Below are 99552 nucleotides of genomic sequence, written 5' to 3' on the forward strand. Positions count from 1 at the left end.
GGCGGACCAGACCGTCGGTGGGCTGCATGGAGATGGCACGGACCAGGCCGTCGCCCAGGTGCTGCGCGACCTCAAGGGTCAGCATCTTGAGCTTGCCCTGCTCGGCCGGGTCGGCGACCTCGACGGTCAGCGCGTTGTAGATGTCCGGCATCGCGTCGACGGGGAACTCCACGTCGACGACCGGGCCGATGACCCGCGCGACGCGGCCAGTGGCCACGCCACTAGCAGCGGACGTTTCAACAGTGGTGGTCATAGTGGTCAGTCACTCCCCGCGGTCGCGTCGGCCAGAGCACTGGCACCACCGACGATCTCGCTGATTTCCTGGGTGATTTCGGCCTGTCGGGCCGCGTTGGCAAGCCGCGAGAGCGACTTGATGAGCTCTTCTGCATTGTCGGTCGCCGACTTCATCGCACGACGTGTGGCGGCGTGCTTGGAGGCGGCGGCCTGCAGAAGCGCGTTGTAGATCCGCGACTCGACATACCGCGGAAGCAGGGCGTCGAGGACGTCCTCGGCCGACGGCTCGAAGTCGAACAGCGGAAGGATCTCGCCCTTGGACGACTCCTCCGACTCCTGCGCCGCCTTGTCGAGGCTGAGCGGCAGCAGCCGGTCGCCGAGCGCCGTCTGCGTCATCATCGAGATGAACTCGGTGTAGACGATGTGGAGTTCGTCCACTCCACCCTCGGCGGTGTCCTGCTGGACAGCCTCGATGAGCGGAGCGGCGATCGCCTTGGCGTCCCCGTACGTCGGGCTGTCGGTGAAACCGGTCCACGACTCCACGACCTTGCGCTCGCGGAAGCTGTAGTACGACACACCCTTGCGCCCGACGATGTAGGCGTCGACTTCCTTGCCCTCGGCCTTGAGCCGCTCGGTGAGCTGCTCCGCGGCCTTGATGACATTGGAGGAGTAGCCGCCGGCCAGACCGCGGTCGCTCGTGATGAGCAGCAGCGCGGCCCGGGTGGGCCGCTCGGCCTCGGTCGTCAGCGGGTGCTGGGTGTTCGAGCCCGTGGCAACCGCTGTCACCGCGCGGGTCAGTTCACTCGCGTACGGCGTCGATGCCGCCACCTGGCGCTGCGCCTTGACGACACGCGAGGCGGCGATCATCTCCATCGCCTTGGTGATCTTCTTGGTCGCGGAGACGGAGCGGATGCGACGCTTGTAGACCCGGAGCTTGGCTCCCATGGATCAGGTCCCTTCCGTCGTCACTTGCTGGTGCCGGCCGGGGCGTCCTCGCCGAGCAGCTTGCCGTCCGAGGTCTCGAACTGCTGCTTGAAGGCGTCGACGGCCTCGGAGATCGCGCCGATGGTGTCGTCGGACATCTTGCCGCCCTCGACGATGCTGGTCAGCAGGTCCTTCTTCTCGAGGTGCAGGTAGTCGAGAAGCTCCCGCTCGAAGCGGCGGATGTCCGCCACCGGCACGTCGTCCATCTTGCCGTTGGTGCCGGCCCAGACGGAGATGACCTGGTCCTCGGTGGGGTACGGAGCGTACTGACCCTGCTTGAGCAGCTCAGTCATCCGCTTACCGCGCTCCAGCTGCGCCTTGGAGGCCGCGTCCAGGTCGGAACCGAAGGCGGCGAACGCCTCCAGCTCGCGGTACTGGGCGAGGTCCACGCGAAGCCGGCCGGAAACCTGCTTCATCGCCTTGTGCTGGGCGGAGCCACCGACACGGGAGACGGAGATACCGACGTTCAGCGCCGGGCGCTGGCCCGCGTTGAACAGGTCGGACTCCAGGAAGCACTGGCCGTCGGTGATGGAGATGACGTTGGTCGGAATGAACGCCGACACGTCGTTCGCCTTGGTCTCGACGATCGGGAGACCGGTCATCGAACCGGCGCCCATGTCGTCGGAGAGCTTGGCGCAGCGCTCCAGCAGACGCGAGTGCAGGTAGAAGACGTCGCCCGGGTAGGCCTCACGGCCCGGCGGACGGCGCAGCAGCAGGGACACGGCGCGGTAGGCGTCGGCCTGCTTCGAGAGGTCATCGAAGATGATCAGGACGTGCTTGCCCTGGTACATCCAGTGCTGGCCGATGGCCGAGCCGGTGTAGGGCGCCAGGTACTTGAAGCCCGCCGGGTCGGACGCCGGGGCGGCGACGATGGTCGTGTACTCCAGGGCACCGGCCTCCTCCAGCGCGCCGCGCACGGACGCGATGGTGGAGCCCTTCTGGCCGATGGCGACGTAGATGCAGCGGACCTGCTTCTTCGGGTCGCCGGTGCGCCAGTTGTCGCGCTGGTTGATGATCGTGTCGACGGCCAGGGCGGTCTTGCCGGTCTGGCGGTCACCGATGATCAGCTGACGCTGGCCACGGCCGATCGGCACCATCGAGTCGACGGCCTTGTAGCCGGTCTCCATCGGCTCGTGGACCGACTTACGGACCATGACGCCCGGAGCCTGCAGCTCCAGGGCGCGGCGGCCCTCGGACTCGATCTCGCCGAGGCCGTCGATCGGGTTGCCCAGCGGGTCGACGACGCGGCCGAGGTAGCCCTCGCCCACGGCGACCGAGAGCACCTCACCGGTGCGCTGCACCGGCTGGCCCTCCTCGATACCGCTGAACTCACCGAGGATGACCGCACCGATCTCGCGCTCTTCCAGGTTCAGCGCAAGACCGAGGGTGCCGTCCTCGAACTTCAGCAGTTCGTTCGCCATCGCCGAGGGAAGGCCCTCGACATGCGCGATGCCGTCTCCGGCATCGCTGACCGTGCCGACCTCCTCGCGCGAGGCCGCGTCCGGCTTGTACGCCTGGACGAAGTTCTCCAGCGCGTCCCGGATCTCCTCCGGCCGGATCGTGAGCTCCGCCATCTGGGTTCCCTGCTCTCCTTGTTGGGCCCGAAGTTACTTGCGGGTGTCTGGGGGGCTGTCCCCCAGGGGGTTTCCGCTTACGGCCCAACTCGGGCCGCCGTCATGCTTGTGCTGGTCCCCGGGGCTTCTTCCGGACCGCAGCCGGACCTCTCGGTCCGGCCGGCTGGTCCGGCGTCTGGCCGCCGGTTGTGCAGCTCTTGAGTTGGTGGCTGGGTCAGCCGGCCATCCGCCGGTCCGCCTCTTCGAGGCGCTCCGCGATGGTCCCGTTGATGACCTCGTCGCCGATCCGGACCTGGACTCCGCCGAGGACCTCGGGGTCCACGTCGAGGTTCAGGTGGATCTGCCGTCCGTACAGCTGCGTCAGGGAAGCGCCCAGGCGCTGCCGCTGTCCTTCGCTGAGGGGCACCGCAGAGGTGACCACCGCGACCATCCGGTCCCGGCGGCTCGCCGCCAGCCTGGAGAGGGCATCGAGCCCCGCCTCCAGGCTACGACCCCGCGGCTGTACGACAAGGCGGATCACGACGCGCTCGGTGACCGGGTTCGCCCGGCCGCCCAGCAGCGTGTGCAGCAGCTCCGTCTTGGCCTCGACCGTCGCGTTCCGGTCGGTCAGCGCACGCCGCAGCTCGCCGTTGGAGCTGACGATCCGGCCGAACCGGAACAGCTCGTCCTCGACGTCGTCGAGCTGGCCGGCCCGCTGGGCGGCCACGAGGTCGGCGCTGTAGGCCAGCTCCTCGAGGGCGTCCGTCAGGTCACGCGAGCGCGACCAGCGGGAGCGGACCATGCCGGACAGCAGGTCGAGGGTCGGACCGCCGACCCGGCTGCTCAGCAGCCGCCCGGCCAGTTCGGCCCGCGCCTCGCCGGGCTGCGCCGGGTCGGTGAGAACCCGACGCAGCGACCCCTCGCGGTCGAGCAGAGCGGTGACGGCAGCCAGCTCCTCGGCGAGCTTCGCCGCATCGACGGAGGTGTCATCCGTCAGCGCGTTGAATCGCTCGCGTGCGGAGACAAGTGCCTCGCGGCTCGCTCCGTTCATCGGCCGGCCTCAGCCTTCGTCGCGCCCGACGCCGCCTTGCCCTCGACCTCGTCGAGGAAGCGGTCGACGGTCCGGCTCTGCCGGGCGTGGTCCTCGAGGGACTCGCCGACGATCTTGCCGGCCAGGTCGACGGCAAGCTTGCCGACGTCCCTGCGCAGCGACTGCGCGGCCTGCTTCCGGTCCGCCTCGATCTGGGTGTGACCGGCAGCGATGATCTCCTCGCGCTGCCGCTGGCCCTCAGCGCGCATCTCAGCAATGAGAGTCGCGCCCTGCTCCTGCGCCTCCTGGCGCAGTCGCGCGGCCTCGTGGCGGGCGTCGGCCAGCTGTGCCCGGTAGTCCGCGAGCACCTGCTGCGCCTCGGCCTGAGTCGCCTCGGCTTCCTCCATGCGGCCTTCGATCAGCTTCCGACGCTCGTCCAGAACCTTGTTGATGTTCGGGAGGAGCTTCTTCGCCAGGATGCCGAAGACGATGAAGAAGGCGACCAGGCCGATGACCAGCTCTGGAATCGGCGGGAACAGGGGGTTCTCAGGAACCTCCGCCGCCATGTTGAAGACCAGGGCGTTCACATCAATGCCTTCCGTCTGATTGGACGTCGTCTAACGGGCCGCTTACTTGTACGCGTAACCCATGACGATGCCGATGAGGGCGAGCGCCTCACAGAAGGCGAAACCCATGATCTGGTTGGTACGGATCAGGCCGGCCGCCTCGGGCTGGCGGGCGAGGGCCTGGGTGCCGTTACCGAAGATGATGCCGACGCCGACGCCGGGGCCGATGGCGGCCAGGCCATACCCGACCGAGGCGATGTTGCCGGTGAGGCCGGCGGCGAGGTTCACAGTCTCGAGGGCAGCGGACATGCCGTTACTTCCTTCTCTTTCACGGACCGGTGGGGGTTGGCCACCGGACGATTAACAGATTGCGGAGTCGGGGGTGCTCAGTGGTGCTCGGCGAGCGCGCCCTGGACGTAGTTGCAGGCCAGGAGCACGAAGACGTACGCCTGGATCGCCTGGATGAAGAGCTCGAAGGCCGTCATCGCGATGGTCATCAGGAACGACGCACCGGCGTAGACGAAGCCGAGGCCGTTCGCCAAGTACCAAGTGGCGATGGTGAACATCACGATCAGCAGGTGGCCGGCGAACATGTTGGCGAAGAGCCGGACGGCGTGGGTGAACGGCCGCACGAGCATGTTCGAGAAGAACTCGATGACGACGATCAGCGGCAGGACCCAGCCGAGCGACCTGTCCCAGCCGGTGATGTTCTTCCAGCCGCCGACGAAGCCGTGCTTCTTGAACGTCAGCGACACCCACAGGACGTAGACGATCAGAGCGAGCCCGATGGGGAACGAGATGATCGACGTGACCGGGAACTGGGCGACCGGAATGATCGACCAGATGTTCATGATCCACACGAAGAAGAACAGCGAGACCATGAGGGGGACGTATTTCTCGCCCTCCTTCTTGCCCAGCGCGTCGTAGACGAGCCCGCGACGCACGAAGTCGTAGCCGACCTCGCCGATCATCTGCAGCTTCCCGGGGACCACCTTGGCCTTGCCGAATGCGGCCCAGAAGAACCACACCACGACGACCGTGCTGAGCAGGGCCAGCAGCATCGGCTTGTTGAACTCGTAGCCGCCGACTTTGAAGAGCGGGTCGAATACGAACGAATGAAGACCCGGGGCCTCGAAGCCACACCCCGGAATAAAGAGGTGGCACTCCGTGTCGAAGGCGAGCATCGTTTCAGCACTCACCGCGGGCTCCTTCAGCGTGGCGCATGGGTACGGCAACCTCGTTGTGTCGGCGCGGCGTTGAGCCACGGAGCGGCACTGGACTGGTCTTACGGATTAGGGGGCGGCCGGCCGGCGCTGGGCCGGGCCGAATCACAGGCATCGGCCGCGAGAACTGCCCGTTCCATCCCGTGGAATCTGGGAGCTCAGCCGCCTGCGCCATCTGTGCCGCAGTTGGCACCGGACGATAGCAGGCCCGCATGAGGGCATTTATCCCGGCCCTACGTCTCACGTCGGCGACCCCGCCGTCTCCGCCTTCTTCGAGTCCGCGGAGTCGGGGTTCACGTACAGAATCTTCTCCTTCATATGACCGCGGGTCTGTGCCGCGATCCATACGAGGGTGGCGCCGAGCAAGGTGAAGGCGAATGCCTTTGTGTCGAAGAGGGTGGTGTCCTTGAACGTGATCATGAAGACCGCGACGAGCAGGATCTGCACCGTGTACAGCAGCAGCCCCATCATCTGGAACAGCTGCGGAAGCTTCCTCGCGGTCTGCTGCAGGACCACCAGCCCCGCACCCATGACGAGCACCACCAGCACAGTGCCGACGACAGCGCCGATCGCTCCCGTCGCGCCGGCGACCACTGCGCTCACGGCAACGGCGATGACGCCGATGGCGAGCGTGGGCACAAGGGCGTGAAGGAGTAGTCGGGCGTCATTCGACTGCATGGCGGCGCTCCGGCAAAAGGTGGGGTTTATGTCGTCAGGGACGAGCGTAGACCCGGCCTGAGGCGGAACCTGAGGCAGAAGAAACGTCGCACTACGCTCCTTCGGCTCTGTCGCCGGGTTTCGTGAACGGTATCACAAACTATTTGATGAGGTCTTTACCTGGTTCGTGTGGACCCTGTCACACCTGAGCGTGAACGTGCGCGTTGGTGCACTGACAGCCAGCGTTATGTCTGATATGGGGTCAACCGACCCGATTCCTGTCGCACGTTCGGGCGATCCAGTCCCCGGATCAGTGGTGACTGCCCGCCCTGCGGTGTTCCACGAAGCGTGAGCGGTCGCCGATGGCGGTGGCCCCGTTGAGGCCCGACGGGAGCGGTTCGCGCTCCTCCTCCGGCTCGACGGCGTCCTCGCCGTCCCGCTCCGCGGCCGACGCCGTCGCGTGGGCGACCCGGCGGTAGCGCGGCGGCACCATCCACTCCGCCCAGCGCGGCGTACGCGGTGTGAAGCGCGGCAGCAGAAGCAGCAGCAGCCCGACCGCGCTCAGCAGCACGATGCCCAGCACGATCCACATGCTGGCGTTGTTCACCGAGTACGCGACCGCGCCGAACGCGATCAGGGCCGACCAGAAGTACATGATCAGCACGGCCCGGCTGTGCGAGTGACCGATCTCCAGCAGCCGGTGGTGCAGATGCCCGCGGTCGGCCGCGAACGGCGACTGGCCCTTCCACGTACGCCGCACGATCGCCAGGACCAGGTCGGCGACCGGCACCGCGATGACCGTCAGGGGCAGCAGCAGCGGGATGTAGACCGGCACCATCGCGTGAGTCGCCTCACGCAGACCGCCCGCCTTCACATTGAGCAGGTCCGGGTCGACCTGGCCGGTCACCGAGACCGCGCCCGCGGCCATGACCAGGCCGATCAGCATCGAGCCCGAGTCGCCCATGAAGATCCGCGCCGGGTGCATGTTGTGCGGCAGGAAGCCCAGGCACATGCCCATCAGAACGACCGAGAACAGCGTTGCCGGCGCGGCCGCCTCGATGCCGTAGCCGAACCACATCCGGTACGCGTACATGAAGAACGCCGCGGCGGCGATGCACACCATGCCGGAGGCGAGACCGTCCAGGCCGTCGACGAAGTTCACCGCGTTGATGGTGATCACGACGAGGGCGACGGTCAGCAGGGTGCCCTGCATCGGGGTTAGCGAGACCGTGCCGACGCCGGGGATCGGGATCCAGAGGATCGTCAGGCCCTGAAGGACCATCACACCCGCGGCGATCATCTGGCCGCCGAGCTTGACCAGTGCGTCCACGCCCCACTTGTCGTCCAGGACGCCGAGGATCCAGATCAGGGCGGCGCCGGAGAGCAGCGCCCTGGGCTCGTTGGAGTTCTCGAAGACGCTCTTGAGGTTGGTCAGGTGCGAGGCGACCAGCAGACCGGCGCACAGCCCGCCGAACATCGCGATACCGCCGAGCCGCGGTGTCGGCTCGCGGTGCACATCACGCGCGCGGATCTCCGGCATCGCACCGGCCGCGATCGCGAACTTCCGCACCGGCCCGGTCAGCAGGTAGGTCACCGCGGCCGTGACGCACAGCGTCAGCAGGTATTCACGCACGGGCTGCCCCATTGGTATAGCTGGCCATCACAGCCCCACACCCTATGCGTGTCAGCCCCCTGGCCGTGAATACAGGAGAAGACGCCTCGCGTCGCCGGACGGTTCCCGCCGTCACCCGTGATCGGGATAAGGCGGAAAGTCATGGACCAAAGCGACGGTCCTGGAGCGGGCCGTACCGTCCTCCGCCAGTGCCGCCACGATCAGCTCGGCGACCGACTTCATCTCGTCCTCGCCCATGCCCTGCGTCGTCACCGCGGCGGTGCCCAGCCGGATGCCGGTCCGGCGGGCCGCCGGGTCGTCGGGGGTCTCGGCGCACGGCAGCGCGCAGGTGTCCAGCACGATGCCGGCGGCGGCCAGCCGGCCCCGGGCGGTGCGTGCGTCCAGGCCGAGAGGGGCGGTATCCGCGGCGATCAGATGGGTGTCGGTCCCGCCCGTGGTGATCGTCAGGCCGTGTCCGGCCAGCGCCCCGGCGAGCGCGCGGGCATTGGCGGTGACCTGATGGGCGTATGCGCCGAAGGCGGGCGTGGCGGCCTCCCCGAAGGCGACGGCCTTGGCGGCGACCGCGTTCATCTGTGCACCGCCCTGGGTGAAGGGGAACACCGCGCGGTCGATCCGCTCGGCCAGCTTCTCGCCGCACAGGAGCAGCCCGCCGCGCGGCCCGCGCAGCACCTTGTGTGTCGTTCCGCACACCACATGCGCGTACGGAACGGGGCTGGGCGCCACTCCGCCGGCGATCAGCCCGAGCGGGTGCGCGACATCCGCGATCAGATAGGCGCCGGTCTCGTCGGCGATGTCGCGGAAGGCGGCGTAGTCGATGTGCCGGGGGTAGGAGATCGAGCCGCAGACGATGGCCTTGGGCCGGCGGGCGCGGGCCAGCTCGCGGATCGCGTCGTAGTCCAGCAGCCCGGTCTCCTCGTCGACGCCGTAGCCGGCGAAGTCGAACCAGCGGCCGGAGAAGTTGGCGGGCGAGCCGTGGGTGAGGTGCCCGCCGTGCGGGAGGGACATGGCCAGGACGGTGTCACCGGGGCGCAGCAGGGCGGCGTAGGCGGCCAGCACGGCCGAAGACCCGGAGTGTGCCTGGACGTTGGCGTGCTCGGCGCCGAAAAGGGCCTTGGCGCGCTCCACCGCGATCCGCTCGGCGAGGTCGACGATCTCGCAGCCGCCGTGGTGCCTGGCACCCGGATAGCCCTCGGCGTATTTGTTGCCCAGCGGGGAGCCGAGGGCGGCGAGGACGGCCGGTGAGGTGAAGTTCTCGGCGGCGATCAGCTGCAGCCCGTCGCTCTGCCGGGCGCTCTCACCGAGCAGTACGCCGGCGATCTCGGGGTCCTGGCCCAGCAGGGCGGCGAAGTCCGGGGCGCCGGCCGGCCGGGTGACGGCGTCCCGGGCGGCGGCCCGTGCGCGGTCCTCGATGGTCTCGGCCGGACCGGCGCCCGGCGCGGGCTCGGTGGCCCGGGCAGGGCCGGCCGGGGTCTCGTTACGGGGTGACGCGGTGGTCGCAGGCATCGCTGGCTCCGGGCCTCGTACGGGGGCGTAGTCCCAATGTAGGCGCGGCGGGGCGTTCGGGCGCGGTGTGCGGGCCGACAGGGTCCACACCCGTGCACAGGGCCCCTGGGGCGGCCTGTCGCCCCGGCCTGCGGGAGGACAGGCCTCAGGCCCGCGCGGGGAGCCCTGTGAGGGCGGTGACGACCGGGTCGAGCGCCTGGTTGATCTCGTCGCCGATGGAGCGGAAGAAGGTGATGGGAGCCCCGTAGGGGTCGTAGACCTCGTCGGACTCCGGGTTGGGCGCCAGCAGCCAGCCGCGCAGCGCCGCGGCGGCGCCGACCAGCGAGCGGGCGCGCTCGACCAGCCCGCCGTCCGGGAGGTCCGGGTCGGGCTCGGGCAGCGTGGCCGGGTCTATGGCCCGTACCAGCCGGTTGAACTCCTTGAGCGTGAAGGTGCGCAGCCCCGCGGAGTGCCCCATCGAGATGACCTGGGCGCGGTGGTCGCGGGTGGCGGTGAGCACCAGGTCGGCGCGGATGACGTGCTCGTCGAGCAGCTCACGGCCGATGAACCCGCCCGGGTCGGCGCCGTAGTCGGCAAGCACCGTCGCGGCGTGGGTCTCCATCGGGGCGCCTTCGTGGCCCCAGGTGCCGGCGCTCTCCACGAGCAGCCCGCCGCTGCGCGCGTCACCCAGCCGCAGTTCCAGGGCACGGCGGTGCAGCCGCTCGGTGATCGGCGAGCGGCAGACGTTGCCGGTGCTGACGTGGAGGATCCGAAAAGGGGGTGAGGGGGGTACAGGGGGGTGGGTGCCGTCGCCTGGTCCCGCTATGCCACGCCCCAGGGGCGCCATCAATTGGCCACCTCGAGCTCGGGTACCACCTTGCGCAGCTCCTCCGCACTGAGCGCGCCCTCGCGCAGCAGCACCGGGATCTTGCCGGTGACATCGACGATCGAGGAGGGCACGGCGGCGGGGGTCGGGCCGCCGTCGAGGTAGACGGAGACGGAGTCGCCCAGCATTTCCTGTGCGGCGTCGCAGTCCTGCGGGGACGGGTGGCCGGTGAGGTTGGCGCTGGAGACGGCCATCGGGCCGAACTCGGTGAGCAGCTCGATCGCGACGGGGTGCAGCGGCATCCGTACGGCGACCGTGCCGCGGGTTTCGCCCAGGTCCCAGGTCAGCGACGGCTGGTGCTTGGCGACGAGGGTGAGCGCACCGGGCCAGAAGGCGTCGACCAGTTCCCAGGCCTGCTCGGAGAAGTCGGTGACCAGGCCGTGCAGGGTGTTGGGGGACCCGACGAGGACCGGGGAGGGCATACCGCGGCCGCGGCCCTTGGCCTCCAGCAGATCGCCGACGGCCTCGGCGCTGAAGGCGTCCGCGCCGATGCCGTAGACGGTGTCGGTCGGCAGCACGACCAGCTCACCGCGGCGGACGGCCGAGGCGGCCTCGCGCAGACCGGTGGTGCGGTCGGTCGCGTCGCTGCAGTCGTATCGCCGTGCCATTACGGGACCTCCTCGTGCGAAACGAATACTTCGGATGCATCGGCTGCATCAGGCGCCGAAGCGGAACGCGTCATGGCGTCGCCCGGCGCGCGGTGGCGAAACGGGGCCTGTTGTTGAGGTCCGGGTGGTCGGCCGCATCGGCCCAGCCCCGCTCCTCGGTGAAGATCCACGGCACCTGACCGCCCTGGGTGTCGGCATGCTCAATGACGACCACGCCGCCGGGGCGCAGCAGGCGGTGTGCGGTCCGCTCGATGCCCCGGATGGTGTCCAGGCCGTCCTGGCCCGAGAACAGCGCGAGCTCGGGGTCGTGGTCGCGGGCCTCGGGTGCGACGTACTCCCACTCGGTCAGCGGGATGTACGGCGGGTTGGAGACGACCAGGTCGACCTGCCCGTCCAGTTCGGGAAGCGCGGTCAGCGCGTCGCCGTGATGGAGAACGACGCGGGACCCCTCGACGTTCTTGCGGGCGTAGTCCAGGGCCTGTTCGGACAGCTCCACGGCGTGCACCCGCGAGCGGGGCACCTCCTGCGCCAGGGCGAGCGCGATCGCCCCCGAGCCGGTGCACAGGTCGACGATCAGCGGCTCGACCACGTCCATGGCCCGTACGGCGTCTATTGCCCAGCCGACCACCGACTCGGTCTCCGGGCGGGGCACGAACACCCCCGGACCGACGGCGAGTTCGAGGTAGCGGAAGAACGCCCGGCCGGTGATGTGCTGGAGCGGCTCTCGCGCCTCGCGGCGGGCGACGGCCTCCCAGTAGCGGGCGTCGAAGTCCGCGTCCTTGACGTGGTGCAGCTCACCCCGTTTGACGCCGTGCACGAACGCGGCGAGTTCCTCGGCGTCGAAGCGCGGCGAGGGCACACCGGCGTCGGCCAGCCGCTGGGTGGCCTGGGCCACCTCGGCGAGCAGAAGGTTCACGGGGCCTTCCTCCTAGTGCGCTGCGTCTTCATTCTGCGGGACCGCCGTCGAGCGGCCGGGGACTCCCGCGGGCTGTCCCCCGGGGGTGCGGTCTCCGGCCGGTGCGTGCCGGGTCGGGCGGGCTTACTGGGCGGCGGCGAGCTTGGCGGCCGAGTCGGCGTCGACACACGCCTGGATGACCGGGTCGAGTTCGCCGTCGAGCACCTGGTCCAAGTTGTACGCCTTGAAGCCGACCCGGTGGTCCGAGATGCGGTTTTCCGGGAAGTTGTACGTACGGATGCGCTCGGAGCGGTCAACCGTGCGGACCTGGCTGCGGCGGGCGTCCGACGCCTCCCGCTCGGCCTCTTCCTGGGCGGCGGCCAGCAGCCGGGAGCGCAGGATGCGCATCGCCTGCTCCTTGTTCTGGAGCTGGCTCTTCTCGTTCTGGCAGGAGACGACGATGCCGGTGGGCAGGTGCGTGATGCGCACCGCGGAGTCGGTGGTGTTGACCGACTGGCCGCCGGGCCCGGAGGAGCGGTAGACGTCGATCCGCAGGTCGTTGGGGCCGATCTCGACCTCGACCTCCTCGGCCTCGGGCGTGACCAGCACGCCGGCGGCGGAGGTGTGGATCCGGCCCTGCGATTCGGTGGCGGGCACGCGCTGCACGCGGTGCACTCCGCCCTCGTACTTCAGCCGCGCCCAGACGCCCTGTCCCGGCTCGGTGGCGCCGCCCCCGCCCTTGGTCTTCACGGCGACCTGGACGTCCTTGTAGCCGCCGAGGTCGGACTCGTTGGCCTCCAGGATCTCGGTCTTCCAGCCGGCCCGCTCGGCGTAGCGCAGGTACATCCGCAGCAGATCGCCGGCGAACAGCGCGGACTCCTCGCCGCCCTCGCCGGCCTTGACCTCGAGGATGACGTCCTTGTCGTCGCTGGGGTCACGCGGGACGAGCAGCAGCCGCAGCTTCTCGGTCAGCTCCTCGCGCCGGGCGTCGAGCTCCTTGACCTCATCGGCGAAGTCCGGGTCTTCCGCGGCGAGTTCGCGCGCGGTCTCCATGTCCTCGCCGGTCTGCTTCCAGTTGCGGTACGTCGCGATGATCGGGGTCAGCTCCGCGTAGCGCTTGTTGAGCCGCATGGCCTCGCGCTGGTCGGCGTGGACCGCGGGGTCGGCCAGCCGCTTCTCAAGATCGGCGTGCTCGCCGATCAGTTCCTCGACCGCCTCGAACATCGTGGGTTCCTCTACTGGCTGCTGTGGTGACCCGGGTACCGGGGCGTGGCACATCTGCGGCTGCGCCGCGGGGCCCCGGCCCCCGTACGGGAAGCCAGGGGCCAGGACGACAAAACGCCGGTCCGGTCACCCCTGGGCAGGGGCGACCGGAGACCGGCGCCTTGCGGGTCGCTACTTCTTGGCGGCTGCAGCGCCCTTGCCGAAGCGGGCCTCGAAGCGGGCCACGCGGCCGCCCGTGTCCATGATCTTCTGCTTGCCCGTGTAGAACGGGTGGCACTCGGAGCAGATGTCGGCGCGGACGGTACCGCCGGCGACCGTGCTACGGGTGGTGAAGGACGCGCCACAGGTGCAGCTGACCTGGGTCTCGACGTACTCCGGGTGGATGTCGCGCTTCAAGGGATTCTCCTAGATTCGGGAGTGCACCGGGTCGTGCTGCGGATTGCGTCACGTGAACCGGGGCCGACGGTCCAGTCTGCCAGGACTAGCCGTATCTCCCAAAACCGGGGTACGGCCGCAACTATTCCCCGGCCGGTTCCGGGGCCGCCGGGCCCCGGAACCCCACCTGCCGGTTGCTTCAGGCACTCACCGGCCGGCTACTTCACGTACTTGTCCGTGCCGCCCTGGTCACCGGCCGAGCCCTTGATCGCGGACTTGGGGATGTCCTTGTCCTGCCGCAGCGCGTCCCAGACCTGCCCGCTCTTCTTCATCAGCGGCACCACACGGTCCGGGTTGTCGGGGTCGTACGTCACCGGCAGCGTCACCATGTCGATGTTCTCCGACCCGATGCTGCCCAGGCTCTTGGCCAGGCCGGTCAGTTCACCGACCGAGTTCAGATCGGTGTCGGTGGTGATGGCCTTGGTGGCCGTATCGGCGATGTCGTAGAGCTTGGTGGGGTTGGTGAGCACCCCGACGTTCTTGACCTGGTTCATCAGGGCCTTGATGAACGTCTGCTGCAGCTGGATGCGGCCCAGGTCGCTGCCGTCGCCGCCGGGCACGCCGTGCCGGGTCCGGACGAGGCCGAGCGACTGCTCGCCGTTGAGGTTGTGCTTGCCGGGCTGCAGGTGCAGATGGCTGTGGTTGTCCTCGATCGCCTTGCTGGTGGTGACGTCCACCCCGCCCAGCGCGTCGATGAGCTTCTTGAAGCCGGTGAAGTCGACCTCGAGGAAGTGGTCCATCCGGATCCCGCTGATCGACTCGACGGTCTTGACCGAGCAGGCCGGCCCGCCGACCTCGAAGGCCGTGTTGAACATCGCCCGCTGCGCGCCGGGGACGTCCTTGCCGTCCTTGGTGCAGTCGGGGCGCTTGATCATGGTGTCGCGGGGGACGCTGACCACACTGGCCTTCTTACGGCCCTTGTACACGTGCACGATCATCGCCGTGTCGGAACGCGCGCCGCCCTCGTCCTTGCCGTACTCACCGTTCTTGCCGGCGCGGGAGTCGGATCCCATCACCAGGATGTCCATCGAGCCGTCGTCGACGTTCTTCGGCCGGTCGTGTCCGAGGGCGGCGTTGATGTCGACGCCCTTCAGATTGCCGTTGAGCTTGAAGTAGACGTAACCGAGTCCTGCCCCACCCAGCAGTACGACGCTGGTCAGCGTGCACAGGGTGATGGTCAGTGCCCGGCGGCGTCGGGTCGGGCCCTTGCGCCGGCGGCCCGTGGCACGTATGCCGCGGGCACGACTTTCGGCCGTCTGCGCGGTCCCGTTGCTGTCCGCCATCTGCTCCTCAGTCCTCGTTCGCTCGGCTGCCCCTCGCCGCCGCCGTGCTGTGTGCTGACACGGCTCGTTGCTCCTTGTCAGACGGGAGGTCGACGGGAAGGGTTGCACAGCGAGTCATGAGCGATTTCTTAGAAATCAGCGGCGGCCCATCCTGGCGGTGCGGGACCTTCGTCCTTCCCACCTGGGCTTTCGACCCTTTTCCCGGCATGGCTGGAACCATGCGGCTTGCGTGGATCTGTGCGGAACGTCTCAAGCGCGGCGCGTGTACCGCACACCGAACCGCGGCGCGTGTATCGCACACCGAACGCGGTCCGGATCGCAGACGCCGTACGCCACCCGCGCCACACGCGGCCACCCAACGCACAGCCCCCCTCACCCAGAGGGGGTGAGGGGGGCTGTGCGTTACCGCGCCAGGGCGCGCCCTACGGGCGTCAGTCGTTGCCGTTGCCCGCGGTCGGCGTCGTCTTCTGGATCTGCAGCAGGAACTCCGCGTTGGACTTCGTCTGCTTCATCTTGTCCAGCAGCAGCTCGATGGCCTGCTGCTGGTCCAGGGCGTGCAGCACCCGGCGCAGCTTCCACACGACGGCGAGCTCGTCGCTGCCCATGAGGATCTCTTCCTTACGGGTGCTGGACGCGTCCACGTCCACCGCCGGGAAGATGCGCTTGTCCGAGAGCTTGCGGTCGAGCTTGAGCTCCAGGTTGCCGGTGCCCTTGAACTCCTCGAAGATCACCTCGTCCATCCGCGAGCCGGTCTCGACCAGCGCGGTGGCCAGGATGGTCAGCGAACCGCCGTCCTCGATGTTGCGCGCGGCACCGAAGAAGCGCTTCGGCGGGTAGAGCGCGGTCGAGTCGACACCACCGGACAGGATGCGGCCGGAGGCCGGGGCGGCGAGGTTGTACGCACGTCCCAGACGGGTGATGGAGTCCAGCAGGACGACCACGTCGTGACCCAGCTCGACGAGACGCTTGGCGCGCTCGATGGCCAGCTCGGCGACGGTGGTGTGGTCCTCGGCCGGGCGGTCGAAGGTCGAGGAGATGACCTCGCCCTTGACCGACCGCTGCATGTCGGTGACCTCTTCAGGACGCTCGTCGACGAGGACGACCATCAGGTGGCACTCGGGGTTGTTGCGGGTGATCGAGTTGGCGACCGCCTGCATGATCATGGTCTTGCCGGTCTTCGGCGGGGCCACGATCAGACCGCGCTGGCCCTTGCCGATCGGCGTGACCAGGTCGATGATCCGGGTCGTCAGACCGCCCGACTCACCCTCCAGGCGCAGTCGCTCCTGCGGGTAAAGGGGCGTCAGCTTCCCGAACTCGGGCCGTCCGCGGCCCTGTTCGGGCGCCACGCTGTTGACGGTGTCGAGCCGCACCAGCGCGTTGAACTTCTCGCGCCGCTCGCCGTCCTTGGGCTGGCGGACCGCGCCGGTGACGTGGTCACCCTTGCGCAGGCCGTTCTTCCGCACCTGGGCGAGCGAGACGTACACGTCGTTCGGGCCGGGCAGGTAGCCGGAGGTCCGGATGAACGCGTAGTTGTCGAGGATGTCGAGGATGCCCGCGACCGGGATCAGGACGTCGTCCTCGGTCACCTGCGGCTCGTTGCCGAAGTCCTCACGGCCCCCGCGACGGCCACGGCGGTCGCGGTAGCGGCCGCGACGGCCCCGGCGGCCGCCCTCGAAGTCGTCGTCGTCATCGGTACGGCGGTCCCGCTGGCGCTGGCCGCCCTGGCCGCCCTGACCACCCTGGCCGCCGTCACCGGCGTCGCCCTTGCGGCGGTCACCGCGGTCACGGTCGCGCTGGCGCTGGCCGCGCTCCCCACGGTCGCCGCGGTCGCCCTTCTGGCCGCGGTCCTGGCGGTCGCCGCGGTCCTGACGCTCGCCGCTCTTGCTCGGCCGGCCCTCGCCGGTCTCCTGCGGGGAGGTCGCGGTGTCGGTCTTGGCATCCGCCTTGACCTCGGTCTTCGCCTCGACCCTGGTCTCGGTCTTGAGGTCGCCCGAGGCGCCCTCGGGGCTGCCCGCGGCGGCGGTGGCACGGCGCCGGCGGCGCTCGCCGGCCGGCTGCTCGTCGCTGACCGGCTGGCCGGGGATGTCGATCTGCTGCTGGCTCCCGGACTTGTCCGCGGCCTTGTCGCCCTTGTCGGACTTGGCGGCCTTGCCGGCCTGCTCGGCGCCGTCCTCGCCGGTACGGGCCTTGGAGGTCGAACGGCGCTTGGGCTTGGTCTCGGTGTCGGCGGACGCATCGGCCTTGGCGGCGGAGCCCGAGCCTCCGGCCTGCTTCTCCTTGATGACCTCGATCAGCTGGCTCTTGCGCATCCGCGCGGTGCCCTTGATACCGAGGCCGGAGGCGACCTGCTGCAGCTCTGCCAGGACCATGCCGTCAAGGCCGGTGCCGGAACGGCGGCGCCGCGTGGTAGCAGGAGCGGCGGGAGCGTCCGTGGCGGGCGCGGTGGCACTGCCATCGGTGCGCGCGCCCATCAGATCGGTGGTGTCGCTCACGAAGGGTCCTTCCCTGGAGCGGGCGTCGGCCTGTCTGGCTCGGCGACCGGTTGTGCTGTCCGGCTGGGTCCTTGGTCTCAATGGACCGGGCCGGGGCGGTGGTCCCGCCGGAAGTGGCGGAGAGAATCAGTTCATGGCTCCGGCGTGAAGAGATGCAGACTGGCCATGCCGTCACGCCGATTCCGGAGCGTGCTCACTTCTGCTCAGGCCATTGCTCCAAGCAGTTTGGGAGGCTCCCGGAAGAAAGTGGTCCCTATGGGGGACACGAAGCACCGCGCCACTCAGGCGTCGAGTACTGACTTGAGGTTAACACTACCGGGTCCAACAAACATTCCCCCTCTCCAAGACCGGCAATCGTCGATCACCCGCGTGATCACCCGGCGAGCGGCAGGACACAGGTGCCTGCCGCATCGAGGGCCAGCCGGTTGGCCGCCCACCCCTCTCCCGCCAGTGCCGCGACCTTCTCGGCCGCCGCATCCTCGACCAGTGCGAGCACCGTCGGGCCCGCACCGGACACGACTGCAGGGACGCCGTCCGCGCGCAGTCGGTTCACCAGGGCCACGCTGTCCGGCATCGCGGGAGCGCGGTATTCCTGGTGGAGTCGGTCCTCGGTCGCGGCGAGCAGCAGCTCGGGGCGCCTGGTCAGGGCCTCGACGAGCAGTGCGGCGCGGCCGGCGTTGGCCGCGGCGTCCACATGGGGGACGGTGCGCGGCAGCAGTCCACGGGCGGTCTCGGTCAGCACCGGTTTTCCGGGCACGAAGACCACCGGAACGATGGAATCGGCGGGATCCATCCGGATCGCGTGGGCGGTGCCGGTGTCCATCCAGGCGAGCGTGAAACCGCCCAGCAGACAGGCGGCGACGTTGTCGGGGTGGCCCTCGATCTCGTTGGCCAGCTCCAGCAGTGCGGTGTCGTCGAGCTTTTGCTCACCGCCTATCGTCACCGCACGGGCGGCGACGATGCCTGCGCAGATGGCGGCGGAGGAAGACCCCAGGCCGCGGCCGTGCGGAATGCGGTTGGCGCAGACGATTTCCAGGCCGCGCGGCTGTCCGCCGAGCAGCTCGAAGGCGGTGCGCATCGACCGTACGAGCAGATGACTCTCGTCGCGCGGCAGGGAGTCGGCACCCTCACCTGCGATGTCGATGTGCAGGCCGGAGTCGGCGACACGCACCACGACATCGTCGTACAGGCCCAGGGAAAGACCCAGGGCATCGAAGCCGGGACCGAGATTGGCGCTGGTAGCGGGGGTGCGCACCCGGACGGCGGCGGCGCGGAACGCGGGACCGGCCATCGCTCGATGACTCTCCTTGATTGATGCTGCGGTACTGCCCCACAAAGCGCCAAGGCACCGAAGTGCCCGGCCGGCTCGTGGGGTCTGTTCTGACCTGCCCTGAACGCCACTGCGTTATGCCGTGGGGAGGGGAGTTGGTGCCAGCCTATCGAAGGAAGGTTCTGTCGCGACATAGGGCGCACAGGAGGCGCACGATGCGTGTCGCGCGCCTTCCTGTGCCCCGACGCTGTCTTCCCTGGGCTTTGCAGCCTTTGCACACTTTGCTGTGCAAGCGGTGACGGGACGTCCGCCGCCCCGTCACCGGGTGCCGTACGCGCAGGTCCGCCCGTACGGCCGCACCCCCGCGCGGGGGTGCGGGGCGACCTAGGCGAGACCGAGGCGCTCCGCCGCGGCGTCCGCGTCGATCGGGACCGTGACCGGTTGCGGCGCTCCGGCCACCGCCCAGTCCGGGTCCTTGAGACCGTTTCCGGTCACCGTGCAGACGATGCGCTGGCCGGGGTCGACCTTGCCCTCCTCGGCTGCCTTGAGCAGACCGGCGACGGACGCGGCCGAGGCGGGCTCCACGAAGACGCCCTCCCGCGCGGCCAACAGGCGGTAGGCAGCGAGGATTTGACGGTCGGTCACGGAGTCGATGGAGCCGCCGGACTCGTCCCGCGCCTGCTCCGCGAACGACCACGAGGCGGGGTTGCCGATGCGGATGGCGGTGGCGATGGTGTGCGGGTCCTTGACGACCTCACCGCGCACGATCGGCGCGCTGCCGGAGGCCTGGAAACCCCACATGCGCGGGGTGTGCGAGGCGATGCCGTCGGCCGCGTACTCCTTGTAGCCCCGCCAGTACGCCGTGATGTTGCCGGCGTTGCCGACGGGCAGCACATGGATGTCGGGCGCATCGCGGAGCATGTCGACGATTTCGAAGGCCGCGGTCTTCTGGCCCTCGATGCGCACCGGGTTGACAGAGTTCACAAGTGCGACCGGGTACTTGTCGGAGAGGCTCCGGGCGAGCGTCAGACAGTCGTCGAAATTTCCGTCGACCTGGAGAATCTTCGCGCCGTGGACCAGCGCCTGGCCCATCTTGCCGAGCGCGATCTTGCCCTGCGGGACGAGCACGGCGCAGACCATGCCGGCCCGGACCGCGTAGGCGGCGGCCGAGGCGGAGGTGTTGCCGGTGGAGGCGCAGATGACCGCCTTGGCACCCTCCTCCTTGGCGCGGGTGATGGCCATCGTCATGCCCCGGTCCTTGAAGGAGCCGGTGGGGTTGGCGCCCTCGACCTTGAGGTGCACCTCGCACCCGGTGCGCTCGGAGAGCACCTGGGCGGGTACGAGAGGGGTGCCGCCCTCCCGGAGGGTGACGACCTCGGTCGTGTCGCTGACCGGAAGCCGGTCGCGGTACTCCTCGATGATTCCGCGCCACTGGCTGCTTGCCGTGGTCACAGTGGAATTGGCAGACATGGGTTCCTTTACTCCCCTTCGACCCGCATGATGCTGGCGACACCACGGACGGTGTCGAGCTCGCGCAGTGCCCCGACGGTCGACGACAGGGCCGCGTCCGCCGCTCGGTGGGTGACGATGACGAGGGATGCCTCGCCGTCCTTGCCCTGCTGACGGACCGTATCGATCGATACGCCGTGTTCCGCGAAGATCGTGGCGACCTGCGCGAGAACGCCGGGCTTGTCGGCCACGTCGAGGCTGATGTGGTACCGCGTGACGACCGCGCCCATGGGGCTGACGGGCAGCCGTGTGTAGGCGGACTCACCCGGGCCGGTGGCTCCGGCGAGCTTGTTGCGGCAGACCGCGACGAGGTCGCCGAGGACCGCGGAGGCGGTCGGCGCGCCGCCGGCGCCCGGCCCGTAGAACATCAGCTGGCCGGCCGCGTCGGCCTCGACGAAGACCGCGTTGTACGCCTCGCGGACGGAGGCGAGCGGGTGCGTCAGCGGAATCATCGCGGGATGCACCCGCGCGGTCACGGACGCACCGTCCGCGGCCCGCTCGCAGATGGCCAGCAGCTTGACCGTGCACCCCATCCGCTGGGCGGAGGCGATATCGGCCGCGGTGACCTCCGTGAGGCCCTCGCGGTGCACATCGTCGATGGTCACGCGGGTGTGGAAGGCGATACCGGCCAGGATCGCGGCCTTGGCGGCGGCGTCGAAGCCCTCGACATCGGCGGTCGGGTCGGCCTCGGCGTAGCCGAGCGCGGTCGCCTCGTCCAGCGCCTCGCTGTAGCCGGCCCCGGTCGAGTCCATCTTGTCGAGGATGAAGTTGGTGGTGCCGTTGACGATGCCGAGCACTCGGTTGACCTTGTCGCCGGCCAGGGACTCGCGCAGCGGCCGTACCAGCGGGATCGCGCCCGCGACGGCGGCCTCGTAATACAGATCCGCGCCATTGGTCTCGGCCGCCGCATGCAGCGCCGCGCCGTCCGCCGCGACCAGTGCCTTGTTGGCGGAGACCACACTCGCGCCGTGTTCGAAAGCGGTGGTGATCAGGCTGCGGGCCGGCTCGATACCGCCGATGACCTCGATCACGACATCAATGTCGCCCCGTTTGACGAGCGCGGTCGCATCGGTGGTGACCAGCTCGGCCGGGACGCCCTCGCGCACCTTGTCGGGGCGGCGGACGGCGATCCCGGCGAGCTCCACGGGCGCACCGATGCGGGCGGCGAGGTCGTCGGCGTGCGTCGTCATGATGCGCGTCACCTCTGAGCCGACAACACCACAGCCCAGGAGCGCCACCTTCAGCGGACGCGTACGCATCATTCGACCTCTGCTTCTCATCGATCAGCGAATTCCAGCTTGCTAATGCACCAGTCTCACGCACCGGACGGCAGTTTCCGCCCATCGTCCAGATGCCGAGACATTTATTTCATCCGGGGCCGGGACCCGGCGATCCGGCCCTACCCGACATCCAACCGCAGGAGATCTTCCTCCGTCTCCCGCCGGACGATCACCCTGGCTTCACCGTTCTTTACGGCTACGACGGGCGGCCGCAGCGAGTGGTTGTAGTTGCTCGCCATGGAACGGCAGTACGCACCGGTGGCCGGCACCGCGAGCAGATCTCCCGGCGCGACATCGGCCGGCAGAAAGGCGTCGCGCACGACGATGTCCCCGCTCTCGCAATGCTTGCCCACCACGCGCGAGAGCATCGGCGCGGCGTCGGAGGTGCGGGACACCAGGGCCACGCTGTACTCCGCGTCGTAGAGCGCCGTGCGGATGTTGTCCGACATCCCCCCGTCCACGGACACATACGTCCGCAGGCCTTCCAGCTCCTTGACCGTGCCTACCTCGTACAGCGTGAAGGCCGTGGGCCCCACGATCGCCCGTCCCGGCTCGACCGACAGCCGCGGCACGCCCAGCCCCGCCGCCGCGCACTCCTTGCTCACGATGTCGCCCAGTGCCGACGCGATCTCGTGCGGCTCGCGCGGATCGTCGTCCGAGGTGTACGCGATGCCGAGCCCGCCGCCCAGATCGATCTCGGGCAGCTCGATGCCGTGCTCATCCCGCACTTCGGTCAGCAACTGCACCACGCGGCGCGCGGACACCTCAAAGCCCGCCATATCGAAAATCTGCGACCCGATATGGCTGTGAATTCCGATGAGTTCCAGCCCGTCCAGCTTCAGCGCGCGACGCACGGCCTCCGCGGCCTGTCCGTCCGCCAGCGCAATGCCGAACTTCTGGTCCTCGTGCGCCGTCGCAATGAACTCATGCGTATGCGCCTCGACACCGACCGTGACCCGGATCTGCACCCGCTGCCGCTTGCCCAGCCGCTCCGCGATATGGGCGACCCGCACGATTTCCTGGAACGAGTCGAGCACGATGCGCCCGACCCCTGCCTCCACGGCCCGGGTGATTTCCTCGGTGCTCTTGTTGTTCCCGTGCAGGGCGATCCGCTCGGCCGGCATTCCCGCCGCCAGCGCCGTGGCCAGCTCGCCCCCGGAACAAACGTCGAGATTCAGCCCCTCTTCGTTCAGCCATCGCACAATGGCCCGGGACAAAAACGCCTTTCCGGCGTAGAACACATCGGCCCCCGGGCCGAAGGCGTCCTTCCATGCCCGGCAGCGGGCCCGGAAGTCCTCCTCGTCCAGGAAGTACGCCGGTGTACCGAACTCCGCGGCGAGCGCGGTGACGTCCAGCCCGCCGACGGTGACCACACCGTCGGCATTGCGCGAGACCGTATGGGACCAGACCCGCGGGTCGAGGGTATTGAGATCGGCGGGCGGCCCGGCGTAGTGCCCCTCGGGCAACACGTCAGCATGCCGGGGCCCTGCAGGGTGCGCGGAGCGACTCATGACTGTGGAGATCCCCTCAAAATCGTTCAGAGGTGTTCGGGAGCGGAGATGCCGAGCAGACGCAGGCCGTTGGCGAGCACCGTCCCACTGGCCTCGGCAAGGGCCAGCCGGGCACGATGCACGGCCAAGGGTTTCTGCTGCCCGACGGGCAACGGCGGAAAGACGTCATGCCACCGGAAGAACGCATCCGCCGTCGCTTCCAGATGCCGTACCACCCGGTCCGGCGCCCGCAGCCGCGCGGCGACTTCGATGACGGAGGGGTAGGTGGCGAGCGAGGTCTGCAGAGCCTGGAGGCTCGGGAGGGATGGAGCGGCGGGTGCGGAGGGCAGCGGCGCGGACGGAGCGGCAGGCGAGGACCCGCCATCCGTCGGCGGAAACCCCACATCCCCCGGCTCGCTCACAAACCCCAGCTCACCCGCGTTCCGCACCAGCGCCCGCACCCTCGCGTACGCATACTGCACCCGGAACCGCGGATTGCTCTCCCGCTGCACGGGCCGCTCGGGCACCCGCACCGGATCATGCGCGACCGGCCGCAACAACACCCAGCGCGCGTCGTCGGGCCCGAGGCGGGCGGTGAGAGTGGCGAGGTCGTACGGAGCGGGCGCGAGCACGGGGTGCCCGTCGACCTGGCAGTCGGAGCGCCCGGCCGCCGCGTCGACCTGCGCCAGCACCTCGGCGACCACAGCAGCACGGGCGTCGGCAGCCGTGGAACCGGCCACCGGACGGAAGGCACCAGAGCCCTGCCCCGCACTCGGCCCCCCGTAGCCGTCCCCCTGCGCCAGCACCTCCCGTACGAGCGCGATGAGCGCCCCGTCCCCCAAGGTGAAGTTCAAAAACCCCGGCCCGGCGATCTCGACGCGGGCGATTCCCGCGCTCCCGACCAGCCGGTTCCGCAGAATCTCGGCGACCTCCCGGGCCGGCCGACCCGCCGGCCCCGCGAGCTGCAGCGCGACATTGGAGGCGTAGTCCCCACACCCCGGCCGCGGCGGCGGCTCGACAACGATCCGCGCCGGCACAGGCACGGAGAGCTCCTGCTCCTCCACTGCACCACGCACGGAGCGCAGGACGGTACGGGAGAGCTCAGCGGGGGTCACAGGACAAGCGTATGGGAGACCGGGGGTAGGCATGCGACCCGGTTTCGCCCTGTGGACAGTCCACACGCCCCGGACACTCCGCACGAGGTTCCAGGAAGGCTGCGACGCCCGTCCTGCCACGGCGTCGAGACACGGACCCCGGCTCACCCCACCGGCAGAGCGCCGGGATATCCACGAGCCTCGCCCATCCCCCGGCCCACACCCCTGGCCCAGGGCCTCTACCGCCGCCCCGCTCCCCTACTCTCCGCTACTCCCCGCCCGCATCCACCATGCCGACCCCACCGGACGTCGCGACCCCACCGGACGCGGCACCACGCTCCGCCGCACCCCCGCCCCCGTCGCTCTCCCCGTCCTCTTCCTCAGCCCCACCCTCGGGCCCACGCTCCCGCTGGCGCCTCTCGCGCACCAGCTTCCCCACGGTCCGTACCAGCTCCGTCGGCTCGAACGGCTTCGCAAGAAACGCGTCCACCCCCACCGACTCGCCGTTGTCCACCTCGCCCTGCGTACACGCACTGACGATGGCGATCGGGATGTCCCACGTCCGCGGATCGGAACGCAACCGCGCCGCGGTGTGCAGACCGTTGAGCCGCGGCATCACGACATCAAGGGTCACGACATCAGGTTTCACGTGGTGCACAACATCCAGACATTCGGCACCATCAGCCGCGGTCACGACCTCGAAGCCCTCCAGCTCGAGATTGACCCTGATCAACTGCCGGATCACCTTGTTGTCGTCGACAACAAGGATCCGACCGGACAAGCCAGGCACACCATGAGACTAGGACTCCCCCTGTGACTGCGTCCCGGTTTTCCCCACTTCCGCCCCCGTGTGAGGGACCTTTCCCCGACCCCCACCGCGGCGCCCCTCACATGCGCTACGGCCCAGGCCACCTCGGCGCCAACCCCTCCCTCGCCTCCCGCGAAACCTGTTCATGAACACCCCATCAGAGCTGGTAGGGTTCTATCCGTCGCCACGAGAACACAGGCGGCAACGCCCCCGTAGCTCAGGGGATAGAGCAACGGCCTCCGGAGCCGTGTGCGCAGGTTCGAATCCTGCCGGGGGCACTCCAGCCAAGACAGCGTGATCAACCCGCTGACCTGCTGAAGTGCCAGACTTCTAGAGCCGGACCCAGTCTCACTGGGTCCGGCTCTTTGTCATTCCCTGTCACTGATCGCGTGTGAGTGGCGTGTGGGATGAAGATCCTGCACGAGGCGGCGAGCGAACCGGAACGGACCACAGAACGGCGGCCTGGATGCTTGGATCAGCTCATGCTCGCCATAGCCTCGGACGCCTTCTATACATCTGGGACCTTCTGGGCTGCCGCCTCAGCAGTCGCAGCAATCTGCATGGGCGGTGGCGCTATGTGGGCAACCTTGCGCGCCTCGAACCCGAAGCGACGCATAGATTTCTGGATGCGGGATACACCGCTACTTCGGGACCATCAGAGCCTGAACGGGACCCTGGAGGTTCGCCGCAATGGTTCCGTTTTGGTCGACCCTCGATTGGTTCGAGTGCAGTTGCGCAACCCTAGCCGACGCGATGTTTCGAGTACTGCTTTCGATCAAGGTGAACCACTGCGGATGAATCTCGGCGTGCCGATCCTCGATATCCTCGGTGTGGAGGCCCAACCCTCGACGGCTCAGGCCCCGCCAGCGACAGCCAGCGGAGCCGAACTGCGCGTTGGCCCAGGAAGATTCGGCCGGGGCAGCCGAATTACCTATCTAGTTCTCATCGATGGCACACCTTCCTATTCTTGTCAGCACTCTCTGATTGACGTGGACGTCGTCGAAGATGATGCCCTGGGCTACGACCCCAGAGCAGCCAGAGTGATCGCCGCGCTTACTGCTGCTACCGCCGCATTTACGGTCTTCAGCCTGCTGACCAAGTGGCTTAGCTGACCCCCTATTTCCGTGCCGGGATATCTTAGTTCGCTCCACATTCATTCCACTGATTTTGCCCATCCCATCGCCTTCTCGATCTTCTTGTTGTTCAGCTCTTCGTGCCCGTCGATGCAACCCTCGTATCGGCGATGGATGACCTCAGGGGAGTTGCCGGCCCGTCTAGCCACCTCAGCCACCGGCACACCCGCATTCAGCCAGTTCGTGATGCACGTGTGCCGCAGGTCGTATGGCCGCCGACCCAACGGCGAGACAGCCTTGTCCGGAGGCAAGCCGATCGGCCGGGCTTCCTGCCACACCCGCCAGTAGCTGGACGTACCGAGCACATCGCCACGCTCGTTGGCAAAGAGCCTGCCGTCCTTGGCCGTGCCGAACTCCATGATGTGCGCCCGGAGAAGCGCTACCAGCAAGGGCGGCGCCGGTACCGGCCGGTCCGCGTCGGGCTCCCGTGCCTTCAGTCCCCGCTTGTCGTGGCGCTTTCCTGAGTCGGTCCACTTCTTGCCGGACACGGGACGCGTCTCTCGCAGGGTGAGGGTGCCCCACCCCTTCTCGGGGAGGTAGCAATCCGCCTCTCGCAAGCCCACCGCTTCCGCCGGCCGCATGGCTGCGTACAGCTGGCAGGCGAAGAACCCGACCAGTCGGCGCCCACGATTCCGGTGAATGGACCCCACGTACGAGACGGCAGCGAGGAGCTGGGCACCTTGCGCCTGGTTTACCAAGACCCGGGGGTCCACCACGCCTTCGCCCTTGGAGGCCGTCCGCTTCACCTTGGCAAGCGGATTCTCATCGAGGTATCCCGCCTCAATCGCGTGCTCCATCGCCGTGTTGAATCCACGGCGGCGCCGCTTGTACGTCTCTCTCGCCGCTGGGGTGTCGTCCAGCTTGAACGAGAGCCGGTACTGAACGTCTCGCAGCACCTTTGGGTCCGTAAGGGCCGACAGGGGCAGCGAGCGGGCAGACAGCCACGCACAGGCGACTTGCAGCTCTGGCGGAGGCTCTTCGTCTTTGTGTGCTGGTATGACAGCCCAACGTACCGCGAACCGTACGTCTTCCAGCGTCGGCGCCTTCGCTCCCTCCCCCATCATGGCGAGCGCAACTGTGGCGAGACTGTCCGCGAGACCTTCACGTGTCTTTGCTGCCGTGGTGCACCAGCGAGCAGCCATGTATTCACGGCTGAAGTTCCACCATGATGGGTCCGGCCGGGTGTTCTTCTTCGCGGCGGCAGCACGGAGTTCGGACTCCGGGAGGCCCGTTTCAGTGTCGAATGCCTCGCCCCTACGCATTGCCTGCCAAAGTTCCGAACGACGACTCTCGGCGAGCGCCACCGTGGGGAAGGTAGCGTGGCGGACTCTCCCAGCAACGACCCAACGTAGTTGATAGGGAGCCTTTTTGCTGGCAATCTTACTTACCTTCCATACCCGCACTTCGGTGGAAAGCATGAGTTCATCTAACCCGGAGGGGCGACCACCATTGCGGTCGCCCGAAAACTGCTGGCTATTCCGATGCGTCATGCGGCTTCCTCCAAAGTCGCGATCCAGCGCTGAAATTCCGAGCGGCGAATGCGGACCGCACCATTCGGCAGCTTGATCGCATTAGGACCTTTCCCGAGCTGCCGCCAGCGGTAGAAGGTCGACAGGGATACGTCGTGCAGCTCCTGGACGACTTCGGGAATGGTGAGCCATTCGTCTCGGGCCATGGTCAGTTCCTTCCGTGCTGACTGGAAGTGGAGGGAAGGCCGGACAGGTGGGACAGCTCTAATACAGGCTGTCCCACCTGTTCACACTGGTCAGATGGGGTGCCGGGACAGTGGGACAGCTGGGACACCTCCGGGATGCCTTGCGTTCGCGTCTCGGTGTCCGGGTAGTACCGGCCGCTGCCGTCCTTGGTGAGCTGGCCGTCAGACGCCATGCGGGCGCAGGTGCGGCGGACGTTGGCGCCATCGGCCTGCGGCAGCGCGTCGGCGATGTCCTTCGGGCGCGCGCCGGGATTGGCCCGGACGTGCCGGAGGATGGCGGCCCGGGTGTCGCCGACGGTGTGGTCGGAGGCGGGCCCATCAAGCAAGTGCCAGGCGCCGGAGGCTTCCTGGAAGGAGAGCGCGTATTCGGCTTCGTTCACGTCGCGACCGGTGACGTGCAGAATGCCGTCCGCCTGTCCACGCGCCCTCTTGAGTACGAGGGTGGCGTCAGCAGCGCCTGCGATGCCGTTGGTGCCGGAGACCTCGGTGAGGAAGTCCTCGGAGGCCATCTTGCGGACGTGGTGGACCAGGACCACGGCGATGCCGTAGTGGTCCGCGATGCGTTTCGCGTAGCCGACGGCGACATAGTCCGCGTCGTAGGCGGAGGCGCCTTGGGGGGCCTGGCCGCGCATCTTGGCGAAGACGTCGATGACGACCATGCGGGCGTCGGGGTTGCGGTCCAGCCACTGGGCGATGGCGTCGCTGCCGCCCTGCGGAAACGGCGGGCATTCGGTGACCAGCGTCAGACCGGCCGGCGCCTTCTGGCCGCCAAGCAGTTTGCCCATACGGGTCTGGAGGCGACGCGGGGTGTCCTCCAGTGCGAGGTACAGCACCGGTCCGCCTTTGACCGGCACCGAATCGAAGGCCATGGTGCCAGCCGCAACGGAGAGGCCGAGGCCGAGGGAGAGCCAGGACTTGCCGACCTTGGGCGGCCCAGCGAGCAGGCTGACGCCTTCGGCGAGGATGCCGGGCACCGCCCACTTCGGTTCGGGGAACTCGGCGGCCATGAGCTGGTCTGCCGTCCATGCGGTCCGCGGCCGTTCCCGTACCGGCGGTGCGTCGGGCGCGGCCTGCGGCTCGCGGGGTACGGAGTACAGGTGCAGGGGCGGAATGGGGTTGGGGCTCATGCTGCCGCCTTCCGGGGACGCGCGGCTCCGGCCTTCAGACCGGAGGCGATGGTGCGCAGCGCTTCCCGCTCGCCCTGGCCGACCTGGAGGGCTGCGGCGAGCAGCCAGCCGGTGACCTCGGTCTCGGTCAGTTCTCCGCCCTTGACCAGCTGTCCCAGTGCTACGGACGCGATGTAGAGCGCGTTGTTGTGCTCGTGCGCCGCGGAGTCCATAACGCGGGCCAGTTCGCCATCGACGGCCGCCTTGAGCCACTTGCCGTGCCGGTCGGTCGTGAGTGCCACCGTGACGGGCTTCTGTGGCGGCAGCGGCTGGGGGCGGAGCATCCCGAGCAGCCACTCGGGCAGCGAGGCGGGGGCAGTGTCGTGCACGGTCGCGTAGCGGCGGCTAGCAGCGATGCTGCCCGCTCCGACGACGTAGCCGCCGTTCGCCCGGGTGTCGATCTTCCAGCCCAACGCCCCAGCCGTGTTGCGGAGGCCGGCGCCCTCGGGGGCGCTGAAGTACAGGTGCGTGCCACCGCTTCCGGTGCGGATCGTGTGCGTGTCAGCCGGGTAGGGCTGGCCGTGCCGTTCGCAGAGCACGGCGAGGACGCCCTCGCCTCCGGCGACGCCCGGGGCTGCCCATGTGGCCGGTGGCAGGTCCTCGGGGCTCTTGGCGGTGTCCAGGTCGATGACGACCAGGCGGGAGGGGCCGGTGGCGATGCCGATGTTGTACGGGGCGTGCGTCCAGCAGCGAACGATGCGATTGCGGTCGGTGGTGGCGCGCGTCTGCCAGTCGCGGACGGCTGGCCGCTTGTCGTTGGGGATGATGGGGAAGACGTGCCAGCCGCGTTCGGCGGCTGCCAGGGCAGCGCGCAGTAGCTGGGTGTTGCGCTCATGCGTCATGCTGAAGGTCTCCTGTTTCTGTGAAGGGGCATGGAGAGCTGGGGCGGTCGCGGTCTTGTGGTGAGAGGCGACCGCCCCAGGCGTATTCAGATGTGGGGTTCCTCCTGTGATCAGCGGTGGAAGTGGTTGCGCTTGATGACGGCCTTGCGGATGTTGACTGTGGTCACGCCGTCGCGGTGGCCGGTGGCGCTGAAGACCTGCACGGCGACCCAGCCGCCGAAGATGACGGCGGCGAGGATGATGAGCTGGTGGATGAGCGCGGCGAGCGCGGCGATGAACGTGGTCAGCAGTACGAGCCCGCCGCAGACGGCGCCGAACCCGATGCCCCCGAGGGCGATGTTGACCGCCGTGCGTGAGATGGCCGGCTTGGTCGCGGCCGGTTCGGGCTTGGCGGGCTCGATGGCGTAGCCGGTCACGACTCGGCCGTCCGGGAGGGCCACGCTTGCCACGGCGGGGATGTTGCCCGGCTGCACGGGCACGAGCGGTGCGGTGTGCGCGGGAGTGATCGGGGTGGGGTGGTGGAGTTCGACGGCTGCCCCCTGGTGCCCGGTCGGGCGGCGGGGCGCGGTGGGCTCGTTCACGGTCTCTCCTACAGGTCCCGGACGGCGTCAACGACGGCGTGGGTGAGCTGGTTGATGGGGCCGGAGGCACCGGTGGAGGCGAGGAAGAAGCCGAACATGACGGCGATGAAGGCGGAGCCGTAGCCGAGGGTCTTGGAGCGGAGCAGGAAGAACAGGACCAGGCCGAACAGGGCGACGAGGGAGACAGTGATAGCCACAGGGGCCTCCTTGGCGTGAGGTGGTGTGCGGGTCAGCGGGTGCCGTCGCGGTGCAGGCGCATGGCGACGTTGAACAGGTGGCGGCCCACCCGGATGCGCTTGCGGTCGCCTCGGCAGCGGCGGCAGGTCTTGCCGGGGCGGAGACGTCCGCGGCGGTCGGTCTTGAGGGCGTAGCCGAAACCGCGGCACTTGCGGCAGTTCCCGAACGGGCTGACCACACACAGAGCCACGTAACAGAGCGTGACCATGAGTGGGGAGGTGATAGCGAGGGCAGTGGGGCTCATGAACGGCCTCCGGGGCGGTTTTCAGAGGTTTCCGCAGGTGGGCCGCTATCCGCTAGCAGCCTGATCAGATGCGGTGCAGGGTGCTAGCGGGGCCGCTAACGTTAGCGAGGGTTACTGCTAGCGATAGCGGCCCCGCAGGCTCATCCGGCGTCGCGGCTTCCGTCACGCTCCGCTACCGCGGCGACGATGTGGGCGCGTTCGATGCCGCGCCGGTTGACGACCTTGTCCTTGTCCTTGAGGCGGCGCCCGATCTGGACAGTGGCGATGCCGTAGGGCTTGAGGGCCGCGGTGAGCTGTTCGGCGGCCCACTCGCCGTAGACCTCGGGCCGCAGCTCGGCCAGGCGGGCAACGACGGTTTCGTTCCAGACCTTGGCCTCTTCGACCGGGATCACGCCCAGCAGGTCCCGCAGCAGGTCATACGCTGCCGCTTCGGCCTCCGGCTCCTCGCCCAGGGCGTGGCCGGAGAGCAGGCCGGCGTCCTCGCGGGCCTTGCGGGCCCGCAGGGCGATGGCGTCCGCGCCGACGCCATCGACGTAGACGGAGCCGACGATGCGGGCGTCGGAGCCTTCACCGACGAAGTAGTGAATGCCCTTGTCGCCCCAGGAGAACATCGTGGCCCGTACGCCTCGCTTGTAGGCGCTGGTGCCCAGGACCATGTCGTTCTCCAACTGGCCCATGACCTTCAGGCACCAGCGGGCCGAGGCGTTGGCGGAGATGCCGGTGGGCAGCGCCTTGGCGTCCGGCCGCTGCGTGGCGAGCAGCAGCACGATGCCGGTGGCAGGGCCGCGCTTGACCAGGTCGGTGGCGATCTCCTCGAACTCGTCCTTGTACTTGGGGTGCTCGAACAGGACCTGGCACTCATCCACGCCGATCACGATGGGGTGCAGGCCGAGTTCCTTCTTGCTGGCCAGCTCCGAAGTCACCTTGGACTCCGGGCAGATGTCGCGCGGCAGGGAGCGAATCATCTTGGTGCGTCGCCGCAGCTCAGTGCGCAGATCGCGGAAGTCGCGGATGACGTACTCGATCGCCTCGTCATCGTCGCCCGCGGCGTGGCGGTGGGAGACGGCGTTGCCGACGGGGTCCAGGTCGCCGGTGCCCTTCATGTCGTAGGTGTGCAGCTCCGCCCGCGGGTCCAGGGCGGCGATGAGCAGCAGCAGCCTGAGCAGGAAGGTCTTGCCCATGCGGGGGATGGCGCCGATGATGCCCGCGATGTACATCAGCGTGACCTCAACCCAGCGTCCACGCTGGTCGGTGCCGAACGGCACCGCCTTGAACAGGTCCACCGTCCCGGACTTGGCCAGCGGCCATGCGGGCTTCTTGGCCTTGGACATGTCCTGATCGCCGACCCACAGCACCAGGCGGCCGGTGTGCTCGTCCGGTACCGCTTCGGGCCACACGCAGCCCAGCGGCCGGCGCAGACCGGAGGCCAGCTTGTCGCGCCGCTCGATCACGTCGGTGACCGTCACGCCGTACGGCAGGTCGCCTTCGGCCCGCCAGCCCGGCCCGTCCCGGGTGATCGGGGCGGTGAACGTGAACCCTTCGCGGCCCTTGGACTGGGCCTGGCTGATCGCCGGGATACCCAGGGCGCCCAGGGCCCGAAGGACGATGTCGGAGGTCAGCTTGTGGGCCTTGGGCAGCTCCACCGCCCGGTTGATGACGGGATCGTCGGCCGCGTCCCCTGCCCACCCGAGGGCCATCACCACTGTGCTCACCGACACCGCCATGAGCCAGGCCGGGGCGAGCACGTACAGGGCAAGCGCGGCACCCAGGCCGATGAACGAGGCGAGGATGACCACCAGGGTGCGCAGCCGTACCCGGCCGTCGCGCTGGCGGGAGAGCTTGAGGTAGGTGGCCGCGTCCTCCTTGACCACCATGGCGCGCCGCACCGGGTCGCCTTCCGCGTCGGATGCCCAACGCATCGTCCCGCCCAGGAACTTCGCAGCGCCCCGCGGCGCCTGAAGAGCCAACCGTCCGGCGTAGACCGGTGAGCGCAGGGCGTGGTACCCGGCCGTGTGGCCGTAGTGGCTGGCCACCCAGGCGGCGGCCGTCTTCAGCTCGTCGGCGGACTTCAGCCACTCCGGGACGATCGCCCGGCGCTTGGCGCCCATCAGCCTGCCCAGGTAGCCGGGCCCCTTCACATCAGGACCGTCGACCATCACCGGCGCCGACGGGTCGCCCGGCTCGTCAGCCGGTTCGCTTCGCTCCTGGTCGGTCGGGTCCTTGCGGGCGGAGCGTGCCTTGTTCAGGTCAACCACGTCCGCACCGGGGGCGGTCATCTCGGCTTCGAGGCGGTTGAACAGGTCGTTTTCGTCGTCGTGATTCACTGCTGTTCCTTCCTGAAACGGGAGGGAAGGGCCCGGACGGCGCTTTGGCCGGCAGGCGTCCGGGCCCGGTCGATCAGCGGTCGTCGGTGTCGAAGCTGGCGTAGGGGCCGTCGTTGGCCTGGGCGCGTGCATCACGCTGTCCGCCGCGGCGAACAGCGCGGCCCCGGCAGCGGCAGCGGCCGGCCAGCCCGGGGTGGCCACTGTCACTGGCGACACGGGCCGCGCTCTGGGCTGCTGCGTTCACCTTCAGAGCGGTGGTGGGGTTGTTGGTGGCGCTCATGATCCGGTCGTACAGGCCCACGGCAGGGGTCCTTTCAACGGGAAGAGGCGCATCGGGGCCCGCGCGCGGGCCCCGATGGTGTTGGAGGTCAGGCAGCGATGAGCGATCCGTCGGCGCAGGTCACGCAGACGCCGAGTGCGGCCGGGATGACGTATCCGGCCTCACAGCGGCACTCCGGGCAGATGCGGCGGGCGGCGTTCGCCTTGGCCAGAGCCGCCCACTTCGCGGGGGTCATCGGGCGGACCGGTTTGGCCAGGTCGATGCGGTACAGGTAGGCGACCAGCGGGCCGCGGCGTCGCCGGGGGCGCTCCAGCTGGGCGGCTACGTCCTGGCCACCTGGCCGCAGTCCGCGGGCGCGGAGTTGCCGATAGGTAGCCAGCCCGTCCGGGGCGAGACGCCAGCAGTAGATGGGCAGAGCGCCCATCACGCAGCAGGAGCGTCAGAAGGGGCGTGGACCGCCCGCAACTGGGGCCGCTGCGGCTCCTCGCGGACGGCGAGGATCTGCTTGCGTCCCCACGACTCGCTCATGCCGTACGCCTCACCCAGTGCCCGGGCACTGAGCGCCCGGCCCGCCTGTGCGGATTCGACGTACGTACGGCGTGCCTCCAGGCGCAGCCGCTCACGCTCGGCTTCCTCGTATTCGGCTTGCCGCTGCGCTTCGTAGGCGGCCTTGGCCGGGTCCGTGCGCGGTGTGTGCGCTTCTTCCTCCCGCACACCGCCCGCACGGTCCTTGACCAGCGCGTACGGCTCACCCTCCGCCGTGTCCGGCATGGGCTTGGTGGACTCTTCGGCGAGTGGAAGGGCGTGGTGTGCGGGGGTGTGCGGGGCGGGGAGGGCGGCTGCCGCGTTTGGCCCGCATGCCTGCCGCTCGTCGGGCACGGCGGAGATGGAGAACATCTCGGCAAGGGCCGCATCCGCACCGTCGGTGACGCGCTCGCGCTGGATGTCCAGCAGCCGCATGCCCAGGGACGCATCCCCCCTGCCGACCTTCCGGGCCAGCCTCCACGACTTGCGCTCCGACCTTTTGCGCACGCGGTCAACGCGGTGGTTGGCGGCCCGGGCTCGGTGGTAGGCCAGCGCCTGCACCACAGCAGCCGCCTTCACTTCGGCCTCGGTGTCGCGGCCGTCGGTGTGGACCACGATGCGGCGGGCCAGGAACGCCATGCCTTCCGCTGATGCGCACATGCCCATCGGGGTGACGGCATAGACGACGGTCCGGCCCGGATCGTCAGCGGCCATGGCTGCCATGACCGCCGCGGCTGCCGGCAGCGCCCACAAGCCCACCCGGATGATCCAGGGCGAGGACTGGCCCAGCAGCGTCAGCCCCAGCAGCACCAGAGCGAGCACAGCGGTCGCTCCCTCACCGGCCGCCAGCGCACCCACAGCCGTACCCGTTCCGTAGGCGCGGCTGATGTTGCTGAACGTCCCGACACCGCCTGCCACGCCCGTGGCGAGCATCGGCACGAACGCGGCGCCCAGAACCCCCTTCTGTGCAACGGTGAGTTCACGAGAGGTCATCACGCTGCCTCCCCCGACGTTCCGCGGCGGCCGTCGCGGCGGCCGTTGACCGTCCGGTATGCGGGGGTGGCGTTCTCGGCTGCGGCCATCCAGCCGCCGCCGGTCTGCTTGACGCTGTACATGACCTCATCTGCGCACCGCATCAGCCGCGGTAGGTCCGCCGCATGGCTGCGCTTCTGTGTATGGACCACGCCGGCGGAAAATCCCACCCACAGCACGTGGTCCTCGAACTCGACCGGTGCGCGCAGCTCTTCAGCCAACTGGTCCATGGTCCAGTGGAGGTCCGCCAGGCTGTAGACGCTGATGACGGCAGCGAACTCGTCGCCCCCGAGCCGGGCAGCGACTCCGCCGTTGTTCAGGCTCCACCGCTCCAGGCGCTGGCCCGTCTCTGCGATCACCGCATCCCCGACCGCGTGGCCGTAGCTGTCGTTGATCTGCTTAAAGCCGTCCAGGTCGATGACTACGACCGCCCGATGTCCGGACTCCAGGCTTCGCCGAGCGTGCTCCTCGAACGGCTCGCGCGTCCACAGCCCCGACAGTGGGTCGCGGCGTGCGGCCTCGATGCGGCGGCGCAGCCTCAGGCTGTGGACAGTCCATCCGGCTGCAAGCGGCAGAGCCGCGGCCAGCGTGGTCAGGCTCTCGCTCATGCCGCTTCCTCCGTCCCCGCGTTGCGGTCTGCGCGGCGGGTGGGCCGCAGCGGCGCGACGGCCGTGAGGGCGTCGGCGTAGAGGGCGTCCCACGCGGCGATCTCGTCGCCGCTCTCGCCCTGCTGCCGCAGGTCGGCCAGAACGTCGCGGGCCGCGTCCAGGCGAACGGCGCGCTCCTCGGCCGTCTCCGGCTCGAAGGGGCTGAGGAACAGATCGCGGTCAATGCCCAGGGGCCGTTCCTCGAAGCCGAACGCCAGCTCGTCGAACTCGCCGGTGGACACGACCTGGTGGTTGCCGATGTAGGTACGCATGGGTCACTCCTGAGGTGAAGGGGCGCCGGGGCGGCCTCGGTCCGTGGTGAGAGGCGGCCGCCCCGGCAGGTGTGCGGTTCGGGGTCAGACGGTGGTGATGAGGACGGCTGCGACGAGCAGCCACAGGTGGTGGAAGGACTGGTCCAGGGCATAGGCGCCGGTGCCGAGGTGCGCGGCGGGCTTGCCGTCGGCGGTAGCCGGGTGCGCGGGGTGGGCGCCAGTGCCGAGGCTGTAGAACTCACTCTTGCCAGTGACCTTGGCCAGCCACGCCAGCGTGCTGCGACGGTCCGCCCACCAGTGCGTGAGCGCGTCTACCCCCATGCCAATCAGCAGGCCGAGGATCGAGAGGTTCAGCCCCAGCAGCGCGGCGACGGGGAGGAGTAAGACGAGCTTGGTGGCGGTCAGGGTGGCGACATGGCGGGCGCCGGCCAGACGGCCGACCCACCCCCGCTTGCCCTTGTCGGCGGACTGGCAGGAGGTCTGAACCCAGTGGTCGCCCACGCTGTGGGCGACGTGCAGGGTGATGAAGACAGCCGCGAAGGTCGAGGCATCCATGTGCGACTCCTTGTCGAAGGGGTGAAGAAGCCGGGGCGGTCGCGGTCTGTGGTGAGAGACGAGAGCCCCGGAGTGAAGCCACGCTGTCCGGCTCCCCTCAGCTCCGTCCGTACGGCTCGGGGCCGGACGGACGGAGGAGGCAACCGACGCAGCGCCAGCTGCTGCGACGCGTGCTTGCGCGGTCTTGCACCCGCGCGGCCGTCACTTATGGGGGAGACGGCTCAGAAACCCGCACACTGTTCAGTTCTCAAGCAACGGACGCTTCCTTCGGCCCCCTTTCACCGGGGCCTCCGGACGTGAGTTCAGATTGACCTAGGTCAATCTGTCTGTCAAGGAGTCATCTCGGGATCTCTGAGATTGACCTAGGTCCGGTTACGCTCGGAGCTATGGATCCCAGCTCCGACGCACCGAAACCGACGGCAAAGGACATCGCCGCGAAGTACCGCAAGGAGATCGCAGACGGCGTTCGTGAAGCGGGCTCCCGCCTGCCGGCCGCGCGCCAGCTGGCGAAGGAACTTGGCGTTCAGCTCATGACAGTGCAGAGCGCGTATAGCCAGCTCCGCGATGAAGGCTTGGTCCTCAGCCAGCAAGGACGCGGGACCTTCGTCCGTGACCCTTCGCTGCCGCTCGGCACCGAGCCGGGCAGCAGCCCCGCCTACGTGGCCCTCGCCGAGGAACTCAACTCGATCCATGACACTCTCCGCCTGCTTGGTGAGCGCCTGGATCGCCTTGAGCGGGTCGTGGGAGACGAGACTCCGCCCGTGCGATGAGTCCGTCCGCGCGCCCCAGCAGTCGTTCGGCCGTGGTTCGCGCTTCGCTCAAACTCGCTCTAATCAAGGCGATTTCCGAGGGAGTCAGGCTTCCCAGCGTGCCGCTTCGCTCATTGATCCCCGTCATGCAAATGAGCATGCGGCCGCGAACAAAAGAGGACCCGGACAAACTGTCCGGGTCCTCTTTCCTTGCAGATCAAGGGTGTTGACGCCCCATCATTCGACGGCAGTGTCTACGGCGTCCAGTACGGCCGACCATGCCAGATCGCGCCCTGATGGCGCCTCTCGCGGCTCAAATAGCGGCCAGACATCCGGCCCATAGACAAGTTGGACGCCGCCCTCTCGCAGGTCTCCGATGTGGCGCTCCCACGCCGGGTGGCGAGCGTGCGCCGCATTCACGCGAGGGAAGACCACGACGGGCAAGCCGATCGTCCCGATCGCTTCACCCACCTGAGTCAGCGCCTGATTGTCCATGAGGCCGGTCGCAAGCTTCGCCACTGTGTTGGCCGACGCGGGAGCGACCACGTAGCAGTCAACCGCTGGATGCGGTCGCTCCTCACCTGGGAACCGCGGCTCATCGCGTACAGGCAGGCCTGTCAGCCGCTCCAACCGTTCCACTTCGCCCCTCATCCGCAGCCAGTGACCAGCGGTCGGCGTCAGCGTCACAGCTACCTGCCACCCACGCTCGATCGCGGGTTCGACGAGGCCGGTACGCAGTGCCTCCACACCGCCGGCCGCCGAACCGACAACTCCGAGCACCCCACGCTTGCCTGAACTCACTGCACCGCCCTGCACCGTTGAGCCATCACGAATACCTCGGACGTGCGAGAGCCGCCGGTCACAGGAGACTGTTTGATCAGGTCCCGCAGCGTCTCGCGCACCCTGGGATTGTTTCGCACGAGCTGCGGAGATGTCCGCTCAGCCGTGCGCAACTCCGCGAAAGCCTCATCTCCCTGCCCCGCCAGCGAGAGGGCACGGGCATGGTCGATCCGGTGCGAGACGCTGCGCTCTTGCGGCATGTGGTCCACATTGATCCGACCGTGCTCCACTACGTACGAGATGTTGTCGAGGTCCAGCTCCACGGACAGCCGATGGAGCAGCACGTTCGTAGGGCCAAAGCCCGTTTGCCAGTAGTTCTCATCCGAACCAAGGTCCTCCGCAAGTACCTCCGCTCGGTCCAACAGACTCGTGGCCGTCGATCGATCCTGGTGCCGTGCTGCCGCGACGGCCGCACGCATGTGGATCATTCCAAGCAAACTGAGAGCGGCAGGGTCGTTGTCTGATACCCGAGACGACAGCCACGCGGCTGCGGTGTTCCCCAACTCCAGCGCATCGTCATAGCGCCCGTTGGCCAGCAAGGCGTGCGTACCGGATCGCGCAGCCGAGGTGAGAACGAGCGGGTCATCGGACTCGTCCGCGGCTCGCATTGCGCGCTCAGCTGCCAGCCATGAGATGTCTGATTCGCCGATCTTCGCGAGCGTCGTAGCGGCGAGGTGATGCGCACGGGCCGAAACAGCCCAGCAGTCGTGGCGGTCGTCCCCTCTCCGTGCGGCGCGATCTTCCAGTTCCTGCGCAGTCTGAAGCAGCACAGGAAGGGCAGCAATGACGCTGCCGAGTCGGCCGCCCTGGTAGTCGTTCCACGCATGTTCCACGCGCACCGCCACGGGGGCGGGCCTCGGGAGCTGCACCTCTACCTCCGGACCGAAGAGCAGGCGCGAGAGCCGACGCGGGCTCATAAGCGCATCACGTACGGCCGGCACGTCGTCCTGCTGCCGCTCGTCTTCCATAAGCACGGTCTGACCGAGTAGATCCCCGAGCGACACACGCAGAATGCGCGCGAGTTCCGCGAGCATGTCGATACGCGGCGGCTTCCTTCGGCCAGTCTCGATCTTTGCTAGCCAGTCAGTACTACGGCCGACCAGTCCGGCCAGCACTGGTTGCGTGTAGCCGCGACGCTTCCGGTAGAAGGCAATCCGTTCACCGATGCTGAGGTGATCCCCAAGACCACGCATTACGTGCTGCCTCCTGCTGATTGAAGGGGCCCACCTCACGGTACAGAGCCGGTTACAGGGCGGGTAGTCGGCGATTGCGCCGCACCATACGAGGGTCAGGGGCCTGATACGAGGAGACCCGGACGGACTGTCCGGGTCTCCTCTGGACACGTTGGGAGGTGTCCCAGCTGTCCGACTGTCCGGTTGGAGCGCTGACCAGCGAGGGCGACCCGGACAACCGATCTACGCTGCCGGAGACGCGTGCTCTTCCCGTGCCTGATGCACCGGGGATCGTGGGGAACTCCGGTCTCCAGGAGTCACGCCACTTTTCAAGATCGATTAACTCCCGTCGGCCATGTTTCTGCGAACTGTCGCGTAATCCGGATGGCGGGTCGTGCTGGCACGTCCGCCGAGTCAGCGAGATGCTCGTCTCGCATGGTGCAGAGACCCTCACTCCATCGGCACGCTGAATGAGGTGACGGCACTGGTCGCTGCGCAATCCTCTGGTTTCAGGAGTGGCGTGCGCGGCGGGGGGCGACGTCGGCGGGGCATGCCCGAACGGCCCGGTGTTATGGCTACTCGCAGATGGCGGTGACCTGTGACAAGCGATGAAGGGCGCTCTCCCGGGAATCGAGATCCGCAGACCCTTTCCTTTAGACGTTCGCTGGATCACCGGTTGATGCTGGAGATTGTGGGCGCTGTTCTAGGGTTGGCCACGCTCGCGTTCCTTGTTTTGCAAACTGTGATCGCTCGGGGGCAAGCGGAAGAGGCTGCAAACCAAACGACAGGGGCGAGGCTGGATGGTCTCTATCAGCAGCTGCTTGCCTATGATCAGTGGCGAGGGGAAAAGGAGAATAAGCGCATAAACATGCTCATTAACCAGGTGAGCGATCTAGACAGCATCAAGGATCCGGAAGAGCGTGAGCAGCTGTATTCCATTGAAGTGTGGTTCCTTGATTACTTTGACTATGCATACACGACTCTTCCAGGACTCCTTAGGTGCGTACCAGGCGACGGTCACCTTGTCATCCGGGGGTCTCGCGATGAAAGCGACACTTGTGATGAATGGGTCGCATGGAGTGAGACTATCTATCAAAACTTCCGGAATCCCGTGACGTGCCAAGTCCTCAATGATCAGCAGTCTCTATATGAAAAGAGATTCATAATCGCTATTCGCAATTCCAAGGCCTGCCCAGCTTGAAACGTCAATTGCACCCCGCTCGAAGGTCAGGGGAAAGCCGCTTCGGTGAACGCCGTGGAGCTTTGACCTACTGCCGTACAGCGGCGAAGTGGAGCAACCCACCGACCGCCTTGCGTCCAGTAACGACGCTCACCGCCCTCAGTGCGCCCCTATGGCCGCCGTTGCCCCAGGTGGAGCTGCGGATCAGAAGCTGTCTGACATCCATCGCTGACATCAACGGCGGCGGATGCCAGCAACCAGCGGAGCGCGGCCCGACCGCATCGTCCTGAAGCTGGTCCTTCATCCCGGGCGTCCGATACCACAGTGCTTCCATGCAGCTTGCCGCTCAGGAGGCGAACGGATAGCTCCAACCGGCTCGCCGGCCGGCCTTTGGTGTCCCAACTGTCCCACTGTCCCACCACCCCTCTTGACCTGCACAAAGAGGTGGGACAGCTCCAATCGAGGCTGTCCCACCTGTCCGGCCCGTACAAGACGGCTGCAACACCAGGGGATGTTGCAGCCCGTCAGGGAAGCGACCCCCGAAGGTCGCAGACACCTCTGATGCCTTCCCCTGTCGATACCGCACTCACCAACTTGGCTCGCATGCAGGTCAGAAGGCAACGGGGAGTCGGTTGGCACCACTCCGGAGGGTTGTAAAACCGTTCAGCTGACCCAGATGCCATCGGGTGAGAGACGGCGAGCAAGGCGCCGGCCCGCGGCGCTTACGGGAGTCGACCAGGACACATCCGCGACCCTGCATCCAAAGTCAGTGGCGAGTGCCCGTACGAGCGTGGCACCAATGCCACGGTGTCGATAGGCGTCTGCTACCCAAATCAAGATAATTCGGGGGCGCAGGGTGACTCCCTCATCTCCGTACGGGGAATCATCGATGAGATCCCAACGGCGGTGCTCGTTAGTGTCGTGGGCGGCCACGTAGCCGATGATGCGCTCGTCCGCTTTCAACAGATATGCGCGATAGTTTTCCGTAGTCGCTTCAGGCTCACCTAGGTGAGACCACGACGGGAAGTCGTAGTTATCCTCCCTCTGCGGCATACGCGCCACTTGGTGGGCCAACTTCCGCCACGAAATGGGTGACTGCGTTGTGACAATTGCCAGGTCACCCCACCAGTCAAGCCCCTTCGGTACCCGAACACCTAGCACCCAATCCGCATGATGCACGCGGTGGACGTTGTCATCATCCCCAGTATCCCTAAGACGCATGCCGCAGGGGCACTCATGGCTACTCGCGGTCTCCAACTGCTGGAATTGGACTGGTATCGCGCCGCGACTAAGATCCTCGCCACTGCCTCCCACCCAAGGCCGGAAGGGTGCATCATCCGACTCGACGTAACCGGTCCAGCGGTCCACCCACCCCGGATATTGCTCGGGGAACATCTCTCGAATCTGCTTCTGAGCCGCTGGCAGTGTGGGGCGTACCCACACACTGCCAGCTGTCGCCCGACCGTTGAGGCGCAGACCGAACTTCGTTGCCTTGGCTCGCAGGAACTTCAGAAACACCCCGGGGGGTGAATCGAAGTCGACTCCGCGGATCAGCTCTCGCTCACCAGGAGCGAGCCATTTATCGACGGGTAATGCAAGGCGGTCGGCGAGTGCGTGTAGTCCGCTGTAGTTGTGTTCGAGCTCAGCAGCGCGCAATGCCTCGACCGTGGCCTCGACATCTCGGAACCGAGAGCACAAATCAATCCAGCGAGGGCCATTCCTGAAGTAAAAGGCGCCTTGGTAACCGTCATATCGAATGCGGTCCATTGCCGCATAGCGCGCCCTGTCGACCGCCTCGATGCAGTCCGCGGGTAGAGCTGGTTCGCGGCGCCGTGAGGATTCGGCATCGACGTAACCATCTCGGTCGAGCTGGACGGTGGCGAACCAGCGTAATGCCCGGACTCGGAACTTCCGGGTGTCCCGACTGCCCGCATCAGCGACAAGGTGGATAGTCCGCTCGGTCATGCGTTCTACTCCATGGCTCTAGCCCGGATCGGTCAGACCGATCATTCCTGTCTCTGCAAGCCTCGGGAAGAGCACGGATCTGGAAGTGTCCGTGCTGCCCCCTGTCCGTCGTACGGCACACCTGCGACACACCGCCGGGCGCCATGCCCTCGGATGGGGGTCCCTCCCAGCTCAGAAGGAACAATGGGCTTGATCGACGCAATCACTCCAATGCCGGCACCCGCGCGGGAGGTGTCCGGGATGCCCGGTTAAGTCCTTCACTTATACAAACCGCCCGAGGGGCTACAGCTAGTCGGCGAAGCCGACCTCTCAATGGGCGCAGGCGCCAGAGGCGACTTCCGATTTTGACTGCATCAGCGGGGACGGAACTTCCCTACCTGGTCAACAGCGGCCCGCCCGCTCCATCTGATCGCACAGAGCGCCTGCGGTCCAAGGCGCGCCCTCTTCACAGCGACAAAGGGGCACGAGCGCAGGTGGGTAGCCGTTGGTGGGGCGGCGCCTTCACGGACGGGCCGTGCGCGCAGACCCCGAGCAAGCCGGGAATACTGATCTGATTCAGGTGGAAGTTGGGTCGAACTCGGTCCCGATGCACGGGACTGACCTCCTGTGCTGCTAGACATGCAATCGTGCACTCAGCTCTCTCCCCTTCGCAGCTTCAACTTCTGCAACACCTCATGCTCGCCGAGGTTCCACACCCCGATACGGATCCCGCGGCGGTGGCGGTCCGAGACCTCGAAGAAGCGAGCATCGCGGACGACGTGCGAACTCTCAGCTGGATGGGACTGCTGGAGGTCAGGGGCGAGCGTCTGGCCATCACACCGCACGGGAGGGCAGTGCACTTCGAAGCCGAGTGCGCCGTGCTCTCGGCGCGCCTGGTCGAGGTGAGCGTCTTCGCGGACGATCTCCAGCGACGCACACCCTCACTCGGTGCAGAACTGCACGCGCTCCGCCAGCTCGCCGACGGGGCATGGAGCGTGACGGAGGCGGTGGCGTACGTGGAGCGCCGGGGCCACTGACCAGGCCTACACCTCCTCGCCGAACTCGATGGGGAGTTCGATTCGGTGGTGGGGTTTGCGGGCCTTGTCGAGGACCGGCAGGATGCCGACCTCCTCAAGGTCGACTGCAGTAATCGTGGGAGCGGCAAGGACACGGTCCAACAGGTCCTGCTGGGCGGGAGCGAGGTCAACAAGTCGGCGCAGCACGGAGAGCAGTTCCCTGAGCTCCCGCGACCAGTCGGCTGGCCAGGACTCGACATGCAGGTCGTCCAAGGGGCTGGTCTTGCGGCTGTTGGGGTTGGCTTTTCGGTAGCCGAACCATTTCTTGATGATCTGCATGCCGCCGACGTCGTAGTTCCATACTTCGGCGGGGACAGGACTGACGTGCCCGCCGCCCAAGTGCAGGGTGCCGGTCATCTCGGCATACCGGATTTCTGCGGGGACTTCCGCCCCTATGTGCTGGTCGTAACGGAGCCGGCGCGCATCGCCCAGAGGAAAGAGGACGTCTCCGGCCGGTCGGCCGTCTTCCGGATCGGCATAGCACTCCCCGTACGTCGAAGCCCACAAGAGGCGTTTGCCCAGTTGTACCGCCTCGCACCACAGGGCGGGATCGCGGGTGAGCGGCAGCCGCACGCCCGGGGTGAGTAGTTCCTCGGTGAACCGCTTGGTGAATCCGGCGTGCCCGGCGATGGCCGCCGCGTATGCGGCCAGATCGTGCACCGTGATGTGGTCGAGGCCGAGTTCGACGGCGAGGTGCGCGAGGAGGCGCGGATGCACGTTGGGGGTGCCGTCCGGATGGAGGATCGGCATGATCTTGCCACCGCGGCCGTTGAAATGGTGAGTGTCGGGGAGCAGGGAGGTAGCGACAATCGCTGGCCCGGTTTCGATCTCGTGCGAGGACTGCTGGTTCAGGAAGAGCTGATCTGGCTGCATGGCTTCCCACAACGCCGGCCGGGCGAAGTCGATGACACGGCTATCGGAGATCAGCCACTGCCGGTCGAAGCTGCGCATGGCGATGCGTACCAGGTCAGGTGCCAGGTCTGTTTCGTCCGCGAGTTTCTGGGTGTGCTCAGGCTGTCCGGGCAACGGAGCCCTGCTGGCGTGCAGCGACCGGTCTCTTGTCTCCTTGAGTAGCTCCGCCTTCTTGACCGCGTCGTTCTCGTGGATCAGACGCGCCCATCGCTTCTCAAGCACCTGCTTGCCGGGGCCGTTGACCCAGGAGCGATTGGCCGTGATGCCCAGGCTCCCCCAGCGGAAGAGATCGTCGAGGGCAGGGTAGTCCTCCCACCCCGTCTCGGTGGTCGGGCGGAAGGGGCGGATGGCAGCGGAGTGCGTGTCCTGCCAGCCGTCGTCGTCCAGTTGGATCTCTTTGAGCTGGCGGTACTTGACGCCTCGCTTGCCGTGCACGGCGCGGTAATGGATACGGGCGGGCTGCTCAGGGTCGGTGTCTTTGCTGCGGACGAAGACGCAGATGGCCAGCGGCTGGGCGACACCCGGGAAGATCCGGCTGGCCACATCCGGGCGGTGCCCTTCCGGAGAGAGGTCGATGATCCAGCCCTCGTCACAGGTGCGCCGCAGGTAGTCCCGCATGCCACGCCCGCCGGGCCCGGTGGTGAAGCCGGAGGGCGTGATGAAGCAGACGACTCCCTGCTGATCCTGCGGATGGGCGTCGAAGACCTTCCAAGTCGCCCAGCGCCAGAAGTAGACGTAGAGGTTCTTCAGCACGTGCTCATAGCGGCCGTTGCCAGGCCACTTGAAAGCCTCGATGGGAGCCACTCCCTGCGCGGGCGTGCCCTTCTCGACCCAACCGCCGCGGCCCCTGGCCTTGTCGTCGTAGGGCGGGTTGCCGATCGCCACGGTGACCGGCGTGCTGGCCTTCACCCGGTTCGCCCGCTTACGGGACTCCGAGATCACCCCGTACGTCGAGGCGAGGGTTTCCTCGGCCAGATACGGGTCGTCCAACGTATCGGTGACGAACAGCTTCATCCCATCCGGCGGTGCGACCGCTTGATGCCGCTTGAGCAGATCCGAGGTCCGCAGCTCTGCGACGGCGAAGGGCCCCATCTGCAGCTCGAAACCGATCAGGCGCTTCGCCAGATCACCTATCGCATCCGGCGTTGCTCCGGGGCCGATGTTCTCCGCCGCCCAGGCGGCAACATGCTCAATGACCGCGTGAAGGTACGTGCCCGTCCCCATCGCCGGATCGACGATGCGCACGCTCTCGTCCGCATATCCGTCCGAGCGGCCCAAGCGGGTACGCAGCACGTCCTCGGTGAGGCGCACCATCTCCTCGACCACCTCACGCGGGGTGTAATACGAGCCGCTCTTCTGCCGCAGCTTCTCGTCGTACACCTCCAGGAACGACTCGTACAGGTGTAGATATGCATCCCGCCGGCCCTTGCGAATCGCCGCCCAGTCAACTGCGTCGATCACCTGAATGAGCAGATCGAGGCTGACCTCGAAGCTCACCGTGATGTTGTCGGTGAGGAGCTGAAGGGCCTTGCCCATCAAGGCATGTCCGGCATCCAGCCGCCGACCGACCTCATGCAGCCCCACCCCCTTCAAGGAGATGGCCTCGGTGCGCGCCAGCAACAGCGCAAAAGTCACTGCCTGGGCGTAGCCGTCGGCGAAGGTGGCATCATCGGCCGTCGGAAAGAGCAGCTTGCGCCAGTCGTTCTTCAGTCCTGTGAACCGCAGCTCCTCAGGACGCGCGCCCTCCGCCGCATACCGCCCCTCGAACTCCAGTTGCTCCAGGACCGCCGCGCGCAACAGGCGGCACAGCGGCGCAGTGCGTCGGACCAGGGCGGAGGCTTGGCGGATTGGCTCGGGAACCCAGTGCAGAAAGGTCCGCAGGAGACTGTTGAACGCTGCAGGCTCACGGGCGGTTAACGACCGTCCTGCACTGGCTAAATCGCCCTCGAAGACGACCGGAGCGCCAACCTGCTCCCCGGTGCGGAAGAGCCGCCATTCCGTGCCGTTGGTGTAGAGCACGTTCGGCAGGTCGCGCAAACGCTCCCACTGCTTCTTGTTACGCCCCGTGAACTTCTCCGGATCAACAGGATGACCAGGGCGCTTGACTTCGATGTAGCCGACGATGTCGCCGTGTACCTCGACCGCATAGTCGGGGCGCACACCCACATCACGCAGAGGCGTTTCGGAGTGCCACAGAACGCCGTCCATGGCATCGTGACTGCCCGCGGTCTCTAAGAGCTTCTGCAGCGGCGGGCGGATGGACGCCTCGGGGTCGCCCGGTCCGTTCACCATGTCCTTGCACGACGCGCCGAAGGTCGATACGGCCTCCGAGAGCCAGCCAAACTGCTCCTGCGTCACTGCCGCACCCCCACGCACTGTCGATCACGACTTGAGAGTATGCCAGGTTCGCCAGAAGAGTGAGACGAAGTCCCAGCGCAGCTTCAAGAGTTGGGTGAAGAGGTTGAGGTATGGCCCGGTCGACGCTCCGCCCAGGCGTAGAGGATCAGACGAGGTCGCGCCAGAACGGAACCGTTGCTCTTGGGTCCCAGCTCTCGTCGGCGTCGCCCCGTGCCTCGTCGAAGCCTTGGTGCATGTAGTCCGCTGGATTCAGCCTGTAGTTGATGATGTCGGTCTGCCACATCGAGAGCACCGGATACCCGAAGCTTCTGCAGCCAGGGCACGGCTCGCCCCGAAGCGAGCGCGGGCTCGCGCGACACACCTCCGACACACCACCTAGTACACAGGTCCGCCACTCTTCCCAGTCGGCCAGAGGCGTGTGCGCAGGCTCGGATCCCGCTGTGTCCCAGCTGTCCGGCTGTCCGGTTGAGCCTGTGAACTGCGCAAACTATTCGGACAGCTCCAAGCGCGACTGTCCGGGCTGTCCGGCTACAGAGAGGCTGCAACACCCCGAGATGTTGCAGCCCGTCGGCGAAGCCGACCCGGATAGGTCGTAGGCGCCGAAGGCGACTACCTATCTGCCCGTAGCCCGCGCCCTGCCGCCGTGTGGAGGCTCCCTGTCGAATACGTGTCGAAGTTGCTTCGACGTGGAGCGCCTATCGGAAGAAAGAGCCAGGTCAGACGGGCGCGAACCATGAACTGCCCGTGTCTCTTCTAAGCACCTCACCACAGCGCTTCCATGCAGCTTGCCGCTCAGGGGCGAACAGCTGACCCCGACCAGAGAGCCGGTCGGGCCCTTGGTGTCCCAGCTGTCCCACTGTCCCACCACCCCTCTTGACCTGCACAAAGAGGTGGGACAGCCCCCATCGAGGCTGTCCCACCTGTCCGGCCCGTACAAGACGGCTGCAACACCCGGGGATGTTGCAGCCTCGTCGGCGAAGTCGGCCCCTGAAGGTCGCAGGCGCCTCCGGCGCCTTCCTTCTTGCTCTCTCCACAACCACGCACTCCAGCCTCTTCGCCTCGCCAGGTCGGGGACTTTCGTGTGAGGGACGTGTGAATGACAGACGCTCGTGATCTCGCAGCCACATACGCGCAGGTCAGAGGCGTAGTCGCCGCCTCACTGATCACGGCCTCCGGAGCCGTGTGCGCAGGTTCGAATCCTGCCGGGGGCACTTCGCAGGAAGTGCCTGAAAGACCCTCTGTACAGTGAAAACTGGGAGAGGGTCTTTTCGCGTTCGCCCTCTGGTTCCGCTGCTTCTGCGTGCGCGGCTCCGGGCGCGTGGTCGGCCGGGCTTTCCGGCCGGCCCTGGCGGTCAGCCCGACGGCCACCGGCGTCCCGAACCGCGCCCGCCACGCTCCGCATCGCGGTCTCCGACTGCCGTGGCGAGCGGCTTCGCGCGTCGGCGCCCGTGTCTCGGCCGACGGACGAGCGCGGACGCGGTCTGCTGATCGTCGAGACCCTCGCCGTCCGTTGGGGCACCGAACCACGGCCGTCGTCCGGGAGACGCTACGGGCCGGGATTGTCCTCGGAGGCGGACCGACGGGTCGGCCCGTGCTCCGGTCGTTCGCTCGTAGGCAGGCGCGGGCCGAGAGCAGGACCTCTGTCATACGTACGTAGTCGGGATCGCCGGTCTGCCGCTTCAGCGGGGTGCTGGCGCGGAGAAGACGGGCAGGGCCTCGGCGGGGTGTTGCTCGCGTACGGCGTCGGCCAGGCAGACCCGTTGAGCGGGGGTGGGCCACAACTGCGCGGCCTTCTCGGCCGGTTCCTCGGCCCGGGTGAGTGTGCACGTGTGTCCCCTCCCGAGGTGGTTCCGCCGGCCGTCATGGTCTCGTGCCTGCGTGCTGCGGTCAGGGGGACGTGAGATGACGGTTGCTGCGCCCGTGACCGGAGGGTGCACGTCCGCACGGCCATGTCGAGACACGGAAGGCGTCGCTGGTGTCCTGTCGTGCGGCCCTTGGGGACCGCCGCGTGCCGCGTCCTTCGGCGGGTCTCCGACGGGCGAAAGCAAAGACCGGGCACCCGGCCCATCGGCCAAGTGCCCGGTCAGAGGAGGGGCGGAGTGGGGGTATTGGTCAGCCGTTCAGTCGTACCGGCAAGGATTCGATTCCGTAGACGATCGAGAGTTTGCGGAATTCCAGGTCCTCGGGTTTGGCGGCGAGGCGCATATGAGGGAAACGGCGTACCAAGGCCGGGTAGGCGGCACGGAGTTCCATTCGGGCCAACTCGGCGCCTACGCAGCGGTGGATTCCGTAGCCGAAAGCCAGGTGCGAGGGGACGTTGCGGGTGGGGTCGAACTGTTCCATTTCCGGGCCCAGTTTGCCGTCCCGGTCCGCACCGCTCAGTGAGCACAGCACCACATCTCCGGAGGCGATCTGGACGCCACCGATTTCCAGGTCCTCGCGGGCGAAACGCGGGAAGGCGACCTGCACGACGGTCAAGTAGCGGAGGAGTTCCTCGACGTAGCGGTCCACGACGTCATCGCCGTCGTGGAGCGCGGCGAAGTGCTTGGGGTCCTGGAGGAGGACCAGGGCGCCGAGGGCCAGCATGCTGGCGGTGGTTTCGAAACCGCCGGTGAGGACGCCATCGGCGAGGCCTGCCAGCTCTTCGTCGCTGACCGAGTCGCCGTGTTCCTTCACGATCATGCCGAGCAGTCCGTCGCCCGGGTTTTCGCGCTGCTTCTTTACGATGTCCCGGAAATAGGAAAGGGATTCGGATATGGCGCCGAAGGAGGCGTTTGCACCGCTGAAAAGGTCGAATCGGGCGGCGCTGAGGCGTTCGAAGTCGCCGCGGTCCTCGTAAGGAACGCCGAGGAGTTCGCAAATGACGAGGGAGGGGATGGGAAGGGCGAAAGAGTGGACGATGTCGACCGGCTCGCCGTTTTTGCCCGCCTCTTCCATGGCGTCGAGGCGTTCCTCGACGATCTCGTGGATACGGGGGGTGAGCCTGCCGAGGCGGCGCATGGTGAATTCGGGCGTCAGGAGGCGGCGGAGACGGGTGTGCACCGGCGGGTCGGCGAATCCGAGTCCGCCGGGATTCTGTTCGGCACCGGCGCCGGCCTTGCCGACGAGGTTGGTGAAGTCCGAACTGAAGGCATTGGCCTTTCCCAGTACCGCCTTGACCTCGTCGTAGCCGGTGACCAGCCAGACGTTGGCGGCTATCGGCACGGGAAGCTTGCTGACAGGCTCCCGCTCCCGGACGGCCCCCAAATCGCCCACGGGGTTCAGCCCGTCGCGCCGCAATGGCATCAGGACGGACTCGGGCAAGAAAGACATTCGAGACAGGTCGAAGCCTTTCTTCTGTGTTCTCGTCAGATACATGCGGCCGGCCCAGGCGATGATCCGGGAACGGAGAGTCGTCATGACGCTAATACTGCCTTTCGTCGAGGGGGACGGTCACGCGCGCTCCGCAGTCCAAGGCGGCCGGGACACCACGGAACCCCCGCTCGGCGTGCACGGGTGTGACGTACGCCATAGCCCCTCGCTTACGGTGGTCATGGCACAGGTCCATGCCATTGACCGATGTCTTCGGTCGTCCGCATCGGCGTGACGAGCTCGGCCTCGGCCTTCTTCTTCTATTCGGTCAGGACGAGTTTACAAAGTGCCATTGGGCGCGTTCACGGAACAACCCGGAACGACCCCGAGCGGCCCCTGGGACGCCCCTGATTCTCCCCTTAGTCATGATCACCGCCGCGCCCGCCCGTCACCCCCGCACTTCCATGTGCGCCACCTTGCCCTCGCGGAAGGTGTAGAGGTGATCGACGGTTCCGTCGGACCAGTGGTCGCCGCTCGCGTCCCGCAGGCCGTGGCGCACTTGGACGGCGACCCGGCCGTCCGGCTCGGCGGCCATTCCCTCGATGCGTACGAGGGGATGGGCGACGGCGAACTGGCCCTTCCAGTAGGCCAGCACGTCGTCGATGCCGTGCAGTCGCTTGCCTTCCCGGACGTTCGGCCAGTCGACGTCCGGGTGGAATGCGACGCGGGTGAAGTCATCGACGCGCTGAGTGTTGAAGATCTCGTACATGCGGCGGAGCAGCTCCGCCTGGGCGGCGGGGATTTCGTCGGTAGGCATGGAGAGCAGCCAAGCGCATTTCGGGGAGGCCGGTCATCGGTTGCGCGCGGTGGGGTTGCGGGGTGGGGCGTCGAGTTGCGGGCGTGATCGAGTTGCGGGGGTGGTGGGTTGGTGCGGCTCGTCGTGGGGATGGCTTTCCCGGCGCCATGGGGGGATGTCGCCCGATGGTGTGGGCGGCTGGGTGTTCGGGTCACCGCACGGTGCGATGGCGGGGGTGGTGGGGGTGACCGGGCACAGGGGCGGGCGGTGTGGTGGGGGGGCGATGGCCGACGGACCATTGCGCCGATGAGTCATTGCGCAGGCAAGCCGGTCCGTCGAGGAGCCGACCCGTCGATGGGGCGGTGCGCCGGCAAGCCGGTCCGTCGAGGACCGGTCCGCCGGCAACGGCGCACCGATGAGCCAGTGCCCCGATGGGCTAGTGCGTCAATGGCGGTTATTCGGAGTCGAGTTGGGGGTGGAGTGGCTTCGTTGCCCCGTGATGGCGCCGCGGGTCGGAAGGGCGGGGCCCGTCGGCTCGACCCGTCACGGATTGTGATGAGTTGCGGACTCTGTGGGGTCTCTCTAGCGTGAGAAGGGAGCGAGGTGAGCGGCAAGGCCCGGCGCGGTGCGAGAGGGCAGCGCGGTGGAGGGAAGCCGCACTCGCGGCCAGGGAAGGGTGCGACAGGCGGCGCACCGGCGGGGCGCAGACCCCGGCCCGTCCGTCAGGTGACGCCCGGCAGCTTCGCTCACCTCACCCCTCAGGGAATCCCCTGGAATTCTCCCCTTCGCAGGAGGAAGCGCATGTTTCCGCAGTCGAAGTCCGGCAAGTTCGGCTTTTTCGCTCTTTGTGCTCTTTCTGGTCTGGTGGCCGGAGTCGTCGTGGCCGGCCCCGCTCTGGCGTACGACGACGGTGACGGCAGCAGCAACAACTTCGCCGCATATGAGGGTCATGTCGTCGCCGAGGAGGGGCTGGTGTTGCGCATAGGCCCGAACACCCAATACCGCGTGGTCGGTTCGAAGGAGTACGGGACCGTGGTGGGGATCGTCTGCAGGCTCAAGGGGGAGAACATCGAGGGCAACCCGGTCTGGTACAAGCTCGGCGATGCCTCGTACGCCTGGTCCTCCGCGCGCGACATCGTGAACGACGGGGAGGATCCGCGCTGGTGTTGAGGCGGGGCTGAGCGCGTCCCCATTCCCCTGGAGCCTTGCCCGGGGGACCGGGCCCGGCGGCGTCCGAGCAGCGAGCAGGAGCGGGTACGGGGCGCGGGCGTGACCCCCTGGAGGCTCCTCGGCGACCGCGCCTCAGGGCGTCGCAAACTTGGCGACGTACTCGTCGAAGGGCTCGATGCCCACCTCAACCCGCAGGGCGTCCATGCGCTCGGGGTCCTCGCAGGGCCACGGGACGGGAGCGCCCTCCTTGATCCCGGCGATCTGTGTGCCGTAGATCTGCCGGCGGCCCTCGTTCACCAGCGTCCGGTCGCGCAGGAAGGCCAGCTCGCGAGGGCTTGCGGAGCCCGCCTCCACCGCCTGTTCCATGAGCCGGAGCGCACGCCGCTGCACATCGAGGCGGCGGTCGGCGTGCTGTGCGATCAGCCATGCGCCGAGTGCGGCATCGTCACCGACCAGCTCCGCCGTCGGCCAGCCGTACTCGTCCATGATCTGGTGTAGCCGGTCACTGTGCCGGGCGGTGAGGCGGCGCCAGGCCAATTGCTCCTCGGGGTTCTCGCTGTTCGCACCGGGGGAGGTTTCCCGGTCCGCCTCGGCCATGCGGATGAGTTCCGCCGCCAACGCCGCCGTGCTGTTGTCGTTTGTCACGCCCACTCCATGATCTGTGCCGGCTCCGGCCCCACCACGCTAGGGGCTGCTGTCGCCACGAAGATCATTCCGAAGAACGGTGACAGGGCGGGCGGTGTGCGGCGATACTGGATCTACGCCGAAAACAGTTCCGCCCTATTCCGGATTCCGGCCGGATTCCGGCCCGGTGTCCTTTTCCTCGGCCACGGCGGGACGGCTGCGGTGGTGACCGCCTCCTGAATCTCCGTTGCACCGTTGCGGGCTTGCGCCCGCCGGTCTCCGCACGTACGGGATGGCGTCGCCGGATACGGCATACGGGAGGCACGGACGCCCCGAACGTCGTATCCGACATAACGGAAATAGCGGCCGTCGCTTGCTACGTTGCCAGGCATGACGGCAATGGCAAGGGCGGCGGCCACCGCGCGCCCGGCGGACACTCCCCCACCCTTGCCGTCACTGCCGAAACGACGCGGCGTCGAACTGGCCCTCCTCGTAGGCGCCGTCCTCATCAGCGTGTGCGGATATGTCGTCGTGGGTCTGGCCAGGTGGCATGCCCTGCCGGGTGGTGCGGTCCGCTACGGCGCGGGGCTCGGCGGGCTCGCGCTGCTCGCGCATCTCGCCGTACGCTTCCGCGCCCCGTACGCCGATCCGCTGCTGCTGCCCACCGCGGTGCTGCTCAACGGGCTCGGGCTGGTGCTGATCTTCCGGCTCGACCAGGAGACGCCCGGCGATCACGCCGCGCCCACCCAGCTGATGTGGTCGACCGTGGGGGTCGCGCTGTTCACCGCGGTGGTGGTGCTGCTGCCCGACCACCGCATGCTGCAGCGGTACGCCTATGTCTGTGCGGCGCTCGCGCTGGTGCTCATGGCGGCGCCGATCCTCTTCCCCGCCATCAACGGGGCGAAGATCTGGATCCGTATCGCCGGATTTTCCATTCAGCCGGGCGAGTTCGCCAAGGTTTTGATCACCGTCTTCTTCGCGGGCTACCTTGCCGCCAACCGCGGCGCGCTGGCGCACACCGGGCGCCGGATGTGGCGGCTACGGGTCCCGACCGGCCGGGTGCTCGCGCCGGTCGTCGCGATCTGGCTGATCAGCGTCGCGGTGCTGGTGCTCGAACGCGATCTGGGCACCTCGCTGCTGTTCTTCGGGATCTTTGTCGTCCTGTTGTACGTGGCCACCGGGCGGACCGGCTGGATCGCGGTCGGGCTGATCCTGGCGGGCATCGGGGCGGCTGCCGTCGGCACGCTGGAGCCGCATGTGCACAGCCGGGTCGAGGACTGGCAGCATCCGTTCGCCGGCATCGCGGCGGGCAAGGGGCCCGGCCAGCTCGCCCAGTCGCTGTTCGCGTTCGCCGCCGGCGGGACGTTCGGCACCGGCCTCGGCCAGGGCCACTCGTCCCTGATCGGCTTTGCCATGAAGTCCGATTTCATCCTGGCCACCTACGGCGAGGAGCTGGGGCTGGCCGGGCTGACCGCGCTGTTTTTGCTGTACGCACTGCTGGTTGCCTGCGGTTACCGTGCCGCGGTCGCCTTGCGGGACCCGTTCGGCAGCCTGCTGGCCGTCGGCCTCGCGGCGCTGCCCGCGATCCAGGTCTTCGTGATCGCGGGCGGGGTGATGGGGCTGATTCCACTGACGGGGATGGCGATGCCGTTCCTCGCGCAGGGCGGATCGTCCGTCGTCACGAACTGGATCATCGTCGCGCTGCTGCTGCGGATCAGCAATCGGGCGCGGATGCCGCGTGTGGAGAAGAACGGGGATGCGGGCCGTGGTGGGAGGAGGACCGGTACGGCGGGGAGGGCTGCCGGGCGCTCCACGGGGAGCGAGGCGGCGGACGAGGCCAGGAGCGGTGCGGCGAACGCTGCCCGGAGTGGGGGCGCGAACGACGGCAGGAGCAGTGCGGCGAATCTTCCCGGAACGGGCACGGGGCTCGGGGCCGGGAGCTGGGTGGTCGGTTTCATGAAGCCGGCCAAACCCTCGGCACCGGAGGCGCAGAGTCTGGCCGAGGCACAACGCAGGCCTCGCGCGCAGGGTGGCGAGCCGGCCGCCCCGCCACCGGCTCCCCTCGATGACGCGCCCTCCCCGGAGGCCGGCCATTGATCCGCTGTATTCGCCTCACCGCCGCCTTCTCCTTCCTCCTCCTCGTTGCGCTGCTGGTCAACGCCGCCCGGGTGCAGGTCTTCGAGGCGGAGGGCTACCGCGCCAGTCCGGCCAACCGCCGGGCGCCGATCGTCCGTTACGCGCAGCCGCGCGGCGCCGTGCTGGTCGCCGGCCGTCCCGTCACCGGCTCCCGGGACAGCGGGGGACGGCTGCGCTACGAGCGCACCTACACCGAGGGGCCGCTGTATGCGCCGGTCACCGGCTACTCCTCGCAGACCTACGGGACCTCCCTGCTGGAGAGCGCCGAGGACGGCGTGCTCTCCGGCGCCGACGACCGGCTCGCCACCTTCCCGTGGTGGGACCGGCTGACCCACGCCCACCGGCGGGGCGGCAGCGTCCACACCACCATCAACCCCCGGGTGCAGCGCGCCGCGTTCGACGGGCTCGGGGGCAAGAAGGGCGCGGTGGCCGCGATCGAGCCGCGTACGGGGCGGATCCTGGCGCTGGTCAGCACGCCCTCGTACGACCCGGGTGAGCTGTCCGGCAACGGCGCCTCGGTCAGCGCGGCCTGGCGCCGGCTGAACGGTGCCGAGCAGCAGCCGATGCTCAACCGGGCCCTGCGCCAGACCTATCCGCCCGGCTCCACCTTCAAGGTCGTCACCGCGGCGGCCGCGCTGGAGAGCGGCAAGGTCACCGATATCGACGCCCCCACCGACTCGCCCGATCCCTATCCCCTGCCCGGCACCGACACCGAGCTCGGCAATGCCGCCAAGGGCTGCGAGGACGCGCCGCTCAAGGACGCCTTCCGGGCGTCGTGCAACACCGTCTTCGCGCGGCTGGGCGCGGAGACCGGGCTGCACGGCATGGTCGATACGGCCCGGAGGTTCGGCTTCAACGACCGTCGGCTGCGTATCCCCTCGGTCGTCGCGCCGAGCAACTTCGATACACGGATGGACGCCTCGCAGGTCGCGCTGTCCGCCATCGGGCAGTACGACACCGCCGCCACACCGCTGCAGATGGCGATGGTCGCGGCGGCGGTCGCCAACGGGGGCCAGCTGACGTTGCCGTCGCTCGTCGACAAGGTGACCGATGCCCGGGGTGTCATGGTCGCGGGCGGTCCGCCCCGCCCCACGCGCCAGGTGACCGGTCCGGTCACGGCTCAGCAGCTCCAGGAGATGATGGTCGACGTCGTCGAGCACGGCAGCGGGCGGCACGCCGCGATCAAGGGCGTCACGGTCGGCGGCAAGACCGGTACCGCGCAGCACGGTGTGCACAACGAGGGCACGCCGTATGCGTGGTTCATCTCCTGGGCGAGGGAGAAGGGCAGTTACGAGCCGGCCGTGGCCGTGGCCGTGGTGGTCGAGGACGCGGCCGCCGATCGGGCGGACATCAGCGGCGGGGGGAGCGCGGCGCCGATCGCACGGGCGGTGATGGCGGCGGCGCTGGACTGAGGCTCTTCGCCAGGTGCCCGGCCCTGGCGTCACAATGGCGGTATGGCTGATGCGATCCCGTCCATGGAACCTGCTCCGCCCCCGCTGTTGTCCCTGGCCGAGGTGGAGGCGCTGGCCCGGCGCGCGCACTCGGGGCAGACCGACAAGGCGGGCCGCCCGTATACCGAGCATCTGGCCGCGGTCGCGTCGGGGGTACGCGAGCGGGGCGGCAGCGATGAGCAGATCGCCGCGGCCTGGCTGCATGACGCGGTCGAGGACGAGGCGCTGAGCCAGGAGTGGCTGGCCGGTGCGGCGCTGAGCGAGACGACCAAGGCGATGATCCTGGCCGTCACCAAGCGGGTGGACGAGCCGGTCGAGGACTACACCGCGCGCATTCTGGCCACGCCCGGGGCGCTGCTGGTCAAGGAGTCCGACCTCGCGCACAACGCCGATCCGGAGCGGCTGGCCGTGCTGGATGCGCCGACGCGGGAGCGGCTGACGGCGAAGTACGCGCGGGTGCGGGAGCTGTTGGGGCTGTCCGGGCCGTAACGGCCGCCGGGGCCCCCGGCCCGCCGCTGCTGCCTGCTGCCTGCTGCCTGCTGCCTGCTGCCTGCTGCCTGCTGCCAGGGTCCGCACATCGGACACCTCCGCAGAAAGGTGTCGTACGCAGCTAGTCTGCGGCGATGAGCCCTACGCAGCCTCCGCAGTCCCGGGAGTCCTTGGCCTCCGCACCGTCCCCGGCACACACAGGTCCGCATCCCGCCCCCGAGGCGGCCCGCGTGATCGCCGCCCTGGAGGGCGTCGGCGTCCGCCGGTACACCACCGGCCAGGTCATCCTCGACGCCATCGACTGGAGCGTGCGGTCCGGTGAGCACTGGGCGCTGCTCGGTGCGAACGGCGCCGGCAAGACCACCATCCTGCGTCTCGTGGGGGCACTGATGTTCCCCACCGTCGGCACCGTCGAGGTGCTCGGGCACCGGCTCGGCGCGGTGGACGTCCGCGAGCTGCGCGCCGTCATCGGGCTGGTCTCCGGCGCGCAGAAGGTTCCGCAGGACGCGACGGGCCACACGGTCGTCCTGACCGGCGCGACCGGCACCGTGCAGCCGTTGTGGCGCAGGTACGACGAGGCCACCCGTGAGCGCGCTCATGAGCTGCTCTCCGAACTGGACTGCAAGGAGCTGGCGGAGCGGCCGTTCGGGGTGTGCTCGGGCGGCCAGCGGGCCAGGATCCTGATCGCCCGCGCGCTGATGGCCGACCCCCGGCTGCTGTTGCTCGACGAGCCGTTCAACGCACTCGATCTGCCCTCCCGCGAGGATCTGATCGATGCGCTGCACCGGCTGGCCCTGGGACGGCCCGAGTTGGCGACCGTGACGGTCACCCATCATCTGGAGGAGCTGTCCCCGTCCATCGGCCACGCCCTGCTGCTGCGCGACGGCCGGGTGCAGGCGCGCGGCCCGGTGGACGAGGTGCTGACCGCGGAGCAGATGACCGCGTGCTTCGGCCGTCCGATCGAGGTGTCCCGGCACGACGGGCGGTGGCTGGCCCGGTCCGGTAAGCGGTAGGGCCGCCCGCACCGCCGGGCACCGCACCGCACCGCCGGGCGCACGACCTGCACCGGGTCGCCGTACGGGCCGAACGGACGCCGGGTGTACGGATCGAGACCCTGGCCGGCGTCGGTCACCACTCCCTGCCGTACGAGCGCGCCGAAGAGCCGGGCCGCCGGGTGCTCGACTTCCTGGATGCCCGGCTTCCTGAAGGCCCGGCCTCCTGAAGGGGCTTGACGGGACTCGACGGGGCTGGACGGGCCGGGGCGGGCCAAAGCCCGCCTCCCCGGCCCCGACCCGGCAGACGCGGCCTAGCCGCCCCTGACCCACCCCGGCAGCGGTTCCCGCCGTTGTGGCCACTCCTGGGGCAGCGCGGCCGCGCCCGTGCGGGCCGCGACCACACCGCCCGCGATGGCGCAGGTGGTGTCCACGTCGCCGAGGCCGGCCGCGGTGGTCCAGAGGACGGCCTCCAGGTCGTCGGGGTGGCGGGCCGCGCACCACAGGGCGAAGGGGACGGTGTCGTCGGCGCGGATCTGCCGGCCGCTGCCGAGTTCCGCCGCGGCCCGGACGGGGTCCGTGGCGGGCGGCAGGCCGGCGGCGTGCAGCAGGCCCTGGCGGAGCGGGCCGTGGGGAGTGCGGGCGGCGACGGCGGACAGGGCGGGCGGTTCCCCGCGGGCGGAGAGGGCCGCCGCCACGGCCACGGCGACCGCGCCCGCGATGCCTTCGGGGTGGGCGTGGGTGACCCGGGCGGAGCGCGCGGCCTGGTCGGCGGCGCGGTCGAGGTCATCGGAGAACCATGCGCCGAGCGGTGCCACGCGCATCGCCGCGCCGTTGCCGAGGCTGCCCTCGCCGCCGAAGAGGGCGGTCGCCAGCTCCTGCCATGCGTCGGGAGCGGCGGCAACGCGGGGCAGCAGGGCGTGCATGCCGGAGCCGTAGCCGCGCCCGGGGTCGGCGGCGTAGGTCGCGGCGAACTGCCGGGCCAGCGGCTGCGGAGCCACCTCGCCGTGTTCCTCCAGCACGGCGAGGAGGTCCAGCGCCATGGCGGTGTCATCGGTCCAGTGCCAGCGCGGGTCGGGCGGGGCGCTGCGGGCCGCGATCAGCTGCCGGGATTCCGGCAGGGGGCGGAACAGCGGGAAGAAGCGCTCCCCGAAGGCGTCGCCGAACGCCAGCCCTTCGAGGGCGGCGTGTGCCAGGGCCCGCCGTCGCCGGCGGTCGTCCGTGTCCATGACCGGATCCTGCCATCCGGCGGCGCCCGGCGGCCCGGCGGCCCGGCGGTCCGGCGGTCCCCCTGACGCTCAGCCCTCGGCCGCCCCCTCGGCGATGGCCTCCGCGACCTCCGCCGTACGGGCCTCCTCCTCGGCCGCGAAGCGCTCCGCGTCGAGCTTTTCGGCGAGCTCCTCGTCCTCGGCCATGAGCAGATCGAGATTGGAGTCGCCCATCTCGAAGACACCCATGTCCACGTAGGCGCGCTGGAGACGTTCGCCCCACAGACCGATGTCCTTCACACAGGGCACGATCCGGCTGAAGAGCAGCTTGCGGAAGAGGTGCAGGAACTCGGAGTTCTCGGTGAATTCGGCGGCTTCGTCGTGCGGTATGCCGAAGTTCTCCAGGACCTCCAGGCCGCGCAGCCGGTCGCGCATCAAGTAGCAGCCCTCGATGACGAACTCCTCGCGTTCGCGCAGTTCGGCGTCGGAGAGCTGCTTGTAGTAGTCGCGCAGCGCCATGCGGCCGAAGGCGACATGACGCGCCTCGTCCTGCATGACGTAAGCGAGGATCTGCTTGGGCAGGGGCTTGGTGGTGGTGTCGCGGATCATGCCGAAGGCGGCCAGCGCCAGGCCCTCGATCAGCACCTGCATGCCGAGGTACGGCATGTCCCAGCGGGAGTCCTTGAGGGTGTCGGAGAGCAGCGCCTGGAGGTTGTCGTTGATCGGGTAGAGCATCCCGATCTTTTCCTGGAGGAAGCGGCTGTAGATCTCGGCGTGCCGCGCCTCGTCCATGGTCTGGGTGGCGGAGTAGAACTTCGCGTCGAGGTCCGGGACGGATTCCACGATCCGCGCCGCGCAGACCATGGCGCCCTGCTCACCGTGCAGGAACTGGCTGAACTGCCAGGACGTGTAGTGCTGGCGCAGTTCGCCGCGGTCCTTCTCGGTCATTTTGTCCCAGTACTTGGTGCCGTACAGGGACATGGACTCGTCCGGGGTGCCGAGCGGGTCGTGGGGATCGACCTCCAGGCCCCAGTCGATCCGCAGGTTGGCGTCCCACTGCTTGTCCTTGCCCTTCTGGTAGAGGGCCAGCAGGCGGTCGCGCCCGTCGTCGTAGTCCCAGCTGAAGCGTGCCGCACCGGACGCGGGCACCTTCCACACCGGGTCACCTGGGTCCTGTATGTAGAGATCTCGGGTCGACACGGACGCCTCCTCGGCTCGCCAAACGCCTTGTCACAGGCGGTCGTTGGCAGGCTCACACGTTTCTTACCGACGGGTCAATAACTCGTGCACGGGGGATTGACGTCCTTGCTGACGCGCAGTCTCATAAGATTTGACCGCCGGTAACCCACTAGCGAGGTAGCCACAGCCATGACGAGCGCGCCCACCGCAATGACCGTGACGGACACCGAAGTCCTGCGGGACGCCCTCGGTCTGCTCAAGGACCGGGAACAGGTCGCCGAGCGGTTGCTCGACTCCTCCGCCAAGCACTCCTTCGACCCCGACACCGAACTCGACTGGGACGCGCCCCTCGAAGAGGGCAAGTGGTTCTGGCCGCCGGAGCTGGTCTCGCTCTACGACACCCCGCTGTGGAAGAAGATGTCGCTGGAGCAGCAGCAGGACCTCTCCCGGCACGAGGCCGCCTCGCTCGCGTCGCTGGGCATCTGGTTCGAGATCATCCTGATGCAACTGCTCGTACGGCACATCTACGACAAGCCGGTGACCAGCGCGCATGTCCGCTACGCCCTCACCGAGATTGCCGACGAGTGCCGGCACTCCAAAATGTTCGCGCGCATGATCCAGAAGGGTGGCGCGCCGGCCTACCCGGTCTCCCGGCTCAATCACCAGCTCGCCCGCGTCCTCAAGACGATCTCCACCACCCCGGGTTCGTTCGCCTGCACCCTGCTCGGCGAGGAGATCCTGGACTGGATGCAGCGGCTGACGTTCCCGGACGAGCGGGTGCAGCCCATCGTGCGCGGAGTGACCCGCATCCATGTCGTCGAGGAGGCCCGGCATGTGCGCTACGCCCGCGAGGAGCTGCGTCGCCAGATGGTCACCGCGCCGCGCTGGGAGCGGGAGTTGACCCGCATCAGCTCCGGCGAGGCGGCCCGGGTCTTCTCCGTCGCCTTCGTCAATCCGGACGTCTACCGCAATGTGGGGCTGGACAGGAGCGAGGCCGTCGCGCAGGTCAAGGCCAGCGGACACCGCCGCGAGGTGATGCAGTCCGGCGCCCGGCGGCTGACCGATTTCCTGGACGAGATCGGCGTACTGCGCGGTATGGGCCGCAGGTTGTGGCGCAGCTCGGGCCTGCTGGCCTGAAGCCCCCGCCATGGACCCCGTAGGCCCCGAGCACCTGTGCGAGGCGGAACCCGGGGCGGTTACGCTGCTGTTCATGAACGGCAGCGGCACCGCCCCAGCAGTACCCCGACCCGCCTACCGCAGGCTGAGCGTCGAGCAGCGCCGCAGCCAACTGCTCACCGCAGCGCTGGGCCTGTTCGCACAGCGCGCGCCCGAGGATGTCTCGCTGGACGACGTCGCCACCGCCGCCGAGGTCTCGCGCCCGCTGGTCTACCGCTACTTCCCCGGCGGCAAGCAGCAGTTGTACGAGGCCGCGCTGCGCAGCGCGGCCGACATCCTGGAGCGCTGTTTCGCCGAACCGGAGACCGGACCGCTCACCCGGCGACTGTCCCGCGCACTGGATCGCTATCTGGCCTTCGTCGACGAGCACGACGCGGGGTTCAGCGCGCTGCTGCAGGGCGGCAGCGTCGTGGAGACGACCCGTACGACCGCGATCGTGGACGAGGTCCGGCGCGCCGCCGCCGACCAGATCCTGCGGCATCTGGGCGAGCCGGAGCCGGGCCTGCGGCTGCGGATGACCGTCCGCATGTGGATCACCGCCGTCGAGGCCGCGTCACTGATCTGGCTCGACGAGGACAAGCAGCCGGCCCTCGACGAGCTGCGGGACTGGCTGGTCGACCACTTCGTCGCGCTGCTGACCGCCACCGCGGCCACGGACCCGCAGACCGCGCGGGTGGCCCGGGCGGCGCTGAAGCTGGAGACCGCCGACGGGCCGGCCGGTGACCTGGCCCGCCGCATCCTGCCCGTCGTGAGCGACGCCGCGCATCTGCTGTGACCGGCCGTTCCGCCGCGGTGGTGTGACACTGAGGGGGTGAGAAGCGAGAACACCCCCTTCGTCGGCGGCCCGCTGGACGGCCGGGTACTGCCCGTACTGGTCGGCATGACCGGCCAGCCGCCGAAGACGTACGAGGTCCCGGTACCGAACGACGACGACCGCCCGCCGACGGTGCATGTCTACCGGCGCGTCCCGGGACGGGTCGGACGCCTGGGCCTGCCCAGCGGCTGGAAGTACGAGTACGACCCTGAGGGGAAGCCGCCGGGCGGCGGGCCCAAGTGGCCCTGGCACAGGCCTCGTTGAACGAAAGACCCACTGATCGGGGGAGCGCCCCGGCGCACTGCCTCTGGCGCCGGCGCGGCCTCAGCGCCAATGCCCCGCCCCCTCCAGGGACAGCCGCGGCACCCACGGAAGGTGACGGGCCGGAGGCGGTGGGGTGCGGGACGGAAAGCGAAGCAGTCCCGCACCCCCACCGCCGGAGGCCCGTGACCGCCACCACGACGAAGCAGACGTCGCGGCGGCGGCCCGGAAAAACCACCCCTCCCCGCCGAAGGCGGGAGAAACCCGGCACGGCGGTGCACCCGGCCACGTCGGCGGGGCGGTCCGCCGCAGAGGCGGAAGGTCAGCCCGTCAGAGAAGCCAGGTACGCATTCGCCTTGTCCGGGTCGTAGAAGAAGTTCTCGAAGTCGGACGGGTCGTTGAAGCCGTTGGCGAAGCGGTCGGCGACGGGCTGGAGCTGGCCGGCCGCGCCGATGATGTTGAGGACATGCTCGGGCGGCGGGCCCAGCATCGCGTTCGTCCACTTGGTGACGTGCTGGGCGGTGTTCCAGTAGCGGTCGAAGGCGGACTGCATCCACTCGCCGTCGAAGGGCTGGTCACCGCGCTCGACGATGGAGGCCAGGTAGGAAGCGGCACACTTGGAGGCCGAGTTGGAGCCCTGGCCGGTGATCGGGTCGTTGGCGACCACGACGTCCGCGACACCGAGGACCAGACCGCCGGAGGGCAGCCGGCCGATGGGGTTGCGCACGGTGGGGGCGTAGCGGCCGGCCAGCGTGCCGTTGCCGTCGGTCAGTTCGACCTTGGTGGCGCGGGCGTACTCCCAGGGCAGGAACTTCTCCATCAGCTCCAGCGTCAGGGCGAGGTGCTCATTGGGGTCCTTGACACCCTGGAAGACGTCCAGCGGACCACCGGGTATGCCCTCCCAGAAGAGGATGTCGGCGCGGCCGGAGGTGGTGTACGTCGGCATGACGAACAGCTCGCCCACGCCGGGCACCAGGTTGCAGCGCACCGCCTCGAACTCGGGGTGCTCGGGGCGCGGGCCCATGCCGTGGACGTAGGAGACGGCGAGCGCGCGCTGTGGAGCGTCGTACGGGGAGCGGGAGTCGTCCCGGCCGAACATGGACACCAGCTCGCCCTTGCCGGCCGAGACCAGCGTCAGGTCGTAGCGGCTCGCGAAGAAGTCCAGGTCGGAGACGGCCGCGCCATGGATGACGAGCTGGCCGCCGCGCTGTGCGAAGGTCTCCATCCAGCCGGCCATCTTCACCCGCTGGTCGACGGACTGGGCATAGCCGTCCAGCTTGCCGACCCAGTCGATGGCGCGCTGCGATCCCTCGGGCGACTCATGGCTGCCGGGGGCGGCGACCGAGACGCCGAGGCCCTCGATCCGCGGGGCCTGGTTCTCCCAGAAGTTGATCTGGAGGTCGCGCTCGTACTGGAGCGCGGTGTCGAACATGCACTGCGTCGACATGACCCGGCCGGCGCGGATCTCGTCGGCGGTGCGGTTGGACATGAGGGTGACCTCATAGCCCTGGGACTGGAGGCCGAGGGCCAGCTGGAGACCGGACTGGCCGGCTCCGATGACGAGTATTTTCCGCATGGCGGCACTCTTCTCTGCTACTGCTGTGTTCGGGGAAGTGGGGGGAGGGTGGCCCGTACGGGGCCAGGTGGCCCCCTACGGGGGCCGGTTACTCCGGCGTGGTCTCCAGTGCGTGGCCGACCAGCGCGAGCAGCGACTCGATCACCGTGACCCGCTTCCGCGCGTCCATGATCACTACGGGCACGTGCGGCGGCACGGTCAGCGCATCGCGTACGTGCTCGACGGCGTAGGCCTCGGTTCCCTCGAAGTGGTTGACCGCGACGACATACGGCAGTCCGCAGCTCTCGAAGTAGTCCAGTGCCGGGAAGCAGTCCTCAAGACGCCGGGTGTCGGCCATCACGATCGCGCCGATCGCGCCGCGCACCAGGTCGTCCCACATGAACCAGAACCGCTGCTGTCCGGGCGTCCCGAACAGGTACAGCACCAGCTCCTGGTCGAGAGTGATCCGCCCGAAGTCCATCGCGACCGTGGTCGTGGTCTTCTCCGGGGTGGAGGTCAGATCGTCCGTATCCGCGCTGGCCTGAGTCATCACCGCCTCGGTCTGGAGCGGGGTGATCTCCGAGACCGATCCGACGAATGTGGTCTTGCCGACGCCGAAGCCGCCCGCCACCACGATCTTGGTGGCGATCGGCGCCCGCGAACGGTCCGTCTGCCAGCTCTGCAGCCCCGCGTCGGCGGCCGTGTCCACCGGGCTCACGGAACCGGCGGTCGCCGTCGCCCCGGCCGATATCGTGTCAGAGCCTGTGAAGTCCACTCAGCACCCTTTCGAGCAGCGCGCGGTCGGGCCGGCCGGAGTCGTGCCCGGAGCCGTAGACGCGAATCTTTCCCTGGTCGGCGAGGTCGCTGAGCAGTACGCGGACCACGCCCAGCGGCATCTTGAGGAGCGCGGAGATCTCCGCGACCGAGCGCATCCGGCGGCACAGCTCGACGATCGCGCGCATCTCCGGCATCACACGGTCACCCCAGCCGCCGGACGTCAGCTCGCGCCGCTCCTCGGGCGCCTCCAGCGCGGCCACGAATGTCTCGACGAGCAGGACATGGCCGAATCGCGTCCGGCCGCCGGTGAGCGAGTACGGCCGCACGCGCGAGGGTTTCTTGTCCCCACCGCGTACGGGGAGTTTGCGGGTGCCGCTCATGCCGAAACCTCGCTTCGCACGCCCTCGCACTCGCTCGGCGCGCACCTCTCAACGGTTCGCTCACTACGTTCGCTCACTGGGGGCTCTCCATCGACTTGCGCAATTCGCTGCGGAGTTCGGGGGTGAGGACATGTCCGGCCCTGCCGACGAACAGCGCCATGTGGTAGGCGATGACGCTCATGTCGCAGTCCGGGGTGGCATGCACCCCGAGCAGTGAGCCGTCGCTGATCGACATGACGAACAGGCTGCCCTCGTCCATCGTGATCATCGTCTGCTTGACCGCCCTGCCGTCCATCAGCTTCGCGGCACCGTTGGTGAGACTGCCGAGCCCGGACACGATGGTGGCCAGGTCTGCGCTGGATCCCCGCGGACCGTCACCGCCGCTCGGCCGTGCCGCTTCCTCCGTCCGTTCCGGGTCGGACGACAGCAGCAGCAGGCCGTCGGAGGAGACCACCGCGACCGAGCGGATTCCTGGTACCTCGTCGACCAGGTTGGTCAGCAGCCAATGCAGATCCCTTGCCTGACTGCTCAGACCCTGTCCGTAAGCAGTGGGCGCTTGCGCCTTCAATCGCGTGCCTCCTCGACAACGTGGCTCTCTCCCGGGGCCCCCGCTCCGTCGGTGTCCGTCTGTGGGATGGTCAGCTCCGTTGTACGTTCCGCGATCTCGGCCTCGACTTCACGCCGGCCGTCTCGCGCTCCCGCCTGAAATCCGCCGAGCCGGCGCCGCAGCGCCTCGGCGTTCGCCGAACCGCTCTTGCGCGGGGCGGCCGGCGCCTGTTGCTGCGCCACGACCTTGGGGGTGCGCTTGGGCAGCCCCATGGTGGTCGTCCGCCGCTCCGCCTCGGGCGTGGCGGCGGTCTGTGGGTCGGCCGGTTCCTCGGCCGGGGACGCGTCGGCGGGCGCCGCGTCCGTGGGTGTCGCGTCCGTCTCGGGGCGCGTGTGCTGGTCCGGACCGATGGCGTACGGGTCGGACGAGGGCGCGCCGGCTCCGGAGGGCCCGTCGCCCGGGGCGCCGGGCCGGCCGGTGTCGGCGGGCGACGGGTCCGCGCCGGGGTGGCCGTCGTCCTCGGGCCGCAGGTGTTCGCCGGCGCCGCTGGTGGTGGCGGCGTAGGGGCCGGGCGACCGCGGGCCGTACGGGCTCGGTTCGGACCCGGAGTACGTGGTGGGGCCGGCCGGCTGCGGCTCGGCGGGTGCCGGTTCGGCCGGCATGCCGAATCCGGCCGCGTCGATCGCGCGCTCCGCCGCGGCGACGAAGGGGTCGCCGGCGGATGCGGGGTCTGCGTCCGGGGCGCCGTCGTGGCCGGCCGCCGGTGCGGCCGGGTGGCCGTCGGGCTGCCCGGCGGGCGCAGGGGCGCTCTGGGACGGTCCCTGGCCGGTCTCCTGGGCCGGGACCTGGGCGGCCGCGGGGCCGCTCAGCGATGCCGGGTCCCTGCGCGCCACCCGGGTCGGCAGCGCGTTGGAGTTCGCCTCGGCGACCGAGCCGGGCAGGACCGGGGTGTGTGCCACGTCCCGGGGCGCACTCTCCGGGGAGGCCGACGGAGCCGGGCGGGTGGGCAGGATCGAGCCGGGCAGGACGATGACGGCGGTGACGCCGCCCTGCTTCGCGTCCCGCAGCTGGACCCGGACACCGTGCCGGGCGGCCAGCCGCACCACCACGTACAGCCCCAGACCCAGCGCCTCGTCGACGGTCTCGGAGGACGAGGCGGCTTCGACGTCCGTCAGCCGCTCGTTGAGCTCGGCCATCCGCTCCGAGGTCATCCCTATGCCCTCGTCCTGGACGGAGAGCATGACCTCGCCGCTCTCCAGCAGCCAGCCGGACAGCTCGACATGGGCGTTCGGCGGCGAGAACGCGGTGGCGTTCTCCAGGAGTTCGGCGACCAGATGGCTGATGTCGTCCGCGGCGAAGCCGGCGACCTGGGAGTGCGGCGGCAGCGACTGGATACGCACCCGCTCGTAGCGCTCGATCTCGCTGATCGCGGCACGCAGCACATCCAGCAGCGGTACCGGACCCTGGTGGTTGGTGCCGTACTGCTCCGCGCCCGCCAGGACGAGGAGGTTCTCGCTGTTGCGGCGCATCCGCGCGGCGAAGTGGTCCAGCTTGAAGAGGGTTTCCAGCCGCTCCGGGTCGTGCTCGCTCTCCTCCAGCGACTCGATGACGCCGAGCTGGCGCTCCACGAGGCCGAGGGTGCGCAGCGAGAGGTTGACGAACCGGCCGTGCACACCGGCGTGCAGGGCCGCCAGCCGCTCGGTGAGATCGGCGATCTCCTCCTTGAGGGCCTCGCCCTGCTCCTGGAGCACCTCGCGCTCGGCGACCAGCCGCTGCCGGCCGCCGACCAGCCGCTTGCGCTCGCCCTCCAGCTCGGCGGTGCGCCGCGCCAGCTCGCCGACCTGGGCGTGCAGCGCATTGACGGACTGCACGGAGGTGGCGAATTCGTCGTTGCGGCCCTTGTAGGTGATGGGCTCCTCGTGCGCGGGGTCGGCGGCCAGCCGCTTGGCGCCGATCCGCAGCGCGGCGAGCGGCTGGGTCAGGGAGCGGGCGGCCCAGACGCCGGCGCCGACGGCCAGCAGCAGGCACAGCCCTTCCAGGCCGATGCGGATCTCCAGCTCCGACACGTCGTCGTCGCGCAGCGCGCCGAGGCGCTGGATGTCGGCGGTGGCCATGGCGGATTCGACGCCGCGCATCAGTCCGATGCGGCTGGTGAGCGTGTTCTGGACCCGCTGGCGGCTGAGCCGCAGATCGGCGGTGTCCAGGCGGGGCTGGTCGGTCAGCCGGGCCAGATAGCGCTCGGCGGTGTTGACGTCCGCGCCGTTGACGGTGCGGACGTAACGGTCCCGGGCGCCCTGGCTCGCGGCCTGCTGGAAGTCGCCCAGCGCGCCCTGTTCGCGGACGTGTGCGACCTGGGCGAGGGCCGTCAGGCGGGGCTGGCTGCCGCCCGCCTTGAGCCCGGCGAGCAGCAGGGCCCGGGTGCCCGCGGCCTGTTCGGTGGCCCGGCCGAGGGCGGGCAGCGCGCGGGTGTCGGCGTCGGTGGAGTCCGCACGGGCGGGCAGTCCACGGGCGATGTCGTCGCTGATCGCACCGAGTGCCTGGACGGCCTGGGTGTAGGCGTGCTGGATCTGCTCGGCCGATCCGCCCCTGGACAGCGCCTTTTGACGGGTTTGCGGCAGTGCAGCCAGAAGCTTGGCGGCGGCCTTGTACACGGCGGTTTCGCCCGCGGCGCCCTGGGCCTCGGAGCGCAGCTCGCCGATCTGCCGGTCCACACGGGCGCGCTGGGCCCGGGAGGTCGCGGCGTCGTCCGTCCCCGCGGCGTTGGCGCCGTTGGCCGCGGTGTTGCCCAGCCCCGCGGCCGTACGGCTGCCGTGCCCCGTGGCGACGTATGCGGTCATACCGTCGCGTTCATCGGCGAGGGAGTGCGCAAGCGCGATGGCGTGGGCGTTGAGCTGGGCGAGATCGACCAGTTGCTGGCTGTTGTTGGCGTTGTCGGCCGTGGTCATCAGCCCGGGGGCACCGGCACCGAGGACGGCGGCGGCAACGACGGCCACCGCCCCGACGAGCCGGTTGCGCACGCGCGCAGGACGCCGTCCCACGCGGTCCTCGCCGCCGTCCGTCATGCCCGGACCCTTACCAGGACCCGAGCCCGTGCTCGGTCCCGAGACCGAACCGGCCGGTGATCCCGGCTTCCTTGCGCCGCCTCGAAGCCGCATCTTCCGCACCGCTGCTCGCATTCCTGTCTCGCCTGTCCACGCCATATGGCGTCGCGGACCCGGCTCGCTCTCCGCTCACGGGGCGGATCTGCGCGAAGACCGCAGCAGTACACACTTCCGCGAGGGGAAACGGCCCGGCTCTGCGCGTCGCGACGAATGTCCTGGCCCCACCCCGATGATCCGGGCAACGACCATTCCACCGGCACCGCGCAGTGGCTCGGCAACACATGCCCGGCCACCTGAACGAGTGAACATCAATCGGAGTTTGGCCATCAACTTCCGTGCGCCAACGTTTTCGACCGCAACCTCGCGCAACCCCCGAACGGGTTTGGAGATGCGTCCCGCTCCTGCAAGGATGCGCGCCCGCAGACCGCCGGACCGCGGTCCTTACCTTCCGTACACCGCCGCTCCGGCCGCACTCCGGCACCGCCGCGAGCGCCCGTCACCGGGGGCGGGACCGGGGCCTCCGGCAGACTTGCGGCCATGCGCATCGAACTCGCCACCGAGCCGGGCGACCCCCAACGCCCAAACGAGGACTACGCATCGGTAGCCGTGCCGGCCTCCGGCCAGGGCGGAGCTCTCGTCCTGCTGGACGGTGTGACGCCCCCCGAGGAGGACTACGGCTGCCGCCACACGGTGCCGTGGTTCACCGCGCGGCTTGGTGGCGCAATGCTCGAACTGTCTGTTTCACACCGGGATATGACACTCCCTGAGGTTCTCTCCGCGGCCATCTCCCGGACGGCCGATATCCATCGGGCATCCTGTGACCTTTCTCACGCCCGCACTCCGCAGGCAACCGTGGTCGCCGCGCGGTGGTCCGGGGACAGCGTCGAGTACCTCGTCCTGTCCGACTCGGTTCTCCTCCTGGAGCGGGCGGACGGCTCGGTGCAGCCGGTGCGCGACCCCCGGCTGGACGAACTGCCGCCCGCGGTCCAAGAACGGCGCGCCGCCGTGCGGGCGCTGCCCCGCGGCTCGGCGGAACGGGCCGCCGCGGGCCGGAAGTACGCCCGTGCGGTCGAGGCGCTGCGCAACACGGAGGGCGGTTTCTTCACCGCGGCCGCCGATCCGGCGGTGGCCGCCCGTGCGGTGTCCGGCAGCACCCCGCGTGCGGGCCTGCGCTCCCTGACCGCGCTCAGCGACGGTGCGAGCCGCTGGGCCGAGGTCTTCCACGAGGGCTCCTGGGCCGACTGCGTGGCCCTGGTGACCGAACAGGGCCCCCAGGCGCTGCTCGACCGGGTCCGGGCATCGGAGGCGGCGGACCCGGAGCGCACGGCGTATCCGCGCGGCAAGGCGCGGGATGACGCGGCGGTGATTTTTGTGGCGCCGTGACAATCACCGGCGGGCGGGGAATTTCTCCCGGCGCCGGGGAACGGCGCGACGACGGCGCAGGTCCGGGGGTACGGCGGCGCCGGACACGGCACCGTACGGGGGCACCCCTCAGCTCTCCTCCCCCTCCTGCTCCGCGTTCAGCCGGTGCAGCAGACGGGCCAGTTCGGCGACCTCGTCGCGGTCCCAGGAGGCGAGGCGGCGGGCGTACTGGGCGCGGCGGCCGGTGCGGACGCGGGTGAAGCGCTCGCGGCCCTCGTCGGTGAGGCGTACCAGGACCGCACGGCCGTCGGCCGGGTCCGGTTCGCGGGCGACGAGTCCGAGCTTCTCCAGGGCGTGCAACTGGCGGCTCATCGTGGCCTTGCCGACGCCGAAGAAGCCGGCGAGGCCGGTGGCCCGCTGGGTGCCGGCGTCGGCCAGCCGGACCAGGAGGCCGTACGCGGAGGGCTCCAGGTCGGGATGTACCTCTTGCGCCAATTCGCCGGAGGAGGCACGGGCCCGGCGGAGAAATACCGCCAATTCGCGTTCCAGGGCCAGAAATACGTGGTCCACACCAATTGGTTCGCCGTCCGCCGTCGTACCGTCGGATCCGGTGTTGTGCACGTCAGCGCCCATTCCTGCTTTCCCTCACCTGAAAGTTTCCGCCATCGGCGGCCGAAGCCGCAGCTCGGCCAGTATTTCGCAGGATTAGACCAACGGCAGCCCGGCGACCCTCTTTTGTCACGTCGTTCTACGCGCGTATCGTCATTTCTGGCATGGCCATACCAAGCGGCGGCAGGGTGTCAACGGTTCCGCCGCGCGTCATCCACGGCCACCGCCGTGTCCGCACGCCTGCGTCATGCCTCAGCTCCTCCCCCCTCAGGTCACACCCACCGAGATCTTCGGAGGCACGTATGTCCGTGCTCAGATCCGGCTCCCCCCAACGCTCCGCACGGTCCCTGGCGACCGTGGCCGGGGTTCTTCTCGCGGCCCTCTCCCTTCTCCTCGGGCTGCCGGGCGCCGCCGGCGCCGCGGCCACCCGGCACGCACCCGAGCCCAGCCATCCCGGCCAGGACTGGGCCGGTTCGCAGATCGCCCGGCACGAGGGCACCGCGGCCGGCATCGCGCCGCCGGCGTCCTCGCTCGCGGCGTCCGTCGAAGGTGTGGACGTCAGCAGCCACAACGGCAGTGTCGCCTGGCCGACGCTCTGGAACAGCGGCGTCCGCTTCGCCTATGTGAAGGCGACGGAGTCCACCAGCTACACCAATCCGTCCTTCGCGCAGCAGTACAACGGCTCCTACAACGCCGGCATGATCCGGGGCGCGTACCACTTCGCCACGCCCGACACCTCCAGCGGTGCCGCCCAGGCCACCTACTTCGTCGGCCACGGCGGCGGCTGGTCCAAGGACGGCAGGACGCTGCCCGGCGCGCTCGACATGGAGTACAACCCCTACGGCGCGACCTGTTACGGGCTGAGTGCGGCCGGCCTGGTCAACTGGATGAAGGACTGGTTCGCCACCTACAAGGCGCGTACCGGCCGGGACGCCGTCATCTACACCTCCACCAGCTGGTGGAAGCAGTGCACCGGCAACTCCGCCGCCTTCGGCTCCGTCAACCCGCTGTGGATACCGCGCTACGGCTCCTCGGTCGGCGAACTCCCGGCCGGCTGGGGCTTCCACACCATCTGGCAGTACACCTCGACCGGCCCGACCGTCGGGGACCACAACCGCTTCAACGGCACGATGGACCGTCTCAAGGCGCTCGCCAACGGCTGATGCACCCATGCGGCGGCCGGCCCGGCCCCCTCCCGGGGAGCCGGACCGGCCGTCGTCGGCCTCACGCCGCGACCGGTACCTCCGGAGCGGCCCCGTTCGAGGCGGGGGTCAGCGCCAGCTCCAGCACCTGGCGGACATCTGCGACCGGGTGGACCTCCAGGGCTTCGAGGATCTCGGCGGGCACCTCGTCCAGGTCCGGTTCATTGCGCTTGGGGATGACCACGGTGGTGATCCCGGCACGGTGCGCCGCCAGCAGCTTCTGCTTGACGCCGCCGATCGGCAGCACCCGCCCGGTCAGCGAGACCTCACCGGTCATCGCCACATCCGGCCGGACCTGCCGGCCCGACAGCAGCGAGGCCAGGGCCGTCGTCATCGTCACGCCCGCGCTCGGCCCGTCCTTGGGAACGGCGCCCGCCGGTACGTGCAGATGCACTCCCCGCTCCTTCAGGTCGGCGACCGGAAGTTCCAGTTCCGCACCGTGGGAGCGCAGGAAGGACAGCGCGATGTGCGCGGACTCCTTCATGACATCGCCGAGCTGGCCGGTCAGCTGGAGCCCGGACCCCCCGGTCTCCGGATCGGCGAGCGACGCCTCCACATAGAGCACATCGCCGCCGGCGCCGGTGACCGCGAGGCCGGTGACCACACCGGGCACCGCGGTGCGCCGCTCGGCCGGGTCCTGTGCCGACTCGGGGGTGTGGTGCGGCCGCCCGATCAGCGGGCGCAGCTGGTCCGCACCGACCGTGAACGGCAGCTCCTGCCGGCCGAGTTCATGCTGTGCGGCGACCTTGCGCAGCAGCCTGGCGACCGCGCGCTCCAGATTCCGTACGCCCGCCTCGCGGGTGTATTCGCCCGCCAGCTTGCGCAGCGCGTCGTCCTCCAGGGTCACCTCGCCGGTCTCCAGACCGGCCCGCTCCAACTGGCGCGGCAGCAGGTGGTCCCGGGCGATGACGACCTTCTCGTCCTCGGTGTAGCCGTCCAGGCGGACCAGCTCCATCCGGTCGAGCAGCGGCTCGGGGATGGCTTCGAGGACGTTGGCGGTGGCCAGGAAGACCACATCGCTGAGGTCGAGCTCGACCTCCAGGTAGTGGTCCCGGAAGGTGTGGTTCTGCGCCGGGTCCAGGACCTCCAGGAGGGCGGCGGCGGGGTCGCCGCGGAAGTCGGAGCCCACCTTGTCGATCTCGTCGAGCAGCACCACCGGGTTCATCGACCCGGCCTCCTTGATGGCCCGGACGATCCGGCCGGGCAGCGCGCCGACATAGGTACGGCGGTGGCCGCGGATCTCCGCCTCGTCCCGGACGCCGCCGAGCGCGACGCGGACGAAGGTGCGCCCCATGGCCCGCGCGACGGACTCACCGAGCGAGGTCTTGCCGACACCGGGCGGCCCGACGAGCGCCAGCACGGCTCCGCCGGCCCGTCGCCCACCGCCACTCTTGCCCGCATCGCTGCGCGAGGTCTCCTTCGACGGCCCGCCGACGAGCCCGAACCCCCGCTCGGCCCGCCGCTTGCGGACGGCCAGGTATTCGGTGATCCGCTCCTTGACGTCCTCCAGGCCCGAGTGGTCGGCGTCCAGGACCGCCTTGGCGCCGGCGATGTCGTAGGCGTCCTCGGTCCGTTCGTTCCACGGCAGTTCCAGGACGGTGTCCAGCCAGGTGCGGATCCAGGAGCCCTCGGGGCTCTGGTCGCTGGACCGCTCCAGCTTGTCGACCTCCTTGAGAGCGGCCTTGCGGACGTCCTCGGGCAGGTCGGCGGCCTCGACCCGGGCGCGGTAGTCCTCGCCCTCGTCCTCCGGATCGCCGTTGAGCCCGGCGAGTTCCTTACGGACCGCCTCCAGCTGCCGCCGCAGCAGGAACTCGCGCTGCTGCTTGTCGACGCCTTCCTGGACGTCCTTGGCGATGGATTCCGCGACGTCCTGCTCGGCGAGGTGCTCGCGCAGCGTCTCGGTGGCGAACTTCAGCCGCGCGACCGGATCGACGGTCTCCAGCAGCTGGACCTTCTGTTCGGTGGTCAGGAACGGCGAGTAGCCGGAGTTGTCGGCCAGCGTCGGTACGTCCTCGATCTGCTGGACGCGGTCGACGACCTGCCAGGCAGCGCGCTTGCGCAGCCAGCTGGTGGCCAGCGCCTTGTACTCCGTGACGAGTTCGGCCACCGCACCGGGCAGCGGATCGGGGACCGTCTCCTCGACGGTGGTGCCCTCCACCCAGAGCGCGGCTCCGGGGCCGGTCGTGCCGGAACCGATGCGTACCCGGCCCAGGCCCCGGATCAGCGCGCCGGGATCGCCGTCGGACAGCCGCCCGACCTGCTCGATCCGTCCGAGCGTGCCGATGCCGGCGTATGTCCCGTCGACGCGGGGCACAAGCAGCACCCGCGGTTTGTTACCCGAGGTGGCGGCGGCTTGCGCGGCCTCCACCGCGGCTCGTACGTCCGGGTCGGACAGGTCCAGAGGCACCACCATGCCGGGGAGCACGACCTCGTCATCGAGAGGCAGCACGGGCAGAGTGAGCGATGTGGACGTCGAAGCCATGATCTCCCCTTCGGCAAACAAGTTGAGCTTTACTCACTCAATGCAGCCGGGAGGGGAGATGTTCCCCCAGGTGCGTTCGCTGTGAGCGATCACTCGCGGCGCGCTACCAGTGGGCGGGGCGGGACAAGGCCTCCGGCAGCTTGGTCGCGGCGTCGCCCTTGGCCGCGTTGAGCTGCGACTGGGTGAGGAAGAGGGCGCCGGTGAGGTCGGCACCGCCCAGGTCCGCGTCCCGCAGATCGGCGCCGATCAGGTCCGCCGTGCGCAGATCGGCGCCCTTGAGGTCGGCGGCGATGAGACAGGCCCCGCGGAGGTTGGCGCCCCGGAGGCGGGCACCCTTGAGGCGGACCCCCATGAGATCGGCGCCCCGCCGCTCCTTCGTGCGGCCCGGGACCGCGGCCCGTACGAGTTCGCTGGTACGCAGCAGCAGGGCATTGACCTCGCCCCGGTGGGCCGGCACATCGAGCGCCGTGAGCTCCTGGCCGCTGCCGCGGGTGAGGCGTTCGGTCTTCTCCAGCGCGGCCCGCAGGTCGGCGTGTACCGGGCGGGCCGCCGGCAGGGTCAGCGCCTCGGCCAGGTACCAGAGGAGTTCGTGCAGCTGCCGCATGACGGGGAAGACGTCGAACATCTGCCGGGCCGTCCCCGGGGCCTGCCGCCAGTCCTGCCCGCCGAAGGTGACCTGGGAGACCTTCTGCCCGGCGCCGAAGCAGTCGAAGACGGTGCAGCCGGAGAAGCCGCGCGGGCGAAGGTCGGTGTGGATGCCGCAGCGGAAGTCCGTCTGCAGATTCGGGCAGGGCCGGCCGGCGTCCTTGTCGATCGCGAAGTCCGCCGAGGCCGCGAACGGCAGCGCGACACAGCAGAGCCCGAAGCAGCTGCCGCAGTCGGACTGCAGGCCGAGATCGACGGTGTCCGGAATCGATTGCTCACGGTCTGGGGACAAGGTGCTTCTCCTGCGGCCGGCGAGCGCCGCACGGGGCCGCGCTCGGAAGGAGCCACCATTCTCCCAGCCGGCGGCGGTGCACCGCGTCTGGCCGGATTAGCTCGCTGCGGGAAGGCAACGGGCCGTCCGGCAGCGGGCGTTGTCAGTGGTCGCCCCTAGCCTCGGGACCATGAGCATGATCGGAGAGTACGCACGCGTCACACCTGCCGAACTCGACCGCGCCCTCGGCGATCCCGCGTGGGCGCTGGAGCTGGTCGGCGGGCGGATGGAGGCGGAGGCCGCGGAGTGTCCACAGCCCGCGCTGGCGCGCTGCCTGGACATCGACAAGGCCTGGGACGCCCTCGGATTCCTGCTGCGCCGGGCGGCCTTCCCGTTGGACATCGTCCACGGCGAGGAGGCCGTCCCTGATGCCGACGACTGGGGCTACGGTCCGCCCCGTTACCTCACCCCCGAGCAGGTGCGGACCGCTGCCGGGGCGCTGACCGAGATATCCGGCGAGCGTCTGACGGCCGGCGTCGGCCCGGAGGACCTCGCCAAGGCGGAGGTGTACCCGACGATCGTCTGGGAGCGGGGCGAGCCCCTGGACTATGTGAGCGAGCATTTCGAGCTGCTGCGGCCGTTCTTCCGGGCGGCGGCGGACAACGGGGACGGCATGCTCATGTGGCTCGGATAGGAGCGCGGCCCGGTCCGGACGGGCCGCACGGGACGAGTGGGCCGGTTTCCTCCTCACACCCCGTCATGACTGCTACCTTCACCGCATGTTGCAGCGGATGTCCGGAGTTTTCATCGGCGCACTCTTCGGGACGATCTTCGTCGTCGCCAACGCACACGACCCGCTGAATCCCGCGATCGGTATCGCCCTCCGGGTGCTCGCGGTGCTCACCTTCGCCGGGCTGCTGGCGCTCGGACTGCGGGCCGGGCGCCACGGGCAGCCCGCCGAGGAGGACGCCGAGGCTCCCCGAGCGGACTGGTTCCGGGGGAAGTTCGCGTTCGTCGTGGGGGCCGAGGTGGTGCTGCTGATCGGCGGCAATCTCGCGCTGCGGGCGGCGGGCGCTCCCCCGGAGACCGCCGTGGCGTGGATCGCGCTGATCGTCGGTCTGCACTTCGTCGCGCTGATGGCGGTCTGGAAGCGGCGCAGCATCGCCGTCCCCGGCATCGCGCTGACCGCGCTCGGGATGACCGGACTGGGCATGGCGGCGACCTCGGCCGTGGCCTGGGTGCCGTTCGTCAGCGGTGTGCTGTCCGGCGTGGCCCTGCTGGGCGGCTGCGCCTACGCCATCGCCCATTCGTACCGGTCGGCCGACCGTCCGTCCGTGAGCCCGCGGCTCCCGGACGCTCAGTAGGTCCGCACGCCCTGCAGCGCCGGATGGTCCAGGTCGCCCAGGAGCGGCGCGGGCCGGGCGAGACGGGTGCGCCAGCGCCGGAGCAGCGGCCAGCCGGCGACGCCCAGGGTGAGCGAGAGCAGATGGCCCCACTCCGTCATCGGGTCGGCGTAGGCCAGCAGATCCGTCACGGCCAGGTAGCCGACGCCGGCCAGCAGCGGCCAGCGCAACCAGGCCGGCAGCAGGCCCGCGAGGGCGCCGATGCTGGTCATCACGCCGAAGCTGATGCCGTAGTCGAGGCGGTGCAGTGAGCTCTCCGGCAGCCGGCCGGCGGCGACCGAGAAGGCGACGGGCACCTCGGTGGCGAGGGTGGCCAGCACATGGCCGCCGAAGAAGACGGCGGCGGTGCGCAGCCCGCCGATCCGCCGCTCCAGGGCCGTCAGGACGAAGAGGAAACCGAGGGCGTAGGCGGAGGTCACACCGCCCGCGATCCACAGAGCGCTGGCGAGCAGCACCAGCAGCGGAGCCTGTGCCAGATGGACGACGTCCGTACTGGAGCCCTGGAGCAGTTCGGAGACCAGCGCCGGGTCGGCGTACTCGGCGAAGAGCGAAGTGGCCACGAGGAGGAGGCCGTAGCCGAAGGTGAAGGGGGTGCCGACGGGACCGGGCAGCAGCCGCCGTCGCGGGGGCGTCCGGGGGACGGCGGGCTCCGCTGCCTCCGCGAGCGCCTGCCGGGGCTCGCGCTGCCGGGGAATGCCCGGCAGCAGGGCCGGCGGGACGGCCGGTGCTGCGTCCGGCCCGTTGCCCGGCCCCGGTATCACGGACGGCGCGCGATCGGCCCGTGCGCTCTCGGCGGTTCCCAGCCAGCTCACTTGTCCGAGGCCCCTTCCGTCCATGGCACATCCGGTCAGCCACGCCCGTGTCCCTCGGCCGTGATTCCTCTGCCCAGCCCTACGTTCCGGACCAGCCTGCACGCTCAACCCATGAAGAAGCTGTGTGAGTGACATCCCTCACATCAGGCAACCCTCGGAACAGGCATCACGTCCGTGCCACCGGCGGCGGAATCCCGCCCAAAGCGTTGGACCGCCGCGGCCCGTATGGCCACCATGACGCCATGGCTCCCGTTACTCCGACGCAGGCAACGACCGGCCTCCCCGAGGGCCCGCGCACGCTCGACCGCCGCGAGGGCCCGTACGGCGAGGTGGTGCTGCGGGAACGGGGCGGACCTCCCGCGGGCCCGGGAGTCGACGGTTCGGGCGCCTCCGCCGCACCCCTTGTGATCTACGAGATCATCGCCAACGGCTGCTTCCTGATGGACACCTCCGACGGCCGGTCCGAGCGGCTGCTGATCGATGCCGCACTGGCCGCACTGCCGGCCGGCCGGGCCCGGCCTGCCGTGCTGATCGGCGGCCTCGGCGTCGGGTTTTCCCTGGTCCGCGCGGCACAACAGCCGCGCTGGGGCCGGATCGTGGTCGTCGAGCGCGAGGCGGCGGTCATCGACTGGCACCGTACGGGCCCGCTCTCGGCGGTCTCGGCGGCCGCGCTGGCCGACCCCCGCAGCGAGGTCCTGCACGCCGACCTGGTCGCCCATCTGCGGGCGGAAGCGGGCCAGGACACCTACGACGCCCTGTGCCTGGACATCGACAACGGCCCCGACTGGACCGTCACCGAGGACAACAACAGCCTCTACTCCCCCGGTGGACTCGCCGCCTGCCGTGACCGTCTGACTCCCGGCGGAGTACTCGCCGTCTGGTCCGCGCAACCCTCGCCGTCCTTCGAGGACGCCTTGCGAAATGCCGGTTTCAGCGGGGTACATACGGAAGAGATCCCCGTTGTCCGAGGCGTCCCTGACGTGGTCCATCTTGCGCGGAAGGGCGCGTAGCCGACAGTCGCACCATGCCCGTACGCTGCTGCCCAGCAATACGCGACCACGCAGGGGACATGCAGGGGCGGGCGATGGACCAGACTCAGACAACGCAGGGCGGCGCCGCCGCTGCCACGCCGGGCGCCCAGCGCCGGGTGCTGGTCGTGGAGGACGACCCGACGATCGTCGAGGCCATCGCGGCCCGGCTGCGCGCCGAGGGATTCCAGGTGCAGACGGCCACCGACGGCCCGGCCGCGGTGGAGACCGCGGAGGCCTGGCAGCCGGATCTGCTCGTCCTCGACGTGATGCTGCCGGGCTTCGACGGCCTGGAGGTGTGCCGCCGGGTCCAGGCCCAGCGACCGGTGCCCGTGATGATGCTCACCGCCCGGGACGACGAGACCGACATGCTCGTCGGCCTCGGCGTCGGCGCCGACGACTACATGACCAAGCCGTTCTCGATGCGGGAGCTGGCCGCCCGGGTGCACGTCCTGCTGCGGCGGGTCGAGCGCGCCGCACTGGCCGCGCACACCCCGCGCAGCGGCATCCTGCGGCTGGGCGAGCTGGAGATCGACCATGCCCAGCGCCGGGTGCGGGTGCGCGGCTCGGACGTCCATCTGACGCCCACCGAATTCGATCTGCTGGTCTGCCTGGCGAACACCCCGCGCGCGGTGCTCTCCCGTGAGCAGCTGCTGGCCGAGGTGTGGGACTGGGCGGACGCCTCCGGGACCCGTACGGTCGACAGCCACATCAAGGCACTGCGCCGCAAGATCGGCGCCGAGCGCATCCGTACGGTCCACGGCGTCGGCTACGCCCTGGAGACCCCGGCCGCATGACGCGGCAGTGGTGGCGGAGGCCCGTGAGCGAGCTGTGGCAACGGGTCTGGGAGGCGCTGCGCCCGCTGGATCCGTACCGCTCGGTGAAGGCCGCGCTCGGGGCCCTGGTCAGCGTCTCGGTGATCATCACCACGCTGCTGGTCTTCGTCGCGATGCACTCGGCGACCGAGCTGCGGGTGATCACGATCTTCTCGATCATCGCCTCGCTGCTGATCACCCAGTTCGTGGCCAACAACCTGACCGCTCCGCTCGACGAGATGACGGATGTCACCCGGTCGATGGCGCACGGGAACTACAGCCGCCGGGTCCGCTCCGAGCGCCGCGACGAGTTCGGCGATCTGGCGGACGCCTTCAACCGGATGGCGGCCGACCTGGAGGCGGTGGACACCCACCGCAAGGAGCTGGTCGCCAACGTCTCGCACGAGCTGCGCACCCCGATCGCCGCACTCCGCGCCGTCCTGGAGAACGTCGTCGACGGGGTCAGCGAGCCGGACCCGGAGACGATGCGGACGGCGCTGCAGCAGACCGAGCGGCTGGGCCGCCTCGTCGAGCACCTTCTGGACCTGTCCCGGCTGGACAACGGGGTGGTGCCGCTGCACGCGCGGCGCTTCGAGGTCTGGCCGTATCTGTCCGGGGTGCTCAAGGAGGCCAATATGAGCCGGGGCGCCGCCACGCTGGCCGGGGTGGCCGGCTCCGGCACCCACACCCGTACGGACGTCCATCTCCACCTCGATGTCTCGCCGCCGGAGCTGACCGCGCACGCGGACGCCGAGCGGCTGCACCAGGTCGTGGCGAATCTCATCGACAACGCGATCAAGCACAGTCCGCGGCACGGCCGGGTCACGGTGCATGCGCGGCGCGGCGAGGGCGCCGAGAGCCTGGAGCTGGACGTGCAGGACGAGGGGCCCGGCATTCCCGAGTCGGAGCGCTACCGGGTCTTCGAGCGGTTCAACCGCGGCGGCCCCGCCCCCTCGGGCCCCGGCTCCGACGGGGGTACGGGCCTGGGCCTGGCCATCGCGCGCTGGGCGGTGGATCTGCACGGCGGACGCATCGGCGTGGCCGAATCTCCACGTGGTTGCCGGATTCGGGTCACTCTTCCGGGGATGGAGTCAGCTCGAAGCTGACAGCCGCTGACGTAGGGTCGGTGGTGGAAGCACTCCTGTCGGGGTCCCACGGCGATGAGCCCTACCCGCACACAGGCAAACTTCGTGTGTTTCCCGCCAAGTCGTGCCCCGAAACCCCTCCGGGAATGTGACGTACGCGACGAGTACCCCTCCCAGCCTGCATCAAGGGTCACAACAGGCGTAGCCTTTATTCCCGCTGTCCACCACCTTAGGAAGCGGAAGAGGGCGGTTGCCGCCGTGTCGCTACAGTCCCCCAACAGCTCGAGCATCTCGACCGACCAAGAGGGGCAGGGAAAGAACCCTGCCGCCGCGTTCGGTCCCAATGAGTGGCTCGTCGACGAGATCTACCAGCAGTACCTCCAGGACCCGAACTCGGTAGACCGAGCCTGGTGGGACTTCTTCGCCGACTACAAGCCGGGCGGTGCCACCGCGCCGAGCCAGCCGGCGGAGGGCTCAGCCCCCGCCCCGGCAGCCCCGGCGCAGTCGTCCCCGGCGGCGCCCGCCGCAGCCGAGGCGAAGCCCGCCGCCGCTCAGCCGGTCACCCCGGCGAAGCCGGCCGCGAGCGCGCCGGCCCCGGCCAAGGCCGCTCCGGCGAAGGCCGCGCCGGCCAAGCCGGCCGCCAAGGCCGCCGCTCAGAAGGCCGACGGAGAGGTCACGGGCGGTCCCGAGTTCGTCACCCTGCGCGGCCCCTCGGCCGCCGTTGCGAAGAACATGAACGCCTCCCTGGAGCTGCCGACGGCCACGTCCGTCCGCGCGGTCCCGGTGAAGCTGCTCTTCGACAACCGCATCGTGATCAACAACCACCTCAAGCGCGCCCGTGGCGGGAAGGTCTCCTTCACCCACCTCATCGGGTACGCGATGGTGCAGGCCCTCAAGGCCATGCCGTCGATGAACCACTCCTTCGCGGAGAAGGACGGCAAGCCGACGCTGGTCAAGCCCGAGCACATCAACCTCGGTCTGGCCATCGACCTGGTGAAGCCGAACGGCGACCGCCAGCTCGTCGTCGCCGCCATCAAGAAGGCCGAGACGCTGACCTTCTTCGAGTTCTGGCAGGCCTACGAGGACATCGTCCGCCGGGCCCGCGACAACAAGCTGACGATGGACGACTTCACCGGAGTCACCGCGTCGCTGACGAACCCGGGCGGCATCGGCACCGTGCACTCCGTGCCGCGTCTGATGCCGGGCCAGTCCATGATCATGGGCGTCGGCGCGATGGACTACCCCGCGGAGTTCCAGGGCACCTCCCAGGACGCCCTGAACAAGCTGGGTGTCTCCAAGGTCATGACGCTGACCAGCACCTATGACCACCGGGTGATCCAGGGCGCCGCCTCCGGCGAGTTCCTGCGCATCATGAACCAGCTGCTGCTCGGCGGGAACGAATTCTTCGACGACATCTTCAAGTCGCTGCGGATTCCCTACGAGCCGGTCCGCTGGCTGCGGGACATCGACGCCTCCCACGACGACGACGTCACCAAGGCCGCGCGGGTCTTCGAGCTGATCCACTCCTACCGGGTCCGCGGCCACGTCATGGCCGACACCGACCCGCTGGAGTACCACCAGCGCAAGCACCCCGACCTCGACATCACCGAGCACGGCCTCACCCTGTGGGACCTGGAGCGCGAGTTCGCGGTCGGCGGCTTCTCCGGCAAGTCCATGATGAAGCTGCGCGACATCCTGGGCGTGCTGCGCGACTCGTACTGCCGCACCACCGGCATCGAGTTCATGCACATCCAGGACCCCAAGCAGCGCCAGTGGATCCAGGACCGGGTCGAGCGCTCGCACAAGTCGCCCGAGCGCGAGGAGCAGCTGCGCATCCTGCGCCGGCTGAACTCGGCCGAGGCGTTCGAGACCTTCCTGCAGACGAAGTACGTCGGCCAGAAGCGCTTCTCGCTGGAGGGCGGCGAGTCCGTCATCCCGCTGCTGGACGCGGTCATCGACTCCGCGGCCGAGTCGCGCCTGGACGAGGTCGTCATCGGCATGGCCCACCGCGGCCGCCTCAACGTCCTCGCCAACATCGTCGGCAAGTCCTACGCCCAGATCTTCCGCGAGTTCGAGGGCAACCTCGACCCGAAGTCGATGCACGGCTCCGGCGACGTGAAGTACCACCTGGGCCAGGAGGGCGTCTTCACCGGCCTGGACGGCGAGCAGATCACGGTCTCGCTGGCCGCCAACCCCTCCCACCTGGAGGCCGTCGACCCGATCGTCGAGGGCATCTCGCGCGCCAAGCAGGACCTCATCAACAAGGGCGGCACGGACTTCACGGTCCTGCCGATCCAGCTGCACGGTGACGCGGCGTTCGCCGGTCAGGGCGTGGTCGCGGAGACGCTGAACATGTCCCAGCTGCGCGGCTACCGCACCGGCGGCACGGTGCACATCGTCATCAACAACCAGGTCGGCTTCACCGCCGCCCCGGAGTCGGCCCGCTCCTCCATGTACGCCACCGACGTGGCCCGCATGATCGAGGCGCCGATCTTCCACGTGAACGGCGACGACCCCGAGGCCGTCGTCCGCGTTGCCCGTCTGGCCTTCGAGTTCCGCCAGGCGTTCAACAAGGACGTCGTCATCGACCTGATCTGCTACCGCCGCCGCGGCCACAACGAGTCGGACAACCCGGCCTTCACCCAGCCGCTGATGTACGACCTGATCGACAAGAAGCGCTCGGTGCGCAAGCTCTACACCGAGTCCCTCATCGGTCGTGGCGACATCACGCTGGAAGAGGCCGAGCAGGCGCTGCAGGACTTCCAGGGCCAGCTGGAGAAGGTCTTCACCGAGGTCCGCGACGCCACGACGGCCCCGGTGGCCCCCGAGGTGCCGCAGCCCAAGGCCGAGTTCCCGGTCTACGTGGACACCGCGATCTCCCAGGAGGTCGTCAAGCGGATCGCCGAGTCGCAGGTCAACATCCCCGAGCGGGTCACCGTCCACCCGCGTCTGCTGCCCCAGCTGCAGCGCCGCGCGGCCCAGGTCGAGGACAACACCATCGACTGGGGCATGGGCGAGACCCTCGCCATCGGCTCGCTGCTGATGGAGGGCACCCCGGTCCGGCTCGCCGGCCAGGACTCCCGCCGCGGCACCTTCGGCCAGCGGCACGCGGTGCTCATCGACCGGGAGACCGGCAACGACTACACCCCGCTGCTCTACCTCTCCGAGGACCAGGCCCGCTTCAACGTCTACGACTCGCTGCTGAGCGAGTACGCGGCGATGGGCTTCGAGTACGGCTACTCCCTGGCCCGCCCGGAGGCGCTGGTCATGTGGGAGGCGCAGTTCGGTGACTTCGTCAACGGCGCCCAGACGGTCGTCGACGAGTTCATCTCCTCGGCGGAGCAGAAGTGGGGCCAGACGTCCGGCGTCACCCTGCTGCTCCCGCACGGCTACGAGGGCCAGGGCCCGGACCACTCCTCGGCCCGGATCGAGCGCTTCCTCCAGCTGTGCGCGCAGAACAACATGACGGTCGCCGCACCGACCCTGCCGTCGAACTACTTCCACCTGCTGCGCTGGCAGGTCCACAACCCGCACCACAAGCCGCTGGTCGTCTTCACCCCGAAGTCGATGCTGCGTCTGAAGGCCGCGGCGTCGAAGACGGAAGAGTTCACGACGGGCGGCTTCCGCCCCGTCATCGGTGACTCCACGGTCAAGGCCGAGGACGTCCGCAAGGTCATCTTCTGCTCCGGCAAGGTCTACTACGACCTGGAGGCCGAGCGGGAGAAGCGGCGCGCGACCGACGCTGCGGCTGCTGCTACGGCGATTGTCCGTATCGAGCGGCTCTACCCGCTTCCCGGCAAGGAGCTCCAGGCGGAGATCGCCAAGTTCCCGAACGCCGAGAAGTACCTGTGGGCCCAGGAAGAGCCGGCGAACCAGGGTGCGTGGCCGTTCCTCGGCCTCAACCTGATCGACCACCTCGACCTGGCCGTCGGTGCCGATGTCCCGCACGGCGAGCGTCTGCGCCGCATCTCGCGGCCGCACTCCTCGTCCCCGGCCGTCGGCTCCGCCAAGCGTCACCAGGCAGAGCAGGCACAGCTGGTCGCGGAGGCCTTCGACGCGTAAGGCGCCGGGGTCGCCGGAGAACCGGTAGGCACGAGCGGAAGGGCCCGTCCCCTGTGGGGGGCGGGCCCTTGCGCATGCGGTGGTCCTTTTTCGCGGTGCCCGCTAGACGGGCTGCGGTTCGAAGTCCCAGTACGGGCGCCGGCGGCGCCTGGCGGAGAGGGTGTGCGGGTGCTCGGCGCCCAGCGTCTCGGAGAGCTGCCCGATCGCCTCCTGCTCCAGCTTCGCCGCCTCCTGGCCACGGCGCAGCGCCCGCAGGTCCTCGGCCAGTGCCGTCTTCGCGGACAGGGTCAGCGGGTGGGCGTCGCCCAGCGTCGCCTTGGCGCGCTCCAGTGTGGCGCGGCCCAGCTCCACCGCGCCCTCCTCGTCGTCCACCCGGTTACGGGCGGCACCGGCGTTCAGCGCACAGCCCAGCGTCCAGGGATGGTCGGGCCCCATGGCCTCGGTCATCCCGCCGAGCGCCCGGTCCGCGAGCTCCAGCGCCTCCGCGGCCTCCCCGAACTCGGCGCGGACCAGCCCGACGTTCCCCAGGGTGCCGACGGTGTACGGGTGGCGCTCGCCGGCCAGGGCGCGGTAGCGCTCGGCGACCTCCTCGGCGAGGTCGCGGGCGTGCCCGAGGTCGCCGTGCTCGCGCAGGAAGGTGGCGTGGTCCGCGCGCACCATCAGCGTCTCGGGGTGGCGGGGGCCCTGCACCCGGCGGGAGCGCTCGACGAGGTCGGCCAGCAGCGTGGCGGCGCGGGCGACCTCGCCGGAGCGGCGCAGACACAGCGCGAGGTTGTGCTCGGCGCGCAGCGTCTGCGGGGTGTGCGGTCCCATGACCTGCAGATGCAGCCGGGCGTTGAGCTCCTGGCCGGAGGTGGCGTCGCGGTAGCGGCCGAGCAGGCGCAGCGTACGGGCGTACGCGGTGCCCGCGTTGAGCGTGAGGTGGTGCCGTGCGCGCAGCTCGCGCTCCCGGAACGCCAGCACCTCGCGGTGGGTGACCAGGGCGTCTTCGTAGCAGCCGAGCAACGCCAGGACGGTGCCCAGGTTGTGCCGCGAGGAGAGGGTGCGGGGCGCCTCCGGGCCGAGCAGGGCGGCATAGGCCCGCCAGACGGCATCGAAGAGGTCGTACGCCTGCTCGTAGGAGCCCAGCGCGATCAGGGTGCCGGCCAGGCCGTCCTGTGCCCGCAGCAGGTCGGCGTCGGCCGGGTCCCGGTCGGCGGAGAGCTGGTCGACGACGGCGCTGCCGACCGCCTCGGCCTCGCGGTAGCGGCCGAGCCTGCGCAGCATGTTGGCGTGCTGGTGGGTGAGCACGAGCATGGTGCGCTGGGTGGCCGCGAGGCGGGTGCGCCAGCGGGACATGAACTGTTCGCACAGTCGCAGGCCCATGCGGTACTCGCCGCGGACCCGCAGATATTCGACGCAGTTGAGCAGCAGTTGCTGGACCGCGGGCTCGGGGCTGTCGAGGACGCCGGCCGGCTCCAGATGCGGGATGAGTTCGGCGTAGCGCTCCCAGTAGCGGGTGTCGGCGGGGTTCTGCGGATCGGCGGTGACCAGCACCCGGCAGGCCGTCGCCGCCATCAGATCGCGCTCGTCCTCGGTCATGTCACTGCGCAGGAACCGGTGGTAGAGCCGGTGCATCAGCGCGGTTTCCACGGCCGGGTCGGCGTCCTGGGAGACCTGGTAGTCGAGGCGTACGGCGGTGGATTCGGTCAGCCGGCGCAGTGCGGTGTTCCAGCTGATCGGTTCGGCGGCCAGGTCGGCGAGGTGTTCGGGCAGGTCGCCGCGGCGGGCCTTGGCGAGCATCGGGACGGGGATGGTGTCCGGGGCGAAGAACGCGAACAGCTTGAGGAGTTCGACCGCGGCCGGGCTGCGCTCGCGCAGGGTGTTGAGAGTTATGGCCCAGCTGGTCTGGAAGGCCATGGGGTAGTCGGAGGAGATGCGGATGCCGACCAGGCTGGGCTCACCGCGGCGGATCAGCTCGATGTACTCCTTGGGCGACATCGGGTTGGCGTCCAGCCATGCGGCGGTCTGGGCGAGCAGCAGCGGCAGGTCCTGGACGGCGTCGGAGAGCAGATCGGCCTCCATCGGCGTCAGCCGCGGTGCCCGCCGCCGGGCGTAGGCGACGCTCTCGATGCGGTCGAAGGGCAGCACCTCGATCTCCTGGGCGCTGCCGGAGCCCGACCAGTCGCGGGTGAGGGTGGTGATCAGGACATGGCCGCGGCCGTCGGGGACCAGGTCCTCGATCTGCTCCATGTCGTCGGCGCTGTCGAAGATCAGCAGCCAGCGGCGGTAGGGGCGGCCGACGCGGAGCGCTTCGTGGACGGCGCGGATGCGGTCGCCCAGCTCCCGGCCCACGGGCAGGCCGAGGCGGGTGGCGAGTTCGGCGAGCTGTTCACGGGCGGCGCCGCGGTTGGTGGCGCTGATCCACCACACCACGTCGTAGTCATTGCCGAAGCGATGGGCGTATTCGGCGGCGATCTGGCTCTTGCCGACGCCGGAGGTGCCGTACAGCGCGATACGGGTCTCCAGCGGCGGGCCCGCGCCCGCCCCGGAGCCGGCCAGCTTGCCGTGCAGCTCTTCGAGCACATTGTCGCGGCCGGTGAAGCGGTTGTTGCGGCGCGGGATGTTCCACACCTCGGGCGGGTTGTTCGGGAAGCGGGGCGCGCCGGGCGCCTCCTCCTCCTCCACGGCCCGGCCCGGACCGGCGATGCCGAGCCGTTGCAGCACCCGGCGGTTGGCTTCGTGGGCGTCCAGGTCGCGCAGGTCGGCGGGCCGCAGCAGGGACGCCGTGGCGGGCAGGCTCTGGGTGGCCACGCTCACCGCGGCGAACCGGTCGGCGTGCGGGGAGACCACCTCCCGCAGCGCGGCCGTCCACTCCTCCTGCGTCTTGGGGCCCAGCCGGAAGTACCAGTCGTCCAGCACGATCAGCAGCCGGCCCTCGGCCGCCAGCAGCCCCGACAGCTCCTCCACCAGCGCGGTGTCCACCTGGGGGTCCCAGCGCAGCAGGGTCGTGCCATGGCCCTGCTGCTCCAGCTGATGGGAGATCCACGCCGCCCAGGGCCGGGTGAAGCCCGCATAGCTGATGGTGATGTGCTCGCTGGAGCCGGTGGGACCGGAAAAGGTGGCCTGATCGACCATGCGACCGTCTCCCTGAGATGCGATGGTGCGCGCGTGCAGAGGCTGTCTCATCAGGCACGCCCTGGCTCTTTGGCACGATAGCCCAAGTGTCCCCCGATATGACGACAGTGCGTCAGGTCATGTTGAAGGCACGTCAGTTGAGCGCGACCGTGGCGTCCAGCCGGGCCGCGATGTGCCGTATCAGGCGTTCCAGGTCGGCGCAGTAGACGGACGGGTTGGCGAATCCGCCGGCCTCCGCGCGGTAGCGGTGCGCGTAGTTGCCGCCGCCGCACACCTCCACCAGGGCGCAGCCGCGGCACTGTGCACCGAGGCCTTCCCGGCCGCTGCGGCGGGCGGCCATGCCGGGGTGTGCCAGGGCCTCGTCGAAGGTGTGGTGGAAGACGTCGAGGCCGGTGGCGGCGGCGCCCTCATAGGTGGATTTGAGCGAGTCCACCTGTTCGATGGCGCCGTCGGTGTCGACGACCAGGGCGACGACGGGGGAGAGACCGACCGCCTCGCTGGAGCTGGGGCGGCCCAGGAGGAGACCGAGGATTTCGGTGAACACCCTCACCCGGGGCCCGGGGCTGCCGTCCCACCACAGGTCGAAGACGGTGCACAGCCAGTCGCCGTACGGGGTGCGGCCGGCCGGCCCGAGGGGGGCGGGCGGCGGGCTGGACCAGTTGGCGTGCGGGAGCAGGAAGTCGACCATCGGGGGGTCCATGGCGCGCAGTGAGCCGTAGACCGCGGCGGGGTCGGCGGTGATGTCGATGGTGCACAGGATGCCGGCGAACACGTCGGGCCGGTCATGGAGCAGGCGTACGGCGCGGGAGACCGCGGGCCAGGAGGACCGCCCGGCGTGGTCGATACGGCGGCGGTTGAGGCCGGGGGTGCCGCCGTCCAGGCTGAGGCCGAGCCGGAACCCCGCGGCGGCGAGGGTGTCGATCATGTCCCGGGTGAGGAGCGTCCCGTTGGTCTGTACGCCGAAATCGGCGGTGCAGTCGGCGGGCAGCGCGGCGCGGATCGCGGCGGCCTGCTCCAGGAGCGGCCCGGGGCCGGTGAGCAGCGGCTCTCCGCCGTGCAGATCGATACGGGCCTCACGCAGCCGGTGGGTGCGGGCGTGTTCGGCGATGCGCAGGGCGGTCTGCCGGACGGTGGCGGCCGGGACGGTCGGCGGGCGCGTGCGCCAGCTGTGGTCGGGGCCGGCGTAGATGTAGCAGTAGGTGCAGGCGAGGTTGCAGCGGCTGTGGACCTTCAGGACGAACTGCTGGAAGGGCACGACGGCGGTCCGGCCGGTCTTCTCCCCCGCCACGGCGTCGCCCCCTGCACTCGTCTGCCTGCGTCGAGGTGCGGGATCGTCAACTCCCGCCCGTTGACTGGTACATGGCTCCCGTCTCAATCATGGAACCGAATTCCCCCAGCAACTGGCCGGTTCCCTTGCACGTTTGCCCAAAAACAATCGTTCTTGCCTGTCAATGCAAGGCTTTTTCCGGGCCGTCCTCGTAATACGCCACGGCGTCGTCCGCCGCCGGCCAGTTGCGCAGCAGCAGTGCCGCCACCTCTCCCAGCACCGCGTGATCCGTCCGCGCCGCCAGAACGCCCACGTCAACCCCGGCAAAATCCGGCAGCCGCTCGGGCGACGGCCCCGGCGGGGCAGCCACCGCCGGTTCGGTGCGGGGGGTAGTCGCCACGCTGCTCTCCTCTGGCCGGCTGGACGGGTGTGTTCCCGAACTCCCGTCCACAGAAACACGTTCCGGTGCGGACGGCCAGGCAGCCGGACGGGCGCTCGGGGCGGTCAACCGGTGGTTTCCAGGGCGCGCATACGGGCGCGGGTGCGCTGGGCCTCGGCGCCGGTCTCCTCCGCGGCGCGCTGCCACTGTTCCCAGCTCTCGCGGTAGGCGTGCAACGCGGAACGGGGACCGGCCGTGACCTCCAGGACCTCGCCGCGGCGGTGGTGGGCGCGGGCGGCCAGCAGGGGGCTGTCGGCCCGCCGGGCGGCCGCGGCGGCGCGGCGGAAGCAGGCGGCGGCCCGGTCGTGGCGCTCGCGGGAGTCGAAGCGGCGGTCCAGCAGCAGCTGGATGTCGCCCACTTCGAGCCAGGCCTCGGCCGACACCGCGTCCGGTACGTCCACGCCGCGGGCGGCCAGCTCCAGGATCCAGTCGGCCTCGTGCAGATCGGCGAGGGAGGGCTGGCGTTCGTAGCGCAGCCGCAGGGCGCGGCCGAACAGCAGGCGGTGGTGGCCGAGGTCGGGGTCCTGCGGCCCGGCCCGGCCCAGCGCCTCGCGCAGGACGTGCACCGCCTCGTTGGCCAGCCGCTTGCCCGGTCCGTCGGCCGGCTCCTGCCGGGCGCGCAGCAGCAGCGCCGCGCCGCGCTCGGCGAGCAGTGCGCTGTGCTCGGGCGAATCGGGGGTGGTCAGACGGAGCGCGGCGGCCAGCGCGGCGATGGCGGCGTCCAGGGCGGTCAGGGCGCCGGTCCGGGTGTGTACGGCGCGCTGGACGGCGGCCGTACGGCGCAGGCCGTCCGCTTCCAGGGCCGGGTCGTCGAGTTCCCGGGCCATCGCACGGGCACGTTCGAGGGTGGGCAGCACGGACGGCAGCCCCGCGCCGCCGTTCAGCTGGCGGGCCGCCGCCAGAGCGAGCAGCGTCTCGCAGACCAGCCGGTCGGCGGCGCTGCCGCGGCGGCGCAGCAGGACGGCGGCGGTGTCGAGGTCGTCGGCGGCGCGTACCGCGAGCGCCTCGGCGGGGCGCGTCCCTTCCTCGCGGCTGCGCGCGGCCCGGCGGGCCTGGTCGAGCAGGACACCGCCCCGGGCGGCGTAGACCTCGCCGGGTACCTGCTCGCCGCTGGGCCACTGGTCGAGGAGGGTGGTGAGGGAACTTTCCGCCTCGTCGAGGGGGTCGTCGGCGGCCAGGTCGTCGGCCCCGGGCAGCTCGCCGGCTCCCGGCAGTCCGTCGTCTGCGGGCAGACCGGCGAGGCGGCGCAGGACCTCGGTGCGGAGCACCATGCTCTCCAGGACGCGGGGGTCGAGCAGGCTCATCAGCCCGCAGGCGGCGTGCAGATGACGGGCCGCGTCGGCGAGCGCGGTGCGCTCCTCGGCCGTGGTGCCGGCGGTCCGGCGTTCCTGGGCGCGGGCGTGGCCGACCCGGCCGAGCACGATCAGCGCCCGGGTGCGCTCGGCCTCCCGGCCGGCGGTGGCGGCCTCCTGGTCGTCGGCGGCCCCCTCCGCCGTGGCGCGTTCCGCGGCGCGTGCCGCGCGCTGGGCCTCCTCCAGGGCGTCCGGCTGGCGCCACTTCGCCCAGGCGTGCAGCAGGGCGCGCGCGAGGTCGGTACCGGCCACCGGCAGCCGTTCGGTGGCGGCGCGCAGCAGCCGGACGGCCTCGATCAGATCCCGGACGGCGCGGTCCTGTTCGTAGCGCTCCAGGAGGGCCGCGCCTTCCGCGGCGGGACCGTCGGACGCATACGGCCGCCGGACGGGCGGGCGCAGGGCCGGTTCGAAGCGGCGCAGCACGCGTTCGGAGACCCGGGCGAAGGGTTCGGGCACGGCGCGCTGGCCGGTCTCGGGCTCACGGCCGCTGCCGGAGAGCATGGCGACCGCGACGGCCGGGAAGTTGCGGGCGCTGCGGCCGAAGGTGCGCTCGATGTAGAGCGAGCAGTGCTTGAGGACCAGGGCGGCCTCGCCCGCACTGAGCCGGCCGAGGAGTTCGTCGCGCACGCCCGGCACGAAGTCGTACCACGGGCCGCTCACCCCGGCCTGCTCCCCCGGTGCCCGCTCTTCCGCGGGGAGTTGGGTGACCAGGCCGCTGAGCAGCACCTCCGCCAGCTCGGCCGGGCCGGTCTGCGGGAGCATCGCGCGCTGGACGAGCTGGATGACGGGGAGGGCGAGTGGGACGGCCGAGAGATGGACGGCGAGCAGCCGGGCGGCGGGGGAGGCCTGCTGGTCGAACTCGCGGACCATACGGGCCGGTGCGGCGCGCTCGGGGGCCGGCGGCGGTCCGGCCGGTTGCCCGGCGCCGTGGTCGGCCCGTACGACGGAGGCCGCGCCGCGCAGCGAGAGACCGGCGTCGGCGGCGGCCAGCCGGGCCCAGGAGCCGAGGGCGGAGGGGGTGGCGGAGAGGACCGGAATGGCGCGTTCGCGGGGCACTTCGGGCCGGGCTCCCGGTGCCCCGGCGGGACGCCGGCGACGGCGGGCCGGCCGGAATCCGAGGGCTTGGTAGGGGCCTTGGCGGCGGACGAGGGTGCCGGCGACGGCGGGCAGGAGGGTGCGCGCCCACATCCGCTGCGGCAGCGGCTGGACCACGGCGAGCGGGGCGTCGGCCGACCAGCGGTAGAGCAGCCGCTGCATCCGGCCGTCCCGCCAGAGGGGGCCCGCGCAGTCGCTGACGACGAGGGTGAGGTGATGGCCCGTCGGGTCGTGCAGCTGGTCGGCGGGGCGCAGCGGGCGGCCGGGGCCGGGGGCCGCCGCGACGCCGATGTCCGCGCCGTGCGGGTGGAGGTAGTGCACCGTCACATCGCGGAAGGCGCCCACCCGTTCACAGACCTGGCGCAGGTCGTGCAGCATCTGTTCCCAGACGGCCATCGAGGACGAGCCGTCCATCAGGAGCCGCAGTGCGGCCGCACGGCGGTGCACCCCGCGCAGCACCGGGATGATCATTTCGGCATGGGCGGAGAGCTCGGCGGTGGCGGGCTCGTCCAGCTTCCGGCGGACCGGGGCGACCGGCGGGCGGTAGCGCTGGATGGGCCGCAGCGCGCGCTGCAGCGGCAGCAGCCCGGGGAACGCGGAGGCGGTCGGGACCGCGACCTCGCCCAGGCGCTGCCGGTCATGGTCGGGGAGCCGCTCGTCCCGGGTGGGCAGCAGCTCCGCGACACGGCGCCGGGCGCCGTCCCTGAGCGCGGACGAGGACGGGTCCGTGTCGGCCGCACCGGGGCCGTCGTCGGCCGGTGGTGTTCCGCGGGCGCCATCGGGATCCGCCGATACGGCCGTTCCCACCCGGAATGTGGCCGGATCTCTACCGTCGGGCCCCTCCGCACGGGTGGGCGCGGGCTCCGGGGAGCCGTCGGCCCGTGACGCGTCCGGGGTGATCCACTGGGCGAGCCAGAGGGCGTCGGCCATCCCGCGGGCGTCGGCCGGCAGCCCCGCCGCGGTCAGCCGGCCGACGAGTTCGTCGAGGGGGCCTGGGCCGGGCTCCCCGAGGGGCACCGCACTCACCTCGTCCGATCAAGAGGCCGCATCAGCTCCGCCGTCAGACGCCGTCGGGTCTCTTCCTCGTCCTCGTCCGTCCAGCCGGCCTTCTGCGTGAGGTGGATGGCGTTGAAGAGCTGGTCGACGGCGCGGACATCGCCGGGCTCGCGGTCCAGGAAGCGGTCGATCACCGCTTCGTAGCGCTCGGCCGCCCCCTCGCCGAAGTGCGCCCGCACCATGGCGGCGAGCCGCTCCTTGTCGGGAACCGGGATGTGGAGGTGGATACAGCGGCGCAGCAGGGGCGCCGGGAAGTCCCGCTCGCCGTTGCTGGTGAGGACGATGAAGGGGAAGGCATGGCAGCGCACCCGGCCGTCGCGCACCGTCACCTGCGCGCCGTCGTCGCTGAGCACCTCCACCTCGGGGGCGGATCCGGCCAGCCGCTCCAGCTCCGGAATGCGGAACTCCCCTTCCTCCAGCACGTTGAGGAGGTCATTGGGCAGATCGATGTCGCTCTTGTCGAGCTCGTCGACGAGCAGGACACGGGGCCGGGTGGCGGGCAGCAGGGCCGTACCCAGCGGGCCGAGGCGGATGTAGCGGCCGATGCCGCCGCCGGGTTCGTCGGTGGGGTCCGCGCCGGACGCCGCCCCGCTGTCCTCCGCGGTCGGGGCGGCGCGGGCGATCTGGAGGTCCTGGAGGCGGCCGATGGCGTCGTAGTCGTACAGGCCGTCGCGGAGCGTGCTGCGGCTGACGACCGGCCAGCCGAGCACCCGGCCGAGGCCGAGTTCATAGGCGACCGAATGCGCCAGGGTGCTCTTGCCGCTGCCCGGCGCGCCGGTCACCAGTAGCGGACGGCGCAGATAGAGGGCGGCGTTGACCAGCTCGCGCTCGGTCTCGCCGGGGCGGTGGTGGCTGGCTTCCCGGTGCTGCACGCCGAGCCTGCGCTCGGAGGAGGGGTCGAGGGCGGCCGGCGGCGCCACGAGGGGGCCGCCGTCGAAATCGCGCCACGGGGGTGGCGGCGGAAGGTGCTCAATTCCGTCGTGCGGTGCCCCCGCGCCACGATAGATGAGCCAGTCGCTCACGTCGGAACTCCTCGTCGCCGGCCAGGCCTCGGTCAGGAGCGATGGTCATGGCGGATCACCGGAGGCGTCGGCATCGTCCACCCCGGCCTCCCCCACGTCCGCCACCCGCAATCACGCACTCGCGCCATCACGCACAAGTCTTCCACGACGCTATGACAGTACCCAGCCGGACGGAAGCGCACGGGGCGGTTTCCGGTCTCCCACCGGGGCATCACGGGCGGCCAAGTGCCCTGTACGGGGCGCGACTTGCCGCACGAGGGGCGGAAGCGGCCGGGGTGGGCACCGGGCGCGTGCGAGGCGCAGGGGGGCGTGCGCGGCGCCCGGACCGTCGAGGGGGCGGCTCCGGGCTCCGCTCATCGCGGGGACAGCTGGGGGCGGTCCGTGAAGAGCGGCGGAATCGGGTCCTCCGGGTCGTCGTAGAGGAGCACCAGATCGCGGGCCCAGTGCGCGCCCTCCTCGGCGGCCTCGGCGGCCTTGGCGCGCAGCTGCCGTACCAGCTCGGGGAGCCGGGCCACCCCGCCCGAGCCCTGGAGCAACTCCCGTACCCCGCGGTGGAATTCCTCGCATCCGGCATCGCAGTCCCGCTCCTCGCCGTGGCCGCCGGCCGGCCACAGTCCGGCGGGGAAGCCGGTGTCCAGGACGACACCGACCGCATCCCGCCCGAACCCGTCGGCGACCGTATGGCACAGCGCGGGCAGCGCGCCCTCGCCGGCCGTCTCCAGCAGCCGCCAGATCGCCTCGGCGGAGCCTGGCCGGGCGCCGTCGCCCGTGCGCGGCGCAATGCGCAGTGCCTGCAGTTCACGGGTGGCGGCCAGGCCCTGCCAGCGGCGCAGCCAGGCCGGGTCGACCTGCTCGCGCCGTCCCTGGTCGCGCAGGATCACGGCGCGCCCGGGGCCCACCGGCCGCAGCCGGGCGGTGCGCCGGGTCGAGGCCGCGACCTCCCACTGGCCCGCGGCGGTGTGCCAGTGGCCTTCGGGGACGGCGACCTCCAGGCGTACCCGGGCACCCGGCCCGGCGTCACCGTCGGCCCGCAGCAGCCGCCCGCCGAGCTGTCGCAGCACCTGCTCCCGCGCCTGCTCGAACGGCACCCCGCCGGCCGACTCCTGGACGTCCACCCGCAGCCACTGCCCCTGTCCGTAGCCCTCGCTGACCGACCAGTTGAACAGCTCCTGGCCGCCTTCGTCGTAGAACAGCGGCTCGAACTCGACGAGTACGGAGCGCGGGCTGCGGCGTACCGGTCCGATCCTGCGGCGGTCCTGGGGCTGCAGCACCACCGCCTTGGCCTGGACGAACTCCGCGAGGCGGGTCGCCTGTTCGCGCACCGCCGCGGCCTGCTCGCCGGGTACGTCGCGCACCTCGTCGGCGGTCAGCTGCGCCACGATCCGCAGATAGTGCACAAAGGCACGCAGCTCGGTGTACGGGTCGCTGCCCTGGTAGAGCGCGCCGTGGCCGTCCCGCCAACTACGCAGCGACCAGGCCCCGGGCCGGTCCCCGCGCTCCAGCACCTCGCCGACCGCGGCCTCCACGACCAGCGGATCGCGGGGTGCGGGCAGACGGGCGAGCAGGTCCAGCGCCTGCAGCCGCTCCTGTACGCCCCACAGGCGGCCCCGGCCCGACATGATCGCGTGCTGGGCGTCGAACCAGGTGGGCCCGGTGGTGCGGCCGAGGTCCTGACCGGCCCAGTGCCAGCGGTCGTGCAGGCTCATCAGCGCGTGATACGGCTCGGGACCCAGGCCTTCGGCGCCCGGAATCAGGTGTTCGGGGCCCAGCCCGCGCAGCGCGGTGACCGGCACCGCGAGCCCGACGTGGTCCTGCTGATGGCGGCCCTTGACGATGCCGACCACCTCGCCGCGGTCGCAGTCGATCAGCGGCCCGCCGGAGGCGCCGGGTGTGACCCGCACATCGCTGCCGAACTGCAGCCCCCGGGCGTCGCGGGCACCGAAGCGGACCGCGATGAAAGGGTCGACGGGGGTGACGGGAGCCCGCGGGGCGGCGGGGGTGACGGGAGCCCGCGGGGCGGCGGGAGCGCCGTGCACACCACGGCCCTCGGCCGGCCCACGCCCGTCACCCGGCCCACTCCCGCCGGGCCCGCCGTCCGGTCCATGGATGCCGTGCCCCTCGCCGGGCTCGCGCAGTCCGCGCCCGTCGCCCGGTCCGTGCACGTCGCGTTCCGCACCCTCGTTCCCTGCGCCGCCGCCGTCAGATGACTCACGTACTACGCGTTTCCCGGACCGGCCCCCGGCCGCGGCCGCGCCCCCGCGCGTGCCACCGTGCCCGTGGTGCCCGCGCCCGTCCGCGTCTCCGTCCCCGTCCGCTCCCCCGCCCGGCTGGTCGTGCCCACGGAAGATATAGGCGTCCTCCAGGAGCGTCGCCGGCTGGTCGCTGAGCCAGGCGCAGGGGTGCTCGACCTCCGGGTCGAGCAGCCGGAGAAGGGCGAGGTCGGCGCGGGCGGCGCCGGGGCCGGCGTGCGGGTCGGGCCGGCTCAGGTCGTACGTGGGCAGCGCGGGCACCACCCGCCCGCCGAGCGCGACCCCGATGACCCCGTCCGGGCCCGTGCCGCGGCGCCGCCCGTCACTCGCCGCGAGTACATGAGCGCAGGTCAGCACCCATCCCGGGGCAATCAGCACCCCGCTGCCCCACAGCCGTCCCGCGGTCGCGCCCGGCGCGGCGCGCAGGCCGACGGTGGTGCGTCCGGCGTGGTCGAGGAGCTGTGCGTAGTGGGCGCGGTCACCGCGGCCGGTGGCGCGACCCTCGGAAGTCGTCATCAGCGGCTCGCATCATCCGGCTCCCGGCGGCCGGCCGCACGCCCCCCGTGCGGCTCCGCCGCCGACGGCGTCCCGTCCTCGCGCCGCCAGGTGAGCGTGACGGAGAGATTGGCCTTCGCCTCGCCGTCCGCGAGCAGGGCGACGGCCTTGCCCGGCTTGGCCGACAGTTCCACGCCGAAGGTCACACTGGTCTCGTGCGGCGCAACCCGCTCGGCGGCCTGGCGGACGCTGGCGGCGACTCCGCCGATCACCTCGCGAAGCCCCTCGACCCGGGCGCCGAGCGCGTCCCAGGCGCCGACGTCCTCGAATTCGCCGTCGGTCCCGTCCGCGTCGTCCGGCCCGTCGAGCCCTGGGGCGTCGAGCCGGGAGACCCTGGCCCAGACCTCCGTACCGTCGGGCAGCTCGATCCGCTGCGCGCGATCTTGCATCACGGCCTCCTGCTCCCCGTGGGCGGCAATTCCCCCATTGCCGCAGGACCGTTGACAGGTGATCAGGCTAGCCCTCGGCCGCCTGTGGCGCGAGAGGTCCGTGAGCCTGCCTATCCTGGCCGGGAATGACCCATGACCCCTGGTGGAGAGCGCGTGTATTTCACTGACCGTGGCATCGAGGAACTGGAGAACCGGCGCGGCGAGGAGGAGGTCACCCTCGGGTGGGTGGCCGATCAGCTGCGTACGTTCGTCGACCTGAACCCGGACTTCGAGGTACCGGTGGAACGGCTGGCCACCTGGCTGGCCCGCCTGGACGACGAGGACGAGGACGAGTAGGCCGAGGCAGGGCCGTCCGTCCCACGGCAGGCAGGTGCCGGACGAGCGGACGACAACGGGCCGCCGTCCGGCCGCAGAAGGCTGCCGTCCGCCGCAGACGCCCAGGGCATGTCCGCACAGTCCCGCCCGGCCTGCGGGCGGACGACGGGACTGTGCGGGCACGCCCTAGGGGACGCATCGCCGGCACATAGGGGCAAGCTCCGGGACAGGGGCGCTTGACTTCCGCAATCCGCGATATATCGTGTCTACAGGAGACGCGATATGTTGCGTTGTACGGCTATCCAGGGGAGGCCAGGAATGTCAGCCCGGACCGAGTGGTCGCAGAATCCGATGCAGGTGGCCGAACCACGCACGCTGGAGATCACCGACCCGCTCGACGCCTTGAACGTGCGCGTGGTCAACGGCACCGTCAATGTCGTCGGCACCACGGACGGCGGCCCGGCCCGCCTGGAGATCAGCGAGCTGCACGGCCCGCCGCTGACCGTCTCGTGCAAGGACGGCACCCTGTCGCTCGCCTATGAGGACCTCCCCTGGAAGGGCTTCTTGAAGTTCCTCGACCGCAAGGGGTGGAACCGCAGCGCGGTGGTGTCGGTGACCGTGCCGGCCGGCACCCGCGTCGAGGTCGGTGTGATCGGCGCCAGCGCGGTGGTCTCCGGTATCTCGGGGCGGACGGACGTCCGCGGTGTCTCCGGTGACAGCACGCTCGTCGGGCTGACCGGCAGGGTGCGGGCCGACACCGTCTCCGGCAATGTCGAGGTGCAGTCGGTCACCGGCGATCTGCGGTTCAACTCCGTCTCGGGGGATCTGACCGTCATCGACGGCGCGGGCGGTGCGGTGCACGCCGACTCCGTCAGCGGCGACATGGTTCTCGACCTGGACCCCGCCACGGGCGCCGACATCACCCTGACGACGGTCTCCGGGGAAGTCGCCATCCGGCTGCCCGACCCGACCGACACCAAGGTCGAGGCCAACACCACGAGCGGCACGATCTCCAACGCCTTCGACGATCTGCGGGTCAGCGGCCAGTGGGGCGCGAAGAAGATCACCGGCTCGCTGGGCGCGGGCACCGGCAGGCTCAGGGTCACCACCCTCTCCGGCGCTCTGGCCCTGCTGCGCCGCCCCTCCTTCGAGGACGAGGGCAGCCGGCCCGGCGCCCCCGGTGACGCCCCCGGTCCGCACGAGGACTCCCCCACCGACCCGCCCGCCGGGAAGAAGGTGCTCTGAGCATGCCCCCCGTCTTCGCCCATGGCCGCCTCCGCCTCTACCTCCTCAAGCTGCTGGACGAGGCCCCGCGGCACGGCTACGAGATCATCCGCCTCCTGGAGGAACGCTTCCAGGGCCTCTACGCCCCCTCTGCCGGCACGGTCTACCCGCGGCTGGCCAAGCTGGAGGCCGAGGGCCTGGTGACGCATGCGACCGAGGGCGGCCGCAAGGTCTACTCGATCACCGACGCCGGAAGGGCCGAACTCGCCGACCGCGGGGGCGAGTTGGCGGATCTCGAACTGGAGATCCGGGAGTCGGTCGCCGCGCTGGCCTCCGACATCCGGGAGGACGTGAGCGGCTCGGCGCGGGATCTGCGCCGCGAGATCCGGGAGGCCGCCCAGCAGGCCCGCAAGGACGCGGGAAGGGCCGGGAAGGCCGGCCGGAACGGCGACGGGACGACGGACGCCCGGCAGCACGCGGCCGGGCGGCCCGTCCCGGAGGCCTCCGGCTACTTCGACGCCGCGTTCGGTGACAAGGAGTCCTGGCGGCAGGCGAAGGAGGAGTTCCGGCGCGCCAGGGAGGAGTGGAAGGAGCAGGCCCGGCGGGCCAAGGAGGAGAGCCGGCGCGCCAGGCAGGACGCCCAGCGGGCCCGTAAGCAGGCCAGGGACGCCCAGGTGTTCGCGCGCGAGGAGGTCCAGCGGGTCATCAAGCGCGTACAAGAGCAGACCCAGGGGGCGGTGCGGTCGGGCGACTGGTCGGGCGCGGTGCGCGAGGCGCTGTCCGAGGTGTCCCGCGAGGTCGGCCGCTTCACCGCGGGCCCGTCCGGCACCGGGCGGGGCGGCGAGCCGGACGGGGCCGGGCGGGGCGGCGCGGACAACGGGACCCGGGTGACGGTCGAGCGCGTCGACCTGGCCGAGGAGGACGCCGGGGAGGGCCCGGCGTCGGAGGCTCCGCCGGCCCCGGAGTGGGCGGAGGAACCGGCCGGCGACGACCCGGCCCGCGACTTCGACCGGCTGCTGGACCGCTTCCGCGACGATCTGCGGGACGCCGCACGCGATCACGGCGTCACGGCCGGGCAGCTGAAGGAGTCCCGCCGCCGCCTGTCGACGGCCGCCGCCCATATCGGCGCGCTGCTGCGTCATCCGGAGCAGTACGCGTCCTTCACGGACCGGGACGACTGAGCGAACGGGGGCGGGCAGGGCGGCCCAACGGCCGGTCCTGCCCGGCACCGTGGTGGGGTGGGCGGTGCACGGGGGTTGGGGGAAGCGGGGCGGGCGAGTGCCCGCCGCGGCGGACCCGGGCTCCCCCGGTCAGCCGTTCCCTCCGCTGA

The 99552-nt window shown here is 69.9% G+C and carries 85 protein-coding genes, 1 tRNA gene and 1 pseudogene (1 of these 87 only partly in view); 24 read left to right on the plus strand and 63 right to left on the minus strand.

What is annotated here, in order from left to right; translation table 11 throughout:
* From atpD to ACGFWI_RS27300, 23 genes are all read right to left on the minus strand, one after another.
* Positions 1 to 253: the start of a F0F1 ATP synthase subunit beta gene (atpD, locus tag ACGFWI_RS27190; protein WP_393908660.1), read on the minus strand. Its footprint begins 1202 nt before the window's first position; the window shows 253 of its 1455 coding nt (coding positions 1-253); it begins with the start codon at positions 251 to 253; its stop codon lies off the left edge, out of view.
* Positions 254 to 258: 5 nt separating this feature from the next.
* Complete coding sequence (locus ACGFWI_RS27195; protein ID WP_393908661.1) at positions 259 to 1179, minus strand: F0F1 ATP synthase subunit gamma; 921 nt, start codon at positions 1177 to 1179, stop codon at positions 259 to 261.
* A 20-nt stretch (positions 1180 to 1199) separates the two neighbouring features.
* Positions 1200 to 2792: a F0F1 ATP synthase subunit alpha gene (atpA, locus tag ACGFWI_RS27200; RefSeq protein WP_393908662.1), complete on the minus strand. Its 1593-nt coding sequence runs from the start codon at positions 2790 to 2792 to the stop codon at positions 1200 to 1202.
* A 214-nt stretch (positions 2793 to 3006) separates the two neighbouring features.
* Positions 3007 to 3822 carry a F0F1 ATP synthase subunit delta gene (locus tag ACGFWI_RS27205; RefSeq protein WP_393908663.1) on the minus strand — a complete coding sequence of 272 codons (816 nt, stop codon included), beginning with the start codon at positions 3820 to 3822 and terminating at the stop codon, positions 3007 to 3009.
* Entirely contained in the window at positions 3819 to 4388 is a 570-nt protein-coding gene (locus ACGFWI_RS27210; protein WP_393908664.1) for a F0F1 ATP synthase subunit B, read from the minus strand. Before ACGFWI_RS27210 ends, ACGFWI_RS27205 begins: the two co-directional genes overlap by 4 nt.
* 42 nt (positions 4389 to 4430) lie before the next feature.
* Complete coding sequence (gene atpE / locus ACGFWI_RS27215; RefSeq protein WP_030065540.1) at positions 4431 to 4676, minus strand: ATP synthase F0 subunit C; 246 nt, start codon at positions 4674 to 4676, stop codon at positions 4431 to 4433.
* Positions 4677 to 4753: 77 nt separating this feature from the next.
* Positions 4754 to 5551, minus strand: a complete 798-nt coding sequence (gene atpB / locus ACGFWI_RS27220; RefSeq protein ID WP_393908738.1) for a F0F1 ATP synthase subunit A — start codon at positions 5549 to 5551, stop codon at positions 4754 to 4756.
* A 279-nt stretch (positions 5552 to 5830) separates the two neighbouring features.
* Positions 5831 to 6268 carry a hypothetical protein gene (locus tag ACGFWI_RS27225; protein WP_366419552.1) on the minus strand — a complete coding sequence of 146 codons (438 nt, stop codon included), beginning with the start codon at positions 6266 to 6268 and terminating at the stop codon, positions 5831 to 5833.
* A gap of 289 nt (positions 6269 to 6557) precedes the next feature.
* On the minus strand, positions 6558 to 7892 hold the full coding sequence (locus ACGFWI_RS27230) for an MraY family glycosyltransferase (RefSeq protein WP_393908665.1): 1335 nt from the start codon (positions 7890 to 7892) through the stop codon (positions 6558 to 6560).
* A 99-nt stretch (positions 7893 to 7991) separates the two neighbouring features.
* Complete coding sequence (gene glyA / locus ACGFWI_RS27235) at positions 7992 to 9383, minus strand: serine hydroxymethyltransferase (protein WP_393908666.1); 1392 nt, start codon at positions 9381 to 9383, stop codon at positions 7992 to 7994.
* A 145-nt stretch (positions 9384 to 9528) separates the two neighbouring features.
* Positions 9529 to 10212 carry a protein-tyrosine-phosphatase gene (locus ACGFWI_RS27240; RefSeq protein WP_393908667.1) on the minus strand — a complete coding sequence of 228 codons (684 nt, stop codon included), beginning with the start codon at positions 10210 to 10212 and terminating at the stop codon, positions 9529 to 9531.
* Positions 10209 to 10856 carry an L-threonylcarbamoyladenylate synthase gene (locus ACGFWI_RS27245; protein ID WP_088800044.1) on the minus strand — a complete coding sequence of 216 codons (648 nt, stop codon included), beginning with the start codon at positions 10854 to 10856 and terminating at the stop codon, positions 10209 to 10211. Before ACGFWI_RS27245 ends, ACGFWI_RS27240 begins: the two co-directional genes overlap by 4 nt.
* 70 nt (positions 10857 to 10926) lie before the next feature.
* Positions 10927 to 11772: a peptide chain release factor N(5)-glutamine methyltransferase gene (prmC, locus tag ACGFWI_RS27250; protein WP_088800042.1), complete on the minus strand. Its 846-nt coding sequence runs from the start codon at positions 11770 to 11772 to the stop codon at positions 10927 to 10929.
* A gap of 123 nt (positions 11773 to 11895) precedes the next feature.
* Entirely contained in the window at positions 11896 to 12975 is a 1080-nt protein-coding gene (gene prfA / locus ACGFWI_RS27255; protein ID WP_393908668.1) for a peptide chain release factor 1, read from the minus strand.
* 171 nt (positions 12976 to 13146) lie between these two features.
* Complete coding sequence (rpmE, locus tag ACGFWI_RS27260; protein WP_350253979.1) at positions 13147 to 13371, minus strand: 50S ribosomal protein L31; 225 nt, start codon at positions 13369 to 13371, stop codon at positions 13147 to 13149.
* A 197-nt stretch (positions 13372 to 13568) separates the two neighbouring features.
* On the minus strand, positions 13569 to 14693 hold the full coding sequence (locus ACGFWI_RS27265) for an LCP family protein (protein ID WP_393908669.1): 1125 nt from the start codon (positions 14691 to 14693) through the stop codon (positions 13569 to 13571).
* 431 nt (positions 14694 to 15124) lie between these two features.
* On the minus strand, positions 15125 to 17185 hold the full coding sequence (rho, locus tag ACGFWI_RS27270; protein WP_393908670.1) for a transcription termination factor Rho: 2061 nt from the start codon (positions 17183 to 17185) through the stop codon (positions 15125 to 15127).
* A 373-nt stretch (positions 17186 to 17558) separates the two neighbouring features.
* Positions 17559 to 18476, minus strand: a complete 918-nt coding sequence (gene thrB, locus ACGFWI_RS27275) for a homoserine kinase (RefSeq protein ID WP_393908671.1) — start codon at positions 18474 to 18476, stop codon at positions 17559 to 17561.
* Between the two features lie 363 nt (positions 18477 to 18839).
* Positions 18840 to 19925, minus strand: a complete 1086-nt coding sequence (thrC, locus tag ACGFWI_RS27280; RefSeq protein ID WP_393908672.1) for a threonine synthase — start codon at positions 19923 to 19925, stop codon at positions 18840 to 18842.
* A gap of 8 nt (positions 19926 to 19933) precedes the next feature.
* A complete protein-coding gene (locus tag ACGFWI_RS27285) occupies positions 19934 to 21226 on the minus strand; it encodes a homoserine dehydrogenase (RefSeq protein WP_393908673.1) in 1293 nt (430 codons plus the stop codon).
* 137 nt (positions 21227 to 21363) lie between these two features.
* On the minus strand, positions 21364 to 22755 hold the full coding sequence (gene lysA, locus ACGFWI_RS27290) for a diaminopimelate decarboxylase (RefSeq protein ID WP_393908674.1): 1392 nt from the start codon (positions 22753 to 22755) through the stop codon (positions 21364 to 21366).
* A 26-nt stretch (positions 22756 to 22781) separates the two neighbouring features.
* Entirely contained in the window at positions 22782 to 23849 is a 1068-nt protein-coding gene (gene nrtL / locus ACGFWI_RS27295) for an ArgS-related anticodon-binding protein NrtL (RefSeq protein ID WP_393908675.1), read from the minus strand.
* 247 nt (positions 23850 to 24096) lie between these two features.
* Positions 24097 to 24609 carry a response regulator gene (locus ACGFWI_RS27300; protein WP_393908676.1) on the minus strand — a complete coding sequence of 171 codons (513 nt, stop codon included), beginning with the start codon at positions 24607 to 24609 and terminating at the stop codon, positions 24097 to 24099.
* A gap of 233 nt (positions 24610 to 24842) precedes the next feature.
* On the opposite strand from ACGFWI_RS27300, the gene ACGFWI_RS27305 reads away from it, so the two are divergent.
* Positions 24843 to 24914: transfer RNA gene (locus ACGFWI_RS27305), tRNA-Arg, on the plus strand.
* A 129-nt stretch (positions 24915 to 25043) separates the two neighbouring features.
* A complete protein-coding gene (locus ACGFWI_RS27310; protein ID WP_393908677.1) occupies positions 25044 to 25748 on the plus strand; it encodes a hypothetical protein in 705 nt (234 codons plus the stop codon).
* Positions 25749 to 25789: 41 nt separating this feature from the next.
* On the opposite strand, the gene ACGFWI_RS27315 is transcribed toward ACGFWI_RS27310, so the two are convergent.
* The 14 genes from ACGFWI_RS27315 to ACGFWI_RS27380 form a co-directional block, all read right to left on the minus strand.
* Complete coding sequence (locus tag ACGFWI_RS27315) at positions 25790 to 27259, minus strand: tyrosine-type recombinase/integrase (protein WP_393908678.1); 1470 nt, start codon at positions 27257 to 27259, stop codon at positions 25790 to 25792.
* Positions 27256 to 27444: a helix-turn-helix transcriptional regulator gene (locus tag ACGFWI_RS27320; RefSeq protein WP_393908679.1), complete on the minus strand. Its 189-nt coding sequence runs from the start codon at positions 27442 to 27444 to the stop codon at positions 27256 to 27258. Before ACGFWI_RS27320 ends, ACGFWI_RS27315 begins: the two co-directional genes overlap by 4 nt.
* Before the next feature lie 2 nt (positions 27445 to 27446).
* Positions 27447 to 28610: an AAA family ATPase gene (locus ACGFWI_RS27325; protein ID WP_393908680.1), complete on the minus strand. Its 1164-nt coding sequence runs from the start codon at positions 28608 to 28610 to the stop codon at positions 27447 to 27449.
* Entirely contained in the window at positions 28607 to 29491 is an 885-nt protein-coding gene (locus tag ACGFWI_RS27330) for a bifunctional DNA primase/polymerase (protein WP_393908681.1), read from the minus strand. Before ACGFWI_RS27330 ends, ACGFWI_RS27325 begins: the two co-directional genes overlap by 4 nt.
* Positions 29492 to 29601: 110 nt before the next feature.
* Positions 29602 to 30072 (minus strand): hypothetical protein, encoded by a 471-nt coding sequence (locus tag ACGFWI_RS27335; RefSeq protein ID WP_393908682.1) that lies wholly within the window; start codon positions 30070 to 30072, stop codon positions 29602 to 29604.
* 8 nt (positions 30073 to 30080) lie between these two features.
* A complete protein-coding gene (locus ACGFWI_RS27340) occupies positions 30081 to 30269 on the minus strand; it encodes a hypothetical protein (protein ID WP_393908683.1) in 189 nt (62 codons plus the stop codon).
* Positions 30270 to 30301: 32 nt separating this feature from the next.
* A complete protein-coding gene (locus tag ACGFWI_RS27345) occupies positions 30302 to 30553 on the minus strand; it encodes a hypothetical protein (protein ID WP_393908684.1) in 252 nt (83 codons plus the stop codon).
* Positions 30554 to 30693: 140 nt separating this feature from the next.
* Entirely contained in the window at positions 30694 to 32877 is a 2184-nt protein-coding gene (locus ACGFWI_RS27350; RefSeq protein WP_393908685.1) for a cell division protein FtsK, read from the minus strand.
* 73 nt (positions 32878 to 32950) lie between these two features.
* The gene (locus ACGFWI_RS27355; protein WP_393908686.1) at positions 32951 to 33178 is read right to left on the minus strand and encodes a hypothetical protein; all 228 of its coding nucleotides are present in this window, start codon (positions 33176 to 33178) and stop codon (positions 32951 to 32953) included.
* 67 nt (positions 33179 to 33245) lie between these two features.
* Complete coding sequence (locus tag ACGFWI_RS27360; RefSeq protein WP_393908739.1) at positions 33246 to 33581, minus strand: RRQRL motif-containing zinc-binding protein; 336 nt, start codon at positions 33579 to 33581, stop codon at positions 33246 to 33248.
* Positions 33581 to 34675: a conjugal transfer protein gene (locus ACGFWI_RS27365; protein WP_393908687.1), complete on the minus strand. Its 1095-nt coding sequence runs from the start codon at positions 34673 to 34675 to the stop codon at positions 33581 to 33583. Before ACGFWI_RS27365 ends, ACGFWI_RS27360 begins: the two co-directional genes overlap by 1 nt.
* On the minus strand, positions 34675 to 35322 hold the full coding sequence (locus ACGFWI_RS27370) for a GGDEF domain-containing protein (protein WP_393908688.1): 648 nt from the start codon (positions 35320 to 35322) through the stop codon (positions 34675 to 34677). Before ACGFWI_RS27370 ends, ACGFWI_RS27365 begins: the two co-directional genes overlap by 1 nt.
* A complete protein-coding gene (locus tag ACGFWI_RS27375) occupies positions 35319 to 35633 on the minus strand; it encodes a hypothetical protein (protein ID WP_393908689.1) in 315 nt (104 codons plus the stop codon). The genes ACGFWI_RS27370 and ACGFWI_RS27375 overlap by 4 nt, the downstream gene beginning before the upstream one ends.
* An 84-nt stretch (positions 35634 to 35717) precedes the next feature.
* Entirely contained in the window at positions 35718 to 36188 is a 471-nt protein-coding gene (locus tag ACGFWI_RS27380) for a transcriptional regulator (protein WP_393908690.1), read from the minus strand.
* 386 nt (positions 36189 to 36574) lie between these two features.
* Here ACGFWI_RS27380 and ACGFWI_RS27385 point away from each other — a divergent pair, with 386 nt between their 5' ends.
* Positions 36575 to 36958 (plus strand): GntR family transcriptional regulator, encoded by a 384-nt coding sequence (locus ACGFWI_RS27385; RefSeq protein WP_393908691.1) that lies wholly within the window; start codon positions 36575 to 36577, stop codon positions 36956 to 36958.
* 216 nt (positions 36959 to 37174) lie between these two features.
* Here ACGFWI_RS27385 and ACGFWI_RS27390 read toward each other — a convergent pair whose 3' ends face one another.
* Both ACGFWI_RS27390 and ACGFWI_RS27395 read right to left on the minus strand, forming a co-directional pair.
* The gene (locus tag ACGFWI_RS27390; RefSeq protein ID WP_393908692.1) at positions 37175 to 37738 is read right to left on the minus strand and encodes a flavoprotein; all 564 of its coding nucleotides are present in this window, start codon (positions 37736 to 37738) and stop codon (positions 37175 to 37177) included.
* Entirely contained in the window at positions 37735 to 38970 is a 1236-nt protein-coding gene (locus tag ACGFWI_RS27395) for a helix-turn-helix domain-containing protein (RefSeq protein ID WP_393908693.1), read from the minus strand. Before ACGFWI_RS27395 ends, ACGFWI_RS27390 begins: the two co-directional genes overlap by 4 nt.
* A 658-nt stretch (positions 38971 to 39628) precedes the next feature.
* Here ACGFWI_RS27395 and ACGFWI_RS27400 point away from each other — a divergent pair.
* On the plus strand, positions 39629 to 40150 hold the full coding sequence (locus ACGFWI_RS27400) for a hypothetical protein (RefSeq protein ID WP_393908694.1): 522 nt from the start codon (positions 39629 to 39631) through the stop codon (positions 40148 to 40150).
* Positions 40151 to 40792: 642 nt separating this feature from the next.
* Here the strand turns inward: ACGFWI_RS27400 and ACGFWI_RS27405 are convergent.
* Complete coding sequence (locus ACGFWI_RS27405) at positions 40793 to 42094, minus strand: GNAT family N-acetyltransferase (protein ID WP_393908695.1); 1302 nt, start codon at positions 42092 to 42094, stop codon at positions 40793 to 40795.
* Between the two features lie 758 nt (positions 42095 to 42852).
* Here ACGFWI_RS27405 and ACGFWI_RS27410 point away from each other — a divergent pair.
* Positions 42853 to 43110: a hypothetical protein gene (locus tag ACGFWI_RS27410; RefSeq protein ID WP_393908696.1), complete on the plus strand. Its 258-nt coding sequence runs from the start codon at positions 42853 to 42855 to the stop codon at positions 43108 to 43110.
* Between the two features lie 6 nt (positions 43111 to 43116).
* Here ACGFWI_RS27410 and ACGFWI_RS27415 read toward each other — a convergent pair whose 3' ends face one another.
* The 4 genes from ACGFWI_RS27415 to ACGFWI_RS27430 form a co-directional block, all read right to left on the minus strand.
* Positions 43117 to 46419 (minus strand): type ISP restriction/modification enzyme, encoded by a 3303-nt coding sequence (locus ACGFWI_RS27415; protein WP_393908697.1) that lies wholly within the window; start codon positions 46417 to 46419, stop codon positions 43117 to 43119.
* 145 nt (positions 46420 to 46564) lie between these two features.
* Positions 46565 to 46702, minus strand: coding sequence for a hypothetical protein (locus ACGFWI_RS27420; RefSeq protein WP_393908698.1), 138 nt, complete (start codon positions 46700 to 46702; stop codon positions 46565 to 46567).
* A 1829-nt stretch (positions 46703 to 48531) separates the two neighbouring features.
* On the minus strand, positions 48532 to 49818 hold the full coding sequence (locus tag ACGFWI_RS27425) for a cytochrome P450 (protein WP_393908699.1): 1287 nt from the start codon (positions 49816 to 49818) through the stop codon (positions 48532 to 48534).
* Positions 49819 to 50158: 340 nt separating this feature from the next.
* Complete coding sequence (locus ACGFWI_RS27430; RefSeq protein ID WP_393908700.1) at positions 50159 to 50527, minus strand: nuclear transport factor 2 family protein; 369 nt, start codon at positions 50525 to 50527, stop codon at positions 50159 to 50161.
* 780 nt (positions 50528 to 51307) lie between these two features.
* On the opposite strand from ACGFWI_RS27430, the gene ACGFWI_RS27435 reads away from it, so the two are divergent.
* Positions 51308 to 51676, plus strand: a complete 369-nt coding sequence (locus tag ACGFWI_RS27435; RefSeq protein ID WP_393908701.1) for a hypothetical protein — start codon at positions 51308 to 51310, stop codon at positions 51674 to 51676.
* 132 nt (positions 51677 to 51808) lie between these two features.
* Here ACGFWI_RS27435 and ACGFWI_RS27440 read toward each other — a convergent pair whose 3' ends face one another.
* On the minus strand, positions 51809 to 52321 hold the full coding sequence (locus ACGFWI_RS27440; RefSeq protein ID WP_393908702.1) for a DUF6624 domain-containing protein: 513 nt from the start codon (positions 52319 to 52321) through the stop codon (positions 51809 to 51811).
* Positions 52322 to 52699: 378 nt separating this feature from the next.
* On the opposite strand from ACGFWI_RS27440, the pseudogene ACGFWI_RS27445 reads away from it, so the two are divergent.
* The 4 genes and pseudogenes from ACGFWI_RS27445 to ACGFWI_RS27460 all read left to right on the plus strand — a co-directional run.
* Positions 52700 to 54049 (plus strand): annotated as a pseudogene (locus ACGFWI_RS27445) (FtsW/RodA/SpoVE family cell cycle protein); the annotation flags it as partial.
* A gap of 344 nt (positions 54050 to 54393) precedes the next feature.
* The gene (locus ACGFWI_RS27450) at positions 54394 to 55848 is read left to right on the plus strand and encodes a penicillin-binding transpeptidase domain-containing protein (protein ID WP_393908703.1); all 1455 of its coding nucleotides are present in this window, start codon (positions 54394 to 54396) and stop codon (positions 55846 to 55848) included.
* 42 nt (positions 55849 to 55890) lie between these two features.
* Positions 55891 to 56376, plus strand: coding sequence for an HD domain-containing protein (locus ACGFWI_RS27455; RefSeq protein WP_393908704.1), 486 nt, complete (start codon positions 55891 to 55893; stop codon positions 56374 to 56376).
* A 230-nt stretch (positions 56377 to 56606) separates the two neighbouring features.
* Positions 56607 to 57389: an ABC transporter ATP-binding protein gene (locus ACGFWI_RS27460; protein WP_393908740.1), complete on the plus strand. Its 783-nt coding sequence runs from the start codon at positions 56607 to 56609 to the stop codon at positions 57387 to 57389.
* Positions 57390 to 57682: 293 nt separating this feature from the next.
* On the opposite strand, the gene ACGFWI_RS27465 is transcribed toward ACGFWI_RS27460, so the two are convergent.
* Positions 57683 to 58597 (minus strand): ADP-ribosylglycohydrolase family protein, encoded by a 915-nt coding sequence (locus tag ACGFWI_RS27465; protein WP_393908705.1) that lies wholly within the window; start codon positions 58595 to 58597, stop codon positions 57683 to 57685.
* 69 nt (positions 58598 to 58666) lie between these two features.
* Entirely contained in the window at positions 58667 to 59776 is a 1110-nt protein-coding gene (locus ACGFWI_RS27470; RefSeq protein ID WP_393908706.1) for a ferritin-like domain-containing protein, read from the minus strand.
* 168 nt (positions 59777 to 59944) lie between these two features.
* On the opposite strand from ACGFWI_RS27470, the gene ACGFWI_RS27475 reads away from it, so the two are divergent.
* The 3 genes from ACGFWI_RS27475 to ACGFWI_RS27485 all read left to right on the plus strand — a co-directional run bounded on the left by ACGFWI_RS27475 (position 59945) and on the right by ACGFWI_RS27485 (position 62009).
* The gene (locus ACGFWI_RS27475; RefSeq protein WP_393908707.1) at positions 59945 to 60892 is read left to right on the plus strand and encodes a diiron oxygenase; all 948 of its coding nucleotides are present in this window, start codon (positions 59945 to 59947) and stop codon (positions 60890 to 60892) included.
* A 73-nt stretch (positions 60893 to 60965) separates the two neighbouring features.
* Positions 60966 to 61706 carry a TetR/AcrR family transcriptional regulator gene (locus ACGFWI_RS27480; protein ID WP_393908708.1) on the plus strand — a complete coding sequence of 247 codons (741 nt, stop codon included), beginning with the start codon at positions 60966 to 60968 and terminating at the stop codon, positions 61704 to 61706.
* 36 nt (positions 61707 to 61742) lie between these two features.
* Positions 61743 to 62009, plus strand: a complete 267-nt coding sequence (locus ACGFWI_RS27485; protein WP_393908709.1) for a hypothetical protein — start codon at positions 61743 to 61745, stop codon at positions 62007 to 62009.
* A 319-nt stretch (positions 62010 to 62328) separates the two neighbouring features.
* Here the strand turns inward: ACGFWI_RS27485 and ACGFWI_RS27490 are convergent, their stop codons facing one another.
* The 5 genes from ACGFWI_RS27490 to ACGFWI_RS27510 all read right to left on the minus strand — a co-directional run bounded on the left by ACGFWI_RS27490 (position 62329) and on the right by ACGFWI_RS27510 (position 68327).
* Positions 62329 to 63582, minus strand: coding sequence for a styrene monooxygenase/indole monooxygenase family protein (locus ACGFWI_RS27490; protein WP_393908710.1), 1254 nt, complete (start codon positions 63580 to 63582; stop codon positions 62329 to 62331).
* Positions 63583 to 63670: 88 nt separating this feature from the next.
* Positions 63671 to 64279, minus strand: a complete 609-nt coding sequence (locus ACGFWI_RS27495) for an ATP/GTP-binding protein (RefSeq protein ID WP_393908711.1) — start codon at positions 64277 to 64279, stop codon at positions 63671 to 63673.
* Positions 64280 to 64316: 37 nt separating this feature from the next.
* Positions 64317 to 64718, minus strand: a complete 402-nt coding sequence (locus tag ACGFWI_RS27500; protein ID WP_393908712.1) for a DUF742 domain-containing protein — start codon at positions 64716 to 64718, stop codon at positions 64317 to 64319.
* Positions 64719 to 64791: 73 nt separating this feature from the next.
* The gene (locus ACGFWI_RS27505; protein ID WP_393908713.1) at positions 64792 to 65286 is read right to left on the minus strand and encodes a roadblock/LC7 domain-containing protein; all 495 of its coding nucleotides are present in this window, start codon (positions 65284 to 65286) and stop codon (positions 64792 to 64794) included.
* Entirely contained in the window at positions 65283 to 68327 is a 3045-nt protein-coding gene (locus tag ACGFWI_RS27510) for a nitrate- and nitrite sensing domain-containing protein (RefSeq protein WP_393908714.1), read from the minus strand. Before ACGFWI_RS27510 ends, ACGFWI_RS27505 begins: the two co-directional genes overlap by 4 nt.
* A 576-nt stretch (positions 68328 to 68903) precedes the next feature.
* Between ACGFWI_RS27510 and ACGFWI_RS27515 the strand changes: the two genes are divergently transcribed.
* A complete protein-coding gene (locus tag ACGFWI_RS27515; protein ID WP_393908715.1) occupies positions 68904 to 69749 on the plus strand; it encodes a hypothetical protein in 846 nt (281 codons plus the stop codon).
* 108 nt (positions 69750 to 69857) lie between these two features.
* On the opposite strand, the gene ACGFWI_RS27520 is transcribed toward ACGFWI_RS27515, so the two are convergent.
* Entirely contained in the window at positions 69858 to 70361 is a 504-nt protein-coding gene (locus tag ACGFWI_RS27520; RefSeq protein WP_393908716.1) for a MarR family winged helix-turn-helix transcriptional regulator, read from the minus strand.
* A 278-nt stretch (positions 70362 to 70639) separates the two neighbouring features.
* On the opposite strand from ACGFWI_RS27520, the gene ACGFWI_RS27525 reads away from it, so the two are divergent.
* A complete protein-coding gene (locus ACGFWI_RS27525; RefSeq protein ID WP_393908717.1) occupies positions 70640 to 71500 on the plus strand; it encodes a lysozyme in 861 nt (286 codons plus the stop codon).
* Positions 71501 to 71561: 61 nt separating this feature from the next.
* On the opposite strand, the gene lon is transcribed toward ACGFWI_RS27525, so the two are convergent.
* Both lon and ACGFWI_RS27535 read right to left on the minus strand, forming a co-directional pair.
* A complete protein-coding gene (lon, locus tag ACGFWI_RS27530) occupies positions 71562 to 74021 on the minus strand; it encodes an endopeptidase La (RefSeq protein WP_393908718.1) in 2460 nt (819 codons plus the stop codon).
* 103 nt (positions 74022 to 74124) lie between these two features.
* Complete coding sequence (locus ACGFWI_RS27535; RefSeq protein ID WP_393908719.1) at positions 74125 to 74958, minus strand: pentapeptide repeat-containing protein; 834 nt, start codon at positions 74956 to 74958, stop codon at positions 74125 to 74127.
* 175 nt (positions 74959 to 75133) lie between these two features.
* On the opposite strand from ACGFWI_RS27535, the gene ACGFWI_RS27540 reads away from it, so the two are divergent.
* A complete protein-coding gene (locus ACGFWI_RS27540; RefSeq protein ID WP_393908741.1) occupies positions 75134 to 75631 on the plus strand; it encodes a YfbM family protein in 498 nt (165 codons plus the stop codon).
* Positions 75632 to 75716: 85 nt separating this feature from the next.
* The gene (locus ACGFWI_RS27545) at positions 75717 to 76301 is read left to right on the plus strand and encodes a hypothetical protein (protein ID WP_393908720.1); all 585 of its coding nucleotides are present in this window, start codon (positions 75717 to 75719) and stop codon (positions 76299 to 76301) included.
* Here the strand turns inward: ACGFWI_RS27545 and ACGFWI_RS27550 are convergent.
* The gene (locus tag ACGFWI_RS27550; protein ID WP_393908721.1) at positions 76295 to 77152 is read right to left on the minus strand and encodes a rhomboid-like protein; all 858 of its coding nucleotides are present in this window, start codon (positions 77150 to 77152) and stop codon (positions 76295 to 76297) included. The genes ACGFWI_RS27545 and ACGFWI_RS27550 overlap by 7 nt on opposite strands.
* A 242-nt stretch (positions 77153 to 77394) precedes the next feature.
* Between ACGFWI_RS27550 and ACGFWI_RS27555 the strand changes: the two genes are divergently transcribed.
* From ACGFWI_RS27555 to ACGFWI_RS27570, 4 genes are all read left to right on the plus strand, one after another.
* Positions 77395 to 78162, plus strand: a complete 768-nt coding sequence (locus tag ACGFWI_RS27555; RefSeq protein ID WP_393908722.1) for a spermidine synthase — start codon at positions 77395 to 77397, stop codon at positions 78160 to 78162.
* A gap of 74 nt (positions 78163 to 78236) precedes the next feature.
* On the plus strand, positions 78237 to 78977 hold the full coding sequence (locus tag ACGFWI_RS27560; RefSeq protein WP_393908723.1) for a response regulator transcription factor: 741 nt from the start codon (positions 78237 to 78239) through the stop codon (positions 78975 to 78977).
* Positions 78974 to 80101 carry an ATP-binding protein gene (locus ACGFWI_RS27565; RefSeq protein ID WP_393908724.1) on the plus strand — a complete coding sequence of 376 codons (1128 nt, stop codon included), beginning with the start codon at positions 78974 to 78976 and terminating at the stop codon, positions 80099 to 80101. Before ACGFWI_RS27560 ends, ACGFWI_RS27565 begins: the two co-directional genes overlap by 4 nt.
* A 237-nt stretch (positions 80102 to 80338) precedes the next feature.
* Positions 80339 to 84142, plus strand: coding sequence for a multifunctional oxoglutarate decarboxylase/oxoglutarate dehydrogenase thiamine pyrophosphate-binding subunit/dihydrolipoyllysine-residue succinyltransferase subunit (locus tag ACGFWI_RS27570; protein WP_393908725.1), 3804 nt, complete (start codon positions 80339 to 80341; stop codon positions 84140 to 84142).
* 102 nt (positions 84143 to 84244) lie between these two features.
* Here ACGFWI_RS27570 and fxsT read toward each other — a convergent pair whose 3' ends face one another.
* The 7 genes from fxsT to ACGFWI_RS27605 form a co-directional block, all read right to left on the minus strand.
* Positions 84245 to 87259, minus strand: coding sequence for an FxSxx-COOH system tetratricopeptide repeat protein (gene fxsT / locus ACGFWI_RS27575; protein WP_393908726.1), 3015 nt, complete (start codon positions 87257 to 87259; stop codon positions 84245 to 84247).
* 133 nt (positions 87260 to 87392) lie between these two features.
* The gene (locus ACGFWI_RS27580; RefSeq protein ID WP_393908727.1) at positions 87393 to 88547 is read right to left on the minus strand and encodes an FxsB family cyclophane-forming radical SAM/SPASM peptide maturase; all 1155 of its coding nucleotides are present in this window, start codon (positions 88545 to 88547) and stop codon (positions 87393 to 87395) included.
* A gap of 160 nt (positions 88548 to 88707) precedes the next feature.
* The gene (locus ACGFWI_RS27585; RefSeq protein WP_393908728.1) at positions 88708 to 88926 is read right to left on the minus strand and encodes a YxD-tail cyclophane-containing RiPP peptide; all 219 of its coding nucleotides are present in this window, start codon (positions 88924 to 88926) and stop codon (positions 88708 to 88710) included.
* 104 nt (positions 88927 to 89030) lie between these two features.
* Positions 89031 to 92429, minus strand: a complete 3399-nt coding sequence (locus tag ACGFWI_RS27590; protein ID WP_393908729.1) for an SAV_2336 N-terminal domain-related protein — start codon at positions 92427 to 92429, stop codon at positions 89031 to 89033.
* 5 nt (positions 92430 to 92434) lie between these two features.
* Positions 92435 to 93490, minus strand: coding sequence for an AAA family ATPase (locus ACGFWI_RS27595; protein WP_393908730.1), 1056 nt, complete (start codon positions 93488 to 93490; stop codon positions 92435 to 92437).
* Positions 93491 to 93843: 353 nt separating this feature from the next.
* The gene (locus ACGFWI_RS27600) at positions 93844 to 96255 is read right to left on the minus strand and encodes a trypsin-like peptidase domain-containing protein (protein WP_393908731.1); all 2412 of its coding nucleotides are present in this window, start codon (positions 96253 to 96255) and stop codon (positions 93844 to 93846) included.
* Positions 96255 to 96683: a CU044_2847 family protein gene (locus tag ACGFWI_RS27605; protein ID WP_393908732.1), complete on the minus strand. Its 429-nt coding sequence runs from the start codon at positions 96681 to 96683 to the stop codon at positions 96255 to 96257. The genes ACGFWI_RS27600 and ACGFWI_RS27605 overlap by 1 nt, the downstream gene beginning before the upstream one ends.
* Positions 96684 to 96836: 153 nt before the next feature.
* Between ACGFWI_RS27605 and ACGFWI_RS27610 the strand changes: the two genes are divergently transcribed.
* The 3 genes from ACGFWI_RS27610 (at position 96837) to ACGFWI_RS27620 (ending at position 99403) form a co-directional block, all read left to right on the plus strand.
* Positions 96837 to 97019, plus strand: a complete 183-nt coding sequence (locus ACGFWI_RS27610) for a DUF6104 family protein (protein ID WP_030081126.1) — start codon at positions 96837 to 96839, stop codon at positions 97017 to 97019.
* Between the two features lie 297 nt (positions 97020 to 97316).
* Complete coding sequence (locus tag ACGFWI_RS27615; RefSeq protein WP_393908733.1) at positions 97317 to 98243, plus strand: DUF4097 domain-containing protein; 927 nt, start codon at positions 97317 to 97319, stop codon at positions 98241 to 98243.
* Between the two features lie 2 nt (positions 98244 to 98245).
* Positions 98246 to 99403, plus strand: coding sequence for a helix-turn-helix transcriptional regulator (locus tag ACGFWI_RS27620; RefSeq protein WP_393908734.1), 1158 nt, complete (start codon positions 98246 to 98248; stop codon positions 99401 to 99403).
* The last annotated feature ends 149 nt before the right edge of the window (positions 99404 to 99552 follow it).

It is taken from the genome of Streptomyces sp. NPDC048434, from assembly GCF_043200375.1.
Lineage (GTDB): Bacteria > Actinomycetota > Actinomycetes > Streptomycetales > Streptomycetaceae > Streptomyces.

What these genes read in the sequence shown, in the direction of transcription:
- ACGFWI_RS27195 (WP_393908661.1), bottom strand. Translation starts at nt 1,179, where the DNA reads ATGGGAGCCAAGCTCCGGGTCTACAAGCGTCGCATCCGCTCCGTCTCC.
- atpA (WP_393908662.1), bottom strand. Translation starts at nt 2,792, where the DNA reads ATGGCGGAGCTCACGATCCGGCCGGAGGAGATCCGGGACGCGCTGGAG.
- ACGFWI_RS27205 (WP_393908663.1), bottom strand. Translation starts at nt 3,822, where the DNA reads ATGAACGGAGCGAGCCGCGAGGCACTTGTCTCCGCACGCGAGCGATTC.
- atpE (WP_030065540.1), bottom strand. Translation starts at nt 4,676, where the DNA reads ATGTCCGCTGCCCTCGAGACTGTGAACCTCGCCGCCGGCCTCACCGGC.
- atpB (WP_393908738.1), bottom strand. Translation starts at nt 5,551, where the DNA reads ATGCTCGCCTTCGACACGGAGTGCCACCTCTTTATTCCGGGGTGTGGC.
- ACGFWI_RS27225 (WP_366419552.1), bottom strand. Translation starts at nt 6,268, where the DNA reads ATGCAGTCGAATGACGCCCGACTACTCCTTCACGCCCTTGTGCCCACG.
- ACGFWI_RS27230 (WP_393908665.1), bottom strand. Translation starts at nt 7,892, where the DNA reads ATGGGGCAGCCCGTGCGTGAATACCTGCTGACGCTGTGCGTCACGGCC.
- glyA (WP_393908666.1), bottom strand. Translation starts at nt 9,383, where the DNA reads ATGCCTGCGACCACCGCGTCACCCCGTAACGAGACCCCGGCCGGCCCT.
- ACGFWI_RS27245 (WP_088800044.1), bottom strand. Translation starts at nt 10,856, where the DNA reads ATGGCACGGCGATACGACTGCAGCGACGCGACCGACCGCACCACCGGT.
- prfA (WP_393908668.1), bottom strand. Translation starts at nt 12,975, where the DNA reads ATGTTCGAGGCGGTCGAGGAACTGATCGGCGAGCACGCCGATCTTGAG.
- ACGFWI_RS27265 (WP_393908669.1), bottom strand. Translation starts at nt 14,693, where the DNA reads ATGGCGGACAGCAACGGGACCGCGCAGACGGCCGAAAGTCGTGCCCGC.
- thrB (WP_393908671.1), bottom strand. Translation starts at nt 18,476, where the DNA reads ATGGCCGGTCCCGCGTTCCGCGCCGCCGCCGTCCGGGTGCGCACCCCC.
- thrC (WP_393908672.1), bottom strand. Translation starts at nt 19,925, where the DNA reads ATGTCTGCCAATTCCACTGTGACCACGGCAAGCAGCCAGTGGCGCGGA.
- ACGFWI_RS27285 (WP_393908673.1), bottom strand. Translation starts at nt 21,226, where the DNA reads ATGATGCGTACGCGTCCGCTGAAGGTGGCGCTCCTGGGCTGTGGTGTT.
- lysA (WP_393908674.1), bottom strand. Translation starts at nt 22,755, where the DNA reads ATGAGTCGCTCCGCGCACCCTGCAGGGCCCCGGCATGCTGACGTGTTG.
- ACGFWI_RS27310 (WP_393908677.1), top strand. Translation starts at nt 25,044, where the DNA reads ATGAAGATCCTGCACGAGGCGGCGAGCGAACCGGAACGGACCACAGAA.
- ACGFWI_RS27315 (WP_393908678.1), bottom strand. Translation starts at nt 27,259, where the DNA reads ATGACGCATCGGAATAGCCAGCAGTTTTCGGGCGACCGCAATGGTGGT.
- ACGFWI_RS27320 (WP_393908679.1), bottom strand. Translation starts at nt 27,444, where the DNA reads ATGGCCCGAGACGAATGGCTCACCATTCCCGAAGTCGTCCAGGAGCTG.
- ACGFWI_RS27325 (WP_393908680.1), bottom strand. Translation starts at nt 28,610, where the DNA reads ATGAGCCCCAACCCCATTCCGCCCCTGCACCTGTACTCCGTACCCCGC.
- ACGFWI_RS27330 (WP_393908681.1), bottom strand. Translation starts at nt 29,491, where the DNA reads ATGACGCATGAGCGCAACACCCAGCTACTGCGCGCTGCCCTGGCAGCC.
- ACGFWI_RS27345 (WP_393908684.1), bottom strand. Translation starts at nt 30,553, where the DNA reads ATGAGCCCCACTGCCCTCGCTATCACCTCCCCACTCATGGTCACGCTC.
- ACGFWI_RS27360 (WP_393908739.1), bottom strand. Translation starts at nt 33,581, where the DNA reads ATGGGCGCTCTGCCCATCTACTGCTGGCGTCTCGCCCCGGACGGGCTG.
- ACGFWI_RS27365 (WP_393908687.1), bottom strand. Translation starts at nt 34,675, where the DNA reads ATGACCTCTCGTGAACTCACCGTTGCACAGAAGGGGGTTCTGGGCGCC.
- ACGFWI_RS27370 (WP_393908688.1), bottom strand. Translation starts at nt 35,322, where the DNA reads ATGAGCGAGAGCCTGACCACGCTGGCCGCGGCTCTGCCGCTTGCAGCC.
- ACGFWI_RS27375 (WP_393908689.1), bottom strand. Translation starts at nt 35,633, where the DNA reads ATGCGTACCTACATCGGCAACCACCAGGTCGTGTCCACCGGCGAGTTC.
- ACGFWI_RS27380 (WP_393908690.1), bottom strand. Translation starts at nt 36,188, where the DNA reads ATGGATGCCTCGACCTTCGCGGCTGTCTTCATCACCCTGCACGTCGCC.
- ACGFWI_RS27385 (WP_393908691.1), top strand. Translation starts at nt 36,575, where the DNA reads ATGGATCCCAGCTCCGACGCACCGAAACCGACGGCAAAGGACATCGCC.
- ACGFWI_RS27395 (WP_393908693.1), bottom strand. Translation starts at nt 38,970, where the DNA reads ATGCGTGGTCTTGGGGATCACCTCAGCATCGGTGAACGGATTGCCTTC.
- ACGFWI_RS27400 (WP_393908694.1), top strand. Translation starts at nt 39,629, where the DNA reads ATGCTGGAGATTGTGGGCGCTGTTCTAGGGTTGGCCACGCTCGCGTTC.
- ACGFWI_RS27405 (WP_393908695.1), bottom strand. Translation starts at nt 42,094, where the DNA reads ATGACCGAGCGGACTATCCACCTTGTCGCTGATGCGGGCAGTCGGGAC.
- ACGFWI_RS27420 (WP_393908698.1), bottom strand. Translation starts at nt 46,702, where the DNA reads ATGTGGCAGACCGACATCATCAACTACAGGCTGAATCCAGCGGACTAC.
- ACGFWI_RS27425 (WP_393908699.1), bottom strand. Translation starts at nt 49,818, where the DNA reads ATGACGACTCTCCGTTCCCGGATCATCGCCTGGGCCGGCCGCATGTAT.
- ACGFWI_RS27430 (WP_393908700.1), bottom strand. Translation starts at nt 50,527, where the DNA reads ATGCCTACCGACGAAATCCCCGCCGCCCAGGCGGAGCTGCTCCGCCGC.
- ACGFWI_RS27435 (WP_393908701.1), top strand. Translation starts at nt 51,308, where the DNA reads ATGTTTCCGCAGTCGAAGTCCGGCAAGTTCGGCTTTTTCGCTCTTTGT.
- ACGFWI_RS27455 (WP_393908704.1), top strand. Translation starts at nt 55,891, where the DNA reads ATGGCTGATGCGATCCCGTCCATGGAACCTGCTCCGCCCCCGCTGTTG.
- ACGFWI_RS27465 (WP_393908705.1), bottom strand. Translation starts at nt 58,597, where the DNA reads ATGGACACGGACGACCGCCGGCGACGGCGGGCCCTGGCACACGCCGCC.
- ACGFWI_RS27475 (WP_393908707.1), top strand. Translation starts at nt 59,945, where the DNA reads ATGACGAGCGCGCCCACCGCAATGACCGTGACGGACACCGAAGTCCTG.
- ACGFWI_RS27480 (WP_393908708.1), top strand. Translation starts at nt 60,966, where the DNA reads ATGAACGGCAGCGGCACCGCCCCAGCAGTACCCCGACCCGCCTACCGC.
- ACGFWI_RS27490 (WP_393908710.1), bottom strand. Translation starts at nt 63,582, where the DNA reads ATGCGGAAAATACTCGTCATCGGAGCCGGCCAGTCCGGTCTCCAGCTG.
- ACGFWI_RS27500 (WP_393908712.1), bottom strand. Translation starts at nt 64,718, where the DNA reads ATGAGCGGCACCCGCAAACTCCCCGTACGCGGTGGGGACAAGAAACCC.
- ACGFWI_RS27510 (WP_393908714.1), bottom strand. Translation starts at nt 68,327, where the DNA reads ATGACGGACGGCGGCGAGGACCGCGTGGGACGGCGTCCTGCGCGCGTG.
- ACGFWI_RS27515 (WP_393908715.1), top strand. Translation starts at nt 68,904, where the DNA reads ATGCGCATCGAACTCGCCACCGAGCCGGGCGACCCCCAACGCCCAAAC.
- ACGFWI_RS27520 (WP_393908716.1), bottom strand. Translation starts at nt 70,361, where the DNA reads ATGGGCGCTGACGTGCACAACACCGGATCCGACGGTACGACGGCGGAC.
- ACGFWI_RS27525 (WP_393908717.1), top strand. Translation starts at nt 70,640, where the DNA reads ATGTCCGTGCTCAGATCCGGCTCCCCCCAACGCTCCGCACGGTCCCTG.
- lon (WP_393908718.1), bottom strand. Translation starts at nt 74,021, where the DNA reads ATGGCTTCGACGTCCACATCGCTCACTCTGCCCGTGCTGCCTCTCGAT.
- ACGFWI_RS27540 (WP_393908741.1), top strand. Translation starts at nt 75,134, where the DNA reads ATGATCGGAGAGTACGCACGCGTCACACCTGCCGAACTCGACCGCGCC.
- ACGFWI_RS27545 (WP_393908720.1), top strand. Translation starts at nt 75,717, where the DNA reads ATGTTGCAGCGGATGTCCGGAGTTTTCATCGGCGCACTCTTCGGGACG.
- ACGFWI_RS27555 (WP_393908722.1), top strand. Translation starts at nt 77,395, where the DNA reads ATGGCTCCCGTTACTCCGACGCAGGCAACGACCGGCCTCCCCGAGGGC.
- ACGFWI_RS27560 (WP_393908723.1), top strand. Translation starts at nt 78,237, where the DNA reads ATGGACCAGACTCAGACAACGCAGGGCGGCGCCGCCGCTGCCACGCCG.
- ACGFWI_RS27565 (WP_393908724.1), top strand. Translation starts at nt 78,974, where the DNA reads ATGACGCGGCAGTGGTGGCGGAGGCCCGTGAGCGAGCTGTGGCAACGG.
- fxsT (WP_393908726.1), bottom strand. Translation starts at nt 87,259, where the DNA reads ATGGTCGATCAGGCCACCTTTTCCGGTCCCACCGGCTCCAGCGAGCAC.
- ACGFWI_RS27600 (WP_393908731.1), bottom strand. Translation starts at nt 96,255, where the DNA reads ATGACGACTTCCGAGGGTCGCGCCACCGGCCGCGGTGACCGCGCCCAC.
- ACGFWI_RS27605 (WP_393908732.1), bottom strand. Translation starts at nt 96,683, where the DNA reads ATGCAAGATCGCGCGCAGCGGATCGAGCTGCCCGACGGTACGGAGGTC.
- ACGFWI_RS27615 (WP_393908733.1), top strand. Translation starts at nt 97,317, where the DNA reads ATGTCAGCCCGGACCGAGTGGTCGCAGAATCCGATGCAGGTGGCCGAA.
- ACGFWI_RS27620 (WP_393908734.1), top strand. Translation starts at nt 98,246, where the DNA reads ATGCCCCCCGTCTTCGCCCATGGCCGCCTCCGCCTCTACCTCCTCAAG.